This window comes from Flavobacterium sp. W22_SRS_FP1, from assembly GCF_052113685.1.
Lineage (GTDB): Bacteria > Bacteroidota > Bacteroidia > Flavobacteriales > Flavobacteriaceae > Flavobacterium.
In genome coordinates this window covers 115,344-230,686 of sequence record NZ_JBGQOE010000002.1, presented here as the reverse complement: position 1 = coordinate 230,686, position 115,343 = coordinate 115,344, and the positions used below count along the sequence as shown (strand labels likewise).

At 34.6% G+C, this 115,343-nt stretch carries 111 protein-coding genes, 1 tRNA gene and 2 pseudogenes (2 of these 114 cut by a window edge); 65 read left to right on the top strand and 49 right to left on the bottom strand.

Features of this window, described 5'->3' with window-relative positions; all coding sequences use genetic code 11:
- The 4 genes from ACEN2H_RS02400 to ACEN2H_RS02385 form a co-directional block, all read left to right on the top strand.
- Window positions 1-75 carry the end of a TonB-dependent receptor gene (locus ACEN2H_RS02400; protein WP_441730038.1) on the top strand. Its footprint begins 2,178 nt before the window's first position, so 75 of the gene's 2,253 nt are visible here — the last part of the coding sequence; the start codon falls outside the window, past its left edge; it ends in the stop codon at window positions 73-75.
- Between the two features lie 48 nt (window positions 76-123).
- Window positions 124-588 (top strand): thioredoxin family protein, encoded by a 465-nt coding sequence (locus ACEN2H_RS02395; protein ID WP_441730036.1) that lies wholly within the window; start codon window positions 124-126, stop codon window positions 586-588.
- Between the two features lie 34 nt (window positions 589-622).
- Window positions 623-1,768 carry a lycopene cyclase family protein gene (locus ACEN2H_RS02390; RefSeq protein WP_441730034.1) on the top strand — a complete coding sequence of 382 codons (1,146 nt, stop codon included), beginning with the start codon at window positions 623-625 and terminating at the stop codon, window positions 1,766-1,768.
- Between the two features lie 125 nt (window positions 1,769-1,893).
- Entirely contained in the window at window positions 1,894-2,304 is a 411-nt protein-coding gene (locus tag ACEN2H_RS02385; protein WP_441730032.1) for a BrxA/BrxB family bacilliredoxin, read from the top strand.
- A gap of 70 nt (window positions 2,305-2,374) precedes the next feature.
- Here ACEN2H_RS02385 and ACEN2H_RS02380 read toward each other — a convergent pair whose 3' ends face one another.
- A complete protein-coding gene (locus ACEN2H_RS02380) occupies window positions 2,375-2,986 on the bottom strand; it encodes a beta-class carbonic anhydrase (protein ID WP_441730030.1) in 612 nt (203 codons plus the stop codon).
- Between the two features lie 320 nt (window positions 2,987-3,306).
- Here ACEN2H_RS02380 and ACEN2H_RS02375 point away from each other — a divergent pair, with 320 nt between their 5' ends.
- Window positions 3,307-4,098 (top strand): DUF6503 family protein, encoded by a 792-nt coding sequence (locus ACEN2H_RS02375; RefSeq protein WP_441730028.1) that lies wholly within the window; start codon window positions 3,307-3,309, stop codon window positions 4,096-4,098.
- Between the two features lie 180 nt (window positions 4,099-4,278).
- On the opposite strand, the gene ACEN2H_RS02370 is transcribed toward ACEN2H_RS02375, so the two are convergent.
- A complete protein-coding gene (locus tag ACEN2H_RS02370; protein ID WP_441730026.1) occupies window positions 4,279-4,767 on the bottom strand; it encodes a hypothetical protein in 489 nt (162 codons plus the stop codon).
- Window positions 4,768-5,063: 296 nt separating this feature from the next.
- Between ACEN2H_RS02370 and trhO the strand changes: the two genes are divergently transcribed.
- The 6 genes from trhO to ACEN2H_RS02340 all read left to right on the top strand — a co-directional run bounded on the left by trhO (window position 5,064) and on the right by ACEN2H_RS02340 (window position 12,126).
- Entirely contained in the window at window positions 5,064-6,419 is a 1,356-nt protein-coding gene (trhO, locus tag ACEN2H_RS02365) for an oxygen-dependent tRNA uridine(34) hydroxylase TrhO (protein WP_441730024.1), read from the top strand.
- A 185-nt stretch (window positions 6,420-6,604) separates the two neighbouring features.
- Complete coding sequence (locus ACEN2H_RS02360) at window positions 6,605-7,861, top strand: PSP1 domain-containing protein (RefSeq protein ID WP_441730022.1); 1,257 nt, start codon at window positions 6,605-6,607, stop codon at window positions 7,859-7,861.
- Window positions 7,845-8,324: a gliding motility lipoprotein GldH gene (locus ACEN2H_RS02355; RefSeq protein WP_441730021.1), complete on the top strand. Its 480-nt coding sequence runs from the start codon at window positions 7,845-7,847 to the stop codon at window positions 8,322-8,324. The genes ACEN2H_RS02360 and ACEN2H_RS02355 overlap by 17 nt, the downstream gene beginning before the upstream one ends.
- A gap of 10 nt (window positions 8,325-8,334) precedes the next feature.
- On the top strand, window positions 8,335-10,641 hold the full coding sequence (locus ACEN2H_RS02350; protein WP_441730019.1) for a penicillin-binding protein 1A: 2,307 nt from the start codon (window positions 8,335-8,337) through the stop codon (window positions 10,639-10,641).
- Window positions 10,642-10,765: 124 nt separating this feature from the next.
- Window positions 10,766-11,467, top strand: a complete 702-nt coding sequence (locus tag ACEN2H_RS02345; RefSeq protein ID WP_441730017.1) for a CoA transferase subunit A — start codon at window positions 10,766-10,768, stop codon at window positions 11,465-11,467.
- A 2-nt stretch (window positions 11,468-11,469) separates the two neighbouring features.
- Entirely contained in the window at window positions 11,470-12,126 is a 657-nt protein-coding gene (locus tag ACEN2H_RS02340) for a CoA transferase subunit B (protein WP_441730015.1), read from the top strand.
- A gap of 128 nt (window positions 12,127-12,254) precedes the next feature.
- On the opposite strand, the gene ACEN2H_RS02335 is transcribed toward ACEN2H_RS02340, so the two are convergent.
- The 13 genes from ACEN2H_RS02335 to hemA form a co-directional block, all read right to left on the bottom strand.
- The gene (locus tag ACEN2H_RS02335; protein WP_441730013.1) at window positions 12,255-12,734 is read right to left on the bottom strand and encodes a hypothetical protein; all 480 of its coding nucleotides are present in this window, start codon (window positions 12,732-12,734) and stop codon (window positions 12,255-12,257) included.
- A gap of 94 nt (window positions 12,735-12,828) precedes the next feature.
- Window positions 12,829-13,122: a hypothetical protein gene (locus tag ACEN2H_RS02330; RefSeq protein WP_441730011.1), complete on the bottom strand. Its 294-nt coding sequence runs from the start codon at window positions 13,120-13,122 to the stop codon at window positions 12,829-12,831.
- A 1,054-nt stretch (window positions 13,123-14,176) separates the two neighbouring features.
- Window positions 14,177-15,868 carry an ABC transporter ATP-binding protein gene (locus tag ACEN2H_RS02325; protein ID WP_441730009.1) on the bottom strand — a complete coding sequence of 564 codons (1,692 nt, stop codon included), beginning with the start codon at window positions 15,866-15,868 and terminating at the stop codon, window positions 14,177-14,179.
- Between the two features lie 68 nt (window positions 15,869-15,936).
- On the bottom strand, window positions 15,937-16,650 hold the full coding sequence (locus ACEN2H_RS02320; protein ID WP_441730007.1) for a 3'-5' exonuclease: 714 nt from the start codon (window positions 16,648-16,650) through the stop codon (window positions 15,937-15,939).
- 12 nt (window positions 16,651-16,662) lie between these two features.
- Complete coding sequence (locus ACEN2H_RS02315) at window positions 16,663-17,133, bottom strand: methylated-DNA--[protein]-cysteine S-methyltransferase (RefSeq protein WP_441730005.1); 471 nt, start codon at window positions 17,131-17,133, stop codon at window positions 16,663-16,665.
- Window positions 17,134-17,342: 209 nt separating this feature from the next.
- Window positions 17,343-17,729 carry a c-type cytochrome gene (locus tag ACEN2H_RS02310; protein ID WP_441730002.1) on the bottom strand — a complete coding sequence of 129 codons (387 nt, stop codon included), beginning with the start codon at window positions 17,727-17,729 and terminating at the stop codon, window positions 17,343-17,345.
- Window positions 17,730-18,103: 374 nt separating this feature from the next.
- Complete coding sequence (hemB, locus tag ACEN2H_RS02305; RefSeq protein ID WP_441730000.1) at window positions 18,104-19,096, bottom strand: porphobilinogen synthase; 993 nt, start codon at window positions 19,094-19,096, stop codon at window positions 18,104-18,106.
- 37 nt (window positions 19,097-19,133) lie between these two features.
- Window positions 19,134-20,036: an oxygen-dependent coproporphyrinogen oxidase gene (gene hemF / locus ACEN2H_RS02300; protein ID WP_441729998.1), complete on the bottom strand. Its 903-nt coding sequence runs from the start codon at window positions 20,034-20,036 to the stop codon at window positions 19,134-19,136.
- Window positions 20,033-20,416: a hypothetical protein gene (locus ACEN2H_RS02295; protein WP_441729996.1), complete on the bottom strand. Its 384-nt coding sequence runs from the start codon at window positions 20,414-20,416 to the stop codon at window positions 20,033-20,035. Before ACEN2H_RS02295 ends, hemF begins: the two co-directional genes overlap by 4 nt.
- A gap of 6 nt (window positions 20,417-20,422) precedes the next feature.
- On the bottom strand, window positions 20,423-21,448 hold the full coding sequence (gene hemE / locus ACEN2H_RS02290; RefSeq protein ID WP_441729994.1) for a uroporphyrinogen decarboxylase: 1,026 nt from the start codon (window positions 21,446-21,448) through the stop codon (window positions 20,423-20,425).
- 21 nt (window positions 21,449-21,469) lie between these two features.
- The gene (locus ACEN2H_RS02285) at window positions 21,470-22,153 is read right to left on the bottom strand and encodes a uroporphyrinogen-III synthase (protein WP_441729992.1); all 684 of its coding nucleotides are present in this window, start codon (window positions 22,151-22,153) and stop codon (window positions 21,470-21,472) included.
- A complete protein-coding gene (gene hemC, locus ACEN2H_RS02280; protein WP_441729990.1) occupies window positions 22,153-23,076 on the bottom strand; it encodes a hydroxymethylbilane synthase in 924 nt (307 codons plus the stop codon). The genes ACEN2H_RS02285 and hemC overlap by 1 nt, the downstream gene beginning before the upstream one ends.
- Window positions 23,076-24,332: a glutamyl-tRNA reductase gene (gene hemA, locus ACEN2H_RS02275; protein ID WP_441729988.1), complete on the bottom strand. Its 1,257-nt coding sequence runs from the start codon at window positions 24,330-24,332 to the stop codon at window positions 23,076-23,078. Before hemA ends, hemC begins: the two co-directional genes overlap by 1 nt.
- Window positions 24,333-24,559: 227 nt before the next feature.
- On the opposite strand from hemA, the gene ACEN2H_RS02270 reads away from it, so the two are divergent.
- The 8 genes and pseudogenes from ACEN2H_RS02270 to ACEN2H_RS02235 all read left to right on the top strand — a co-directional run bounded on the left by ACEN2H_RS02270 (window position 24,560) and on the right by ACEN2H_RS02235 (window position 32,921).
- Window positions 24,560-25,432, top strand: a complete 873-nt coding sequence (locus ACEN2H_RS02270) for a helix-turn-helix domain-containing protein (protein ID WP_441729986.1) — start codon at window positions 24,560-24,562, stop codon at window positions 25,430-25,432.
- Window positions 25,433-25,591: 159 nt separating this feature from the next.
- A complete protein-coding gene (gene hemH, locus ACEN2H_RS02265) occupies window positions 25,592-26,623 on the top strand; it encodes a ferrochelatase (protein WP_441729984.1) in 1,032 nt (343 codons plus the stop codon).
- Window positions 26,624-27,980: pseudogene (locus ACEN2H_RS02260) on the top strand (MATE family efflux transporter). It abuts the gene before it with no gap.
- Between the two features lie 117 nt (window positions 27,981-28,097).
- Window positions 28,098-29,453 (top strand): annotated as a pseudogene (locus ACEN2H_RS02255) (MATE family efflux transporter).
- Entirely contained in the window at window positions 29,440-29,991 is a 552-nt protein-coding gene (locus ACEN2H_RS02250) for a CopD family protein (RefSeq protein WP_441729982.1), read from the top strand. The pseudogene ACEN2H_RS02255 and the gene ACEN2H_RS02250 overlap by 14 nt, the downstream one beginning before the upstream one ends.
- A 114-nt stretch (window positions 29,992-30,105) precedes the next feature.
- Window positions 30,106-31,521 carry a sensor histidine kinase gene (locus tag ACEN2H_RS02245; protein ID WP_441730117.1) on the top strand — a complete coding sequence of 472 codons (1,416 nt, stop codon included), beginning with the start codon at window positions 30,106-30,108 and terminating at the stop codon, window positions 31,519-31,521.
- 9 nt (window positions 31,522-31,530) lie between these two features.
- A complete protein-coding gene (locus tag ACEN2H_RS02240; protein WP_441729980.1) occupies window positions 31,531-32,313 on the top strand; it encodes an enoyl-CoA hydratase/isomerase family protein in 783 nt (260 codons plus the stop codon).
- Between the two features lie 203 nt (window positions 32,314-32,516).
- A complete protein-coding gene (locus ACEN2H_RS02235) occupies window positions 32,517-32,921 on the top strand; it encodes a hypothetical protein (RefSeq protein WP_441729978.1) in 405 nt (134 codons plus the stop codon).
- 197 nt (window positions 32,922-33,118) lie between these two features.
- Here the strand turns inward: ACEN2H_RS02235 and ACEN2H_RS02230 are convergent, their stop codons facing one another.
- The 3 genes from ACEN2H_RS02230 to ACEN2H_RS02220 all read right to left on the bottom strand — a co-directional run bounded on the left by ACEN2H_RS02230 (window position 33,119) and on the right by ACEN2H_RS02220 (window position 35,601).
- Window positions 33,119-33,772, bottom strand: a complete 654-nt coding sequence (locus ACEN2H_RS02230; RefSeq protein WP_441729976.1) for an HD domain-containing protein — start codon at window positions 33,770-33,772, stop codon at window positions 33,119-33,121.
- Between the two features lie 97 nt (window positions 33,773-33,869).
- Window positions 33,870-34,856 (bottom strand): acyl-ACP desaturase, encoded by a 987-nt coding sequence (locus tag ACEN2H_RS02225; protein ID WP_441729974.1) that lies wholly within the window; start codon window positions 34,854-34,856, stop codon window positions 33,870-33,872.
- A 10-nt stretch (window positions 34,857-34,866) separates the two neighbouring features.
- Window positions 34,867-35,601, bottom strand: coding sequence for a lysophospholipid acyltransferase family protein (locus ACEN2H_RS02220; RefSeq protein WP_441729972.1), 735 nt, complete (start codon window positions 35,599-35,601; stop codon window positions 34,867-34,869).
- 125 nt (window positions 35,602-35,726) lie between these two features.
- Here ACEN2H_RS02220 and rnpA point away from each other — a divergent pair, with 125 nt between their 5' ends.
- The 3 genes from rnpA (at window position 35,727) to ACEN2H_RS02205 (ending at window position 38,688) form a co-directional block, all read left to right on the top strand.
- The gene (gene rnpA, locus ACEN2H_RS02215) at window positions 35,727-36,140 is read left to right on the top strand and encodes a ribonuclease P protein component (RefSeq protein ID WP_441729971.1); all 414 of its coding nucleotides are present in this window, start codon (window positions 35,727-35,729) and stop codon (window positions 36,138-36,140) included.
- Between the two features lie 100 nt (window positions 36,141-36,240).
- Window positions 36,241-37,878 carry a S41 family peptidase gene (locus tag ACEN2H_RS02210; RefSeq protein WP_441729969.1) on the top strand — a complete coding sequence of 546 codons (1,638 nt, stop codon included), beginning with the start codon at window positions 36,241-36,243 and terminating at the stop codon, window positions 37,876-37,878.
- A gap of 3 nt (window positions 37,879-37,881) precedes the next feature.
- Complete coding sequence (locus ACEN2H_RS02205; protein WP_441729967.1) at window positions 37,882-38,688, top strand: OmpA family protein; 807 nt, start codon at window positions 37,882-37,884, stop codon at window positions 38,686-38,688.
- Window position 38,689: 1 nt separating this feature from the next.
- Here ACEN2H_RS02205 and ACEN2H_RS02200 read toward each other — a convergent pair whose 3' ends face one another.
- The 4 genes from ACEN2H_RS02200 to ACEN2H_RS02185 all read right to left on the bottom strand — a co-directional run bounded on the left by ACEN2H_RS02200 (window position 38,690) and on the right by ACEN2H_RS02185 (window position 43,628).
- On the bottom strand, window positions 38,690-39,136 hold the full coding sequence (locus tag ACEN2H_RS02200; RefSeq protein ID WP_441729965.1) for a GNAT family N-acetyltransferase: 447 nt from the start codon (window positions 39,134-39,136) through the stop codon (window positions 38,690-38,692).
- A gap of 45 nt (window positions 39,137-39,181) precedes the next feature.
- Window positions 39,182-40,159, bottom strand: coding sequence for a DUF4837 family protein (locus tag ACEN2H_RS02195; RefSeq protein ID WP_441729963.1), 978 nt, complete (start codon window positions 40,157-40,159; stop codon window positions 39,182-39,184).
- 104 nt (window positions 40,160-40,263) lie between these two features.
- Window positions 40,264-42,330 (bottom strand): LysM peptidoglycan-binding domain-containing protein, encoded by a 2,067-nt coding sequence (locus ACEN2H_RS02190; protein ID WP_441729961.1) that lies wholly within the window; start codon window positions 42,328-42,330, stop codon window positions 40,264-40,266.
- A gap of 110 nt (window positions 42,331-42,440) precedes the next feature.
- Window positions 42,441-43,628, bottom strand: a complete 1,188-nt coding sequence (locus ACEN2H_RS02185; protein WP_441729959.1) for a phosphoglycerate kinase — start codon at window positions 43,626-43,628, stop codon at window positions 42,441-42,443.
- Between the two features lie 285 nt (window positions 43,629-43,913).
- Between ACEN2H_RS02185 and ACEN2H_RS02180 the strand changes: the two genes are divergently transcribed.
- The 4 genes from ACEN2H_RS02180 to recA all read left to right on the top strand — a co-directional run bounded on the left by ACEN2H_RS02180 (window position 43,914) and on the right by recA (window position 47,193).
- Entirely contained in the window at window positions 43,914-45,062 is a 1,149-nt protein-coding gene (locus ACEN2H_RS02180; RefSeq protein WP_441729957.1) for a DNA polymerase III subunit, read from the top strand.
- 4 nt (window positions 45,063-45,066) lie between these two features.
- Window positions 45,067-45,450 carry a DoxX family protein gene (locus tag ACEN2H_RS02175; protein ID WP_441729956.1) on the top strand — a complete coding sequence of 128 codons (384 nt, stop codon included), beginning with the start codon at window positions 45,067-45,069 and terminating at the stop codon, window positions 45,448-45,450.
- A 34-nt stretch (window positions 45,451-45,484) separates the two neighbouring features.
- Window positions 45,485-45,994, top strand: coding sequence for an acyl-CoA thioesterase (locus ACEN2H_RS02170; protein WP_441729954.1), 510 nt, complete (start codon window positions 45,485-45,487; stop codon window positions 45,992-45,994).
- 191 nt (window positions 45,995-46,185) lie between these two features.
- A complete protein-coding gene (recA, locus tag ACEN2H_RS02165; RefSeq protein ID WP_441730115.1) occupies window positions 46,186-47,193 on the top strand; it encodes a recombinase RecA in 1,008 nt (335 codons plus the stop codon).
- Window positions 47,194-47,247: 54 nt separating this feature from the next.
- Here recA and ACEN2H_RS02160 read toward each other — a convergent pair whose 3' ends face one another.
- Complete coding sequence (locus tag ACEN2H_RS02160; RefSeq protein ID WP_441729952.1) at window positions 47,248-48,015, bottom strand: lysophospholipid acyltransferase family protein; 768 nt, start codon at window positions 48,013-48,015, stop codon at window positions 47,248-47,250.
- Between the two features lie 138 nt (window positions 48,016-48,153).
- Here ACEN2H_RS02160 and trpS point away from each other — a divergent pair, with 138 nt between their 5' ends.
- Window positions 48,154-49,128, top strand: a complete 975-nt coding sequence (gene trpS / locus ACEN2H_RS02155) for a tryptophan--tRNA ligase (protein WP_441729950.1) — start codon at window positions 48,154-48,156, stop codon at window positions 49,126-49,128.
- 105 nt (window positions 49,129-49,233) lie between these two features.
- On the opposite strand, the gene dprA is transcribed toward trpS, so the two are convergent.
- Window positions 49,234-50,334 carry a DNA-processing protein DprA gene (gene dprA, locus ACEN2H_RS02150; RefSeq protein WP_441729948.1) on the bottom strand — a complete coding sequence of 367 codons (1,101 nt, stop codon included), beginning with the start codon at window positions 50,332-50,334 and terminating at the stop codon, window positions 49,234-49,236.
- Between the two features lie 103 nt (window positions 50,335-50,437).
- Between dprA and ACEN2H_RS02145 the strand changes: the two genes are divergently transcribed.
- Complete coding sequence (locus ACEN2H_RS02145) at window positions 50,438-51,373, top strand: SPOR domain-containing protein (protein ID WP_441729946.1); 936 nt, start codon at window positions 50,438-50,440, stop codon at window positions 51,371-51,373.
- A 521-nt stretch (window positions 51,374-51,894) separates the two neighbouring features.
- On the opposite strand, the gene ACEN2H_RS02140 is transcribed toward ACEN2H_RS02145, so the two are convergent.
- From ACEN2H_RS02140 to ACEN2H_RS02130, 3 genes are all read right to left on the bottom strand, one after another.
- Window positions 51,895-52,203, bottom strand: coding sequence for an EthD family reductase (locus tag ACEN2H_RS02140; RefSeq protein ID WP_441729944.1), 309 nt, complete (start codon window positions 52,201-52,203; stop codon window positions 51,895-51,897).
- A gap of 194 nt (window positions 52,204-52,397) precedes the next feature.
- Window positions 52,398-52,946, bottom strand: a complete 549-nt coding sequence (locus ACEN2H_RS02135) for a carboxymuconolactone decarboxylase family protein (RefSeq protein WP_441729942.1) — start codon at window positions 52,944-52,946, stop codon at window positions 52,398-52,400.
- Window positions 52,947-53,016: 70 nt separating this feature from the next.
- On the bottom strand, window positions 53,017-53,580 hold the full coding sequence (locus ACEN2H_RS02130; protein ID WP_441729940.1) for a TetR/AcrR family transcriptional regulator: 564 nt from the start codon (window positions 53,578-53,580) through the stop codon (window positions 53,017-53,019).
- A 320-nt stretch (window positions 53,581-53,900) separates the two neighbouring features.
- Here ACEN2H_RS02130 and ACEN2H_RS02125 point away from each other — a divergent pair, with 320 nt between their 5' ends.
- Entirely contained in the window at window positions 53,901-54,533 is a 633-nt protein-coding gene (locus ACEN2H_RS02125) for an SDR family oxidoreductase (RefSeq protein WP_441729938.1), read from the top strand.
- 215 nt (window positions 54,534-54,748) lie between these two features.
- Here ACEN2H_RS02125 and ACEN2H_RS02120 read toward each other — a convergent pair whose 3' ends face one another.
- The 7 genes from ACEN2H_RS02120 to ACEN2H_RS02090 form a co-directional block, all read right to left on the bottom strand.
- Window positions 54,749-55,963 carry a multidrug effflux MFS transporter gene (locus ACEN2H_RS02120; protein ID WP_441729936.1) on the bottom strand — a complete coding sequence of 405 codons (1,215 nt, stop codon included), beginning with the start codon at window positions 55,961-55,963 and terminating at the stop codon, window positions 54,749-54,751.
- Window positions 55,964-56,206: 243 nt separating this feature from the next.
- Window positions 56,207-58,480 (bottom strand): helix-turn-helix domain-containing protein, encoded by a 2,274-nt coding sequence (locus tag ACEN2H_RS02115; RefSeq protein WP_441729934.1) that lies wholly within the window; start codon window positions 58,478-58,480, stop codon window positions 56,207-56,209.
- A gap of 222 nt (window positions 58,481-58,702) precedes the next feature.
- Window positions 58,703-59,290, bottom strand: coding sequence for an OmpH family outer membrane protein (locus ACEN2H_RS02110; protein ID WP_441729932.1), 588 nt, complete (start codon window positions 59,288-59,290; stop codon window positions 58,703-58,705).
- Window positions 59,291-59,535: 245 nt separating this feature from the next.
- On the bottom strand, window positions 59,536-60,384 hold the full coding sequence (locus ACEN2H_RS02105) for a class I SAM-dependent methyltransferase (RefSeq protein WP_441729930.1): 849 nt from the start codon (window positions 60,382-60,384) through the stop codon (window positions 59,536-59,538).
- 219 nt (window positions 60,385-60,603) lie between these two features.
- The gene (gene mnmG, locus ACEN2H_RS02100) at window positions 60,604-62,475 is read right to left on the bottom strand and encodes a tRNA uridine-5-carboxymethylaminomethyl(34) synthesis enzyme MnmG (protein ID WP_441729928.1); all 1,872 of its coding nucleotides are present in this window, start codon (window positions 62,473-62,475) and stop codon (window positions 60,604-60,606) included.
- Window positions 62,476-62,647: 172 nt separating this feature from the next.
- Window positions 62,648-63,067: an rRNA maturation RNase YbeY gene (gene ybeY / locus ACEN2H_RS02095; protein ID WP_441729926.1), complete on the bottom strand. Its 420-nt coding sequence runs from the start codon at window positions 63,065-63,067 to the stop codon at window positions 62,648-62,650.
- Window positions 63,054-66,119: a hypothetical protein gene (locus ACEN2H_RS02090; RefSeq protein WP_441729924.1), complete on the bottom strand. Its 3,066-nt coding sequence runs from the start codon at window positions 66,117-66,119 to the stop codon at window positions 63,054-63,056. Before ACEN2H_RS02090 ends, ybeY begins: the two co-directional genes overlap by 14 nt.
- Window positions 66,120-66,522: 403 nt before the next feature.
- On the opposite strand from ACEN2H_RS02090, the gene gltX reads away from it, so the two are divergent.
- Entirely contained in the window at window positions 66,523-68,028 is a 1,506-nt protein-coding gene (gene gltX, locus ACEN2H_RS02085; protein WP_441729922.1) for a glutamate--tRNA ligase, read from the top strand.
- Window positions 68,029-68,061: 33 nt separating this feature from the next.
- Here the strand turns inward: gltX and ACEN2H_RS02080 are convergent, their stop codons facing one another.
- Entirely contained in the window at window positions 68,062-68,703 is a 642-nt protein-coding gene (locus ACEN2H_RS02080) for an outer membrane beta-barrel protein (protein WP_441729921.1), read from the bottom strand.
- Window positions 68,704-68,778: 75 nt separating this feature from the next.
- Here ACEN2H_RS02080 and ACEN2H_RS02075 point away from each other — a divergent pair, with 75 nt between their 5' ends.
- Entirely contained in the window at window positions 68,779-69,756 is a 978-nt protein-coding gene (locus ACEN2H_RS02075) for an SPFH domain-containing protein (RefSeq protein ID WP_441729919.1), read from the top strand.
- 18 nt (window positions 69,757-69,774) lie between these two features.
- On the opposite strand, the gene ACEN2H_RS02070 is transcribed toward ACEN2H_RS02075, so the two are convergent.
- The 4 genes from ACEN2H_RS02070 to ACEN2H_RS02055 all read right to left on the bottom strand — a co-directional run bounded on the left by ACEN2H_RS02070 (window position 69,775) and on the right by ACEN2H_RS02055 (window position 73,150).
- Window positions 69,775-70,026 carry a DUF6327 family protein gene (locus ACEN2H_RS02070; protein ID WP_441729917.1) on the bottom strand — a complete coding sequence of 84 codons (252 nt, stop codon included), beginning with the start codon at window positions 70,024-70,026 and terminating at the stop codon, window positions 69,775-69,777.
- Window positions 70,027-70,029: 3 nt separating this feature from the next.
- Complete coding sequence (locus ACEN2H_RS02065; RefSeq protein WP_441729915.1) at window positions 70,030-70,380, bottom strand: competence protein; 351 nt, start codon at window positions 70,378-70,380, stop codon at window positions 70,030-70,032.
- Window positions 70,381-70,409: 29 nt separating this feature from the next.
- On the bottom strand, window positions 70,410-70,739 hold the full coding sequence (locus ACEN2H_RS02060) for a YtxH domain-containing protein (protein WP_441729913.1): 330 nt from the start codon (window positions 70,737-70,739) through the stop codon (window positions 70,410-70,412).
- A 308-nt stretch (window positions 70,740-71,047) separates the two neighbouring features.
- Complete coding sequence (locus ACEN2H_RS02055; RefSeq protein WP_441729911.1) at window positions 71,048-73,150, bottom strand: glutamine--tRNA ligase/YqeY domain fusion protein; 2,103 nt, start codon at window positions 73,148-73,150, stop codon at window positions 71,048-71,050.
- Between the two features lie 145 nt (window positions 73,151-73,295).
- Between ACEN2H_RS02055 and folB the strand changes: the two genes are divergently transcribed.
- The gene (gene folB, locus ACEN2H_RS02050; RefSeq protein WP_441729909.1) at window positions 73,296-73,655 is read left to right on the top strand and encodes a dihydroneopterin aldolase; all 360 of its coding nucleotides are present in this window, start codon (window positions 73,296-73,298) and stop codon (window positions 73,653-73,655) included.
- A 125-nt stretch (window positions 73,656-73,780) separates the two neighbouring features.
- Window positions 73,781-73,851 (top strand) — tRNA-Cys (locus ACEN2H_RS02045).
- A 534-nt stretch (window positions 73,852-74,385) separates the two neighbouring features.
- Here the strand turns inward: ACEN2H_RS02045 and ACEN2H_RS02040 are convergent.
- The 3 genes from ACEN2H_RS02040 to rnr are packed head-to-tail and all read right to left on the bottom strand — an operon-like array spanning window position 74,386 to window position 77,967.
- Window positions 74,386-75,069 (bottom strand): LysE family translocator, encoded by a 684-nt coding sequence (locus tag ACEN2H_RS02040; protein WP_441729907.1) that lies wholly within the window; start codon window positions 75,067-75,069, stop codon window positions 74,386-74,388.
- Window positions 75,070-75,102: 33 nt separating this feature from the next.
- A complete protein-coding gene (locus ACEN2H_RS02035; protein ID WP_441729905.1) occupies window positions 75,103-75,771 on the bottom strand; it encodes a head GIN domain-containing protein in 669 nt (222 codons plus the stop codon).
- Between the two features lie 6 nt (window positions 75,772-75,777).
- Window positions 75,778-77,967, bottom strand: coding sequence for a ribonuclease R (gene rnr, locus ACEN2H_RS02030; RefSeq protein WP_441729903.1), 2,190 nt, complete (start codon window positions 77,965-77,967; stop codon window positions 75,778-75,780).
- 117 nt (window positions 77,968-78,084) lie between these two features.
- Here rnr and ACEN2H_RS02025 point away from each other — a divergent pair, with 117 nt between their 5' ends.
- Together ACEN2H_RS02025 and rpiB are read left to right on the top strand one after the other, a co-directional pair.
- Window positions 78,085-78,324 (top strand): DUF2007 domain-containing protein, encoded by a 240-nt coding sequence (locus tag ACEN2H_RS02025; protein ID WP_441729901.1) that lies wholly within the window; start codon window positions 78,085-78,087, stop codon window positions 78,322-78,324.
- Between the two features lie 696 nt (window positions 78,325-79,020).
- On the top strand, window positions 79,021-79,449 hold the full coding sequence (rpiB, locus tag ACEN2H_RS02020; protein WP_441729899.1) for a ribose 5-phosphate isomerase B: 429 nt from the start codon (window positions 79,021-79,023) through the stop codon (window positions 79,447-79,449).
- Between the two features lie 70 nt (window positions 79,450-79,519).
- Here rpiB and ACEN2H_RS02015 read toward each other — a convergent pair whose 3' ends face one another.
- A complete protein-coding gene (locus tag ACEN2H_RS02015; protein ID WP_441729897.1) occupies window positions 79,520-79,789 on the bottom strand; it encodes a DUF1294 domain-containing protein in 270 nt (89 codons plus the stop codon).
- Between the two features lie 54 nt (window positions 79,790-79,843).
- Here ACEN2H_RS02015 and ACEN2H_RS02010 point away from each other — a divergent pair, with 54 nt between their 5' ends.
- Entirely contained in the window at window positions 79,844-81,967 is a 2,124-nt protein-coding gene (locus ACEN2H_RS02010; protein WP_441729895.1) for a Tex family protein, read from the top strand.
- A 36-nt stretch (window positions 81,968-82,003) separates the two neighbouring features.
- Here ACEN2H_RS02010 and tatA read toward each other — a convergent pair whose 3' ends face one another.
- Window positions 82,004-82,186, bottom strand: a complete 183-nt coding sequence (tatA, locus tag ACEN2H_RS02005) for a twin-arginine translocase TatA/TatE family subunit (protein ID WP_441729893.1) — start codon at window positions 82,184-82,186, stop codon at window positions 82,004-82,006.
- Between the two features lie 213 nt (window positions 82,187-82,399).
- On the opposite strand from tatA, the gene ACEN2H_RS02000 reads away from it, so the two are divergent.
- The 7 genes from ACEN2H_RS02000 (at window position 82,400) to ACEN2H_RS01970 (ending at window position 90,962) form a co-directional block, all read left to right on the top strand.
- The gene (locus tag ACEN2H_RS02000) at window positions 82,400-82,900 is read left to right on the top strand and encodes a peptidase (protein ID WP_441729892.1); all 501 of its coding nucleotides are present in this window, start codon (window positions 82,400-82,402) and stop codon (window positions 82,898-82,900) included.
- Window positions 82,901-82,970: 70 nt separating this feature from the next.
- A complete protein-coding gene (locus ACEN2H_RS01995; RefSeq protein ID WP_441729890.1) occupies window positions 82,971-84,458 on the top strand; it encodes a GH3 family domain-containing protein in 1,488 nt (495 codons plus the stop codon).
- A 35-nt stretch (window positions 84,459-84,493) separates the two neighbouring features.
- Window positions 84,494-86,173 (top strand): DUF6909 family protein, encoded by a 1,680-nt coding sequence (locus ACEN2H_RS01990; protein WP_441729889.1) that lies wholly within the window; start codon window positions 84,494-84,496, stop codon window positions 86,171-86,173.
- A 9-nt stretch (window positions 86,174-86,182) separates the two neighbouring features.
- A complete protein-coding gene (locus ACEN2H_RS01985) occupies window positions 86,183-87,172 on the top strand; it encodes a hypothetical protein (protein ID WP_441729887.1) in 990 nt (329 codons plus the stop codon).
- Between the two features lie 137 nt (window positions 87,173-87,309).
- Window positions 87,310-88,560: an MATE family efflux transporter gene (locus tag ACEN2H_RS01980; RefSeq protein WP_441729885.1), complete on the top strand. Its 1,251-nt coding sequence runs from the start codon at window positions 87,310-87,312 to the stop codon at window positions 88,558-88,560.
- A 76-nt stretch (window positions 88,561-88,636) separates the two neighbouring features.
- Window positions 88,637-89,707, top strand: coding sequence for a hypothetical protein (locus tag ACEN2H_RS01975; protein ID WP_441729883.1), 1,071 nt, complete (start codon window positions 88,637-88,639; stop codon window positions 89,705-89,707).
- A 130-nt stretch (window positions 89,708-89,837) separates the two neighbouring features.
- Window positions 89,838-90,962 carry an O-antigen ligase family protein gene (locus ACEN2H_RS01970; RefSeq protein WP_441729881.1) on the top strand — a complete coding sequence of 375 codons (1,125 nt, stop codon included), beginning with the start codon at window positions 89,838-89,840 and terminating at the stop codon, window positions 90,960-90,962.
- Between the two features lie 29 nt (window positions 90,963-90,991).
- Here ACEN2H_RS01970 and ACEN2H_RS01965 read toward each other — a convergent pair whose 3' ends face one another.
- Window positions 90,992-91,378, bottom strand: a complete 387-nt coding sequence (locus ACEN2H_RS01965) for a hypothetical protein (RefSeq protein WP_441729879.1) — start codon at window positions 91,376-91,378, stop codon at window positions 90,992-90,994.
- A gap of 217 nt (window positions 91,379-91,595) precedes the next feature.
- Here ACEN2H_RS01965 and ACEN2H_RS01960 point away from each other — a divergent pair, with 217 nt between their 5' ends.
- From ACEN2H_RS01960 to ACEN2H_RS01940, 5 genes are all read left to right on the top strand, one after another.
- On the top strand, window positions 91,596-92,714 hold the full coding sequence (locus ACEN2H_RS01960; protein WP_441729877.1) for a glycosyltransferase: 1,119 nt from the start codon (window positions 91,596-91,598) through the stop codon (window positions 92,712-92,714).
- Between the two features lie 13 nt (window positions 92,715-92,727).
- Window positions 92,728-93,468 (top strand): class I SAM-dependent methyltransferase, encoded by a 741-nt coding sequence (locus ACEN2H_RS01955; RefSeq protein ID WP_441729876.1) that lies wholly within the window; start codon window positions 92,728-92,730, stop codon window positions 93,466-93,468.
- 171 nt (window positions 93,469-93,639) lie between these two features.
- Window positions 93,640-94,623 (top strand): UDP-glucuronic acid decarboxylase family protein, encoded by a 984-nt coding sequence (locus ACEN2H_RS01950; protein ID WP_441729874.1) that lies wholly within the window; start codon window positions 93,640-93,642, stop codon window positions 94,621-94,623.
- A gap of 371 nt (window positions 94,624-94,994) precedes the next feature.
- Window positions 94,995-96,362 (top strand): exopolysaccharide biosynthesis polyprenyl glycosylphosphotransferase, encoded by a 1,368-nt coding sequence (locus tag ACEN2H_RS01945; RefSeq protein ID WP_441729872.1) that lies wholly within the window; start codon window positions 94,995-94,997, stop codon window positions 96,360-96,362.
- A 2-nt stretch (window positions 96,363-96,364) separates the two neighbouring features.
- The gene (locus ACEN2H_RS01940) at window positions 96,365-97,141 is read left to right on the top strand and encodes a glycosyltransferase family 2 protein (protein ID WP_441729870.1); all 777 of its coding nucleotides are present in this window, start codon (window positions 96,365-96,367) and stop codon (window positions 97,139-97,141) included.
- On the opposite strand, the gene ACEN2H_RS01935 is transcribed toward ACEN2H_RS01940, so the two are convergent.
- Window positions 97,131-98,441, bottom strand: a complete 1,311-nt coding sequence (locus ACEN2H_RS01935) for a phenylacetate--CoA ligase family protein (RefSeq protein WP_441729868.1) — start codon at window positions 98,439-98,441, stop codon at window positions 97,131-97,133. The genes ACEN2H_RS01940 and ACEN2H_RS01935 overlap by 11 nt on opposite strands.
- 131 nt (window positions 98,442-98,572) lie before the next feature.
- Here ACEN2H_RS01935 and purD point away from each other — a divergent pair, with 131 nt between their 5' ends.
- Window positions 98,573-99,847, top strand: a complete 1,275-nt coding sequence (gene purD, locus ACEN2H_RS01930) for a phosphoribosylamine--glycine ligase (protein WP_441729866.1) — start codon at window positions 98,573-98,575, stop codon at window positions 99,845-99,847.
- A 40-nt stretch (window positions 99,848-99,887) separates the two neighbouring features.
- On the opposite strand, the gene ACEN2H_RS01925 is transcribed toward purD, so the two are convergent.
- The gene (locus tag ACEN2H_RS01925) at window positions 99,888-100,121 is read right to left on the bottom strand and encodes a DUF6341 family protein (protein ID WP_441729864.1); all 234 of its coding nucleotides are present in this window, start codon (window positions 100,119-100,121) and stop codon (window positions 99,888-99,890) included.
- Between the two features lie 122 nt (window positions 100,122-100,243).
- On the opposite strand from ACEN2H_RS01925, the gene ACEN2H_RS01920 reads away from it, so the two are divergent.
- A complete protein-coding gene (locus ACEN2H_RS01920; RefSeq protein ID WP_441729862.1) occupies window positions 100,244-101,173 on the top strand; it encodes a DUF6427 family protein in 930 nt (309 codons plus the stop codon).
- Here the strand turns inward: ACEN2H_RS01920 and upp are convergent.
- Window positions 101,168-101,821 carry a uracil phosphoribosyltransferase gene (gene upp / locus ACEN2H_RS01915; RefSeq protein WP_441729860.1) on the bottom strand — a complete coding sequence of 218 codons (654 nt, stop codon included), beginning with the start codon at window positions 101,819-101,821 and terminating at the stop codon, window positions 101,168-101,170. The genes ACEN2H_RS01920 and upp overlap by 6 nt on opposite strands.
- Before the next feature lie 134 nt (window positions 101,822-101,955).
- On the opposite strand from upp, the gene ACEN2H_RS01910 reads away from it, so the two are divergent.
- On the top strand, window positions 101,956-102,561 hold the full coding sequence (locus ACEN2H_RS01910; RefSeq protein WP_441729858.1) for a DUF4254 domain-containing protein: 606 nt from the start codon (window positions 101,956-101,958) through the stop codon (window positions 102,559-102,561).
- 42 nt (window positions 102,562-102,603) lie between these two features.
- Window positions 102,604-103,614, top strand: coding sequence for a glycosyltransferase family 9 protein (locus ACEN2H_RS01905; protein WP_441729856.1), 1,011 nt, complete (start codon window positions 102,604-102,606; stop codon window positions 103,612-103,614).
- Between the two features lie 47 nt (window positions 103,615-103,661).
- Here the strand turns inward: ACEN2H_RS01905 and ACEN2H_RS01900 are convergent, their stop codons facing one another.
- The gene (locus tag ACEN2H_RS01900) at window positions 103,662-104,714 is read right to left on the bottom strand and encodes a 2Fe-2S iron-sulfur cluster-binding protein (RefSeq protein WP_441729854.1); all 1,053 of its coding nucleotides are present in this window, start codon (window positions 104,712-104,714) and stop codon (window positions 103,662-103,664) included.
- A gap of 152 nt (window positions 104,715-104,866) precedes the next feature.
- Here ACEN2H_RS01900 and ACEN2H_RS01895 point away from each other — a divergent pair, with 152 nt between their 5' ends.
- The 13 genes from ACEN2H_RS01895 to ACEN2H_RS01835 form a co-directional block, all read left to right on the top strand.
- Window positions 104,867-105,202 carry a PadR family transcriptional regulator gene (locus ACEN2H_RS01895; protein WP_441729852.1) on the top strand — a complete coding sequence of 112 codons (336 nt, stop codon included), beginning with the start codon at window positions 104,867-104,869 and terminating at the stop codon, window positions 105,200-105,202.
- Between the two features lie 10 nt (window positions 105,203-105,212).
- A complete protein-coding gene (locus ACEN2H_RS01890) occupies window positions 105,213-105,884 on the top strand; it encodes a hypothetical protein (protein ID WP_441729850.1) in 672 nt (223 codons plus the stop codon).
- Window positions 105,885-105,892: 8 nt separating this feature from the next.
- Window positions 105,893-106,567: a hypothetical protein gene (locus ACEN2H_RS01885; protein WP_441729848.1), complete on the top strand. Its 675-nt coding sequence runs from the start codon at window positions 105,893-105,895 to the stop codon at window positions 106,565-106,567.
- A gap of 68 nt (window positions 106,568-106,635) precedes the next feature.
- Window positions 106,636-107,271 (top strand): hypothetical protein, encoded by a 636-nt coding sequence (locus ACEN2H_RS01880; RefSeq protein WP_441729846.1) that lies wholly within the window; start codon window positions 106,636-106,638, stop codon window positions 107,269-107,271.
- Between the two features lie 47 nt (window positions 107,272-107,318).
- Complete coding sequence (locus ACEN2H_RS01875; protein ID WP_441729844.1) at window positions 107,319-108,788, top strand: DUF5687 family protein; 1,470 nt, start codon at window positions 107,319-107,321, stop codon at window positions 108,786-108,788.
- Between the two features lie 61 nt (window positions 108,789-108,849).
- The gene (locus ACEN2H_RS01870; RefSeq protein WP_441729842.1) at window positions 108,850-109,545 is read left to right on the top strand and encodes an ABC transporter ATP-binding protein; all 696 of its coding nucleotides are present in this window, start codon (window positions 108,850-108,852) and stop codon (window positions 109,543-109,545) included.
- A gap of 87 nt (window positions 109,546-109,632) precedes the next feature.
- Window positions 109,633-112,272, top strand: coding sequence for a type IX secretion system periplasmic lipoprotein PorW/SprE (gene porW / locus ACEN2H_RS01865; protein WP_441729840.1), 2,640 nt, complete (start codon window positions 109,633-109,635; stop codon window positions 112,270-112,272).
- 2 nt (window positions 112,273-112,274) lie between these two features.
- Window positions 112,275-112,685 carry a bactofilin family protein gene (locus tag ACEN2H_RS01860; RefSeq protein WP_441729838.1) on the top strand — a complete coding sequence of 137 codons (411 nt, stop codon included), beginning with the start codon at window positions 112,275-112,277 and terminating at the stop codon, window positions 112,683-112,685.
- Entirely contained in the window at window positions 112,651-112,881 is a 231-nt protein-coding gene (locus ACEN2H_RS01855) for an AtpZ/AtpI family protein (RefSeq protein ID WP_441729837.1), read from the top strand. The genes ACEN2H_RS01860 and ACEN2H_RS01855 overlap by 35 nt, the downstream gene beginning before the upstream one ends.
- A gap of 110 nt (window positions 112,882-112,991) precedes the next feature.
- On the top strand, window positions 112,992-113,384 hold the full coding sequence (locus tag ACEN2H_RS01850) for a hypothetical protein (protein WP_441729835.1): 393 nt from the start codon (window positions 112,992-112,994) through the stop codon (window positions 113,382-113,384).
- 119 nt (window positions 113,385-113,503) lie between these two features.
- Entirely contained in the window at window positions 113,504-114,661 is a 1,158-nt protein-coding gene (gene atpB, locus ACEN2H_RS01845) for a F0F1 ATP synthase subunit A (RefSeq protein WP_441730113.1), read from the top strand.
- Between the two features lie 83 nt (window positions 114,662-114,744).
- Window positions 114,745-114,936, top strand: coding sequence for an ATP synthase F0 subunit C (gene atpE / locus ACEN2H_RS01840; protein WP_074720412.1), 192 nt, complete (start codon window positions 114,745-114,747; stop codon window positions 114,934-114,936).
- Window positions 114,937-115,052: 116 nt separating this feature from the next.
- Window positions 115,053-115,343: the 5' portion of a F0F1 ATP synthase subunit B gene (locus ACEN2H_RS01835; protein ID WP_441729833.1), read on the top strand. 210 nt of this gene lie beyond the right edge of the window; the window shows 291 of its 501 coding nt (coding positions 1-291); the start codon lies at window positions 115,053-115,055; its stop codon lies beyond the right edge, outside the window.

Sequence of the window (115,343 nt, the reverse complement as noted above, 5' to 3'; positions counted from 1 at the left end):
TTTGATCCTAGCTACGTTTATGGGCCTAATCAAAGAATTCGCAGCTTTTTTGGTTTAAGATATACGTTGAAATAATTTTTTAAAAAATATATAAGTTACTTAAGTTTAATCAACATACTAAAAATGCAACAAACAGTACTTATCCTTTTGTTTCTGATTATGGCAACCTCGTCGAGTTCTGCCCAATTGAAAACGCACTCCTTTGAACAAGTAGAACAATTATCGAAAGAAAAACCAAAACCAATCGTAGTGTTTATTCATACTTCATGGTGCAAGTACTGTAAAATGATGGAGAACTCCACTTTTAAAAACCCTGCTGTCATTAAAGAACTGAACGATAATTTTTATTTCATTTCTTTCGATGCTGAAACAAAAAAAGATATCACTTTCAACAACCATACTTTCCGCTTCAAACCCACGGGAACAACTACAGGAATTCACGAGTTGGCAACCGCATTAGCTACAATTGACAACCAGATAGTTTATCCCACATTAACCGTTTTAGATCCTGATTATTCAATTTTACTTCAAAAACACACCTACCTAAATGCAAAGTCGGTCCTAAGCATTCTTGAAAAAAAGAAATAAATCCCTATTTTTGAGGAGAATTCCTTAAATTAACATGAAACACTACAATTATATTTTCACGGGTGCAGGTTTGTCTGCTTTGATGACGGTTTATAAAATGGCGTTATCTGGTAAGTTTAAGGACAAGACGATTCTGCTTCTTGATGAGAATATAAAACAAACAAATGACAGGACTTGGTGCTTCTGGAAAAAACAGGACTCAATTTGGGAAAAATCAATCTCAAAAAAATGGGATTCGGCGCTTTTTGCCAATGCTGATTTTCGTAGAGATTTAGATTTATTGCCTTACCAGTATAATATGGTTCAGGGATTGGATTTTTACAACCAGGTATTTGACCGCGTTCTGAATGAACCCAACATCCGTTTCATTAATCAAAAAGTGCTCGATATCAATGAAATTCTAACTCATGTCTATGTGGCAACAGAAACGGACAGTTATACCTGTGATAGTCTTTTTAACAGCATCTACAGAAAATCAGAAGTAGAATGTCAGACTAAATATCCTGTTTTACAACAGCATTTTATAGGTTGGTTTATAAAAAGTGAAGAAGCTGTTTTCAATCCGGAGCAGGCCACTTTCATGGATTTTTCGGTAGAACAAAAAGGCAATACCCGCTTTATGTACGTTTTGCCCACTTCAAAAACCGAAGCCTTAATAGAGTATACCCTATTCTCTCCCGAACTTCTAGATAAAAGCGAATACGAACAGGAAATTCAGAAATACATTCAGAAACTCGGCATAAGCAAATACGAGATCGTGGAAAAAGAACAAGGGAGCATCCCAATGAGCTGCTATCCTTTTTGGAAAAAAAATACAAAACGGGTTCTCAACATAGGCACTGCTGGTGGATGGACCAAAGCCAGTACGGGTTATACCTTCAAAAACTCAGACAAGAAATCAACACAATTAATTGCCTTTCTTCAGATTGAACACGATCTCAGCAAGTTCCATAAAAAGACCAAATTCTGGATTTATGACTTGTTGCTGTTAGACATATTAGACCGTCACAACGAACTTGGAGCAAGTCTCTTTTCGTCCATATTTAAAAAAGGGCCTCCATCATTGATCTTTAAGTTTCTCGACGAAGAAACTTCGTTGTGCGAAGACATTCAGGTCATTTTAAAATGCCCTAAAATGCCCTTTATCAAGGCGATAATTAGATCAACACGGTATTTATAATGCTAAATTCGATAAAAAAAAGGCATCTATTAAACAATAACAAAACTTTATAATTCATCTCGTGGAGTTCTTTGTAAACTTCGTAACTTTGCATATTAAAGAATTAATATTTAAAATATAAAGATATGTATCCAGAAGAAATGGTAAAACCCATGCAAGCTGAACTAACAGTAGCAGGTTTTCAAGATTTACATAGCGCAGAAGCAGTAGATAGCGCAATAAAAGAAGAAGGAACTACACTTGTAGTTGTAAATTCAGTTTGTGGTTGTGCAGCTAGAAATGCGCGTCCGGGAGCAAAAATGAGCTTGGATGGTGCAAAAAAACCAGACCATTTAATTACAGTTTTCGCCGGAGTTGATAAAGATGCTGTAGATGCTGCAAGAAAGCATATGTTCCCTTTCCCTCCATCATCGCCATGTATGGCTTTGTTTAAAAATGGAGAATTAGTTCACATGCTAGAACGTCACCACATTGAGGGTCGTCCAGCTGAAATAATTGCTGAAAACTTACAAGATGCTTTTAACGAGCACTGTTAATACATCTTAAATTAAAATAGCCCCGTAATCACGGGGCTATTTTTTTATTCCATTTTTTTGAAAATAATATCTAACTAGCTTTACCAATAACAGTAGCCTCTGGTATTTCAATTAGCTTTCCGCTTTTTACATCAAAAATATAGCCATAAACTGGAATATGTGATGGAACTAAAGCGTGGTTTTTTATTCTACGCACATCTTCAATAATACTTGCTGATTGATTGCTTATTGTAAGGAATGAAATGTTTTTAGCCTCATCAGACCCACCTTCCTCAGTAATATTTCTCCATCCATTTGAATCAACTGTTGCCGTAGAGAGACTTGTAGCTAACAAATCTCTAATTATCTCATCTGTAAAAGTCTCCATTCCACAGTCAGTATGATGAATGACAAACCATTCTGCAGTACCTAATAATTTATAGGAAATAACAAGAGAACGAATAGCGTCATCACTCGCTCTTCCTCCTGCATTCCTAATAACGTGCGCGTCACCTTCTGAAAGTCCGGCATATTTTGCTGGATCTAATCGAGCATCCATGCAAGTCAAAATCGCAAACTTCCTAGCTGGAGGCATAGCCAGATTAGCTTTTTCGCCAAAGCTTTCTGAATAACTTTGATTTGCAATTAGCACTTCTTTGTGAACAATACTGTTCTCTTTTTGTAATAAATTTTCTTTACTCATTTGAATTAAGTTTGTTGAATTCTTGTGTTTATAATAAAACTTTAATAAAAAAATCAGCTTCGATAAAAAGCGTTTTTTTTAGTACTCTATCTTCCCGATAGGCAAAGATACATTTTTGTGATTTGTTAAGAGAAATCTTGGCTGTTTATTTATGACTTTATTGGCAATAAAAATTCAGTAGCCAGCTTTTTATATACACTAAAAGCAAGCCTTTTAACATAAATTCAATTACTTCTTTACAGCTATCAACAACAGCTATTTAAGTTCAAAAAAAAATAATCTGGGACCTTTGTTCCTTATAAGTTTGCTACTTTTAAAAAATGAAAAGAACTATAATTATTCTTTGTATTTTGGTGGCTTTATTAATGTCATGCAATGAAAAAAAAGGCGGCACGAGAGTAGCGCTAAAAGACGACAAAATTGTAGCAGAAAAGCAATTCTCAAAAGCAGATTCTTTAGTCAGTAAAACTATCGAAGCACACGGAGGCGACTTCTACAATAAAGCCGATTATTCATTTGTCTTTAGAGGAAAAAAGTATCGTTTTAAGAATAACGGCAGTTCTTTTGAGTACTCATCTGAAGAACAAAAAAATGACTCCCTAATTAAAGACGTTCTGATAAACGATAGCTTTGAAAGATATATAAACAACCATTTGCAGCCTTTGAACAAAGAAGAGGTTGGCAAATATTCCGAAGCATTAAATTCTGTGATTTATTTTGCTACTCTTCCGTATAAACTACAAGACGCTTCAGTAAATAAAAAATTCATTGAAGAAACTATAATAAAAGAAAAGCAGTACGATGTTGTGGGAGTAACTTTTGGTCAAGACGGTGGAGGAAAAGATTTTGATGATGAATTTCACTATTGGATAAATAAACAAACGCATAAGATTGATTATATCGCCTATAACTACCGAACAAATAATGGCGGAGTTCGCTTTAGAACTGCTTTTAACACAAGGGTGATTGACGGCGTAACTTTTCAGAATTATATTAATTATGAAGCGCCCCTCGGAACCGCTTTGAAAGATTTACCGAAATTATACGAACAAGAAAAGTTAAAAGAAGTGTCGCAAATACTTACCGAGAATGCAATTAACAATAACAAATAGCTACTTCTAAGATAACTACAATTACAGACAAATACTTTTCTAGCCGCGATAGAAAAGACCCCAGCCAGCTCACAAATACACTTGTTTAGTTCGTGATTAAAGAACTAAATTCTTATCGTACGTATATATCAAGACAGTTAGCGTACAATTCCATTCTGTATACTGGGCTGAATATTGTAATTAAAATCGCTGTCCAATTTTAATACCAGCCCACGGAAGAAATCCATTGTCATCATTAACGTTATTAGACTCTTTAATGTACATTCTATATCCAGGTCCAACATCAATTCCAAAGTTAAACCCTTTGGTTCCATAATAACTTATGCCAACTGGTACATATAACTGCACTCTTTTACCATTTGCTAACCAACCATCTTTATAATCAGCGTAGGTCGTCGATAATCCCGTAGTAAACATCATAGTACTTTCTTTAATCTTAAATGGCAGTATTTTTACTCCTAGACCAGCACTGTTAGAGCCAATACCAAGCTCTAAACTCATATACTGGGATAACACTCTTTCATAAGTAATCCCAATTACTGGAGTAGTCCCTAGAAAATTAAAAGAAATCCCATTCTTTCTGATACCATCAAAATCATTTTTATTCTCTTGCGAAAACATGATAGTTGAACAGAAAAATACAGCTACTACAAAAACACTTTTTTTCATAATTCTCTTATTTTAATTAATTGAAATACCTTTAACGCTATAGTTCTTAAACTCTTACTCTAAGAAACGTATTTAAATTGATTTAAACAAGCTAAAAAAAACAGTCGATGCAATATAATTTAATGCATTATTCAAATAATCGACAAATTATAAAACCGCAACAGCTTTCTTTCTAACCATCTATAACAATCTCCCCTAGATTTGGCTATTCATTTTTTCATAATCAAACCATTGCCCCTTTAAACCTTTTCTCTACTTTTGCAAAAATAATTTTTCACACTTAAACCGTTTATAGCATGCAACTGTATAACACTTTAAGCGCAGAAGAAAGAGCCATCATGATTGATGATGCCGGAAAACAAAGACTTACTTTGTCTTTCTATGCTTATGCGCAAATTCCAGATCCAACACAATTCCGTAACGATTTATTTCTAGCATGGAACCCGCTTGAGGTTCTTGGTCGGATTTATGTCGCCAACGAAGGAATTAACGCTCAACTGTCCCTTCCTGCTGATAATTTCTACGCTTTCAAGGACAGCATTGAAACATATGCTTTTATGAAAGGAATCCGATTAAATATTGCCGTGGAGCAGGACGATCACTCCTTCCTGAAACTAACCGTAAAAGTCCGTGACAAAATTGTTGCTGACGGACTAGTCGATGAAACTTTTGATGTAACAAACATCGGGATTCACCTGAAAGCAAAACAATTCAACGAATTACTCGAAGACCCAAACACCATCGTGGTCGATATGCGCAACCACTACGAGAGCGAAATTGGTCATTTTACCAATGCGATCAAGCCAGATGTAGATACTTTTAGAGAATCATTGCCCATTATTGAAGACCAACTCGCAGCCCATAAATCTGACAAAAAATTATTGATGTATTGCACCGGAGGAATCCGTTGCGAAAAAGCAAGCGCTTATTTCAAACACAAAGGTTTTGAAAACGTGTACCAATTGGAAGGCGGAATCATCGAATACACGCGTCAGGTAAAAGAAAAAGGTTTACAGAGCAAATTCATCGGTAAAAACTTTGTGTTTGACCACCGCTTAGGCGAAAGAATTACTGACGATATCGTTTCGCAATGCCATCAATGCGGCGCGGCTTGCGATGTGCACACGAATTGTGTGAACGAAGGCTGCCATTTGCTTTTTATCCAATGTGAAAAATGCGCACAGCTTATGGAAGGATGTTGTTCAACAACATGCATCGACGTCATCCATTTACCGGAAGAGGAACAAAAAGCGATTCGCAGAGGCATAAAAAACGGCAATATGATTTTCAAAAAAGGGAAATCGGATGTGTTGACTTTCAAAAACAATAAAGAAAGTCATGGAACATTTGTAGCCGAAGGACCTAAAATGGTTGCTTTAAAAGAAGTGAAAGTAAAAAAACAGTATATCGGTAAGGGAACCCACTTTTTCCCAAAACCAAGTGTTGGCCAGTTTTTAATTGAAGACAACGAACTTAACATTGGAGATACCGTTCTAATAAAAGGGATTACCACAGGTGAGCAAAAAATAACAATTACAGAAATGTTAGTTAACGACAAAACTGCTGACAATGTTACAGCCGGAGACACTTGCACCTTTAAATTACCATTTAGAATTCGACTATCCGATAAATTATATAAAATTTTAGATTAAATTTTTATTATTTATCTAGTTTACCAAAACCTATTTCACACCGTTGAAATAGGTTTTTTTTATTAACTATTCGTAAATCATTCGCGTTTTCTATGGTTGTCGCATACGCTTAAAAAATACTATCTTTACAACTTAATCGTTTTAAGAACATAAGTTGTGTTTATCACAACACTATATATAAAATTATGGCATGTACAAGTTGTTCAACTTCTGATGGTGGATCACCAAAGGGTTGTAAAAATAATGGGACTTGCGGCACCGATAGCTGCAATAAATTAACTGTTTTCGATTGGCTTTCTAACATGAGTTTACCCACTGGTCAGGCTCCTTTTGACTGTGTCGAGGTTCGATTCAAGAACGGTAGAAAAGAGTTTTACCGCAATACTGAAAAATTGACTTTAAGTATGGGAGACATAGTCGCTACTGTTGCGTCTCCTGGACACGATATTGGAATTGTTACTTTGACCGGGGAATTGGTTAAAATCCAGATGAAGAAAAAAGGGGTTAGCCCTGATAGTAAAGAAGTTCCGAAAATCTATAGAAAAGCATCTCAAAAAGATATTGATATTTGGTCTGTAGCACGGGAGAAAGAAGAACCGATGAAAGTTCGTGCTCGCGAACTGGCGATTGCTCAAAAACTGGAAATGAAAATTTCGGATATCGAATTTCAAGGAGACGGCTCAAAAGCTACTTTTTATTATACCGCCAATGACAGAGTCGATTTCAGACTTTTAATTAAAGATTTTGCCAAAGAGTTCAATACTAGAGTGGAAATGAAACAAGTTGGTTTCCGTCAAGAAGCCGCTCGTTTAGGAGGAATCGGTTCTTGCGGGCGAGAGTTATGTTGCTCTACTTGGTTAACGGATTTTAGAAGTGTAAATACTTCAGCAGCACGTTACCAACAACTTTCATTGAATCCACAAAAACTAGCAGGACAATGCGGAAAATTAAAATGTTGCTTGAATTATGAGTTAGATACTTATATGGATGCATTGAAAGGGTTTCCTGATTTCGAAACAAAATTAGTTACCGAAAAAGGAGATGCCATTTGTCAAAAACAAGATATTTTTAAAGGTTTAATGTGGTTTGCTTATACTAATAATTTTGCCAATTGGCATATATTAAAAATTGAAAAAGTAAACGAAATCATTGCTGAAAATAAGCTGAAAAACAAAGTTTCTTCATTGGAGGATTATGCAATTGAAATCATTGTTGAACGAGAAAAAGATTTCAATAACGCTATGGGGCAGGAAAGCTTAACCCGTTTTGACCAACCTAAAAAAAGGAAAAAACCAAGCAAAAAACCAAGACCCGCTGGTGAAAATGTTATTGTTGCAAATAATAAAAAACCGGCAAATAACAACTCTTCAGCACCGACCGAAAAGAAACCAACGGTAGCAAGAAAACCCATAATTATTACAAAAAATGAGACTAAAAAATAGCTTTTTTATTCTTCTGACTGTGATTACCTTTTCTTCATGCGATAAAAAAAGAGTTTTTGACGAGTATAAAACCGTAGGAAGCGCTTGGCATAAAGATAGTATTATCACTTTCGATTTGCCAATTTTAGATTCTACAAAACGCTATAATTTATTTATAAATTTAAGAGACAATAACAATTACCAATACAACAATCTCTTTTTGATTGTATCCATTGAAAAACCAAATGGCTACACAAAGGTAGACACCCTGGAATACCAAATGGCTAGTCCAGACGGCACGATACTTGGTGAAGGATTTACAGACATTAAAGAAAGTAAATTGTTTTACAAAGAAAAAGTGAGGTTCAGAGGGAAATACAAAGTTAGCATCAAACAGGCTGTCAGGGAAACTGGTAAAGTTCCTGGAGTGGAACTATTAGAAGGTATCACTGATGTAGGTTTAAGAATAGAAAAAATAGAATAGGATATTATTTATGGCTACGAAACAAAACAATAAAAATGTTAATACGGTCGATAAAGACTTTAAGTATTATACTAAAACATTTTGGAGAATTTTCTTTTACGGAATAGGCGCGGTCGTACTATTTTTCCTGTTTGCGTCTTGGGGACTCTTGGGTCCGATGCCTTCATTTGAGGATTTGGAAAATCCAGACTCAAATTTAGCCACAGAAGTAATCTCTTCTGATGGAGTAGTGATAGGTAAATATTTTCAGAAAAATAGATCTCAATTAAAGTATTCAGATTTACCAAAAAACCTTGTTCAAGCATTGGTGGCTACTGAAGACGCTCGGTTTTATGAGCATTCAGGTATTGACGGAAGAGGTACTTTGAGAGCTATTGCAAGCTTAGGAACTAGTGGAGGGGCAAGTACCTTAACACAGCAATTAGCTAAACAATTATTTCATGGCGAGGGGTCAAAGTTTCTACCCTTTAGAATTGTACAAAAAGTAAAAGAATGGATTATTGCCATTCGACTAGAAAGACAATACACTAAAAATGAAATATTAACCATGTATTGTAATATATATGATTTTGGGAACTTTTCGGTAGGTGTGAGCTCAGCAGCTCAAACATATTTTTCGAAAGAACCAAAAGATCTAACAATAGATGAGTCTGCCATTTTAGTAGGAATGTTCAAAAACTCGACTTTATATAATCCCATAAGAAATCCCCAAGGAGTAAAAAATCGTAGGAATGTTGTGCTTTCTCAAATGAAGAAAGAGAATATGATTACTGAAGAACAAAAATTGAAGTTTCAAAGCTTACCCATCGAATTAAATTTCAAACTGGAAAGTCACCGAGAAGGAACAGCCACTTATTTTAGAGAATACCTAAGAGATTACATGAAGAAATGGGTTGAAGACAATAAAAAACCCGACGGTTCAGATTACGACATCTACAGAGACGGACTGAAAATATATACTACAATTGACTCTCGAATCCAATTGCATGCAGAAGAGGCTGTTTCAGCACATTTAGCAAACCTTCAAGAAGAGTTTTTCATACAAGCTAAAAACAATAAAAATGCTCCTTTTGTAAATATTTCCACTGCAGAAACAGACCGTATTTTAATGCGAGCAATGAAATCATCAAACAGATGGAACGTTTTAAAGTCCCTTGATAAAACTGAAGAAGAAATTATAAAATCATTCGACGTAAAAACAAAAATGACAGTATTTACTTGGAAAGGTGAGAAAGATACGATCATGACGCCTATAGATTCCATTCGCTACTACAAACATTTCTTGCAGTCAGGTTTGATGTCGATGGAGCCGCAAACAGGAAACATAAAAGCCTGGGTAGGTGGAATTAATTACAAATACTTTCAGTATGATCACGTAGGCCAAGGTGCCAGACAGGTTGGATCCACATTCAAACCTTTTGTCTATGCGACTGCCATAGAGCAACTGAACATGTCTCCTTGCGATTCAATTATAGATGCTCCGTTTACCATGCCTGCTGGACGCCACCATGCAACAGAAGATTGGAGCCCACGAAACTCCAACAACAAATACATAGGAATGGTTACCTTGAAAAAAGCGTTGGCTAATTCGATCAATACAATATCAGCCAAATTAATGGATAAGGTCGGCCCTGAGGCGGTGGTTAAATTAACGCATAAATTAGGAGTGAAGTCCGAAATCCCGGCGCAGGCGTCGATAGCATTAGGAGCCGTAGATATTACAGTTGAAGATATGGTTGCGGCATACGGTACTTTTGCCAATCAAGGCGTTTATATCAAGCCCCAATTTTTAACTAGAATCGAAGATAAAAGTGGTGTGATTATTTATGAACCAATTCCAGAATCGCACGATGTTTTAAATAAAGACATCGCATTTGCGATTATTAAATTACTAGAAGGAGTAACCGAGGGTGGCTCTGGAAACAGGTTAAGAACTGATGGTGGTGGTTATGGATACAATAGAATTACGGGATATCCCTATAAATTTACCAACCCAATTGCAGGTAAAACAGGTACTACTCAAAATCAATCTGATGGTTGGTTCATGGGAATGGTTCCAAACCTTGTAACGGGTGTCTGGGTAGGTAATGAAGACCGCTCAGCTAGGTTCAAGAGTATCACTTACGGTCAAGGAGCTACTGCCGCATTGCCAGTTTGGGCCTACTTCATGAAACTTTGTTATGCAGATCCACTACTTAAAGTGTCTAAAGACGAGTTTGAAAGACCCGCAAATCTCTCTATAAAAGTAGACTGTTATTCTGCTCCGGCTCCCAAAGACACTACTGCTGTTCAAAACAACGAAGAATTCCAGTTTTAAGAATACTTAGAAGCTATTTCCAGCTAGACGGTATAGCTGCCGTGGTTGCAACCCAACCATAAAGTATACTACTACTATCTGGACTAAATAAATACTATTAATTACATCATTAGAACAAAATTATATGATTAATAAAAAAGTAAATACCGTTCAAGAGGCTCTTCAGGGTATAGAAAACGGCATGACCATTATGTTAGGTGGTTTCGGACTATGTGGTATTCCAGAGAACTCAATTGCTGAGCTAGTAAAAAAAGGAACCAAAGATTTAACTTGCATTTCAAACAATGCCGGTGTCGATGATTTTGGACTTGGACTACTATTACACAAAAGACAAATTAAAAAAATGATTTCTTCCTACGTTGGGGAAAATGCGGAATTTGAACGCCAGATGCTTTCTGGCGAATTAGATGTCGAGTTGATTCCACAAGGGACATTAGCTGAGAGATGTCGTTCGGCACAAGCAGGAATTCCCGCTTTTTATACACCTGCTGGCTACGGAACCGAAGTAGCCGAAGGCAAAGAAGCTCGCGAATTCAGCGGAAAAATGCATGTAATGGAGCATGCATTCCATGCCGACTTTGCCATTGTGAAAGCCTGGAAGGGAGATACGGCCGGTAATTTAATATTTAAAGGAACAGCTCGAAATTTTAACCCCTGTATGGCTGGCGCAGCCAAAATAACTGTTGCCGAAGTAGAAGAATTAGTGGAAGCTGGGTCACTCGATCCCAATCAAGTTCATATTCCCGGAATCTTCGTGCAACGTATTTTTCAGGGAGAATTATATGAGAAAAGAATCGAACAACGCACAGTAAGACAAAGAGACTAATTATGGCATTAGACAAAATAGGAATCGCACAAAGAATTGCACAAGAACTCAAGGACGGTTATTTCGTAAATCTAGGTATCGGAATTCCAACACTTGTAGCTAATTATATTCCCGCAGGAATTGATGTAGAATTTCAAAGCGAAAATGGAGTTCTTGGCATGGGATCATTCCCTTTTGAAGGAGAAGAAGATGCCGATATTATTAACGCCGGAAAACAAACCATAACCACTTTACCGGGTGCAAGTTTCTTTGATTCCGCTTTGAGTTTTGGAATGATTCGCGGACAGCATGTGGATTTAACGATTCTAGGCGCAATGGAAGTAGCGGAAAACGGAGACATCGCCAACTGGAAGATACCTGGTAAAATGGTAAAAGGAATGGGTGGCGCAATGGACTTGGTTGCTTCTGCTGAAAACATAATTGTGGCCATGATGCACGTGAATAAAGCGGGTGAATCTAAAATTCTTAAGAAATGTAGTTTGCCTTTAACCGGAGTAGGTTGCGTAAAAAAAGTCGTAACCGAACTGGCCGTTTTAGAAGTAACGCCAGAAGGGTTTAAATTACTCGAACGAGCCCCCGGAGTTTCGGTTGAACACATTATCGCTTCCACCGCAGCGGAGTTAATTATAGAAGGAGAAATACCAGAGATGCAGATTTAACGTCTCTATTAGAAAAAATATTACAACTTAAGAGCAATCCTTCTGTCTCTGAGTAGATTACTAATTAATATCTAAAAAGGAGGTCCTCTTTTTTGTGGATGGCCTCCTAATAGAATTTAAGTTTAAACTTAATAAACATAAGCAATAGCGGTAAGATTATCTTTTTTATTAGAAGTTATAACAATAAATTGATATCCTTTTTTGGCTGCATTTTGTTTTAATTGTTTTTCACCTATTTGGGCTAAGGACCATCTTGTTTCACCTTTGGCAATTGAATGATGTCCTTTCAAATTTTCAGATTTTGTTAAACCAATTGTCTCTGATTCTTTTAATACAATCACTTTTTTGTAATCAAAATTATCTGCTAAGATTATCTTTTCAGAAACAGTTTTAGAATTATTATTGGCTTTTTCATTTAATTGCGCTACGGCATAACGGCTTATTTTATGTTGCTCCATACTATTTGGGAGTGCATAATAAACTATGTTATTATCCATTTTTATATAGTTAACTTCTACTTTTTCACCATTGTGTTTAATGATGTCGTGTGTTTGAGCAAATAGTGGTACAGCAAATAACACTGCTATTACGGCTATTATATTTTTCATTTGTATTTAAGTTTTTGTGACTACAGTAAAAATTGCAGTTGATTTTATAATTAATTTAATATTGCTTTCATAACAAAGCATAGGAGTAAAGTCATTATACTAGCTCTGGAGGAGGGGTAAGATTTTTAAAAGTAAATTCCCTAACATTAAAAGAATAAAATGAATTGATTTTTTGTGAATCAAATAAAGAAAAAGAATCCAAATCAAAAAGTTCAATTTGGTCTATGAATAGAGTTTTTACCTTAGCTTCAACTTCGTTTATTTCGCTAACTTCAAAATAACTGTATGTTTCATTTTCAAAGAAAACAGTTAACTTATAACTTATCCAAAGTAATGAAAAAGTGGATATCAAGAACATGAAAATTAGTTTAATTACGTCGTTTTTCATAAAATCAAATTTAATTATAAAGCCTTGTTTTAACAAGGATTATAAGAAAAAATTATGATTTATTACACTTTGTATTTGCTTTTTGCAAACAGCATTTTTTAAGAGGATGTCTATAAATTATTTATTAGTTTTTGAATGTACGCCCCCCTCTTTTAAGGGGTAAAAGCTTAGGTTTTGGACATCCTGTTTTAAATACTTTATTGTTTCTACAAATTCTCTAAGCAATCATTCTCCTTATCTTTTGTAGTAATGAAAGCAGGTAACTATTTGATCGTGATTTTACGTACGAATTAAATGCCTAGTCCAGGAAAAACGACTACCTCAGGCGAGACAGGAAAATTTATATTTATTTGTAAAAACAGACAATAACTACATTAAGATTTACCATAATTTGATCATATATTGAATGCGCAAAAGATTATGTGCAACTTCACACTCAAAAAGTAAAAAAATAATAACTCTAGAAAACTTAAAAGAGTTAACAATAAATTTAAAAGATAGATTCTTTCAATGCTTTGAAAAAAACAAATAACAAGCTTCCTAGAAAAAGGACTGAATTAGCTTTTTTGACAGTAACTCCAAAAGGATTTAAATTGCCCGAACGGGCACCTAGAGTTTCGGTTGAACATATTATCGCTTCTACAGTACCTAGGTTAATTATTGACAGGGATATTCGCCAGATGGTGATTTACTGAATTTAGAAAACATAGCCTTATAAAATAAATGCATCACTAATCTAGCTGCATTTATTTTGACCTAATCTGTCATAAATAAAAGGTGTTCATTTCAGGACAAGCTTTTCCCCAAATTATCCCTAAGAATGCCATCAAGTTCAATTCCAAAATCAAAAAAGTGAATTAATATGTTTGGAAGGCATTTCGGCTGATACCCTCATAAATATAACTAGAAGTCTTCTTATGACTCAAAATGAACTTATAACATTTGTATGCGTCCACTACATTTCTTTGAGTCTTTTATTCTGATTTCTCAACAATATTTTTTTTAAACTCCCACAGGGTAGTCAAACGACAAAACTCACTTTTAAAAGTATTCATTAACTTCCCCCCTTCGGTATTGCGTCTATCAATTTTTTAGTATACTCGTTTTGAGGATTGGCATACAATTCATCTGCATCAGCTATTTCCTCAATTTTTCCTTTATTCATAACCAAAACCTGGTCACTCATGTATTTTACAACGGCCAAATCATGCGAAATGAAGATATAGGTAAAACCAAAATTCTCTTTTAACTCATTTAACAGGTTTAAAACCTGCGCTTGAACAGATATGTCCAAGGCCGAAACTGACTCGTCACAAACGATTAATTTAGGCTGTAACGCAATGGTTCGTGCTATTCCTATTCTCTGTCTTTGTCCTCCTGAAAACTCATGCGGATAACGATTGAAAAAATCGCCTCCCAGCCCCACCCTTTCCAAAATTTCGATCGTTTTGGCCTTCCTTTCTTTATCATTTTTATGCAACCCATGAACCTGCATTGGCTCCATAATGGCTTTCCCAACAGGTATTCTTGGATTCAGTGAAGAGTACGGATCTTGAAAAATAATCTGTATTTCTTTTCTCAATTTTTTTATCTCTGCGCCACCTAATTTTGCGATGTCTTGTCCGCGATATAAAATCTGACCAGCTGTGGCTTTGTCCAATTGTAAGATAGCATTCCCAAGTGTCGACTTTCCGCAACCGCTCTCTCCCACTAAACCTAAGGTCTCGCCTTCGTACAATTTGAAACTAACATTATTTACAGCCTTAAAACCAGATTTTTTCCCAAAGAAACCAGCTGTAGAGAAGTACTCTTTTTCAACATTAATAACTTCTAAGATGGGTTGCTGATTATACAATTTTTCATGGAATTGAGCTCGGTTTTTTGGAGTCACAATTTCTGAATTTATGTTATCATTTAAAAAGTCTTGGATCGTTGGCAACCGTTTCAAGCGAACCTCTAATGAAGGTCTTGAAGCGATCAAAGCTTTAGTATAATTGTGTTTCGGATTTTTAAAAATTTGTTTGACTTCCCCTTGTTCTACAATTTCTCCTTGGTACATAACTAAAACACGATGCGCAATCTCCGAAACAAGAGACAAATCATGAGATATAAAAATGATACTCATTCCCGTTTCCTGCTGAATGTCTTTCAACAATTGAATAATTTCTTTTTGAACCGTAACATCAAGTGCCGTTGTAGGTTCATCAGCAATTAATAATTGTGGTTTACAGGCAATTGCCATGGCAATCATGACCCGTTGTTTTTGTCCGCCAGAAATTTCATGGGGATACTTTTCGAATAGTATTTGAGGATCCGGCAGTTTTACTTTTTCAAATAAAGAAAGTGTTTCTGCCTTTGTATCTGAGCTAGATAATTTAGTATGTTGCAGTAGAATTTCCTGAACCTGGAAACCACATTTCAGCGATGGGTTCAATGAACTCATAGGTTCCTGAAAAATCATCGCGATTTCATTTCCACGGAGGTTCTGTACTTCCTTTTCGTTTAAATTTGCTACATTCTTTCCTTGAAAAACAATAGTGCCGTTTGAAATCTTAGAAATGTGCGCAGGTAACAAGCCCATAATAGCCAACGAAGAAACCGACTTTCCTGAACCAGACTCACCAACGATTCCCAGAATTTCATTTTCATGTAAATCATAACTGATGTTTCTAATAACCGCGTTGTAACCTCCTTCTCTTTTGAAAGAAATTTCTAAATTATTTATCGAAAGTAAAGGCTTGCTCATAACGTCAAAAGTAACCATTTAACCTTACAGTTCTTGTAAATATTGAAACTTGACAACCTAAGTTTTATTTAAACATGAATAATTTCATCGTCTATCAATAAATCTTCTCTTCGAAGTCGAAGAAAAATTTGAGCAACAGCAATGGTGTCCTTTTCACAATAAGTAACAATTCGATCAATGTCCTTATCCACATAAAAAACATGCCCTACCTTACTACCGTCTATATCTCCTTTCGGCGAAGGAATTCCCAGCACCTTGCAAATTAATTTTAAAGAAGTAAAATGCTTGTAATCCCCGAACTTCCATAACTCCAAAGTATCCAAATGCGGAATTTCCCAGGGTTTTTTTCCGAATAGATTGAGTTTATTGGGAATGGCTATTTGATTTATGATCATTCTCCTAGCAATAAAAGGAATATCAAATTCTTTCGCGTTATGTCCACACAAAACATGTTGGGGCTGATTGAAGTGCGTATTTAATAGATTATTAAAATCTTTCAGAATTTTAGTCTCCTCGCCAAAAAAAGAGGTCACTCTGAAATTTCGGATATCGCCTTTGGTTACAAAATACCCCACAGAAATGCAGACAATTTTCCCAAACTCCGCCCAAATCCCAGCTCGGTCATAAAAGTCTTCAGGAGTATACTCGTCTTTTCGTTGATATTGAGTTTTATGTTCCCATAGCTCTTTCATATCCGCATCCAGTTCGTTGAAATCAGCAGCTTCAGGTACGGTTTCTATGTCTAAGAACAGTATGTTGTCAAGACGAATTTTTTCAATCATAGCATCAGGGTATTAGAATAAATTTTGTTGCTTCGTTGGATTTTCATTTTCTAGAAGCCATTTTTTGCGCCATAATCCTCCGGCATATCCAGTCAGTGAACCATCAGTTCCTATGACTCTGTGGCAAGGAATTGCAATCCACAACGGGTTTTTTCCATTGGCAGTAGCCACAGCTCGAATGGCTTTGCTATTTCCTAAAATCTTGGACTGTTCCATATATGTTCTGGTTTTTCCGTAGGGAATATCCAATAGTCCTTTCCATACTTTTTTTTGGAAATCAGTTCCCTTTGGATTAAATTTGAAGGTAAAATCGCTTCTTTTCCCCTCAAAATACTCGTTCAGTTGAGAAACAGCATCACTTAAAACTACTGGAATTACCACTGAAACTATTCCTTCATCAGAAACTGAAATTACTGAAACCCCGTCTTCATCTCCTATAACCTTAGCAATTCCCAAAGGCGTTTTAATGTACACTGCTTCCATTGAATAAAAATAATAAATTAAATCGCTTGCTTCACAAAGAAAACTAAAAGTCCAGAAATAAAATTATTTAGCAAACATTCCTAAACAAAAAACCATCTCAACTGAGATGGTTTTTGTTATTTAGCCCTGATAAAAGCAACATCCTTTATGTTTTCTTCAAACAAAAAGATAGAGCGGATAGCGAGATTAACTCCTAGAAAAAGTCCTGATTATTTCGAATTTGAATAGACATACGCTTCTATAGCTTCTAATTCCTCATCAGACATCGCTTTTGTAATGACAAAATTTGTTTTCATAACTTCATATTGGCTTGGATCAACTATAGGCTCCCCTTCGCCTTTAAGAAAACTAACCATATCCGCGTTTTTATCTTTGTAAATTTTAGCAATATCCTGAAGACTAGGTCCTATAACTTTCTGGTTTACTTGATGGCAGGCAACACAGTTACCTCTTCCGTTAAAAATTTCTTTTCCTAATTCCACTGGCGTTTGGGTAACTTCTTCGGTAGAATTTGGGTAGATAGATTCTTTTTTGGCTTCTTCATTTTTACAAGAAACAACAGTCAGAACAGCCAATAAAAACAACAAATTTTTCATATTACTTTATTTAATAATGTATAAGTATCTAAAAATTATCGACCAATATTTTTTATTAGTTGATTTTCATTCAAGTTCAAATATAACAAATTTTGTTTTCTGTGATGGCTAAGATAGTCTTGCATAATTCAGTATTTGTAATTTTGATCTTCGAATTAGAAAAGATATTTCTACGCTCCGTATTATTTGCCCTTCTACTAATGCTTTTAGAGTTTCTTTTTTAACGTATTCATTTCAGAAAACGAGTCGTACTCAAATAAATCATGTTGTAATATATTTAAAATAATTACTCTCAAAATCATATTTCAGCCACAAAGCTTACTTATGGTCTGGCATAACTAGCGTAACGACTATTGTTAAACATTTTTTTATGTTTATTTATTCAAAATTATTGCCGCTTCCTTAGCAAAGTAGGTTGAAATCAAACTTGCTCCCGCGCGCTTGATACACATTAATTGCTCCATCATAATTTTATCATGGTCTAACCAGCCCCTTTCGGCAGCGGCTTTGATCATTGCATATTCACCAGAAACATGGTAAACGGTTACTGGCACATTTACCGCATTCTTAACCTCGCGAACGATATCTAAATAGGCTATCCCTGGTTTTACCATAACCATATCGGCGCCTTCTTCGACGTCCCACAGGGCTTCTTTGATGGCTTCAATGCGATTTGCATAATCCATTTGGTAAGTCTTTTTATCCGCCGGAACATTTGCATTATCAACGGGAGCACTATCCAAAGCATCACGAAAAGGACCGTAAAATGCGGAAGCGTACTTAGCAGAATAACTCATGATCCCCACGTAGTGGAAACCGGCAGCGTCCAAACCTTCGCGCAAACGCAGTACACGTCCATCCATCATGTCTGATGGCGCTACAAAATCGGCACCGGCCTCTGCGTGAGAAACAGCCATTTTTACCAAGGCGGCATTTGTTGAATCGTTTTCTATATCACCGTTTGCAATAATTCCGTCATGACCATAAATGGAATACGGATCTAAAGCCACATCGGGCATCACAATCATTTCTGGACAAGCCGTTTTGATGGCACGAATGGCATTTTGCATCAAACCTTCTTTGTTCCAAGCTTCTTTTCCTGTATTGTCTTTTAAGTTTTCACTGACTTTTACATAAATATTTACTGCACGAATTCCTAAAGCGTATATTTCTTGTACTTCTTTTACCGTTAAATCAATCGAACGACGAAAGATTCCCGGCATGGAAGCAATTTCCACTTGAACGTTTTCACCTTCAGCAATAAACATGGGAAACATAAAGTCCGAAGGGCTTAAACTGGTTTCTCGGACCAAGCTTCTTATCGATTCATTAGTTCTTAATCTTCGACCTCTGTGTAATGGGAACATATTTCTTAATTTATAATTGACAATGAATAATTGATAATTAGATCCACTCTACTGAGTTTTCCAATACTTTTACTAGTTTTTCTTCTTCACTTCCTGCTTCAGGATGATGGTCATAGACCCATTGCACCTGCGGCGGCAAACTCATCAGGATGCTCTCGATCCTTCCGTTGGTTTTTAATCCAAATAAAGTGCCTTTGTCATGAACCAAATTGAACTCAACATAGCGACCGCGACGAATTTCTTGCCAAGTTTTTTGTTCTGGCGTAAAAGTTAAATTTTTTCTTTTTTCTACAATGGGAACATAAGCTTCGAGGAAACTATTACCTACTTCTGAAACAAAATTAAACCAATTTTGCATTTTCGTTTCTTCCGTTTCTTTGCAATAATCGAAGAATAATCCTCCAATTCCTCTAGCTTCGTTGCGATGCGCATTCCAAAAATAGGCATCACATTGCTTTTTATATTTTGGGTAAAACTCCGGATTGTGTTTGTCACAAGCTGTTTTACATGTTTGGTGAAAATGAATAGCATCTTCTTCAAACAAATAATAAGGTGTGAGATCCTGACCTCCGCCAAACCATTGTTGAATTACATTTCCGTTATCATCGTACATTTCAAAATAACGCCAGTTTGCATGAACCGTAGGTACCATTGGATTTTTAGGGTGCAAAACCAAACTCAGTCCGCAAGCGAAAAATTCAGCTTCACCTACATTGAACAGTTTTTGCATGCTGTCCGGTAATTTACCATGCACGGCAGATATATTCACTCCCCCTTTTTCGAACACTGCGCCATTTTCGATTACTCGGGTTCTTCCTCCGCCACCCTCTGGACGATCCCAAAGGTCTTCACGGAATTTAGCTTGACCATCAACCGCTTCTAGTCCGTTACAGATTTCGTCTTGAAGGTTTTGTATGTAAGTTAAAAACTGTTCTTTCATTGTGATTTTTCTTTTGCAGCAGCAATTTTACCAATTATTTCAAATGAAAACGTTTTACTATCTATTTGAATATGATTATAAATAGCAATTGCTTTTTCCAAAAAATCACATTGATTACTTTTAGAATAAGCGATTAAAAAATCAGCAAATTGCTCTTTTTGAGTCCAATCCATTTCGTATTTATCTAATAGTTGAATCAAATCTTTTTCTTCAATTTGATGAAGAATTACGGTTGTTAAATCGAAATCCGTCAGTTGACTATCAATTAAACTGGTGTCTTCAATATTCCAAAATTTGGGTACAAAAACCAAAGAAAGTAAAGTACTTAACATGTTGTCAATCTTTACTTTCTTTTCGTCTCTTAATCCTTTATTTAGCATCCGCTATTATTGCTTATATTCTTTAACAGCATCAACAAATGCTTTTGCGTGATCCACAGGGATATTTGGTAAAATTCCGTGGCCTAAATTTGCGATGTATTTGTCTTTACCGAATTCGTCAATCATTTCATGTACCATTTTCTTGATAACAGGAATTGGAGACAATAATCGTGACGGATCAAAATTTCCTTGCAATGTGATGTTTCCGCCTGAAAGGTACCTCGCGTTTCTTGGAGAACAAGTCCAGTCTACGCCTAAAGCAGAAGCTCTACTTTTTCCCATTTCGTTTAGCGCAAACCAACATCCTTTTCCGAAAACGATAACTGGCGCGCGATCTGCCAAGGCTTCAACGATTTGGTTGATATACTTCCAAGAGAATTCCTGGTAATCAACCGGAGATAACATTCCTCCCCAAGAATCAAAAATCTGCACGGCATCTACTCCTGATTTTACTTTTTCTTTCAAATATAAAATCGTGGTGTCTGTAATTTTCTGCAATAAAACATGCGCTGCTTCTGGATGTGAAAAACAAAATCCTTTGGCTTTATCAAAGCTTTTAGATCCTTGCCCTTCTACCGCATAGCACATAATTGTCCAAGGTGAACCTGCGAAACCAATTAATGGCACCTCATCGTTCAACATTTCCTTTGTCAATTTAATTGCGTCAAAAACGTAACCCAAAGTTTCATTTACATCTGGAACGATTACTTTCTCGACATCTTGAATCGTACGAATAGGATGTGGTAAATACGGACCAAAATTAGGTTTCATTTCTACTTCAATTCCCATTGCTTGTGGAATTACCAAGATATCCGAGAATAAAATCGCAGCATCAGGACCGATTGTACGAATGGGCATCATGGTTATTTCGGCTGCCAATTCTGGAGTCTGACAACGAGTAAAAAAATCATATTTATCGCGCAATGCAATAAACTCAGGCAAAAACCGTCCCGCCTGACGCATCATCCATACTGGTGGACGTTCAACTGTTTCTCCTTTTAATGCTCTTAAAAATAAGTCGTTTTTGATCATGTTTTAAATTTTAGCTGATTGCTACTCGCTTTCAGTTTTATAATATTCGATAACTTCCTCAATTACCTCTTCAATTGTTGGTGTTTGGGCAATTACAATGTTTTTAGTTTTATTTGTTTCTAAAGTTTTTGCTGTAGTAGTGCCTACGCAAAAACAAATTTCATTTTTGATTTTGTTGTTTGTCAAGTAGCTTTCAACAGCAGATGGACTAAAAAATAAAATTCCATCAAATTTTTCTTGTTCCGATATTTTGAAAGGCGCTAACTTAGTTTCGTAAACTTCTATTTCATTAAAAGTTATTCCTGAGGCTTTTAATGCTTCTGGCAAAGTTTCTTTACGCAAATTTCCACTTAAAAACGTATAGCTTTCTTTGTTGTATATTAAGGTGATTATTTCAGCTAATTCAGATGCATAATCCAAATAAACATCAACTGTAAAACCGTTCTGCTCAAGTAATTCTTTGGTTTTAATTCCTACGCAAAAGACACTTTTAGTTTTAAGAGCTTCCCAACCGTTTTGCTCTATCAAACTTAAAACAGCATTTTGACTACTAAAAATCAAGTTCTTGTTGATTTTATCTAATTCAAAAAGATTGTTTTTAATTTCGATAAAATCTTGTTCTAAAAGATCCATATCAGCATCCAGAAATACTTGTCTTTGTTCGGCTGACAATGTTTTCGTTGATAAAAGGTTTACTTGACTCATTATTTTTTCAAATTATTTTTAATTTCCGTCATCAATTTCTTTCCGCCTCTATTCAAAATTTCTTGAGCCGAATAAAACCCTAATTTCTTCCATTCTTCAATAGGAACAATTTTGTCGATTTCAAACTTTTCTTTTCCGTTTATTGAAAACAAAACTCCTTGAAAATGAATTGTATCTTCCTTTTCATTATAAATTGCTAAAGCTCCAATTGGCGCCGTACATCCCCCTTCTAAAGTTTTAAGAAACTGACGCTCTATATAAGTTACAATCTCTGTTTCGATATGATTCAACTGTGACAAAGCATCTAATGTGAAAATATCCTTTTGCATAGCCACTACGACCATAGCTCCTTGTGCTGGGGCGGGTACCATCCAATCTAAATCTATAAAGTTTTCTGGTTTCAAGTTAATCCTTTCTAAGCCCGCTTTCGCAAAAACGGCGCCATTCCAGCCGCTTTCCTCAAGTTTCCTCATACGCGAATTTACATTTCCACGTAAATCAACGACTGTATGTGTTGGATATCTATTGAGCCATTGCGCTTGACGACGTAAACTGCCTGAGGCAATAGTTCCTGATTCATCTAGAAAATCAAGCTTGCCTTTATGAACTAAAATATCCAGTGTAGTGGCCCTTTCCAGAACAGCGGCCTGTACAATACCTATGGGTAAAGCCGTAGGAACGTCTTTCATAGAATGCACCGCAATATCAACGTCTCCATTAATCATGGCAACGTCAAGTGTTTTAGTAAAAATCCCGGTGATCCCGAATTCGTAAAGAGGCTTGTCGAGAATAATGTCTCCTGTTGATTTAACTGCAATAATTTCGGTTTTGTATCCTAAATCATTTAGTTTTTTTTCTACCGTATGAGCTTGCCAAAGTGCGAGTTCGCTATCGCGAGTTCCTATTCGTATCGATTTATCCATTATTTGACTGCTGCACTAATTTTGAATACTTTTTCAATCCATTCGATACTCTCGTCCACCATGGTGTCGTCATCTTTTAAATGGTTGGCAAAATGCGTAGTTATTTTTTGTATGATTCTAGCGCTAATAATTTCGGCCTGCTCCAAGTTGAAATCCGATATTTTTCTACTTTGAAAATCCAACTCCGATGTTTTTATCGCATTCAGCTTCTCTTTTAAGGCGGTAATTGTTGGCGCAAACTTTCTGCCTTTGGTCCAAAGATTAAATTCCTCTTTGATTGCTTCAATTATAACTTCTGCTGCTGGAATGTGTGCTTTTCTGTTTTCTAAAGTTTCGTCTGTAAGTTGCGACAAATAATCCATGTGAATCAATGTAACGCCCTCTAATTCCTCGACATCTTTATTTACATTTTTCGGAATAGATAAATCCAAAATCAACAATGGTTTTTTGAGGTTCAAAATCGCTTTGTCAACTGTAGGGTTTTGAGCACCAGTGGCAACAACTACAACATCAGCTTTTTGTAATTCCAAATGGAGTTCAGAATAGTCTTTTACGATCAGGTTTAACTTTCCTGCTAATTTTTCAGCCTTATCTTTTGTTCTATTAATAAGGGTGATATGCTCATTTTTGGTGTGTTTAACCAAGTTTTCGCAGGTATTTCTTCCTATTTTCCCCGTTCCGAACAGTAGTATGTTTTTGTTTCCAATGTCTTCAACATTCTTTATGATATATTGTACAGAAGCAAAAGAAACCGAAGTGGCTCCCGAACTGATCTCTGTTTCTGTTTTTATTTTTTTGCTCGCTTGAATTACCGCGTTAACCAATCTTTCCATAAAAGTATTGGTAAGACCGAACTGTTTTGATTGTACAAAGCTCGATCTTATTTGAGAAATGATCTCAAAATCGCCCAGAATCTGACTATCTAAACCTGTTCCAACGCGGAACATGTGACTGATGGCTTCTTGATTTTTATAAACAAAACCTACTTTTTGGAACTCCTCAACGCTACCTTGACTGTTTTCACAAATCAATTTAATCAATTGAAAAGGGTGTTCCGCAAATCCGTAAATTTCTGTTCTATTACAAGTAGAAGTGACAATCAAGCTTTCAATTCCCTCGTTTTTGGCCTGTTCCAGTAAACGTAATTTAGCCGCAACATCAAGGCTAAATTTACCTCTCATTTCGGCATCCGCTTTTTTGTAGCTTAATCCAACCGAGTAAAAATAGTGATGCTTAGATAAGTTGTTATTTTCCATTTAAATACTTTTTCAAAAAGTGAGACAAAATTAGAACTATACTATTTATAAAAGTAACGCTATAAGTTCTTTTTGTGTCGATTCCTGTTTTTTTGTTTCTAATCGACTCTTTTACTACAAAAATGCTTATTTTTGTATCGCTTAGGCTAATTAATGTCTTTCTATTTAGAGCAATTCTAAATTAAAATTAATCATGACTATCATTTTTATAATACAAAAATATCGCTATGAGTTCTCAAGAAATAATTAAAATCGAAGATGATTTTACGTTGATTCGTTTTCAAAATGACAGTGCCGAAGTTTTTAACGCACAACGTGAAGTGAGCAGCGGACTGATCCAATTCCATTTTGGATTGAAAGGAAACGCAAGGTTTATCTTTAATGAAGGGAATTATAATTTAGAAATGAAAGAAGAAAAATCCCTGCTTTTATACAATCCTCAAAAAGAATTACCTTTGAATCTAGAGCTTGCCCCAAATTCCTGGGTGATTTCTGTGATAATTTCTATCAAAAAATTCCATGCTTTGTTTTCTTCGGAAGCGGATTATATCCCTTTTTTGATTGGTGATAACAAAGACAAGAAATATTATAACGAAGGAAATATTAGCCCATCAATGGCAATTGTCTTGAGTCAACTGTTTCATTATAACTTACACCCGTCCATTAAAAACCTTTACTATAAAGGAAAGGGATACGAATTGTTAAGCTTGTATTTTAATCGAACCGAAGATCCAAATGCAGAACAGTGCCCGTTTTTGATAGACGAAGATAATGTCCTGAAAATTAAAAGAGCCAAAGAAATAATTATTGCCAATATGTCTGAACCGCCAGGCTTACAGGAACTAGCCGACGAAATAGGTTTGAATTTGAAAAAACTAAAAATGGGTTTCAAGCAGATTTATGGTGATACCGTTTATGGCTTTCTGTTTGATTACAAGATGGATTTTGCCCGAAAATTACTTGACAGTGGCTCCTATAATGTAAATGAAGTAGGGTTGAAAATAGGGTACAGTACAGGCAGTCATTTCATTGCGGCATTCAAAAAGAAATTTGCTACCACTCCAAAGAAATATTTGATGTCAATCAACACAAATACCTAGTCAAGTATTGTTTTTACATATTAAACAATAAATAAAAAATAGTTAATCGTATTCTATAGAAAAACTACTTTAACTACTTTTACGGCAAGATTACTCATTCTTCAAGTTCAATCATTTTTAACAGAACAGCTGAAGCAATAATAACAAAAGAAATATTTTATGAAAGGTGTATTATTAGTCAATTTAGGTTCTCCCGAAAGTCCAACAGCGAAAGATGTAAAGCCATATTTGGATGAGTTTTTAATGGATAAATATGTAATTGATGTTCCATTTTTGTTGAGAGCATTATTAGTTCGAGGAATAATTTTGCAAACAAGACCTAAAAAATCCGCAGCAGCATATGCTAAAGTATGGACAGATGAAGGTTCCCCGCTGATCGTACTATCAAAAAGAATGCATGCCAAAGTTAAAGGATTAGTAGATGTTCCCGTTTCGTTAGCTATGCGTTATGGAAACCCATCTCTTTTGTCAGGGTTACAAGAATTACATGATCAAGGTGTTACTGAGGTGATGCTTTTCCCTTTGTACCCGCAACATGCTATGGCATCTACCACAACAATATTAGAATTAGCTGAAGATCACCGTAAAAAGTATTTTCCAGAAATGAAATTTACGATAGTTCCTGCCTTTTATAATAAACCAGACTACCTACAAAACCTTGCTGACTCTATAAAAGGACATCTAGAAGGTTATGACTATGATCATCTTTTGTTCTCTTACCACGGAGTTCCGGAGCGTCACATTCGCAAAACAGATATTACGAAGTCACATTGTAAAATTGATGGATCCTGCTGTAATACACCGTCTCCAGCACATGAGTTTTGCTACCGTCACCAGTGTTATGAAACGACAAAGCAGGTTGTCAAATTATTAGGTATCCCAGAAGAAAAATACAGTCAAACCTTTCAGTCTCGATTAGCTGGAGACAAGTGGCTTACCCCTTACACGGATGTCGAAGTGAACAAAATGCCTGAAAAAGGAATTAAGAAATTAGCGGTCGTAACTCCTGCTTTTGTATCTGATTGTTTAGAGACCTTAGAAGAGATTGCGATGGAAGCTAATCACGAATTTAAAGTTCATGGTGGTGAAGAATTCTTTGCAGTTCCATGTTTAAATGATGGTGATGCTTGGTGCAATACGGTAAGTAATTGGATTAGTGAATGGGTAGCTCTAGAAAAGACGAATGTATAAATGGCAGTTTCAGCCGAAGAACTAGGAACTGAAGATATAAAAAAACTTCTTTTAAAACAGGCAGTTCCAGCTTCTATTGGGATTTTATTCATGTCCGTCAATATACTAGTAGATACTATATTTGTTGGACAATGGATCGGTTCACTTGCCATTGCGGCTGTAACTGTAGTCTTACCAATAACATTCTTTATTTCATCATTAGGAATGGCTATAGGTATAGGTGGCGGATCTGTTCTTTCTAGGGCCCTTGGTGCAAAAAATTCAGAAAAAGCAAAAGTCACTTTTGCTAACCAAATTATGATGACCTTTATTTTGGCGTCAATTTTTGTGCTACTGGGAATATTTTTTAGTGCCGATATGTTACTACTTTTTGGCGCAAAAGGCCCCATAATAAAACCCGCAACTGAATTCTTCACCCCAATTATTGTTTCCGTTCCCTTCCTAGCACTTTGCATGATGGGAAACAATATTATAAGGGCAGAAGGCAAGGCTAAATTTGCGATGGTGGCTATGATTATTCCCGCTTTTGTCAATATTATACTCGATGTTATTTTTATAAAAGTGATGGGATGGGGGAATGTTTGGAGCAGCTTTAGCTACGTCCATTTCTTATTTTATGTGCTTCCTTTTTGTTCTATGGTTTTTTGTGTACAAAAGCGAATTAAAACTGAAAGCAAAACATTTTAAATTACACCTACCCATAATAAAAGAGATTACCGAACTGAGTTTTGTTACTTTTTCAAGACAAGGCGTAGTGAGTATTTTAGCAATCATCCTTAATCATACTTTATATTCCTACGGGGGAGAACACTCCATCGCCGTTTACGGGATAATTAGTAGAATGTTAATGTTTGCTCTCTTTCCTATTCTCGGAATCACGCAAGGATTTATTCCAATTGCCGGTTATAATCACGGAGCTAAAAATTACAAAAGGGTCAAGGAGAGTATTAAAATTTCCATTAAATACGCTGCACTTTTAGCGTCGCTAATTTTTGTTTTTATCCTCTATTATGCAACACCTATTGTATCGGTTTTTACTACCGATCCCAAAGTAATTGCAGAAACGCCGGATGCCTTGAGTTGGGTATTTGCGGCTTCTCCTATTATTGCCATCCAATTAATTGGAGCGGCGTATTTTCAAGCGGCAGGAAATGCTAAGAAAGCGTTGCTGCTGACGCTTAGTAAGCAGGGCTTTTTCTTAATTCCATTAGTTCTCCTACTACCTAATTTTTTCGGTATTTTTGGAGTATGGGTCGCCTTCCCTATTGCTGATGTACTGTCAACCCTACTAACGGGTTATTTCCTTAGAAAAGAGATGACCACAAAATTGATTATAACTGCAGATGAACTATTGTAAGAATCTCAACCTGCTATATTTTATCTTTGCAATTCCTTACTTAAATAGCTGTGATACCAGGTACAAAACCGTAAACAACTGGATTACTAAATGAGTAGCTCTCAAAAAAAAACATAAATGGCAATAACTGACGAAGAACTAGGAACCACAGACATAAAAAAGTTACTGATAAAACAGGCAGCGCCTGCCTCTATAGGGATTTTATTCATGTCACTAAACATCCTTATTGACACTATATTTGTAGGTCAGTGGATCGGTTCGCTCGCTATCGCAGTGGTAACAGTAGTTTTTCCAATAACATTCCTAATTTCATCATTGGGAATGGCTATAGGTGTTGGGGGTGGATCAGTTCTTTCCCGCGCTTTAGGTGCAAAAAACCGCAAAAAAGCAAAACTTACTTTTGCCAATCAAATTATGATGACCTTCCTTTTAGCATCCATTTTTGTAATTTTAGGATTTTTTTTTAGTAAAGAGTTGTTGCTTTTTTATGGAGCCAAAGGAGATATTATGGCACCGGCGACTATATTCCTATCACCTATTATAGTTTCAGTACCATTCCTTGCCCTTAGCATGATGGGAAATAACATAATTAGGGCCGAGGGGCAAGCCACATACGCAATGGTATCGATGATTATTCCAGCGCTTGTAAATATTGCATTGGATGTTGTATTTATAAAATTCATGAATTTAGGACTATATGGAGCAGCTCTTGCAACGGGCATTTCCTATTTTACGTGTTTTCTTTTTATTCTTTGGTACTTTGTATATAAAACTGAGTTAAAGATGCAAGTGAAGGATTTTAAATTCCATTTACCAATTATCAAAGAAATCACCTCACTTAGCTTTGTCTCTTTTTCTAGACAAGGTGTAGTAAGCATTTTAGCCATCATTCTCAATCATACTTTATACTCTTACGGCGGCGAAAATTCTATTATTGTTTACGGCATTATCAGTAAGACACTAATCTTTGCACTCTTCCCTGTTCTTGGAATAACGCAAGGATTCATTCCAATTGCCGGTTATAATTATGGGGCTGAAAATTACGGCAGGGTAAAAGAAAGCATCCAAATTTCAATTAAATATGCAGCGCTTTTAGCATCATTGGTTTTTATCGTTATACTCTATTACGCTGCCCCTATCATTGCCATTTTCACTACTAATGAAAAGATAATTGCAGAAGCACCAAGCGCGTTACGTTGGGTATTTGCCGCTTCTCCTGTAATAGCAGTCCAGTTAATTGGAGCTGCTTATTTTTAAGCAGCAGGAAAGGCTAAAAAGGCGTTATTGCTAACGCTAAGTAAACAAGGCTTCTTCTTAATTCCATTAGTACTCATACTACCGAATTTTTTCGGTATTTTTGGTGTGTGGGTTGCCTTCCCTATTGCTGATGTGGCATCAACAATTCTCACAGGCTATTTCCTGAGAAAAGAAATGAATACAAAATTGATTAATACTACCGATGGATTATTATAACTACCTCAAATCCCTACACCTCATCTTTGTAATTACATGGTTTGCAGGTTTGTTTTATATTGTACGCTTGTTTGTGTACCAAATTGAAGCTGCACAAAAGCCATCACCAGAAAAGGAAATTTTACAAGCGCAGTATAAAATCATGACCTACCGCCTTTGGTATATTATCACTTGGCCTTCTGCTATATTGGCAAGTATATTTGCATATTGGATGCTATTTTTTACTGACCTGGGTAAAGCTTGGCTACAAATGCCTTGGATGCATGTAAAACTTGGCTTTGTATTTGCTTTGTATTTATACCACGGGAAATGCCAACAAATTTTCAAACAATTGCAAAACGACCAAATTAAATACACTACCAATTTTATGCGATTATGGAACGAAGGAGCTACCATCATTCTTTTCGCGGTAGTCTTTTTAGTTATTCTTAAAAATGCCGTCAATTGGATTTACGGAGTTATTGGAATTTTTATATTCGCACTTACAATTATGTTAGGTTTTAAGTTTTATAAAAGGATACGAGAAAGAAGTAATTAGCATCTAGTAATTAGCTTTTACGCTTTGAAATAATCACTATTCACTAATCGCTAAAAAATGCTAAAAGGCTTTAAAATATCGATGTTATCTTTGCGGGTTAGGATATTTCTTTCGATGATCGTATTGATTATTGTAGCCTCCGTCCTACTCGCTTCTATTTCCATTATCCAGTTTAAAAATGAAGCTAAAGAATACCATCAAGAACGATTAGAACGCAAAGAAAATGCAGTTCGAGAACATATTAACTACGTGCTCTCAACAACCACCTATCCACTGACAACTGAAAATCTAGATTTAATTTTCAAGGATAAAATTCACGAGCTGGCGCACATACATAACATTGAAATTAATGTTTACGGCTTAGACGGAAAACTTTTAAAGTCCTCCAAAGAATCGTTTTCCGTTGATAAAGTTTTGCCTCCAATCCCCAAATATATTTTAAAACTGGTTCGTTCCTCAATTGAGAAAAGGTACGTAGACATCAGGACAATAAATGGTGTCAAGAACCGATCTTCTTTTACCGAAATAAAAGACGACAAGTTCAAGCCCTTAGGTGTTTTGAACTTACCATATCTAGAGGATGACGGTTTCTACGACAAGGAATTGAAAAGTTTTCTAATCCGATTAGGGCAGGTCTATTCCTTTATGCTGATTGTTGCTTTTGGACTAGCCTATTTTCTTGCCACTTATATAACAAAGTCATTAAAGACAATTTCTGATCGCTTAAACGAAACCAGTTTAAAGCAAAAAAATAAAAAAATCGTCTTAGAGGCGAGTAGCAAAGAAATCAACCTGTTAATCACCGCCTACAACCGCATGGTGGATGAACTTGAGGTTAGTGCAGTAAAACTGGCGCAAAGCGAGAGAGAAGAGGCTTGGAGAGAAATGGCAAAACAAGTCGCTCACGAAATTAAAAACCCATTGACCCCAATGCGGTTAACTGTACAAAGTTTTCAAAGAAAATTCGACCCTAATGATCCGGAAATAAAGCAAAAAATGGACGATTACTCAGAAACATTGATTCAACAAATAGACACCATGAATTCTGTTGCATCCGCTTTTTCAAATTTTGCCTCGATGCCCGCTCAACAAAATGAGACCTTAAACGTCGTGGAGGTAGTGGAACTGGCTTTGGATATTTTCAACGAGGAGTTTATTATTTTTGAAAGTAACTCATCAGAGATTATATCGAAAATAGACCGAACACAACTGATTCGAATAATCACCAATTTAGTCAAAAACGCCATTCAATCGATACCAGAACAGCAAGAGGACAAAAAGGTTTTCATAAACGTAAAAAAAGAAGTAAATAATGTCTTGATTAGCGTTACTGACAATGGAACGGGAATCAGCCCAGAAGACACTAACCGTATCTTCGAATTTAAATTTACAACCAAAAACAGCGGAATGGGTCTGGGTTTGGGTATTATTAAAAACATCATCGAAAATTATAAAGGAACAATTACCTTTGAAACAGAATACGGAAAAGGAACTCAATTTACAGTTTCGCTTCCCATAATTAACTCCTAAATTATTATAATGAGCTACAAAAACCTTTTAGTCGCAAAAGAAGAAAGCATTGCAACCATAACTATAAACCGCCCCACGAAACTGAATGCACTCAATAAAGAGATCATTCTTGAGTTACATCAGGCCTTTCAGGAATTAGAAAAAGATTATGAAACCCGAGTTATTATTTTAACTGGTAGCGGCGAAAAAGCTTTTGTAGCTGGTGCTGATATTGCTGAGTTTTCAGAATTTTCGGTTGAAGAAGCTGTTCAGTTAGCTGCCCATGGGCAAGACACCTTGTTTAACTTTGTAGAAAACCTAAAAACACCTGTAATTGCTGCTGTTAATGGTTTTGCCCTTGGCGGAGGACTAGAATTGGCAATGGCCTGTCATTTTCGAATAGCTTCTGACAATGCCAAAATGGGCTTGCCAGAAGTGTCTTTAGGTGTTATTCCTGGTTATGGTGGAACGCAACGTCTACCTCAACTAATTGGAAAAGGACGTGCTATGGAAATGATATTGACAGCCAGTATGTTGACAGCTGAGGATGCCTATAGAATGGGATTGGTGAACAATGTTATTCCACAAGCAGAACTCTTAGATTACTGTAACGGAATTGCAAAAAAAATCATTAAAAATTCTCCTTTGGCTTTAAGTGCCGCCATAAAGTCAATCAACGCTAATTATACAGATGGTGAAAACGGCTTTGAGACAGAAATAAAAGCCTTTGGAAAATGTTTTGGAACCAACGATTTTAAAGAAGGAACAACTGCCTTTTTAGAGAAAAGAAAAGCCGTTTTTACCGGGGAATAAAACTTTTTATATTCCACTTAAAATATTTCTAACTGCAGATTCTACGATTACAAAAACATAGAATCTGCAATTTTTCATTTAAACAAACCCAAACGGTTCATTCATCAAACAAATTTTTTCTTTATTATTCGGCTATTTTACTTTACAAAACCTAATTTTGCAAAATTATACTTGGAAATATTCAACCACTAAAAATTATGATTATGTCTTTTCAACCTGTATTCGTTCAATTTTGGGAAAAAGTAAAAGAAAGTATCGAAAATGGTACTTATGCTAAATTGACTTTGGCCAAAACTATTGGTGATACTGAATTGAAAAACATCTATGTACGTCCTGTATTACTTGAGAATGATGTTTTCAGTCTTTCTCTTAGTGCTAAGTATAAAACAGAAGAAATTGAGAGTTTCCATACAATCGATGAAGCCTTTTTAGTTTTGACACCTTATTTAAATAATCCATTTTTGACAGCCTTGTTGTTTACCACGGAAAACGACATCACTTTTAAACTTAACAAAAAGAGGGTAGGGAGCATCATAGAGCAAGCTCCCACTTTTAAAAGCGCATCAGATGTTATCCTAGAAATGAAGTCAAAAGGCATTTCGATTTAGGATTTTTGATTAACGATTGTTGATTTAAAAAACCAGCAATCCAACAAATATCTGAAATTTAAAATAGTGGTTAGAGACCAGAATTTAGTAATCAGTTCATGGCTTGGGTGTAAAAAGACTGAAATTGATCTTTTTTAATTAAAGTAGCAGTATTTGGACGTCAACAAACTGAATACCAAAAAATGAACACTGTTTACTTACTTTTCACCCTCCCATTCCGCATAAAACTGACTTAAGAAACCCTCCATATAACGGTGTCTTTCTTTCGCAATTTGTTTGCCAGATTCGGTATTCATCTTATCTTTTAGCAGTAATAACTTTTCGTAAAAATGATTCAGCGTGGGTGCCTCACTATTTTTGTACTCTTCCTTGGTCATCTTGGTGTTCGGGGCGATTTTAGGGTCATAGAGCGTTCTATTTTTGAACCCGCCATAGTTGAACGTTCTCGCAATTCCAATGGCTCCCAAGGCGTCTAAACGATCCGCGTCCTGAACTATATCCAGCTCTATTGAAGTAAAGGCTTTTTCGAAATTACCTCCCTTATAGGAAATGTTCTCAATGATTTTAACCACATGCTCGATTGTGACCACATCTACATTTTCTGACTCCAGAAATGTTCTAGCTACTTTAGGTCCTACGGATTCATCTCCGTCATTAAACTTACTGTCGGCTATATCGTGAAGTAAAGCACCTAATTTTACAACCGTTACATTGCAAACTTCATTCTGTGCAATTAACATTGCGTTTTTATAGACTCTTTCTATATGGAACCAGTCATGACCTCCTTCAGCATTCTCCAATTTATCTTTTACGAAAGCTATTGTATTACTAACTATGTCCGTTTTATTCATTTTTTATTGCTCTAAAAAAAATGTTGGTTTCCGAAGATTTAAAAACCTCAAAAACCAACACTTATTATTCTTTATTTATGATCCCAAGCCTTTGTAACTATATTCTAGCTGGCTCCACCCATTTGAATATATGAGACTCTTGCGGAATGGTCATTCTTTCTGAAATTCTAGCCATTCTTGCAGGTAATTTCATCAAATAATCTCTTGCTTTTTCAGCTTCGTCCGTCAAGCCGGTAATCTTATCAATTTCCCACTTGTCCATTAATTTCTGCATGATATCAATGTAGTCAGCCGCAGTGTATACACCAATTCGTTGTGCAGAATCGGAAAACTGCTCAAAAGCGCTACTTATCTTTTCTCCTGACTCTCTCAAAAAATGAGCTGGCATAACAATTTTTTGCTTCATCATATACTGAAAAGCAATCATCATTTCACTAGGATCGACCTGAAAGATTCTGGTCACGAACTCACTGTAGGCATGATGATGGCGCATTTCGTCACCAGCAATCATCTTGCACATTTTAGCTAATTTGTTGTCCCCGTATTTCTTAGCCATTTGAGCTACACGATTGTGAGAAACGTATGTTGCTAACTCCTGAAAACTAGTATAAACGAAGTTCTTATACGGGTCCCTTCCGGTACCAATATCGAATCCGTCATTAATAAGATGCTGCGTGGTGATTTCAATTTCACGCATGTTTACACGACCAGATAAATATAAGTATTTATTCAGTAAATCACCGTGACGATTTTCCTCCCCAGTCCACTGTCTAATCCATTTAGACCATCCGTTTCTTCCTACGTTATCTACTCCGTCCACATCCATTAACCAGGATTCATAGGTAGGAAGCGCTTCTTCGGTAATAGTGTCACCCACTAAAGTTACCCAAAAATCATAAGGTAAATCTTTTGCAATTTCGCGTAATTCCTTCACCTCTTCAAAAAAAGTATCACTCTCTGAATTAGGCAAAAAATCAGCTGGCTGCCAAATTTTTTCTACTGGTATTAAAAACTGATCAACATAGTTGTCAACGTCTTTTTCTAGAAACTGCATAACCTCTAATCGTATATTTTGTGTTGACATTTTATATAAATTAAAATTTTATTCCTTTTACTACTTCACTTTCTGTCTTTTCCATTAACTCCGCAAAATCAAGCTCTCTAACTGCTAATGGCTTATGAACTACAAAGGTAAGGCGATTTCCTAGACCAAGTGGAAAAAAACCATATTTAACCACTTTCCAAGAATTATTTATGCTTATTGGAACCACGTAAGCCGATGGAGCGTACTTACACAGTATTTTTAGTCCGCTTTGTGCAAAAACCCTTGGCTTGCCCGTTTTACTGCGAGTACCTTCTGGAAAAATAACTGCTGCACGTTTATTTTTTTCGATGTATTCCGCCAACTTTTTAATTTCTGGAATAGCTTGTTTAGAGTCCTTTCGGTCAATCAATGCCGAACCACCATGACGTAAATTAAAGGAGACGCTTGGAATTCCTTTTCCAAGTTCCATTTTACTCACAAATTTACAATGAAACTTACGCAAAAACCAAATCATTGCAATAATATCGTACATACTTTGATGATTGGAAACAAATATTATGGGAGCATCTTTTGGTATGTTTTCTATATTCTCAAATTTGTAGCTGGTTCCTAAAAGATTCGAGCATTTTACTAAAAAAAAATTGAGGTAATCAACACTTACTTTGTGGGCCTTATATCCAAAAAGATTAAAGCAAACCCACTGAATTGGATGAAAAATGACCAACGTAAGACCGAAACACAAATAATACAATACAGATATGGGGTACGAAACCAGTTTTTCCATGCTTAAAATATTAACTACAAAAGTAAGAAATATATTTTTTCCTGCTATTTAAATCCCAAACAATAATAGGTTTGCTGTTTAATTGTACATTTGCTAGCTAAAATATTTACGTTTTATCTTTACAAATGAACTTTACTTATCCAAAAAACGAAAAACTAAAAAGCAAAACCACAATCGGATTATTATTTACTGATGGGAAATCAGTGTCTAAATACCCGTTGCGATTGGTTTACCATTCCGGTGCGTTAAGTGACAGTCAAAAACTAAAAATGGGAGTTTCCGTTTCTAAGAAAAACTTTAAAAAAGCAGTAGATCGCAATTACTTTAAACGAATCCTTCGCGAAACCTATCGACTGAACAAACATATACTCGTTGATAACTTAGACAAACCACATGCATTTATGTTGTTTTATCAAACGAAAGAACGCTTGACTTATGACGAAATCAATACCAAGACAATCCAATTGTTCGAAAAATTCGTTTCACAAAACATAAAAAAAGACCAAACAGACATTTCCAAAATCTCGGCAATTGAATAGTTTCTCTCTCAATAAACTAAATTCAAATTAATTCTATACGGCTCTCATTATTGCTGATTTATTCCTAATTTAGTTGGCTTTAATCTAAGAATAAAATATTATGATGCCGTTTTTGAAAAAAAAATATATTTTCCCTATCGTTGCTTCATTATTTTTGTTTGTTGGTGCTAGTTTCAAAAATGACTTTTTTGAAATAGCCAAACAAATAGAAATTTTCACGACCCTCTTCAAGGAATTAAACACCAACTACGTAGACGAAACAAACCCAGGAGAATTAATGGACAAGGCTATTACCGGTATGTTGAGTAGTCTAGATCCTTACACTATTTACTTTAACGAGCAGGAAGTGCTAAACTTCAAAATAAATAATACGGGAGAGTACACTGGTATAGGCGCTTTGATTACTAGAAAAGAAGATAAACTAATAATAAGAGAGGTCTACAAAGATTTCCCTGCTGATAAAGCCGGCTTTAAAGCTGGAGATGAAATTATCCAAATTGGTGATGTTCTTTTGGCCGACTTTAAAAACGATGCTTCGAAATTGCTGAAAGGGGCTAAGAACACTAAAATAGAGATAAAATATATACGCCAAAATAAAAAAAATACCACAGAAATAGTACTAAATGAAGTTGCAATAAAATCAGTTCCTTTCTTTGCAAAAATAGATGCTAAAACCGGTTACATCGTTTTGTCCCGTTTCAACGTAAAAGCAGCACTTGAAACAAAACAAGCACTTGAAGAACTTAAAAGCCAGGGTGCCGAGAGGATTATTTTGGATTTACGAGGCAACCCAGGCGGCTTGCTCAATGAAGCCATAAACATTTGCAATCTCTTTGTGCCAAAAAATGAGGTTATCGTAACCACGAAATCGAAAATCGAAAAACACAATAACACCTACAAGACCAACTTTGAGCCAGTTGATACTGAAATCCCATTGATTATCATCATAAACGGCAAAAGCGCCTCGGCATCAGAAATAGTTTCAGGAGCCTTACAAGATTTAGATCGGGCGGTTATTGTGGGTAGCAGAAGCTTTGGAAAAGGATTAGTGCAGAAACCGGTCGATTTGACTTACAACACACAACTAAAGGTGACTATTTCCCGCTATTATACTCCTTCAGGTAGATGTATCCAAGCCTTAGATTACGCGCACAAAGAAAAAAATGGCATAGCTCTTAGAACTGAAGAAAAAAACTATAACACTTTTAAAACCCGCAAGGGCAGGATCGTTTATGATGGTGGCGGAATTTTGCCAGACCTACAACTCGACGAGACAAGAATGAGCCCTATTGCCGCTTCTTTATTGAAAAATGATGGCATATTCAATTACGCTACCGAATATTACTTTAAGAATCCAAATTTGGGAGATCAAATTCCAAACTTCTCTAATGATGATTATCAAAACTTCAAACAGTTTTTAAAAACCCAGAATGTCTCTTTCGATACCGAAACGGAATTAGCACTAAAAAATACTTTGGCGATGGCCAAAAAAGAGAAAATTGACACCGCCATTCTTACAGAATACGAACAGTTACTTTTAGCATTACAAAAAAGCGAGGAACTACTATTGGATAAAAATCAAGAAGAAATTAAAGGTTTAATTATTGATGAAATCATCAAACGTTACCAATATCAAGAAGGTCTATACCAATATTATTTAAAAAACAATTCAGAAATTCAGAAATCCCTCATCATTTTGAATAACAGCGCCCAATATAAAAAAATATTAAATAATTAATCGATGCTAAACTATTTTAAAATAATAGCTTTGGTTACATATGGATGCCTTACTGCCCAAGGGAAAAAAGTTGAGACAGTTTATTTTGATTTTGACAGATACGACTTGGAATATAAACAGAAGCAAACAATTATTGATTTTGTCATTCGCTCCGACACTTCTAAAATTGAATCCATTCAAATTTATGGATATTGCGACGACAGGGGTGATTATGATTACAATTATAAATTATCGCAAGACAGGGTCAACACTGTTCAAAACACACTAACTTCAAGTGGTTTTAATAAAAATAAGATAGTGATCATTGAAGGAAGGGGGCGCGTAGTACTGACAGATGAATCTTCCGACAATTTATCTGAAATACGCTCAAAAAACAGACGAGTAGATTTACTTATAGTTCGAAAAAATAGTTTTGGGAAAGGAATTTATACCTCCTTCCAGGATAATCTTATAATAGGCGACCGAATCTTTTTGAAAGAAATCTTTTTTCCGATGGGCAGCAGTGCACTTTCGTATTCTGCAAAAAAAGAGTTAGATAGAATCGTAATTGTTTTACAGAACCATAAAAATATAGAGTTTGAGATTAGAGGCCATGTCTGCTGTACCCCAAGTCCCTTTGAAGATGCCATTGATGATGATACAAATGAAAGAAAACTGTCTTTGAATCGTGCAAAAAGCGTTTTTTGGTACTTAAAGTCTAAACGTGTAAATAGTCTAAGAATGACTTATACAGGCTGCGGAAACAAGTTCCCCATGGAAAAAGGATCGGAATTTGACCGAAGAGTTGAGTTTCTGATTACTAAAATATAAATTAGGCGCGCACCATATCAATATGCGGAATATCATCCTCTAAATACATTTCGCTAATTTGAACAAAACCATGGCTTTCATAGAATTTTTTTAAGTATAATTGTGCTCCAATGGTGATTTTACTCTCGTTAAAATGAAGTTGAATTCCAGCAATTGCTTCCCGCATTAAATCGTGTCCCCATTTCCTGGTTCGGTAATTCGGATCAACAACTACTCTGCCTATTGAAGCGTTGTCGAAACTTATTCCTGCTTTAAAAAGCCGTGCATGGGCAACGATTTTACCTTCAAATTCACCGTAAAGATGTAATGCGATCTTGTCTTTACCGTCTAGGTCAAGATAAATGCAGTTTTGCTCCACCACAAAGATCTCACTTCTCAGCTTGAGCAAATCATATAATTCATTAACCGTTAATGCCTCAAAAGGCTTTATTGTCCATTGTATTGCCATGGATTATTGTTTTTTTACTGTAATTTTTAATTGAAATATCCTCTGTTATCTCCCCAATATGGAAACCGATTTTATAATGGCTTCCAACTCTAGCATCATATCCCTTTTCTCTTTCGATGGAGAATAACAAAACCCTTCTAAAACTAGTACTCTGTCATTATTTTTATCTACAATCGCATAATTGATGAAAGGCCCCGACATGAAATCATTCTTTAATTCCCAAGTTCCTTTCGTTTCGTAGACGAGCTTGCCATCCAGTTTAATCTTGAAAAAATAAGGAGCATAAGCCTCTTCAGTGATCATATCGGTATCGGGGTCTTTCCCATGAATATAGAGCCTCCCGATGGAATCTCGCATTTTTATAATGTTCGAAACTAAATTGTCTTTGTTTGTAATGGACTTAGGCGAAACCTCGTAAATTAACAGACTCGTGTTCCCACTTACTACTTCTTTTTTTAACCATATAAACTTATCTCCCTGAACCATGTATGCATAGGTAGAGGGAATATCTACAGAAATATTAAACTTATTTCCAACTGTTTTAGGGTCGAGTAACGACTTTCCATTTAGCCTTTGGATCTCATCAATTTCTGTTTGACGAATTGTTTTAATGATTTTGGAAGTCCTATTTTCTATGATGGTCAAAATGGCTGCAGCTGTTTTCCCCGTAATATGAAATACATTTTGGGGAGAGGCATACTGGTCATTCTTTATGAAAAATTTATTTTTATCTCCTTTTTTTACCACAATGATGTTTCGGTTATCAGTCATAAACCCTTCCATGATTTTAACTGGATATTGATTTATGGTAAAAAGTGGTTCCTCCTGCGGCAACCCGATAACTGGAGCAGCAAACTTATTTCGAATACTATCCCCAATTTCACCATTCCACAACTGATCATCTATTATAACTGATATACTATTCACTTTCCCCGTAGTTTTCCGCGGAAGATCATCGTCTTTCTTTTTACATGAAAAAATTAAGACAGTAATAAGGAGAAGTAAAAAATAAATTTTATTCATTATAATTCGATTGTGAAATGCTACGCATTCAATCTAAAAGGTTTTCCGCGGCGCTTCGAAACTTTTAAACCATATTAAACCCAAATTTATAGAAGATAATTCTATTATCCGTTAATTTTTAACTTCATTCCAGGTTTAATTTTTTCACTGCGAATATCGTTCCACTTTTTTAAGTCTGAAATGGATACTCCAGGATATTTTTTTGCAATGCTATACAGTGAATCGCCTTTTTTAACATAATAATCAACTCCCTTTTTTGGAGAAATAGTGATTGAACTTTCCTTTTTCTTGAAAGAATTCGCAGTTGCATTGTCAGTATGGATTGCCACTTCATTTTTAGCAACCGTTAAACTCCTTCCCAAAGCAATAGTATTAACCAATAAATCATTCCACTCTTTCAAATCCTTCAGAGATGTTCCAAATTTTTTTGCAATGCTACCCAGATTATCTCCTTCTTTAACCGTGTATTGAATGTTTCTCAAGTCGCGACCTAAAACAAGAACTTCTTGAGTGTCTAATTTATTTTCTATAAGCTGCAAACTTATACCTGCCTGAACTGTATTGCTTGAAAGCTTATTCCATTCTTTAATTTCAGCTACAGTAACATTGTTCTTCTTAGCAATCGAGTTCAAATTATCTCCTTTTCGAACCACGTATAAGGTCTTTAGATTTGTGAAAATCGTGTCTTTATTAATCTCGTTTTCCTCTTTTACCTCCGTAGCATTTTCCAATTGCGCTATAACTCCTATTTGATTTTTTAAGATACTCTCCTTGGAAGCAGGTTCCAACTTAGCCTCTTTCACTATAGTTTTAACGATACTTTCTGTCGTGATAATTTTTAAGCTTTTCCCATATGCAATAGTATTGCTTCGCAGTCTATTCCACTTTTTTAAATCGGAGACCTCCACATTATATTTGTTGGCAATCGCGCCCAAATTATCTCCTCGTTTAATTTTATAATATTTTGTCTTAGTACGGGTAATCCTTTGTCTATTTGAACTAATCATTTCCTTTGAAACTGTCGCACTATTTTGCTGAAAAGGCATTTCTCTCAGATCTAGTTCATGTTGTACATAGGCGTATATTTTGTCTTCATTAGATGCAAATACTCCGGTTTTTTCTTTCGGCAATCTCAAATAATGGTCTTCATCACTATAAAAAGGAATTACGTTTAACTTGTAGGAAGGGTTTAATATTTGAAGTTGAGAAACAGGAACGTCTAATAAGTCTGATATTTGCTTAAAGGACATTTTCTTTTTAATCATAATGGTGTCCGTGGCGAAATGTTGTACTAAAGCCCGGTCAGGTACTATTCCATGCTCATTATGATACTCATATAAATACATCGTCGCTAAGAATGCTGGGACATATCCTCTTGTTTCTCTTGGGAGATGTTTTCTTATATTCCAATAATTTTGTTTCCCACCAGAACGTCTGATCGCTTTAGAAACATTACCCGGTCCAGAATTATAAGAGGCCAAAACTAATTCCCAATCTCCAAAAATAGAATACATATTGGACATGTATTTTGCAGCAGCCGCGCTAGACTTTAGCGGATCACTTCGCTCATCAATATAAGAATCAATCTTTAAATTATATTGTTTCCCTGTTTGGTACATGAACTGCCAAAGTCCCGTTGCCCCCAATCTAGATACCGCTTTAGGATTTAGCGCCGACTCTACAACCGCCAAATATTTTATTTCTAACGGCACTTTTTCTTTGGCGAAAGCCTCTTCAAAAAGCGGGAAATAATATTCAGAAATGGCCATCAACCGTTCAAAGGATCTTTTTCTATATTTTAAATAGGATTTAATTACATTTTCAAGACTTTCATTGTATTCAATTCTGAAAGGTGATTTGGCATTCATTTCTGCTAATCTCGATTTCAATAATTCAGTAGACAGCTCATCATAATCTACTTTTTGATCTATATCAATATTTTCAATATCGGAAGTGATGTCATTGTACAAATCTAAATTTGTCAATTCATTCATCCATAAGCTATCCACGCAGAAAGCCATATTGTCCTTCTCAAAGGTATTTTTGATGGAATCTAAATAGGATAAGTTACGCTCTAAATTAACAATTCCTTCGCTTTCGACAAGGTTTTGCGAAAACAAAGGAATTGATACTAATAATAAAAGTGATATTATGGATTTTTTTATATTCATGCTGTTTTTTTGCCAACTATCTTAAATCTAAATGATTAAGCGAGTTTTTTTTTACAAACATAATGCGTTATTCCTAAGAAATTCCATAAATAATGTTAAAAATATGATTTTTAGTCTAAAATTGCCGCTATACCTGGCAATACTTTACCTTCAAGCATTTCAAGCATTGCACCACCTCCTGTAGATACGTAACTCATTTTATCTTCAAGTTCAAATTGCTTTACTGCCGCAACTGAATCCCCACCACCCACAAGAGAGAATGCTCCGTTTTCAGTAGACGCGGCTATATAGTTACCAAGAGCGATAGTTCCATTAGCAAAACTTTCCATTTCAAAAACACCTAAAGGACCGTTCCAAAGAATGGTTTTGGATTCCATTATTACTTTTTCAAAATTGGCTAGTGATTTAGGACCTGCATCAAGACCTTGCCATCCGTCAGGAATTTCATTTACATCAACAATTTTAGTATTTGCTGTATTTGAAAAATCATCTGCTGCAATAACATCTACTGGAATATGAATTTGAACTCCTTTTTCTTTAGCTAATCTCAAGATTTCTAAAGCCAATTCTTGTTTGTCATCTTCACAAATAGAATCACCAATTTTTCCTCCTAAAGCTTTCACGAAAGTAAAAGTCATTCCGCCACCAATGATCATGTAATCCACTTTATCAAGAATATTTTCGATAACCGTAATTTTCGAAGATACTTTTGATCCACCAAGAACAGCCGTTACGGGTTTTTCGCTGTTTTTTAATACTTTATTTAAACTTTCGATTTCTTTAGCCAATAACAATCCAAAACATTTATTGGTTGGAAAAAATTGCGCAATGATAGTAGTTGAAGCATGCGCTCTATGCGCAGTTCCAAAAGCGTCATTCACATAAATATCACCTAGTGAAGCCAATTCTTTTGCAAAAGATACATCTCCTGCTTCTTCTTCCTTATGAAAACGTAAGTTTTCTAACAATAAAACTTCTCCAGCTTTTAAGTTTGCAGCAGCATTTTCTGCTTCTTCACCAATACAATCTGAGGCAAAATGAACGGGTACTCGAAGCACTTCTGAAGTTGTTTTCAAAATATGTTTCAACGAATATTTCTCTTCAACTCCTTTTGGTCTTCCCAAGTGCGACATTAAAATTACGCTTCCACCTTGAGCAAGAATTGCATCTATAGTAGGTTTTGCCGCTTCAATACGAGTAGCATCCGTTACCTTAAAATTTTCGTCCAAGGGCACGTTAAAATCAACACGTATTATTGCTTTTTTATTTTTAAAATCAAAGTCGTTTAAAGTCTTCATTAGGTCTGTTTTTTAGTTTATTTTTTAGAAAGAATAACAAATATAGAATTTTAGATTATGAATAAATTGGGATAAATCAAAAACAACTACTTTTAATCAACGAAATCGTTGTAATTTGACAAATAATTTATTTTATCAGCATTAAAAGTTATTTATTTTTAAAAAAGTGCGTCTGTTCTCGTTTTGAAATCATAAAGAAACTTTATCGTCAATTTGAAGCTCAGCTTTTGGCAAACTTTGTTAATGAAAACTTTAGACTAACCCATTTTCTTCTATCTTTGCTTTATGGAATTTTCTGAAATTTTAGGGCAAGAACACATTAAAAATCATCTGACAAAAAGTGCAGAATTAGGTAGAATCCCACACGCGCAACTATTTGTTGGCCCGGAAGGAAGCGGCACGTTAGCGATGGCAATTGCTTATGCACAATACATTTTATGCAGCAATCATAACGGGGAAAACTCGGGTCCCAATGAAGCCTGCAATCTGAAGTTCCAGAAAACATCACATCCTGATTTACACTTTGCTTACCCTACGGTAACGACTCCGAAAGTAGATAAAAAGCCTAAAAGCATAGATTTTATTGTTGATTGGAGAAAGTTTGTTTCTCAAAATCCTTACGGAGGATTATTTGATTGGTATGCTGTTTTGGGCGTTCAGAACAAGCAAGGAGAGATAAGGGTGGATGATGCACAAGAAATTTTAAAATCATTGTCTTTAAAATCATACGAGGGAGGTTATAAAATAATGATTGTCTGGATGGCAGATAAGTTAAATATAGCCGCTTCCAATAAGTTATTAAAACTACTAGAAGAGCCCCCAGAAAAAACAGTCTTCATTTTAATTTCTGAAAACGAGGAAGATATTATTCAAACCATACGTTCGCGATGTCAGATTTTACATTTTAACGGACTAAGTGAATCTATCATAACAGAGGCTTTGATTTCTCGTAAACAAGTACAGCCAAGTTTAGCAGCAAAAATAGCACACCAAGCACAGGGTAATTACAATATCGCCTTACATCTCCTTCATGATGATAATGACGAATTTCCATTTGAGCAGTGGTTTGTAACCTGGGTTCGAGCCGCTTTTAAAGCGAAAGGAAATGCAGCTGCGATTCAAGATTTAATACTTTGGAGCGAAAAAATCGCAAGCCTTGGACGAGAAACACAAAAGAAATTTCTCGAATTTTGTATTGAAATGTTTCGTCAAGCTTTGTTAATTAATTATGAAACTAAAAGCTTGGTTTATTTTGAACCTAAAGTGGACAAATTCAAACTCGAAAATTTTGCACCATTCGTTAATGGCAATAATATCCATGATATCTTCAAGGAACTCTCGGACGCCATGTATCACGTGGAGCGCAACGGAAATGCAAAAATTATTTTAACCGATTTGTCCATTAAATTAACGCGTTTAATCCATAAAAAATAAAGATATGAATAACGTCGCATCAATTCTAATTTTAGTTTTTTTAGCCATTACATTTGTTCAGTCCGGTTATGACAAGCTGTTTTATTGGAAAGACAATTTAGAGTGGTTAAAGGCTCACTTTGCTAAAACGCAATTAAAAAACCTTGTGCCTTTGGCTCTATTGCACATTTTGGTTCTAGAATTAATTTCAGGCATTCTGTGCATTGTCGGCTGTATAGAGTTATTGATTAACAACGGTAGGTTATTCGGTTTTTACGGAGCCGTTTTTTCTTGTATTACCTTACTTATGTTACTTTTTGGACAACGACTAGCTAAAGATTATGATGGAGCCAGAACCATCGTTATTTATTTTATACCGGCAGTAATGGCAGTTTATTGGTTAAACTAAAAAATAAAAAAAAGTAATAACACTAACAAAAATAATGATACCAAAACACCCTTCTGAATCCTTAACTATCTTAACCGATTTGGTTTTGCCAAGTGAAACAAATCCTTTGAATAATCTTTTTGGGGGTGAATTGTTGGCCCGTATGGATCGCGCCGCAAGCATCGCTGCGAGAAGACATTCCAGAAGAATTGTGGTAACGGCATCCGTAAATCACGTGGCATTCAACAGAGCCATTCCTTTGGGAAGTGTAGTAACCGTGGAAGCTAAAGTCTCTAGGGCTTTTAAAACCTCAATGGAAATCTTTATAGACATTTGGGTAGAAGACAGAGAATCTGGCAATAAAACCAAGGCAAATGAGGCCATATATACATTTGTGGCTGTAGATGATACCGGAACACCGATAGAAATACCCCAAATAATCCCAGAAACTGAGCTAGAAAAACAACGTTTTGCTGCTGCATTAAGACGCAAACAACTCAGCCTAGTTTTAGCGGGAAAAATGAAACCTGAAGAAGCCACAGAATTGAGGGCTTTATTCATGTAATTAGGGCAAATCGCTTTTAGTTTTTTATTGCGGTTGAAAATTTCTGAAAAGAGAAAATTTGCATTAAAAAAAGAAGTATTTTTACAAAACATAGATTCATTACACAACTGCATTTTTAAGGATAATTATCCTTCCTAGTAGTTTTTTACGATTATAAAATAATACAAATGAAAGAAAAGGTAAAAGAGAAGATGAGTACAGAGAAAGAGGCAAAATTAAAAGCATTACAACTTACCCTTGACAAACTAGATAAAACCTACGGAAAAGGAACGGTAATGAAAATGGGGGATAAAGCCATTGTAGAAGTGGAAACCATTTCTTCGGGCTCTTTAGGAATCGATTTAGCCCTAGGGGTTGGTGGATATCCACGAGGAAGAGTTATAGAGATATATGGCCCGGAATCATCTGGAAAAACCACTTTGACACTTCATGCTATTGCCGAAGCTCAAAAAGCAGGTGGAATTGCAGCTTTTATTGATGCTGAGCATGCATTCGATAGAAATTATGCTGAAAAATTAGGAGTTGATATTGAAAACTTGATAATTTCCCAACCAGACAACGGAGAACAAGCATTAGAAATTGCAGAAAACTTGATTCGTTCAGGTGCAATTGATATTGTTGTTATTGACTCGGTTGCTGCATTGACACCAAAAAGTGAAATCGAAGGGGAAATGGGAGATTCTAAAATGGGACTTCATGCTCGTTTAATGTCACAAGCCTTAAGAAAGTTAACGGGAACGATTAGCAAAACAAATTGTACCGTATTCTTCATCAACCAATTGAGAGAGAAAATTGGGGTTATGTTTGGAAATCCAGAAACTACAACAGGAGGAAACGCACTGAAATTTTACGCTTCGGTACGTTTAGATATCCGTCGTTCTACTCAAATCAAAGATGGCGATAATGTACTTGGAAACAGAACAAAAGTAAAAGTGGTAAAAAATAAAGTAGCACCACCTTTTAAAATTGCTGAATTTGACATCATGTATGGTGAAGGAATTTCAAAAACAGGAGAAATATTAGATTTAGCTGTTGAGTTTGAAATCATCAAAAAAGCAGGGTCTTGGTTTAGTTATGGTGAAACCAAATTAGGACAAGGTCGTGATGCTGTGAAATCTTTAATCAAAGACAATCCAGAATTAGCAGATGAACTTGAAGTAAAAATTAAAGCTAGAATTAAGGAACTGGCTGATGCATAAAACTAAAAAAAGAGTTGGCCTTGGCCAACTCTTTTTTTATATAGTCGTTTCTATTTATAAGGAATATTTCCTTTTGTCATTCGTTTTTTCATAATCCATTAATTGAGAATAAACAACTGCCCTTGTCTCTTCTCTAATTGCCCTTCTATCCACCCCTGTTTTACCAAAAGTTTCAATCTGAGGATGAATTTTCGCCCTCATTATACCCGGACTACCACTGAAAAAAGTATAAGAAAACCTTTTTTTATTATCTGCAAAAGTAATAGGAAGAATTGGGATTTGATGTTCGATCGCTAATCGAAATGCACCATCTTTAAAAGTATCCAATACAATGGATTCATCATCTGGAACTCCTCCTTCTGGGAAAATGCAAACACTTAAACCTCTGTTTATTCTTTTCTGAGCTTCATTGAAAACTTCTAGTCGGCTTTTTGAACAGCCCCGATCTACTAAAATACACGTTCTTTTATAGAAAAAACCAAATAGTGGAATTTTCCCCAATTCCTTTTTGCCAACAAAAACAAACGGATTTTTAACCACCGCTAACATCAACATAATATCAACCATTGAGGTATGATTAGCAACAATCATATAGCTTTTATCCGATTCTACAACTTGTTTTCTTTCAATCTTATAGTAAAACCCCATCCCGATGAGAATGAACTTGGCCCAAATACGTGCCATTTTAAAGTAATACAGATAGCCTTTTTCAGTAACAATAGACGCTACTAAAAACGGTAACATAATTACTATGGGGATAGTAAATAAAACATAAAACCACATCCGCCATAAAGTCCATAAAATTATTTTTATCCCTTTCATGAGTTCAAAAATAGGGAATCCTATGATACTTTTATGAAAAACAGTTAAATTTGGGAAATAATTACTAGCATAAAAACAAAAATACTTACGAGCTTTGCGAAAAACTTTATAACCTTTGCGACTCAGAAAAAAACAATAATGGCAAAAATACTTACTGGTGTCCAAAGTACAGGAACACCGCACTTGGGGAATTTACTTGGGGCAATCATACCCGCGATCGCATTATCAAATGATCCAAAAAACGAATCTTTCCTTTTCATTGCCGACTTGCACTCCATAACTCAAATAAAAGACGGAAATACATTAAGAACTAATACCTACAGTACTGCTGCAGCTTGGCTTGCGTGTGGATTAGATGTTGATAAAGTGGTTTTTTACAGACAATCAGATGTGCCTCAAACTGCGGAATTATCTTGGTATTTGAGCTGCTTTTTTCCTTTTCAACGCTTAACCTTAGCACATTCATTCAAAGACAAAGCAGACAGACTTGACGATGTAAACGCAGGTTTGTTCTCCTACCCTATGTTGATGGCAGCGGATATTTTATTATACGATGCTGAATTAGTTCCAGTAGGAAAAGACCAATTGCAACATCTTGAAATCACCCGTGATGTGGCTTCTCGTTTCAATCACCAAATGGGAGAAACATTCGTTATTCCTGAAGCCAAAATCCAGGAAGATAGTATGCTCATCCCCGGCACAAACGGCGGAAAAATGAGCAAGTCAGCTAATAATATCATTAATATATTCCTTGACGATAAGGCATTGCGAAAGCAGGTGATGAGTATTGAAACCGACAGCACGCCTCTGGAAGACCCAAAAAATCCCGAGACCTGTAATGCGTTTGCCATTTATAAATTATTAGCTAATAAAGATCAATTAGCAACGATGACCGCCAATTACTTGGGCGAAAACTACGGTTACGGACATGCCAAACAAGCTTTGTTTGAACTGATATGCGATACTTTCAAAACCGAAAGAGAAAAATACAATTATTACATGAGCAACCTTCCTGAAGTGGATACCTTGCTTAAAATAGGTTCCGAAAAAGCAGCAATAGTTGCTAATGGAGTTTTAGGAAGAGTACGAGAAAAACTGGGCTTTGAAATATAGCAATCCATTTTTTAAACCATATTAGTCATATAAGTATCTTTTAAAGTTCCCATAGTATAACGAAATACTATTTCACAAAAGCTTATATGACTTACATGGTTAAAATTAAATCGCCTCAAACAATTTCCCGGGCAAGGGACGTACCACACCTTTCAATTCCATATTTAAGAGCATTCCCGAAATTTTATAAATTGGGAAATCACAGCTTAAGGCAATTATATCCATTAATTCCTTTCCGGTTTTCAGCAGATAATCATATACTTTTTGCTCATCGTCTTCCAGAATCACAAACAATTGTTTTTGCACCGGTTTCGTTTCTTTTTGTATATCCCAATTCAGGATGTAAACCAAATCGGCGGCGCTGGTAAGCACATTTGCTTTCTGAGTTTTTATCAGGTTGTTGCATCCTTGGGAGTATTTGTCCGTCACGCGACCTGGAACCGCAAAAACATCGCGATTGTAATCATTAGCCATATTAGCAGTAATCAGTGAACCACCTCGATCTGCCGATTCGATTACGATAGTCGCCTCAGACATTCCTGCTACAATTCTATTTCTACGCACGAAATTTTCCTTGTCGGGATTCGAGGAACTCCAAAACTCGGTCATGAATCCACCATTTTCTTCTACTTTAGCGACATATTTCTTATGCGTTTTGGGATAGATTTGGTTCAATCCATGCGCCACAACTCCAATAGTCTGTAGCTTGTGTTCCATAGCCAATTGATGTGCGACGATATCCACTCCATAAGCAAAACCGCTCACTATTATGGGATCCAGTGGAGCTAAATCCTCAATTAGCTTTCTACAAAACTCCATTCCGTAAGAAGTGATTTGCCGGGTTCCTACAATACTGATGATCCTTCTATTTTTCAAATCGATATTTCCTGAGGTGAACAGTAAAAGCGGCCCGTCGATGCAATGTTTCAATCGGTCAGGATAGTTTTCGTCCTGAAAAGAAACGACATTAATGTCATTTGATTTGACGAACTCCAACTCCTTATTCGCTTTTTCAAAAACGGATTTATTTTTTAAGCTTTTTAATAGCATAGAACCCACGCCGTCAATTGCAGCCAATTTTACAGTTTTAGTTGCAAAAACCGCTTCAGCGGAACCACAATGAGTCAGCAGTTTCTTTGCCATGATGTCACCCACTCCCTCTACTCTTTGTAAGGCCAATAAATAAAACAAATCTTGTTCTGTCATCCTAAATAATTGTTCCTGAAAAGTATAAAATTATTATGTCAATTGTTAATAAAATTTGTGAATAAAATTTTGATAACTTATTTGGTTGTATAACTTTGTATGCATGAACATTCAACCCTACATCGCTCAACTATTATATCGTTATCAATGTGTTACCGTTCCAGGTTTTGGTGCATTTTTGACTGAAATTCAATCGGCTCAATGGGTTGAAAGCGCAAATTCGTTTTTTCCTCCAAAAAAACTGATTTCTTTCAATGCCAATTTAAAAAATAATGATGGGCTGTTAGCCAATCATATTGCCCAATCTGAAAAAACATCTTATGATTATGCCGTAAGTGCAATTCAATACGAAGTTTTAACTTGGAAAAAAGCACTTGAGCTCGATGGCACGTTTTCTATCAAAAATATTGGTAATATTAGGCTGAATGCTGATGGTAATTTAGTTTTCACTCCAATTACTCAAACGAATTATTTGTCGAGTTCTTTTGGTTTAACTTCATTTGTTTCCCCAGTTGTTAAAAGAGAAATCTTCGAACAAAAAATAGAAGCACTTGCAGAAAGCAAAGTAATTTCTTTAGACGCCGAAGAAAGAAAAGGAAATTCTTATTTAAAATATGCGGCGATTTTTATATTGGGGCTTGGTTTAACTGGCAGTGTTAGTTATTCCGTTTACCAAAATCAAATTGCGACGGAAACAGTTCTTGTTGAAACAGCTGTTCAAAAACAAGTACAAAACAAAATTCAAGAAGCGACCTTCTTTATAAAAAGCCCTTTGCCGGCAGTGACCCTATCCGTAAAAGAAAGTAAAATGTCTTATCATGTGGTAGCAGGTGCCTTCAGGGAAGAGAAAAATGCACAACAAATATTTGAACGCCTCTCTAAATTAGGTTATAAAGCAAAGCGCATCGCTCCTAACAAATACGGATTGTTTCCGGTTTTGTATGGCAGCTACGCTACTTTAGCAGAAGCAAACAAAGTAAAAACAGAAGTTCAGGAAAAGGATAATCCAGCAGCTTGGCTTTTGATACAGTCTTTATAATAAATAGAATTTTTACGATTTAAATACCTCCAAAAAAGTGCAAAGCTATTTGGGGGTGTTTTTTTTGGAGCTCTTTCCAGCTATCCGCTGTATCTCTTGTGGCAAACCCCGCAACAAGAGGATGCCGCTTTTATCTGGGCTACTGGGATTCATTTTCAAAAAGAAAAAAATGTGTCAATTAACTAAACAGTGAGGCCCTACAAAATCTAAAACATAAATACAGATTGTTTAAGTAATACCTGTTTAATACTTTACTTAAAAAAGTGGCAACGATATAGGACTTGCCGCACCAGAATGACAAAACAGGCAAGTTTCAAAAGACCGTTATCACGAAACACTCCTCCCGCACTCTTTTTGTGCGTTTTAACGATTCAATTACCATGAAACAAACATTTAGTTGTTTAAATTGTAGATTGTGACAAAAACACCTAGTTTGGAATAAAAAAAGCGACTTAGGAAAACTTCCTAAATCGCTAATTTTAAAAATTACTGCCTTGGACGGCAAGTATGATTATCTAAAACTAAATAATCTCACTAATTTGAAGTTCTCCTTCAACATTAGTGTAATTAGGCACATCTTCAGCAAATTTTGCTGCGTGAGGTGCAAAAGAAGACTGAAAGGTCGCTACGGAATCAAAAGTCAAATGAGCAATGGCTACATAAGGTGCTAATTCGCCAGGCACTCTTCCGCCTAGGCCTAGGTTAAATTCCATGCCTTTTAAATCATCTCCTAAAGATTCAGCAACCATTGGAAGGTGCGAATTTTTATAATAATCAACATCAAATTTGGTCTCTGGACCGTTTGGATACATTACGCTTACTTTTATCATGGTGTTTTTTTGTTTTAAATATTAGTCACAAATCTTATTTTATAAAACTTACATTCTCGCTGGTACTATACCGCAGCCCGAGCTGAGTGGAGCTCTTCTTTGTGCAGCGTAGCGGAACAAAGAAAGCGGGAACGGAGGGCGGATAAGCTACCCAAATAAATAAAATGCTGTTTGTAAATTGATTTAGTTTTTAACTATTTTTTCCAAGCAAACTTTTGGAATGCTGCGTCTACCGGTGTGTTTGCGATATGGTTGGTGTAGTTGCTAATTACTTTTTGGGAAACGCCAAGAATGATATCTAAAACATGTCTTTCGCCGTATCCTGCAGTATAGAAAGCTTCTAATTCCTCTTGAGAAACAATACCACGGTTACGAACAATAATCAAGGTCATAACACGTAAAGATTCTAATTTTGGGTTAGCCAAGGGAGTTTCATTACGCAAGGCTTCAGTGATCGCTTCGTCAACTTTCATCATTGCAGCGATACCTGTATGCGCTGGCACACAGTAATGACAAGCATGTTCCACGTTGATTGATTGCCAAACTACTGTCAATTCTTCTTCATTGAAAGAAGAATCTACAAATAACTGGTGTAAGCTCTGGTAGGCTTGAAGTAATCCAGGAGCACCTGCTAAAACGCCATGAAGACCTGGTATCATTCCGTATGCTTTTTGGGAGTCTTCTAATAATGATTTACTTGCTTCTGGAGCTGATTCGATAGTATGAACTTTTAATGTTGTCATAGTTTTAATTTTAATTTATTAGTATTTAATTTATATCTAAGCTTTTGCTTAGTTTAAAGTTAAAAAAAAGTTACAGGCTTAAAAAAGCTATCTCAATATAATCTTGTAGTTGTTGGTCATCTAAAATTTTCGATGCAGATGATAAACCTAACATAGAAACCGCCAAATAATTGGCTTGTTTAATTACAGCTTCCTCGCTTTTATTGCTGTCTTGCTGTAAGCTGTTCTTAAATAAAGACTTCACTTCTCCAAAGAATTTTTCGACTTCTGTTATAATTTCTGGATCTGCATTCTCGCCGAGCTCACTAACGGTGTTAGTTACTAAACAACCTTTTTTACAATTATCAGAAGTAGAAAACTCTATAAAATCATAAAAAAACTGCTTGATACCAATGATTCCATTGTTTGATTTTTCAAGCCTATCAGTGATTATTTTAATTCTCTTCCTGTAGGTTCGTATACTTTCAAGAAAAACACCTTGTTTGTTTCCAAAACTAGCATAAATAGAGAATTGATTGATACCCATTTCTTTCTCCAACATACGTACGGAGGTATTTTCATACCCATTGCGCCAGAATAAAGACATTGCTTTTTCTATTACTTCTTGTTCGTTATATTGTTTACTTCTTGCCATTACTTTTTATTACAATACAAAACTAAGCAGATGCTTTGAAGTAAAAAAGTGTTTAACAAACTTTAACGCTAAGCAGCAAAAACAAGAGGCTCTATTTTTTTTAAATAGTTCTTGCAGTAATAAATTTATGGTTGCTTCCAACTACGATTGATGAAAGCGCTTTTACACTCGAATGATTTACGAAATAAAATGTGGACAACAAGAATCCCAATTATCACTTTAGTCAAAACCTATCTTAAAAGATGTTAAAAAGTAATAAACTGAAGTTAAACAGCTGTTCCGTTAGCCTTTAGTATAACTAGTTTTTGTATCTTGAATATATGGAAAATATATTAGTAGCAGGTGCTAATGGCGCCACAGGAAAAAAAATAGTAGACCTTTTAAATAAATCTCAAAATTATAACCCTATTGCTATGGTTAGAAAAGAGGATCAACAAGCCTATTTCAAAGATCAGAACATTCAAACTGTTTTGGGCGATTTAGAAAATGATGTTTCTTCTCTTTTCACCGATAAAATTGACCGTGTGCTATTTGCCGCAGGCTCAGGGGGCAAAAGTGTGATTGGTGTAGACCAAGAAGGCGCAAAAAAATTAATAGATGCATCAAAGAATGCCAATGTTAAAAAGTTTGTAATGTTGAGTTCTATGGGAGCTGACAAACCCGAAGAAGCTACCCAACTACAAGATTATTTGAAAGCAAAACATAATGCCGATGAATATTTAAAGAATAGCGGTCTAAAATATAGCATTGTAAGACCCGGAACTTTGACCAACGAGCCTCCGTTAGAAATGATCGAGCTAGAGAAAAAATTAAAACAGCACGGCGAAATCAGTAGAGCCGATGTAGCTCAAACCTTAGTGCAAAGCTTAGAAGACAAAACGGCTCCAAATGCCACTTTCGAAATCATAAAAGGAGAGCAATCGATTCTGAAAGCTCTTGAAAAAGTGAGTTAAGAAACCATATATTACGCAGTTTAAATTTAAACGAGATTACAATTATTGATTCAAACTAAAAAACCGAAAGAACTTTATACAGTAAAGTTCTTTCGGTTTTTTTATGTATGGAAGTAAGCAACTACGCATTATAGCAACTTATTTGAATTTACTATTCCGATGACTACTAGGTTTCTCTGAACTCTACCCTCTTATCTTCCTAATTAAATTTTGCGTTAAAGATTTGAAATTCTTCGTTTCTCGTCTATTTTTAAATAAATAAGCAAACTAACTCCCAAAGCGGCACATATTGAAAAACCAACGAATAGTGGCAAGGCTGTCTCTGCAATAAACCCGCCAATATATATACTAATAGGAACAGCCATAATTGTAGAAATAAAACCGGTTACCGCTGCCGCAATACCTGCAATGTGTCCTACTGGTTCCATAGCCAAGGCGCGTAAATTTCCGAAAAGAAAACCAATGCTAAAAAATTGCAATGCAAAAAATAGCAACAAAATACGAATATCGGGATTAAAAGTGTTATAAAATAAGCCAACATAGGTCGCCGAAACAACAAAGAAGGAAATTAGGGCGCCAGTGACTAATTTTTCCATTCCATATTTAATAACTAGTACTCCATTTAGAAAAACAGCAGCACCAATAGAGATAGCAAGTCCAGCGAAAATAAATGGAAATTCTTCTTTTAGATCATATTGATTCTGAAATATTTGCTGTGAACTACTCAGGTAGACCATGAAAGATCCCGTAATAAATCCTTGAATAACGGTAAACCCTATAGTTTTTTTAAATTTAATCAGTTCTTTAAACTCTCCTAGAAATCCCTTCCTAGTAAAAACTTTCTTGTTTTCAATTGATAAAGTCTCTGGTTGTCTCCTCCAAAACCACAACGTAACCAGCATACTAATGATAACTTGAATATAAAAAATCCCATGCCAGTTATAATAGTCGAGAACAAATTTACCCATAGCAGGAGCCACCACAGGAACCAATATAAAAACAACAGTAACAAATGACATGATACGCGCCATATAATCTCCGCTATACATATCACGAATAATAGCGATACTTATGGTTCTTGGAGCAGAAAGACCTGCCCCCTGCAAGATCCTTCCTATAACCATCATTTCTAAACTTGTGGCATTTACACAGATGAAACTAGCGCCAATAAACAAAGCAAAACCCATATAAACCACAGGTTTTCTACCTAAACTATCTGAAAGTGGACCGAAAACTAAAGGACCAAATCCAAGACCAAGAAAGATCATTGTGATGAGTAATTGGTTATCAACAATATTTGTAGTGCCAATTGATATACCAATAATTTGTAAAGCTGGTAATAGAGCATCAATTGCTAAAGCCACCACAGACATTAGTGAAGCCATAAGTGCGACAAACTCAAATTGAGAAGTGCTAATATTTTTTTGCATCTGGCAAAAATAAGATTTTGAATCGGTTTCTCCACTGTTTTGTTAGATTCCAAGAATCTTAAAAATAGTGCTTCAGACGAAATATGTTATTTAAGAAAGGACTCTGATTCTAATCACTCACATATATTTACAAGCCAACGTAAATAGTATTGAAACCATTTTATTTTACACATAAAAAGTATTGCAGCACAAAATGCAAAGTCTATTTTTTGAAAAAAGATAATTCTGATCCTGATTTTAAAATTAATTCAAACCTGCCTTAAACATTCTTAGTTCGTCCCAAGAATATTTCTCTCCAAATTTTTCTTTCATTGCTGTCAGTGATTCTTCTTTGTAATACTTGAATGCTTCCCCTAATTCCTTGATTTTGTCTTGCGACAAAATGTCCTGAACACTCACTTTTTTGGATTGAATCAACTTCACTAGATGGCTTTCGATAGTTTGCGGGGTCAGTTTTCTGATTGTTGCAATGTCCTGAATGGAACTCTTGCCCAGCCACAGTTCATAAGTTATGTCCACAGTCGATTTTTTGGGCATTTTTGAATCTGGCTTTTTCTTTGCTGTATAGCGCTCCAAATCTTTTTCGTCCTCAATCAGCGTGACATGCACTTTCTTGAATTGATTTTGGATCGCCTCCGTTTTTCTGGTTACATACTTTTTTATTTCGTCAGAAGTCAATTTCTCTTTAGAAATAGGTTCTCCTGCCACCACGGTTTCAATTAGCAATTTGGCTTTCATCAAGCGCAAAACAGCTTTGGTCTGTAACTCTTCTAACACAATCAGTTCGTCATAAAAAGCCTTAACTTTCTTGATGCGCTTCACTTCTTCAAGTTTCCACAAGATTTCGAAAACCAAATCGTCAAGAGGTTTGATGAAATAACTAAAAGCGGCTTCGATTCTTTCGGATACATGGATTAAATCAACTGTTTCGTTATTGAAAATTTTATTGAGCTGTTGTATGAATTTTTTGGAAGGGTCCATCAACGAATCGATCGAATTCAGCTGTTTTGCTGCCCAAACGGAATGTTTCGATTTCTCAGAGCTTTCGGATTTTTCTGAATAGCTGAATTTGTGGTTACGCCATTCTTGCGCCAATTCAGCCCATTCAAAACTGCTAATCAGATAATTATGGATAAAATTCTTGGTCTCAAAATGTAGCGAATTCTTCAACAATTCGTCTGAGGCCTTATTTAGCGAATAATCCATAACATCTTGGTCGTTAGAAATACCATTCATTCGTAGCGGAGAAAGCAAAACAAGACCCTCCAACGATCGCAAACGCGACAAAGCAACGTATGCTTGTCCTGGCATAAATACCTGCGAAACATCGATTGCCGCTTTGTCGAAAGTAAGACCTTGACTTTTATGAACTGTAATTGCCCAAGCCAACTTAATAGGATAATGGACAAAGGTTCCCAAAACCTCTTCTTCAATTTCCTTAGTCGCCTGATCTAGCTTATAGCGGATGTTTTGCCATTCGTACTTGTCAACTTCTATGGTCTTGTCCTCCTCTGGAAAATGAACAAGAATTTCTTGGCTAGACAAAGACTTAATTATTCCCATCTTTCCATTGAAATAATTCTTGTCAATTGAAGTATCATTTTTCACAAACATGACCTGTGCACCTATCTTAAGCTTTAAATTTTCTTCTATCGGAAAAATCTTTTCAGGGAAATCACCTACAATATCTGGCTTGTAGGTAATTAACTCTCCTTTTAAATCATGTAAAGCTTGGGAATTCATTGCATCTGCTTTAGCATTATGCGTTGTGAGGGTTATGTATCCTTTATTGGCCTTCAAGTCAAAATCGGGTTTGACATATTTGTTCAGTACCTGAATATCTTCCTTTGAGATTTGATTGTTCCGCAAATTATTCAAAACAGCAATAAAAGTAGAATCCGTTTGACGGAAAATTTTAGATAATTCAATATACAAGGGCGGATTTTGCTGCACCACATGCGAATGAAAAAAGAATTTACCCTTGTAATAAGCACGCAAGGTTCGCCACTCTTCGTCCCGTATAACAGGTGGCAACTGCAGTAAATCGCCTATAAACAAAACCTGAACTCCGCCAAAAGGCGTCGTTTTTTTGCGGACTGACTGCATCATGTAATCCATGGCGTCCAACAAATCGGCTCGAAGCATACTCACTTCATCAATAACGAGCAATTCCATATTACGAATTACTGATTTTTTGAGCCCTCCCATTTTAAAGTGTCTGCGCAAGGTATCCTTTGACTCGAATTTAACCGTCTCCGTAAACTGGGATTCGACATTAAATGCAGGTATAAAACCACCAAAAGGCAATTGAAACATCGAATGGATAGTTACACCACCAGCGTTTAACGCAGCAATTCCTGTGGGTGCGACCACGACGGTATTTTTATGGGTAGTCTCGATAATTTCCCGCAAAAGTGTGGTCTTTCCAGTACCCGCTTTTCCAGTTAGGAAGATAGACCGTTGGGTTTGATTGATAAATTGTAAGGTGTATTCTGCTGCTTCGGATATGGCTTGCATTAGGCGGATAAATTAAGTAGAAATAACATTTGGACTGCCTTCACTCTCCCACAAATATGGGCTCAATTACAGCATAGTAAAAGTAACTTTTTTATAGTCCAAAAAACAATATCAGCTTAAAATATAAAACCAATAATCCAAACTATAAAGAGACTCAAAAAAGCAATGCCTTTATTCTCAAACAAGAATAAAGGCATTTGTATAATTATAAAAAAGGAAAGATTATTTTTTCTCTTCCGTTTTAGCTTCTGTTTTTTCTTCCCCTTTATCTTCTGTTTTGGCAGCAGCTTTGTACTTTTCGTTTAGAGCTTTCACAATATCTTTTGTAATGTCATATTTTTCTTCTGCATATAAAACCGAGGCCGCATCTCCAGTACCATAGATATAAGCATATCCTTTTTCTTTACCGTACGCTTTGATGAACTTTTTTACGCCGCTTACTAAAGTGTCCATTTCAGTTCCGCTTTCTTGTTGCAGTTGTTGCGACAAAGCTTGTTGCGCATAGCTCAACTGCTGCTCTCTTTTCTGTAATTCTGCTCCTTTTTTCTGAGCCCATTCTTGACCGTTTGCTTGTGCTTGACTTTGAAAGTTTGCAGCATCTTGTTTGAAGCGATTGATCTCTGCTTCTAGTTGGCTTCCCTTTTCTTCAGACTGCGCTTTGTATTTTGCTTCAAGATCTTTAGCTTCTGTATACTCCTTCATTAATACCGAAGTATCTACGTAAGCGGTTTTTACTTCTTTAACTTCTCCGGTTTTGTTACATGCAACAACAGAAATAGAAATTGCGATAATTAATAATACTTTTTTCATTTTGGTTTATTTGTAATTTAAAGTGTTTAAGACAAAAATATAAAAAAATAGGTAGTATCCTCATAAAGTTTAAAAATTACCAATTTTTTATACTATTAGATTTTACTATTAAAAATGCCCAAAGCATAATTTTAGGTTATAAAAAATGGCTTTATTATCGTTTAAATAAGCTCGCTTCTCAAAAACGTATACACAACAGATGTTTGGTGCAAAAAACGTTTCTTAAAAGAGCTTTAAAATCGATTTTACTTGTTTTTCAGTACATAAATGTGCGATGAATATTCAAAATTGCGTTTTGCTTTCAAGTTTGACTGCAAGCCTATTAAAAATGCTCTTACAAAATTCATTTTTCCGAATTTGTATTTTTCCGAAAGCAAGCTAACATAAAAAGAGTCAAATTTCATTGGAAGCACTTTCTCCAATTCCATCTCCTCTTTTTCGAAAAGCATTTTTACTGCTTTTTTAGAAAAATGCCAAAAATGAATCGGCACATCATAAGCTGCCCAAAAAGCTCCATAATGTTTTGCATCAAAAGATTTAAAATTTGGAACAGCTACGATCAACGAACCATTTGGTTTTAGTAATCGCTTTAATTCTTTTATCTGACTGTCCAAATCGGGAACATGTTCCAAAACATGCCACATGGTAATCACGTCAAAAGAGCGGTCTTCTAATTCAGATGTATCTTCGACAAATGAAACTTCTTTTTTTAAGGCTATTGCTTTTGCTTTATCATTTGGCTCTAACCCTATTGTCTGCCAACCGTTTTGTTTTGCTACAGATAAAAAATCACCAGTTCCGGCGCCAATATCCAAAATCCTTCCTTTACCAGGCTGAAGTGAATTAATCAGATTCAATTTGTTTTTTAAGGCTATGCTTTTTACAAAGTGGTACGCCTTTTCGAACAAGGATCTTTTGCTGTCCGTATGCGAAATGTAATCTACACTTTCGTAATACTTACCCAAATTCTCTAAACTGGGTTGTGGATAGGTTATCAACAGATCCATTGTTTGGTCATGGTACAAATCAAATATTTCTTTAGAAACAGAATGATCTTTTACAGTAAGGAAATGTTTTTTATTTGAAATGTCCATCAATTAAATTATATGTGTGTTATATTTTTTCGCATCAAACCCCGAAAACATTCAAAACATTTTCAGGGCTTTATTTTATTTCTGTTCCAAAGTTGTTCTCCGGTGGCAAGGCTTTTGGAGATAGTTTCACGTGGAACAAATTGATATTAGACTTTATATTGGTAATTACAATGACTTCACTTTGCAAATTATAATGATCAAAATAAACTGAATACTGAACTATCTACCCATGAATATCAAAAGCACCGAAACGTCGCTTGGGGACACTCCGCTTATCCGCGAAGCTTGCGAAATAGTTACCGGTCTAATTTTGCTCAATTTCTGTTTGGCTTCAATCGACATCGATTTTATTTTATAGTAATCAAAATCCTCCGGAATTTTAACGTCTTCTAGTCGTGTTAACTTATCCGCATTATTTCGTTCCTTTTCAATATAACCAGAATACTTAACTTGGATTTCAGCTTGCTCTAAAATTTCCTGGTCTACCTCATTTTCTTCGACATACGTTTTCACCTTCTCGAACTTCATGACATCTTCCATAGCAATTTGCGGACGAGAAAACACCTTAAATAACTTATCACCTTGTGAGATCAGTGCGGTGTCTTTCGATTCCAATATTGGATTCGCCTCTGCAACTGAAACACTAGTTTCTCTAAAAAACGAAACCATTTTTTCAGATTCCTTAAGCTTATGCTCCATACGACGCAAACGCATCTCAGAAGCCAAACCGATTTCGTAACCCATAGGCGTTAACCTAAAATCAGCGTTGTCTTGACGCAATAACGTTCTATATTCTGCCCGAGAGGTAAACATCCTATAAGGTTCTTCAGTTCCTTTGGTAATTAAGTCGTCTATTAAAACCCCGATATAAGCCTCGTCTCTTTTTAAGATTAACGGCGCTTTTTCATGGACCTTTAAGTGCGCATTAATACCCGCCATCAATCCTTGGCAAGCCGCTTCTTCATATCCTGTGGTACCGTTTATCTGCCCAGCAAAATAGAGTCCTTCAACTAGTTTTGTTTCCAAAGTATGTTTCAACTGTGTAGGCGGGAAATAATCGTATTCGATTGCATAACCTGCACGAAAGAACTTCACATCTTTAAATCCAGCTATTGATTTCATAGCCTTATACTGTATGTCTGCAGGAAGCGATGTGGAAAAACCATTTACATATACCTCACAAGTTTTCCAACCTTCTGGTTCGATAAACAATTGATGTCTCTCTTTGTCTGCAAAACGATTTATTTTATCTTCAATAGATGGGCAATATCTTGGACCCACACTTTTAATCCGCCCATTAAACATTGGGGAGCGGTCAAAACCCTCTCTCAAAATATCGTGAACGTCCAAAGAAGTATAAGTCATATGGCAAGATCTCTGATGAACCAAGGGTGTCGTTAAATCAGAATAAGAAAACTTATCTGGCTTAGCATCTCCTTTTTCTTCGTTCATTTTCGAGAAATCCAAAGAACGCCCATCCACTCTTGGAGGAGTTCCAGTCTTCATCCTACCCGCTTCAAATCCCGCATTAATTAGATCATCGGTAATTCCGTAAGCAGCACTTTCTCCAGCTCTACCTCCGCCGAATTGTTTTTCACCTATGTGAATTTTTCCGTTAAGGAAAGTGCCATTGGTTAAAACAACTGATTTTGCCTTAATTTCGATTCCCAGAGAGGTGCGAATCCCCTTGACTTTTCCACCTTCAATAATTAACCCTTGAGCCATTTCTTGGTAAAAATCCAAATTAGGAGTTCCCTCCAACATCATACGCCACTCTTCGGCAAAACGCATACGATCGCTCTGAACCCTCGGCGACCACATTGCAGGCCCCTTAGATTTGTTCAGCATCTTAAATTGGATAGCAGTCCTATCTGATACAATTCCAGAATAGCCACCTAAGGCGTCTATCTCGCGAACAATTTGTCCTTTGGCAATACCTCCCATGGCTGGGTTGCATGACATTTGCGCGATATTTTGCAGGCTCATTGTAACCAATAAGGTTTTTGAACCCAAATTAGCGGCAGCGGCAGCGGCTTCAGAACCCGCGTGACCAGCACCAACAACAATTACATCATATTCTTCTTGAAACATTTTTCTCTATAATTTTGTTCCTGATTGTCAGGAATGAAATTCAGAAGTCGGAAAGAATTTCCGTTATCCAAATCTAAGTTTAATTTAAGTCTTTGTAAGACTTCGTTGGGATATTCTATTTGTATCAAAACGTTCCACGTGAAACATTCATTCCCAAAAACGAAATTGCTCCTTACTGTTCCACGTGGAACAAGGCCAATTTTTCGTCTTCCTTGGAACGCATTACGAGCTGGTTCTCCTCACCCTTATCTTTGTATCCACAATAATGCAAGACGCCATGAACCATGACTCGCATCAATTCGGTTTCAAAAGAGACCTTGAAATCACTTGCGTTATCCTGAACACGTTCTACAGAAATAAAAATATCGCCACTGATTTCATTTCCCATAGTGTAATCAAAACTGATTACGTCTGTCAAATTATCATGGCTCAAATATTCAAGATTGATTTTGTGTAGATATTCATCGTCACAGAAAATATAGTTTATCTCTCCTTCATTCTTTTTTTCAGACTCAATCACCTCAGCAATCCAAACAGATAATGCCTCCTCATTGTCCAAAGTAAACTCGCTTTCGTAATTAAAATTGATCATTTTTATTAAAATATTCTTTAACCTTAAGGTTATAATTTAAGCGCAAAGGTAATGATTGTCTGTTTAATATTTCAATGCTATTCAAATAATCTAACAAAGCATCTGGCAACACTTTAGATTGATTGTCAAACTCTTTCCTATTCGCTTCAGACTGCCTCTTACTTTCCTCACCCTGTTGTTGCAAAGCCGTCTCCAATTTCAATAATTCTTGTTTAATGTTGAGTACTTTTTGAAGCGTTTCGTTTTTAAAACCTTTGTTCAACAATTGTTTTTCAAGTTGTTTCATTTGTTCCAATGCATTAGCGCCATTGCCACCCACACCCTGTTTCTTCAACTCATTCTCTAGGGCTTCGCGAAGCTGATTTTGTTCCTTATAAATTTCCATTATAGCTTGAGCATCTCCTTCTCCATCCTCACCCCCTTGCAAATCCCCTTTACCGGTTTTACGACCCTCTCCGTTTTGGCCTTTCTCGCCATTACCAGGCTTGTCCCCTTTCTCGACTCCCTCTTTTATCTTATCTCCTAAACCTTGCTGTTTTTTTATAATATCAGGCAACTGCATTCCCTCACCGCTTCCGGGTTTCGGCTTTCCGGATCCCATACCCGATAGTGAACTCTGCATATTACTCAGCAATTCACTCAAAAAATCTCCTAGTTTATTGGCTGCTGCTACGATATACTGTTGGTAAGACACACCCTTGGGTATTTGTGCATCTGACAGACTTTCCAGTGACTTGTCAATATTGTAATGAACATTACCTATCTCTTTAGTGACGTCTTCAGCAATTGTTGGGTTGCGCAAAGAAAGTGCAAACAAACTATCGTCGACGTGTTTAAATTGCTGTTTTAAGTCCTGCTGCAATTTTATGTTTTTATTAAACGCCGGCGATCCCCTACTAATGTCTTTAAATTGCGACATGACATCCTCTTGGGTTAAGGAAAAAGCCAAAAGATTATCGAGCACTTGTCGCAGCATTTTAATGTCCTCTTCCATTTGCTCTTTCTCACTTCCCTCCATACTTTGCTTCATTTTCATCGACATGGATTTCATCTTCTTAGCGGCCGACTTTTGTTTCTGTTTAGCACTTGGTTTATTGTCTCGCTGAAGTTCGTCTGAAGCTTTCTTCAAGTCCTCACTGATGCTTTTTTCTTCGGCAACGTCTTTGGGGAGATCCATTGGCGATTTGAGTTCCTTGTTCTCTTTTTCGAGCGACCTTAACTCTTCTTTCAATTTCTCAAAATCAGCACCTATCTCCTTTTGCTTTTCGATAGAGTTTTCTTTTTCGTTATCCGATAACTTGTCTTGCTTCTGCGAAAGTTTGTCCAACTTATCTGCTAATTGCCCCGCTTTCTTCTCCACATAATACTTTTTGGTTAGCTCAACAAGTTGTGCCAAATTCTTGATTTGGTTTTTACTATTCTGCTTAAACCGCTCCAATTTGTTCAACAAATCTACATTCTTTATTTTGTCATTTAGTTCCTTTAATTCTTCCAAAAGTTTCTGATTCTTCTCTAAATCTTTATTTGCATTTTCTAAGCGCTTTTTAAGCTCTTCTTTGAATTCATCTTTTGGCACAGATTTAAATTCATCTAAATTTTTATTCATTTTCTCCGTAAACTCTTTCATCATTTCATCCTGCTTTTTTTGTTGTTGGATAAAATCTTTCACGTTCTGCTGCTCTTTAAATTCAAATTGATTTTTCTCCTTACCAGATTTTTGTAGTTTCTCAATATCGGCTATTTGCTTATCTTGTCTTTTCAAAGACTTTAGCAAGCTATTAATATTCTCATTTTGCTGCAGTAACATTTCGTCCTGCTTTTCTTCATTAGTTGCAATTCGATCAGAGAATACTGAAGACCTAGTGCTCTTGTTATTGTGAATTGCATCATTGTCAAAAACCTCAAAATAATACTCATAGGAAACTCCCGGTTCCACGGATAGCGTTCCAGGAAAGGCAAAAACAAACTGCTGAAAAGTAGAACGCTTCACGCCTATTGCTCCGCGTTTGGACAATTCCGGTTTGTTACTAGGGTAATAAACAACCTGTAACTTAGAAACCCCATAATCATCTGAAACCTGACCTAAAAGATAATTCTTATCAACTTTTATACTGTCTGGAGCATTATTTACCTGAATAGAAGGAAACTGATCCTTAATTACTGTCAATTGATAACTCAACTTTTCATAGTCCGCTACGCTATTATTTGATGTAACAATTTGATAATCTGTATTTTGAGATATATTCTTGGCTAAGGTAAATCCGTTTCCAGCTTTTTCAAAAACAGAAACTAATTTTTCCGACATCCACTCCACCTTTTGTGTCGCATAAGTGTCCATCTTCCAACTGACTAGGGTGCCTTCAGGAATAACTGCGTTCCCCGTCCCATTTACAGACTCTGGCTTTCTAGCTAAATAAGAAGGAAAATACAGCTCCATTTTGAAGTTAGAAATCGAAGGAACATCAACCACTTTTAATTCGTAATCTTTAGAGGAAACTGCATTCGCCTCTAAGTGAAAGGAAAGGTTATTACTAGGCTTTACCATTTTAAACTGAAATTCCCCTTGAGCTCTGTTTTCTAAAAAATAACTTTCATTATCAATAAATATCATCACGTTTTCAGGAACAACTTTACCGACCGTTTTGATTTTTAAAATGAAATCCTTGTTTTGCTCTGTTTCCAAATTGGGGTTGAGCACTATAAATTTGAAAGGCGCCGGCTCAAAGAAACTAATATTAAAATGGACTACTCTATTTAAACTCTGAGATATTATTTCATTATTCCCAGTTAAATAAAAAACGGAAAAAGACAAAATCGGAACCAAGGCTAATGGCAAATACTTTTTGTTGTATCTAAAATCAATGGCATTACTAAAAGGGATTGGCTTCAATGCATTTGCTTTTTGATCTATCGACGCCAGTAACAATTCCGATTTATTTTGATTACCACCAGCGTCTGCAAGCTGAAGAAAATTAGTCAACGTGTCATTGACATCTCCAAAGTGCTTTCCAATAATTATCGAGGCCTGATCATAATCTATACCTTTCTGCATCTTAACCAATTTAAACAGCGGAAACAGAACAAAACGAAACAGAAGAAAAACCTCCACTATCACAAATATCGAAAACAATAATGTACGTCCCATTGGCTTCAGCCAAAGAAAATATTCTATGAAAAGAGTGAATAAAAAATACAACAACCCCAAACCAATAAAGAATACAATTCCTCGTATCAATTCATTGACATAAAATTTTCTGATAAAAGCTTCTAACTTTAAATAAATAATATTTGCTGCTTGCACTATTTTATATGACTTTATTTAACCAATAAATGTAGCAATTTATATGTTTAAAGAAAAGTTAAAAGAAGCGCAATTTAACCAATGTGAAATAATCCCCTTTTCGAATAATCCGTTTAGCCTTGGATTTGTATCTTTGAACCAAAATTTATAAAAAATGTCGAAGCAAGTTCGAGTGCGTTTTGCACCAAGTCCTACCGGACCTTTACATATTGGCGGTGTCCGTACCGCATTATTTAATTATTTGTTTGCCAAAAAAAATGGTGGAACTTTCTTTCTTAGAATTGAAGATACCGACCAGAACCGTTATGTGCCCGGAGCTGAAGAATACATAATCGAAGCGCTGGAATGGTTGGGAATTGCCCCAGACGAAACTATTGGCAAAAACGAAAAATTTGCCCCTTATCGTCAAAGCGAACGAAAGCATTTGTATAAAGAATATGCTGATCAGTTAATCACTTCAGATTGGGCATATTATGCTTTTGATACTCCAGAAGCTTTAGATGCTTTTAGAAAATCTGAAGAAGAACAGGGAAAAACATTCATATATAACCATACAAACAGAGAGAAACTAGATACTTCTTTGGTTTTTTCTAAAGAAGAAACGGCTGCACGAATTGCCAATGGAGAACATTATGTAATCCGTTTCAAAACTCCTGTAGACGAAACCTTGCACTTACAAGATATCATACGTGGTGAGGTGAAATTTGACACTAATCTATTGGACGATAAAGTTTTGTTCAAGAGCGATGGCATGCCCACATATCACTTGGCTAATATTGTCGATGACCACCTAATGGAAACTTCACATGTTATTCGTGGGGAAGAATGGCTGCCTTCTATGCCGCTACACGTTTTACTATACAGAGCCTTTGGTTGGGAAGCACCAGAATTTGCTCACCTGCCATTGATTTTGAAACCAGTTGGCAACGGAAAATTATCAAAACGCGATGGGGATAAACTAGGCTTTCCAGTATTCCCACTAGAATGGAAAACTGAAGAAGGAATTTCATCTGGTTATAGAGAGAAAGGCTTCTTTCCTGAAGCAGTTGTTAATTTTTTGGCTTTATTAGGCTGGAACGATGGGACGGACAAAGAATTATATACTTTGGAACAATTAATAGAAGCTTTTGACCTTAACAGGGTGCATAAAGCCGGAGCAAAATTTGATCCGGAAAAAAACAAATGGTTCAATCACCAATATTTGATTAAACAAACAGACGTAAATTTGGCTAATAGCTTTGCTCCTATCGTTGCTTCAAAAGGAGTTACAGTACCTCATGATATCCTGATAAAAATTGTTTCTCTAATCAAAGAAAGAGCCGATTTTGTATCTGAATTTTGGGAATTGAGCGATTTCTTTTTTGTTGCTCCAACCGAATACGATGCTAAAGCGGCAAAAAACTGGAAAGCAGAAACACCTGCATTAATGCAGGAATTGACAGCTGTTGTAAAGGAAATAACTGATTTTACTTCTGTGAATATCGAAACGATTGTAAAAGACTGGATGACTAAAAACGAAATTGGAATGGGTAAAGTAATGCAACCGCTCCGTTTGAGCTTAGTCGGCGCACCTAAAGGGCCCCACCTATTTGATATCGTTGAAGTCATAGGAAAAGAGGAAACGATTCAACGAATAGAAAAAGCAATAGCAAGTTTATAAAAATACAAAGGCTCCTAAATTTAGGAGCCTTTTTTATAAGTATAGAATTATATTACCATTTAAAATCCCAGGATTTCCTTTAAAATCATAACCTAAATTTTTAGAATTCAGGTTTCCTAACATATTATTGATTCCATACTGATAAGATATATTAAAACGAAAATGTTTTACCCCAGCAGTTAATCCTGCGGCTGGATAGAAGTTGAATTTTGAGATGTCCTGGATATCCTTGACAACCAAAGTAGTTCCTGTAACTGTATTGCTTTCTTTATCATAATCAGATTTTAATTTACTCCCAACCTGAATAATTGGACCAAATTCAATACTCAACACATTTTCAACAAATACGTAGCTCAATTGTAATGAAATTTGCGCCGACGCCAATTTCATATTTACCTCCTCATTTGCTGAAAAGCCACTTTTTGTTGCTACAGTAAAATTATTTTCGCTAAACTGAATACCGTAAACCATGTCCCAATTATCGTAAAAATTGCCTCTTATTGACAATCCGGCATCCCATCCCAATTCCGGTTTAGTTTGAAAATTTTTTGTGTTTAAACTGAGCTGGTTTACACCTATGTTAATTCCTATTCTGTTTGAATCTCTATACCCGTATTGGGCAATAACTGTGCATGAGATAAGTAGTAAAACGAAAGTGCTGTATAGCTTTTTCATATTATGATATTAATAGAGCACAAACCTAAAGTTTTTTTGTAATTTAACAGTGAATTTAAACTAAAATATATAATTATGAACATTGCATTACTTATCATTCTTGTTTTTGGCTTCTTCATTTTACTATCCTCTTTTTTTACTGTTAAACAACAAACCTCTGTAATAATAGAGCGATTTGGTAAGTTTCACAGCGTAAGAGAATCTGGATTGCAATTAAAAATTCCTTTAATTGATCGAGTTGCGGGTCGCGTCAATTTGAAAATTCAGCAGCTAGATGTCATTATCGAAACCAAAACGAAAGACAACGTCTTTGTAAAACTTAAAGTGTCTGTCCAGTTTATGGTTATTAAAGATACAGTTTACGACGCCTTCTACAAGTTAGAATACGCTCACGATCAAATAACCTCTTACGTCTTTGATGTGGTTCGTGCTGAAGTTCCCAAGTTGAAACTCGATGACGTTTTTGAAAGAAAAGATGATATTGCCATTGCCGTAAAAAGCGAACTGAATGAAGCGATGACAACTTATGGTTATACAATCATCAATACTTTAGTAACCGATATTGATCCCGACATACAAGTTAAAAATGCTATGAACCGCATCAATGCTGCCGATAGAGAGAAAACGGTAGCTGAATTTGAAGCAGAGGCATCAAGAATTAGAATTGTGGCCAAAGCAAAAGCAGAAGCTGAAAGCAAGCGTTTACAAGGTCAAGGTATTGCAGATCAAAGAAGAGAGATTGCTAGAGGATTGGTGGAAAGTGTAGATGTATTAAACAGAGTTGGAATTAACTCCCAAGAAGCCTCTGCCCTTATTGTAGTAACGCAGCATTATGACACATTACAAGCCATAGGTGCCGACACTAATTCAAATTTGATTTTATTACCCAATTCGCCTCAAGCAGGAAGCGAAATGCTAAATAATATGGTCGCTTCTTTTAGTGCATCAAACCAAGTGGGAGAAATGATGAAAAAAACAAACAGAAAACAAGCTAAAAAGGAGGCTAAAGAAATTGAACCTCTAAATGACGATGAAACTGACGAAGAAATATAATAACAATAAAAAAGAGGCTTAGCGGCCTCTTTTTTTTAACATCCATTTTGTAACAAATGGAATTAGTAAACTTATAATTTTGCCGTAAGGTCCCGGAATATTGGGACTATAATTACCAATGATTCCTTTTACTATGTTTTTAGGAGCTAAACTGTCTTTGGTTTTTTGAACACCAAAAACAATCTTTTGATAGCTAATTTCTTTTTCAATTTTTAAGATTTCTAGCTCCCTATCAATCTGGGCATAAGATGAGTATATTTTTGTTCCCATAATTTAGTCGTTAAAAAATATTTCTGAGAATTTTTCTAAAATTGGTCCTTCAACGATTTTATCTTTTATCAAAAACAATACAATTGTGAAGAAAAAGTATATCCCACCAACAATTAAAAACCCATATGGATAACTGTTTAAATAACTTCCAATAGCAAACGCTAGCGCAAATGAACAAAACAAAAGAACCATTACTAAACACAACGAAATTAATGAGAATTTTACGATTGTAGTCGTCGACTTCATCGCCATCTTAAAACTCCGTAATTTATAGTATTCAAGATTATTCTCTATATAATCTTGAACTTGTTCTTGGATATATTCGCTATTTTCTTTTAACTCCTCAAAAGCCATATTTTAAATTTTTTAAAATTCTACTTCTTTTATTTTTGAAGAATGCTGTTTTGTTCTTTTAACTCTTTCAGCTTAGTTTCAAGAAAAGAAATAACATCATCTTTTTTAAGGCTCATATCAGAAAGAATATCTACATACGTTTCTTCTAAATCTAATTTGGCAGCGGACAGCTTTTTTTTCATATCAGATGTTAAGCCTTCATATTTGTGATCCAATTCTTTTTTAGCATCATTATATCCATCTTTTAATTTTTCTCTAGTTTTTTCTCCTTTGGCTGGAGCAAATAAAATTCCTATTCCTGCACCTATTGCTATTCCACCAACTAGGGCTATTAAAGTATTTCCTGCATTATTTGACATGATATTCAGTTTTAGTTATTAATAAATTAAAAATACAATTTTTATTAACATGGTATTGTTAATAAGCCGTTAAAGTAATGTCTGATGAACATCCTGCTTAAAACAAGGCTAATTGCGAGTACAAATGCCCAAGAACCATACCATTTAACTAAAAAAAAATAAAAGACTGTTAGAGTGGCTATATAAAAGTCATATTTAATAACTAAATTTTATTTAGAATTAAAAATCAATAGTATATTGTAATAATAAGAAAACGCCCGAAAAGGGCGTTTCTATTATTCTTAAAATCTATGGGGTAAAACAAGGAACTAAATATTTAAAGAACTTAATAAATCTAAAATATTTTCATTCTTTTCGTTGGTTTTTAATTCCGAAAGTTGGTTTTTAAAGTTCTCAAAATTAATACTGTCTTTTATTAAATTCTCGATGGCTAAAATCCGCACCGCAGCCAATTGACTTTTTAATGACATGGAATATAGTTTTATTAATATATCTGATTCAATGTCTTTAGTCTGAACTTTATCTGAATTTGCCAAAATCAAATTAGCAAATAGCAATGAATTATTATCATTTTTTACATTCTTAACCACTGTTTGATTTACCAAACTGTAATTGTCAATACTTTTTATGCTGGCAACTATATTTTTTAATAACAGATCAGAATTACTCGCATCTTTCTCCTTAACATATTTATTAATTTCCTTTTGGGTGTTCATCAATAAATTAGCCTCTTTTTTACCTTTCTCTTCCCAAGCATCTTTCAGTCCCACCGTTTTATTAAAAACTAATGTCCCTTCTTTACTGTCCTTATCTACATTGAAATAACCAAGGCGTTGAAATTGAAATTTATCTCCAGAATTAGCATTAAGCAAGCTCGGCTCTAAATATCCTTTTACAATTGTAAGAGAGTCTGCATTCTTAAATTCAAGGAAGTTCTTCTCTTTGTGGCTGTCTGGAGCTTCATCTGTGAACAAACGATCATAAAGACGAACTTCTGCCTCAATAGCATGTTGCACTGAAACCCAATGCAAAGTGCCCGCAACTTTTCTTTGAGAAGCTTCACTCCCACTGCCGCTTTGACTGTCTTCGTCATAAGTCACATGTATTTCTATAATGTTTCCGTCAATGTCTTTTACTACATCTTCTCCCTTGATGATATATCCATTTTTAAGTCGAACCTCGTTTCCTATACTTAATCTAAAAAACTTTGGTGGTGCTACCTCTAAGAAGTCTTCCCTTTCTATGTACAATTCAGCTGAAAAAGGAACTTGTCTAAACCCGGCAGTAGCATCTTCTTGATTATTCTCCGCCTCTAACCATTCTACTTTTCCCTCAGGATAATTGGTAATGACCACCTTAACTGGATCTAAAACCGCCATTACCCTAGGCGCAGTTTTATTCAAATCTTCGCGTAAGCAAAATTCCAAAAGTGAAACATCAATTACGTTTTCACGTTTAGCCACACCTATAATATCACAAAACTTTCGAATCGAGATAGGCGTATACCCACGTCGTCTCAAACCAGAAATGGTAGGCATCCTCGGATCGTCCCAACCATTAACAATGTTTTCCTGAACAAGTTGTAAAAGCTTACGCTTACTCATTACAGTATAATTCAGATTCAAGCGCGCAAATTCATATTGATGTGGTCTCACCTTCTGCTCGTCATAAATCTGGTCTAAGAACCAATTATACAACTCACGGTGCATCACAAACTCGAGTGTACATATAGAATGCGAAATTTGCTCCATGTAATCGCTCTCGCCGTGCGCATAATCATACATAGGATATATATTCCAATCGTTTCCTGTCCTGTGATGATGACGGTGCAAAATACGATACATCAAAGGATCACGCATCAACATATTAGTTGATTTCATATCAATTTTAGCACGTAGTACGTGACTCCCTTCCGGAAAATCACCATTTTTCATTCCTTCAAATAAAGCAATATTTTCATCAATAGAACGATTTCTATAAGGACCGTCTATACCAGCTTGCGTTGGACTTCCTTTTTGTGTGGCCACGTCTTCAGAAGATTGGCTGTCTACGTATGCTTTTCCATTTTTAATCATAGCCACTGCCCAATCATATAGCTGCTGAAAATAATCAGAAGAATACAACTCTTCTGACCAATTAAAACCTAACCAAAGTAAATCCTCTTTGATTGCATCCACATATTCCTGCTCCTCTTTCGCCGGATTAGTGTCATCAAAACGTAGGTTGACTGGCGCATTATACTTCAATCCTAAACCAAAATTCAAACAAATTGATTTAGCATGACCTATATGCAAATAACCGTTAGGCTCAGGTGGAAAACGAAACCGTAATTTATCTTTTGGAAAGCCATTGGCTAAATTTTCTTCTATTATTTGCTCTATGAAATGTAGTGATCTTTCTTCTGTAGACATGTTGTTTTATTAAAAAAGCAAAGTTATCAAAAATGTTCCGTAAACAATTAATCGGTAAGTTGTTTCTTCTGTATTGCTAATCAAAAAAGAAAATATTCGTACTTTTATACAATAAACGAACAATAAAACTAATAAATACAGTAAAATGGGCACTATAAAATTAAATAAAATCCGAACATATTCTTATCATGGTTGTCTGATCGAGGAAGGGAAAATTGGTTCCGATTACTCAGTAGATCTCGAAATAAAGACCGATTTAAGAAAATCCTGTATGTCTGATAACTTGGAGGACACTGTAGATTATGTGCTATTGAATTCAATTGTAGTAGAAGAAATGGCAATACGTTCCAATTTATTAGAACATGTAGCACAAAGGATAATCACCAGAGTATTCAGTGAAATTCCAGAAGTCTCCAGAATACTTTTGGCTGTTTCTAAACTAAACCCTCCCATTGGTGGTGATGTTGAAGCGGTTACCGTTGAACTAGAAGAATATAGAAGTTAAATCTTAAAAAAATAAGGTAGACGAAAATATTAAGTTCGACAGCATCGAATATTTTTTTAAAATTTTCTAAACTTAAACTTTTAAACTCTAAACTTTTTAAGTACTTTTGCCATCCATTCAGCAATGGCGTCGTGGCCGAGTGGCTAGGCTGGGCTCTGCAAAAGCTCCTACTCCGGTTCGAATCCGGACGATGCCTCTAAAACCTTCAAATTACTTTGAAGGTTTTTTTTATATCAAATTTTTGAGAAAAATTAAATAAAGTACATGTTCTAATCCAGACGATGACTCTAAAACCTTCAAATTACTTTGAAGGTTTTTTTTATGTAAAATTTTTGAGGAAAATTAAATAAAGCACATGTTCTAATCCAGACGATAACTCTAAAAATTTCAAATTACTTTGAAGGTTTTTTTGTTAAATTTTTGAGAAAAATTAAACAAAATACAAGTTTACATCCAAACGCAAACTTAAAACGTTTACACAAAACTATCTCTGTTTCTATGTCTAATCTTTAACTAAAGCCTAATAAAGAGTACATTAAAATCAGACCGTTGAACTTAAAACCTTTAAAGTACTCTTCCCTTATTTTATATGGATTGTATTTATAACATTTAGTACAAACGTAGATTTAAAATCTAGCATTTATACATTAAAATTATTTCTTTAAACTGAGTTATTAAACATAAAAAAACCACTCAAATTGAGCGGCTTTAATCTACTTTTAAAACAAAACTAATTTTGCTTTTCTATATTTTGAAAGGCCTTTTTTACCATTTCTTTTTCTTTAGGAAACCATCCTTGTGTTATTAAAACCACACCAAAAATCATTAATACTACACTGATACCTTTTTTAATTTTAAGTATATTTAAGGGAGTCATTTTTGATTTCAATTGTTTAGCAAGTAAGATTTTGAAACAATCGACAAGTAGATAACTGATGATTACGGCACTGAAAAAAGTCATCATTCTAGATGTCTCCATTTCTAATTTTGGACCGATTGAGATAATGATTGCTAACCAAAATCCCAAAACACCTATATTAATAATATTTAAGAAAAAACCTTTAATGAACAGACTGAAATAGTTTTTTCTAATAATTTCGCTATCTATTTGCTTTGTATCTATCTTCTTTTCTTTTCTTAAACTTATAAAAGAAATTAATCCATAAGCTAACATCAAGATTCCACCAAAAATAAAAAGCGCCGGTTTATCTTTTAAACTTTGAATTAATCTATAACTTCCCAAATACGCAATACCAATAAAAACAATATCTCCCAATACAACACCCATATCAAATACTATAGCTGCTCTAAACCCTTTGATAATACTTGTTTCAAGTAATATAAAAAAAACGGGGCCGACCATAAAACTCAAGAAGATTCCCCAAGGAATACCTAATAAAATGTCGTTTATCATTAAAAATTAAAATTTGTTTAGAATAAAACTTAATTATTCCTTCTCTATAATTTTTCCTCCAAAGAGAGTTTCTTTATTAATCTGTTGTGGTTTACCATAGATGTAAACAGAGCCTCCTGCTTTTACTTTTGCATCCACTAATGTACTTGCATTGATTTCCGCATTTCCGCCCGCATAGACGTTTATTGACGTCTGTGAAGTACTTAAATTCCTTGAGTTTAAAACTCCACCTGACATAATTGTTGCGTCTTGATTTATTACTTCGCCAGATAAACCTATGATTCCTCCAGTAACTGCTTTAATATTTACTTTTTCTGCATCTAATTTTATATTTATCTCGGCTCCTTCCCTAGCATTCAAATCCATGATAGTTTGTTTAAAGACAGACTCACTTGAAACATAAGATCCTTCACTGGCTGATATTCCATCAATATTTTTAAAATACAAATTAATAGAAATATCATCTCCTGATAACAATTTTGGAAAAGGCATTCTTAATTTTAGCTCCCCGTTGTTATTTACTAACTCCACTTCGTTTTCCCTATTTCCAGTTATAACTGCTTTGTTTTCTGAGGCTGGTATCAGCTTTACGCTTAGTTTGTCAAAAACTTCAATTTCATTAAAGTCTCCTAAATTCCTAGTGACTTGGGAAAATGTTACTTGAGCAGTTAAAACAAATACTATAATTAATACTTTTTTCATTATTTTTTATTTTGTAGGTTCTTCTATTCTTCTTATAAAATTAAAATCCAATTGTTTTTTTACTAAATCGGCATTTTTAACTTTAACGAATATTTCGTCACCTAATTGCAATAATTGATTAGAAGTTGCTCCTACCAATGCATATTGTTTCTCATCGAACGTATAGTAATCGTCTTTTATATCACGAATACGGACCATACCTTCGCATTTATTTTCAATAATTTCAACATAAATTCCCCATTCGGTAACACCTGAAATTACACCTAAAAAATCTTGATCCTTATGATCTTGCATGTATTTAACCTGCATGTACTTGATAGAATCTCTCTCAGCATTTGTAGCTAAACCTTCCATAGTAGAACAATGCAAACACTTAGCTTCATACAATTCTTCGTCAGCAGATTTTGCTCCGTCTAAATAAAACTGCAGTAAACGGTGTACCATAACGTCAGGATAACGACGTATTGGTGAAGTAAAATGAGAATAATAATCGAATGCTAATCCGTAATGACCAATATTATCAGTAGAATATTTAGCTTTACTCATGGTTCTAATAGCTAAAGTATCAATCAGATTTTGTTCTTTCTTACCATTCACATCTTCCATTAATTTGTTCAAAGCTTGTGAAATAGAACCTTGTTTAAAATCAATCTTATGTCCAAATTTAGCTATAACTGCCTGCATAGCAAAAAGTTTGTCTTCGTTTGGTTCGTCATGAATCCTATAAATAAATGTTTTCTTTTGTTTTCCAATGTACTCTGCTACTTTTTTATTTGCCAAAAGCATGAACTCTTCAATCAAATGATTAGCATCCTTAGAAACTTTAAAATAAACTCCTTCTGGTTCTCCCTCTTCACTTAAGTTGAATTTTACTTCTACTTTATCAAAGGAAATTGCACCGTCGTTCATTCTTTTTCTTCTGAAAATCTTAGCTAATTCATCCATTTTTAATGTAGCAGCAACAATTTCAGCTGAAACCTGATAACCAGAGCCTGTAATCGAAATTTCTTCTGGAATGGTATCATCTTTTGTTTCTATAATATATTGCGCTTCCTCGTAAGCAAAACGCTGATCAGAATAAATCACGGTACGACCAAACCATTCATTAATCACCTTGCATTTATCGTCTATCTCGAAAACGGCTGAAAAAGTATATTTTTCTTCTTGCGGACGCAGTGAACAAGCAAAATTAGATAAAACTTCGGGCAACATAGGTACTACCCTATCCACTAAATAAACGGATGTTGCTCTTTGATATGCTTCGTCATCCAATATCGTTCCTTGTTCTAGATAATAAGAAACGTCAGCAATATGAATTCCTATCTCATAATTACCATTCTCCAATTTTTTAAATGATAAAGCATCATCAAAATCCTTTGCATCCTTTGGATCAATTGTAAAAGTCAAGGTATCCCGCATATCACGACGATTCGCAATTTCAGTTTCCGTTATTGATGTATCTATTTTTTGTGCATAGGTTTCCACCTCTATAGGAAACTCTGACGGCAAACCGTATTCAGCTAAAATGGCGTGAATTTCAGTATCATGTTCTCCAGGTTTCCCTAAAACTTTTATTACTTTTCCAAAAGGACTATCGGCTCTCGTAGGCCAATCTTCTATATGTACTAATACCACATCACCTTGTTCTGCCTCTCCTATCTTATCTTTTGGAATAAAGATATCTGTGTACATTTTTGGATTAGCAGTTGACACAAAAGAGAAGTTCTTTTGAATATCAATCACCCCAACGAAATCTGTTTTATTTCGCTCCAAAACTTCAATAACCTCACCTTCAGGCCTTTTACCTTTTCTACGGTTATAAACATATACTTTTACGATGTCTTTATCCAGTGCATGGTTCAAATTATTAGTTGGAATAAAAACATCATCTTCCAATTCAGCGCAAACAAAATAAGCTGTTTTGCGACCTGTCATGTCAATCTTACCTTCATAATACTCTTTACTGGCCGCTTTTATCAAATAATTTCCTGGTTCGGATTCAATGATTTTATCTTGGGCTGCAAGTATTTTCAAATCTTTGATTATTTGATTTCTACTTTGAGTATCATCTAACTCTAACTTAGCTCCTATTTGTTTGTAATTGAATGCTTTATCAGCACTTTTCGATAATATTTTTATAATTTGTTCAGAGAAATCTTTCTCTTTTTTTACCGGCTTTCTTAGTCTTTTACTCATAAATCTGTTCTTAAAAGTTGAAAATTACAAAATAGTTAACAGTTATCGTAAAATAGGGCTGTTTTTTAGATAAATTATAACTTACATAATAGTTGTATCTTTATAAAAACAATGAAAATGGAAGCATTTATCACCATCGCTATTTTTGACTACATTCATGAAATTGAAATACTTAAACACCGATTAGATCAAGAAGGAATTCAGTATTATTTTGAGAATGAATTAATGTCCTCAATAGTACCTATGTACACAACAGCACTCGGAGGAATCAGACTAAAAATTCATCCTAACGATTTTGTTATTGTTAAGGCAATTTTACAAGAAATGAGATACGACAACAATTTAAAAATAATTTAATTTTTTTGAAAGTTGTCAACATATATATAATACAACAAAAAGAAAAATTAAAATTAAATTATTAATTAATGGGTATTATAGCTTGTTAATAGGTGCTATAAAATTATTATAAAAAGCATTGTGCTGGACTTTTAAAATATTATCAGGACTTATTAACATCTTTTTAAATACTTAAATATCTTATTTTTAAGAGTTTTTATATTTTAATTAACAATGGTTAATAAAGTAAAAAGTATTCTATTTGTAAATAAGTATTTATTCATTTTTTGTTAATAAACGACTTTTAAATACTGATAAGTATTATAAAAATTCAGCTAATTAAATTAGGATTTTTAATGTGGGTTTTGGATTAGTTATTTTTTTAATACAACCATAAAATACTTCTAATATTCTATCCGAACTTATTAACAATTTATGTTAACTTAAAGTTAACTGAATATCAAGCAATTGCATTTTGCTATTAACAATGCAATATTTTAACACTTTATGTTTAGACTATTTATTGATTTTCAATGTTTTATGCATTTATAGAAATTGTTTATAACTCGATAAATACATGTAAATCTGATAGTTATATTACTAGAAAATACAGCTGATTTTAAGGCCTAAATATTCTTTACAGTCAAACAAATCTATCATTTTTTTTATCCAAAATTCTTTTGGTAAATTTGCAATACACAACTTAATAAAAATAAAATGAAAATCTCAATTGGAAATGATCACGCTGGTCCTGAATACAAACAAGCCATTGTAGAAATGCTTATTGCTAAAGGTCATGAAGTTACTAATTATGGAACTGATTCTGCAACTAGTGTAGATTACCCTGATTTTGGACATCCAGTGGCTACTGATGTTTCTGAAGGTAAAGCAGATTTTGGAATTGTAATATGTGGAAGCGGTAATGGAATATCCATGACTGTAAATAAACATTCAAAAATTCGTGCTGCTTTATGTTGGATGAAAGAGATTGCGGCTTTGGCTCGTCAACACAATGATGCCAACATAATAAGTATTCCTGCGCGTTTCACGTCTATTCCGCAAGCGGTAGAGATGGTAGAAACTTTTTTAAATACAGAATTTGAAGGAGGAAGACATCAAAACAGAGTGGATAAAATTTCTTGCTAAGGAAATTACTTTCTTTAATTACTGTTTATTGTAAGTAAGTCAGATTTTTTAAATCTGGCTTTTTTGTGTTTTATGATTTTATAGAATAAACGGTAAAAAGAATCAATACTTGAAAGAATAATATTCCCATAAACTTTAGTACGTATGTTTTTTTTGAAGTTTTGTGTCTAAAAATTGTCATTGCAAGCGCTGCGCCTATAGTTCCTCCAAAAACAACAAAGCTTAAAAGGGTTTTTTCAGAAATTCTTTTTTTATTTTTTACCGCTAGTCTCTTGTCGTATGCAGTAATCAGAAAAGCAATACTATTAAGTATCATAAAAAAGTAGAATAAAATTGACATTTGCATAAAATTTAAGATCAAAGATATTATTTTAGCTATTCGAAAAACATTAAAATGACCAACATACAATACATACTAAAGTCAGTTGCGACAGCAGCTATTAATATTCAAAAAACGGTACAGCTTTTACAAGAAGATTGTACGATCCCGTTTATTTCCCGATACCGCAAAGACACGACAGGAAATCTTGATGAAGTGCAAATTGAAAGCATTTCAAAACTTCAAAAAGAATTCGAATTCATTGTCAAAAGAAAGGAAGCTATTTTAAAATCCATCAATGAACAAAATGCGCTTACTGCTGAATTAGATAAAAAAATCCAGGGAAGTTTTGATTTGCAGGAACTAGAAGATTTTTATTTACCTTATAAAAAGAAGAAGAAAACCAAAGCAGATATGGCACGTGAGAAGGGGTTAGAACCTTTGGCAAAAATCATTATGGCACAAAATAATGATGATGTTGATTTTATGGTTACTCAATATTTGAATGATGATGTATTAAACGAGGAAGCGGCACTGCAGGGTGCACGAGATATTATTTCCGAATGGATTAATGAAAATATTTATGTGCGCAAGCAATTGCGACGCTTATATGAACGTAAGGCAACTATTACTACCAAAGTTGTAAAAACTAAAAAAAACGAAGAAAGTGCCCAAAAATTTAGTCAATATTTTGATTGGTCAGAACCTCTGACAAAGGCGCCACCGCATCGATTATTGGCAATACTTCGTGCCGAAAACATAGGGTTTATTAAGTTTAAAGTCGAAGTTGATGTTAACGAGGCTTATGATATTATTGATGCAGTAGTTTTAAAAAGTCAAAATACAACTACGTCGCACATACAACTAGCTATCGAAGACAGTTACAAACGATTGCTTAATCCGGCAATTTCAAACGAAGCTTTGCAAGAAGCGAAAGCTAAGGCTGATGCCAATTCGATTCAGGTTTTCGCCAATAATCTTGGACAATTGTTGCTGTCGCCACCTTTGGGAGAAAAACGAATTTTAGCAATTGACCCAGGTTTTAAATCTGGTTGTAAAATTGTTTGTCTTGATGAAAAAGGGGACTTGCTGTATAACGAAACTATTCATCCGCACGCGCCCCAAAAAGAGGAAGCTATGGCGATGAAAAAAATTCGTTCGATGGTCAATTCGTATAAAATAGATGCCATTTCGATAGGTAACGGAACTGCTTCAAGGGAAACGGAGTTCTTTATTAAGAAAATTGCTTTTGACAAAGCGGTTCAGGTATTCATAGTTTCAGAGGCAGGAGCCTCCGTTTATTCCGCTTCCAAAATTGCAAGGGAGGAGTTTCCAAATTATGATGTTACTGTTCGTGGTTCAATTTCTATTGGGAGACGACTTTCGGATCCATTGGCTGAATTAGTAAAAATTGACCCAAAAGCCATCGGCGTGGGACAATATCAGCATGATGTGGATCAAACTAAACTAAAAGAGGAATTAGACAATACAGTGGTTCGTTGCGTAAACTCCGTTGGAATAAATATAAACACAGCGAGCAAGCATTTGTTGAGTTACGTTAGTGGAATAGGGGAGAAGTTAGCTGAAAATATTGTTAATTACCGTTCAGAAAATGGTCCTTTTGAAAACAGGAAACAGCTTAAAAAAGTACCTCGATTAGGAGAAAAAGCGTATCAGCAAGGGGTCGCTTTTATCCGAATTTCAAACGCAAAAAACCCATTGGATAATTCGGCAGTACATCCCGAGGCATACGCTATTGTGGAAAAAATGGCAAAAGATCTGAAACTGACCGTGAATGATTTGATTGCTAACAAAGAAAGAACGGCTTTAATAAAACCAGAGAACTACATTACCTCAGAAATAGGTTTGTTGGGATTGAAGGATATTATAAAGGAACTTGAAAAACCAGGCTTAGATCCTAGAAAATCAGCTAAAGTATTCGAATTTGATCCAAATGTTAAAACGATAAAAGACGTAAAATCAGGAATGATTTTGCCTGGTATTGTAAATAACATTACTAATTTCGGTTGTTTTGTTGATATAGGCGTGAAAGAAAGCGGACTGGTTCATATCTCCCAGCTTAAAGCAGGATTCGTGAGCGACGTAAATGAGGTAGTCAAATTACACCAGCACGTTCAGGTAAAAGTAACTGAGGTGGATGAAGACAGAAAACGAATTCAGTTGACGATGGTAATTTAAGTTCATAAAAAAAGTCCCGATATTTCGGGACTTTTTTTATTTTTTTTCGTTTACGCTTTCTTCTTTTTTATCAGTTGAAGGCTCTTCTTTAGCGGCATTTTTAAATTCTTTAATTCCGCTTCCTAATCCCTTCATTAATTCTGGAATTTTTTTACCACCAAAAAGTAATAAAACAACTGCTAATATAACTAGGATTTCTGTAACACCAAATCTTCCCATGATTGAATAATTTATGCCGAAGCAAATTTCTAATAAATCTTGCAACAAAGGTAAATAGAATTACTTAATATGAATTCAATTTAAGTCAATTATTTAATTTCAATAACGTTAAAAGTATATTAATTTAAATTTATTTTGAGGGCTAGGAGCTAAGTATGCAGTCAAAGTGCTTTATTGACATTAATTATTATATTTGTAAAATAAAGAAAATGTATGTCAAAAGAAAGATTGAAAAGGAAAAAACTCCGCAATAAATTATTTATAAAAAACCGTTTGATTATTTTGAACGAGGATACTTTTGAAGAAATTTTTTCATTAAAATTGAACCTAATGAATGTTTTTATAGTAGCTTCTGTTGGTGCTATTTTATTGATTTCAATCACTACTTTTATTATAGCCTTTACTCCTTTGCGGGAATTTATACCAGGCTATTCCTCTTCTAAATTAAAAAGAAATGCAACAGAATTAGCCTTAAAATCGGATTCCTTGACCCTAGCATTAAAGAAAAACGAAGCCTATATATTAGCAATTCAGAAAGTACTTAACGGCAAGCTGGAGTACGCAAAATTCAATAAAGATTCAATATTGGTATCTAGTGAAGAACCGATGCCTAAAGTAAAATTATCTGCCTCGGATGAAGAATTGGAACTAAGGGATCAAGTGGCAATGGAAGAAAAAAAATCCTTACTAAAGAGTCCAGAAAAAAAGAAATAATAGTTAAATGACAAAAAAACTGTTTCTTTCAGCTCTTGGTGTGAAAAATTTATAAAATCAGTAGTATAAAATGTCAGTAAAATCAATTGCAGCAAAAATATTTGCAAAAAAAATATATACGAAAACCCAAGCTTGGTCTACAAACCCCGTTGCGAGTCAGCAGGCTGTTTTTAAAAACCTTATAAAGGATGCAAAAAAGACGGAATTTGGTGTGGACCATAATTTTGGAGAAATAAAAACGTTTGAGGATTTTGCTAAAAATGTCCCGATTCGGGATTATGAAGATCTAAAAATCTATGTTGAAAAAGTAGTTAACGGTGAAGAGAACATTCTCTGGAAAGGGAAGCCGCTATATTTTGCCAAAACATCTGGAACAACTTCGGGAGCAAAATATATTCCTCTTACCAAAGATTCTATGCCTTATCATATTGAGGCTGCTAGAAATGCCATTCTTCATTATGTACATGAAACTGGAAATGCAGATTTTGTTGATGGTAAAATGATTTTTCTGCAGGGAAGTCCGATTCTAGAGGTAAAACACGGCATAAAATTTGGTCGATTATCCGGTATTGTAGCCCATTTTATTCCGAAATATTTGCAGAAAAACCGAATGCCGTCTTGGGAAACCAATTGTATTGAAGACTGGGAAACTAAGATAGATGCTATTGTTGAGGAAACTATCAATGAAAATATGACCGTGATTTCCGGGATACCTTCATGGGTCCAAATGTACTTTGAAAGGTTGCATCAAAAAGGAGGGAAGAGTGTAGGCGAAATTTTCAAAAACTTTAATTTATTTATTTACGGAGGTGTTAATTATGAGCCTTACAGAGCCAAATTCGAGAATTTGATAGGTAGAAAAGTAGATTCGATCGAATTGTTTCCGGCTTCAGAAGGTTTTTTTGCCTACCAGGATTCTCAAAAAGAAAAAGGAATGCTGCTGTTGTTGAATGCAGGAATTTTTTATGAATTTGTTAAGAGTGACGAGTTTTATTCTGATAAACCAAGGCGTTATACCATTGGAGAAGTCGAGTTGGGAGTTAATTATGTTTTGATAATATCAACTAACGCAGGACTTTGGGGATATAATATTGGAGATACGGTACAGTTTACGTCATTAAAACCGTATCGGATTATCGTTTCGGGTAGAATCAAGCACTACATTTCCGCTTTTGGCGAACACGTGATTGCCAAGGAAGTAGAAAGCGCTTTACAGGAAGCAATGGAGGGAACAACCGCGCGAGTGAATGAATTTACGGTTGCTCCACAAATAACACCTGACAGTGGTTTGCCTTATCACGAATGGTTTATTGAATTTGAAAATGAACCGGATGATATTGTCGCTTTCTCAGAAGCTATAGATGATGCTATGAGAAAGCAAAACATGTATTATGACGATTTAATTGTTGGAAACATCTTGCGAAAAGTAGTTGTCACAACAGTGATTAAAAACGGTTTTCAAGATTATATGAAATCCATAGGGAAACTTGGAGGACAAAATAAGATTCCTAGGCTTTCTGACAACAGAAATATTGTAGACTTATTAAACAAGGTATAAAAGGACTACATTTGAATATCGATACTAATAAAAAAATGAAAGAAACTAAAAATATATCACGATCAAGAGCACAAGAATCATCAGCTGCTATAGAGAAAATGTACATAACAATGCGTCATTTATTCAACAGGGGTTTTTATAAACCAATGGGAATATCTGGAGATACTTTGCGGGAAGCTTTATTGGCACTTCGCCCTGAAATATATGGAAATATTGCGGAGGAAAAAGTAGAATTAAACGGTCTTTTGTATGTTATTGAACGTCTTCCTTTAGGAATTGAAGAATGTAGATTTATTAACCTCACTTCGGCTGAGGGCTATTCTAAGTCCCATTTTCAAGCAATTATTCCACCAAAAAGAAAAAGAAATTGTTACAGAATAGATGAGGAACAAATGAATGTGGAAATCACTCGTGGCCGTTCGGACATTTATGATATTTTAACCCATCTGACTTTTATTTTTATCGAATCCCATAAAATTAGAAACCGAGTTTTATTAGATGATGCCGGTGAAGTTTCACGCGATTGGATCAAACTGCAGTACGCTGTCTCCCAAAACAAAAAGTTAACGCTTGTAGAAAAGGAGAAGGCAATCTCACATACTGCTAATATTCTAGGGAGATCCTTTGAAGAAGTAATAGACATATATGATGCATTTGGTTCAGTAGCGGCTCCAGATCGTTTTTTACATGTTATTTATTGGTTGGGGAAACTAGCTATTGAAGAAATTATAGACAATAATAAAAGAACCATAACCTTTAGTCCTATTCTAAGGGAACGACTTGGACATCATATTCATGGCGAAATTTGGGCTACCAACATCAAGGAGGTTTTAAAAGAAAATAAGCTTTTGGATCGCCCCATCCATGTTATAAGTGCCAATATGCACAGCGTGATGAATTCAATCTTTGCTACGACTGTGTTAAAAACTCAGTTTAAAGAGAAATCTGATTTCTTTATTTATGAAGAATTAAGCAAATCGGGCGCAAATGAAGTTCGAAACAAAGTAGAGGAAGTAGCATTAAAGCACGGTATGATTTCAATACCGGATACCTCTGGAACTAATATTGATGTACAGATTTTTGACACTGCAAAGATTAATTGGGCTCACTCCTCATTTTCCACAGCGAAATTAGGGGATAAAAAACCGGTATTGATCGTAATGGATTATGCCTTTGGAGAACAAGCTTATGAAACGATTGACGAGTTGTTAAAACCGTTCAAAAAAGACACGCTACTCAATGTAGAATCCATTTCTATCATGGGGAAAGCGGGTATTCTGGAGGGAGGAAAGGGTGATATAATGATTCCCAACGCACACATTAACGAAGGAACTGCAGATAATTATTTTTTCGAAAATGAATTAACAGCGGATATGTTTGAAGGTAATGATATTGCAGTTTTTGCAGGACCAATGGTTACTGTATTGGGAACTTCACTGCAAAACAGGGATTTATTAAATTTTTTCCATGAATCTACTTGGGGAGTGATAGGTCTGGAAATGGAAGGTTCTTATTATCAAAAAGCCATTCAATCTGCTTCAAAAATCAGAAAAAGTATACCAAAGAATGTAAAAGTGCGTTATGCCTATTACGCTTCAGATAACCCTTTGCAAACGGGAAGTACTTTAGCTTCAGGAGGTCTAGGAACAACGGGGGTAAAACCCACTTATTTGATTACCATTAAAATATTGGAACAAATTTTCAACGTAAATTAGAATTATAATATGAGTGCAAACTTACCCCAATACAATCCCGAAGATCAGGAGATCGATTTGATTTTGTTTTTTAAAAAAATTGGCGATTTTTTTCAATGGTTAAATACGCTATTATTTAGAATCATTCGTTTTTTCGTGAAAAACAAGATTGTAATGTCTGCATTGTTGATAATTGGATTTGGTTTGGGATTATATTTAGATAAAACACAAAAAACCTACGATCATCGAATTATAGCGACACCAAATTTTAAATCAACAGATTATTTATATTCTAAAATTAATTTATTAAACGCTAAAATTATAGAAGGAAACACTGCTTTTTTAACGGACAGTGTTGGTTTAAAAAATCCAGAAATACTAAAAGGGATAAAAATAAAACCCATAACAGACGTATATAAATTCATTGAAAATAAAAATGAAAACTTTGAGCTAATCAAATTAATGGCCGAAGCAGGAGATATTAATAAAATTCTTGAAGATAATATGACCAGCAAAAATTATACAAATCATGAAATTATTATCAAAACAGATAAATTAGCATCTGATGAATTAACCATTCAGCCTATTTTGAATTTCCTGAATGAGTCTGATTATTTTAAGAAAATTCAAATAGAAGAGTTTAAGAATGCCCAAATAAAGCTGAGTCAAAACGATACAATTATTTCGCAAATTGATGCTGTTTTAAATGGATTTTCGAGCTCTGTAAATAGGAATCAACAAAGTGATAAACTGGTTTATTATAATGAAAATACGCAGTTAAACGATGTTATAAAGACAAAAGAAGCTTTAATTTATCAACAAGGAGTTCTTAGGGTTGATTTGGTAGGAATGGATAAAATTATTAAAGAAAACAGTGCAACACTAAACATAGAGAATACAAGCTCAATTAATGGAAAATTAAAATTTGTTTTACCTGTTTTATTCTTGTGTTTATTTATATTCATACATTTATTCATGACTTATTATAAAAGCCAAATGAAAAAGGCTCAATTGATATAATTTCTTTTAAAATAGGGCAGAATCAAACAGAAATTTAATTAATTCAAAAAATACAATTTCCTGGAATTTTGAAAAAAATCAATATGGGTTTCAAAAAAATAAAAAAAAATCCAATTGTTTTGCAGAGTTTTACAACTATGTTTTTAAGAATTATAGGGGTAATCACTCTTTTTGGGTTTTCATTGTTCCTAACCCACAATTACGACCCAAAAATCATTGGTCAATTCGACTTTATAAGGATAGTTTTATTGGTTTTAAGCAGTATTTGCGTTCTGGGTACGGATCAGTCCATATTGTATTTTACTGGCATTTTAAAAAGCAGCAATGAAACAGAAAAATTAAAGGCGATTTATAAAAAAATTGTTGTGTTGATTTTCGCAATTTCTATGTTAGTTTTGATTGTGTTTTTCATCATTGGTAAAAATAGAATTAATTTTTTTTTTAATCAAAAAGGCACTTATTTACTGATGTCTAAGGCCATTATTGCCTTGTTTTTCTATTCCATAACTTTATTTAACACCGAAACAATTAGAGCATTAGACAAAATTTATACTGCTGAATTGTTTAGAAATACCTTTAAGTATGTTTCTGTTATTATAGGGGCTTTGGTTTTGTTTTATATACATGAGGAAAGCTATTTGGTGGATACTTTTTTGATTGGGTTTGTTGCGCTATCTATTATAACGACGATTATTGTTTTTAGACTGTTCGAAAAGCAAAAAAAGGAATTAGTACTAGAAAATGACATAGATCGTTTCACCTACTCTATTATCGCCTACAAATCATATCCTATGGCTATTAGTAATTTAGCTATTTTCTTGATGATGACCTTTGATGTAGTGTTTTTGAAAAAGTTTAAAGGAGATGAAACAGTCGCTTATTATTCAATTGTGATGAAGTTAGTTTCTATTTTGTTCATGATTAATAACTCCGTGTATATTTCTGTTTCATTAAAAATTGCACAGCTTTATACTGAAAATAATCACGCAGAATTAGTAAAAACATTGAAAGAAAGCGCACGAATAATTGTTATGCTGACATTGGTCGTGGTAATAACCGTTTGTTTGTTTTCTGAAGATATTTTATATTTCTTTGGAGAAAACTATATACAAGGAAAACAGGCGCTTTTGATATTAATGCTGGGTCAATTGTTAGCTTCTTTTTTTGGAGTTTCCGCAATCTATTTGAATATGACGGGAAGGCAAAGTGTTTTCCAGGTTGTCCTGATTTTTGCAGTATTGCTTAACTTACTTCTAAATATTATATTAATCCCAATGTACTCCCTCACAGGGGCAGCAATTGCTTTTGTTGCGAGTTTACTTTTTTGGAATATAGTAACAGCAATAATTATTTATAAGAAAGATAAAGTATTGGTTCTATTTCATTAAAAATCCATTGAAGACAGTACCGATATTTAACCGAATTATTCACAAACAAATTAAGGTTTCCTAGTACATGGCAAAAATGAAAACACTAGTTAAAAAAAATACAGCAGTATTCATAGGGTTGTTTTTCTGCAATTTATTGGTGGCCTTTTTGACGCCTTATATTTTACCGGAAAGGTATTTTAATGATACCGTAATAATTGTGTTTGACAGGGGGCAGGAAATAGGCTGGTTGGGCAGTTATCCGTTTGCTATTATGTTTTATAAACTTACGGGTTTACGGCATCTTTCTTTTTTTCTTATTGCGCTGATTCAATTTCCCATAGTAACCTACATATTATATAAAATCGGGGTACCGCATAACTTTCATAAGCTAAACGTAAAAAATATTTTGGTCTATGTTGGGCTACTGCTTTTGGGAATATACATGTCTATGCCTACTAAGGAATTCATTACGTTTTTAATGTTTTGCAGCATTCCTTTTATATTTAAATCCAATAAAAAGCCAGTATTTAAAATTGGTTTTTCACTTGTATTAGTCGCTTGTTTTTCGTTTTTCAGGGCCTATTATCTATTGATGCCAATATTTGCAATAGGGATGTATGTACTGTCGTTCATCAAATTTGAGAACAAAACACTGTCGATTATTTTTTACGGGATACTAATCTCCATATTTTTATCACTGAGTCACGGAGTTATAAGAGGCGAGTATATTTCGAAGCAAACAAGAGAAAATTATGTCGTTGAGAATATAAATAAAAACAATATAAATACGGCAATAGTGTCGCCCATATCACAAGATACCTGGTACGGAGAGGTATTTGGTATTGTTTATGGTTTTATGGCTGTAAATGTACCCGTAATTGAAGCAATCAAACATATTTTATCACCACAAGTATTGGTTTTTGTATTGTGGCAGTTATTGCTATTTTATATTTTGTTTGTCCGGTTTTCCAGATGTTTAAAAAACAGGAAACAATATCAATTTGAGTTATGGACCTTATTGATTTTATTTGCTTTTTTTATCGTTCAAGGTATATTTGAACCAGATTTAGGCACTTCTATCCGACATAAAATAGGGCTTTTTCCTTTAATATATTTTGCATTGTATTATGAAGATTTCAGAAAAGACACTCGACAAATTATTTAATTTATTTCTGTTTCTAATTGCTATTACATTAATTTTCAGAAAACTGTCTACTGTTTTTTTGATAGCTTTTGTAGTTTTCAATTTGCTGTTTTTAAAAAAAATCAAAATTTCAAAAAATCAACTACCAATTATGTTGTTAGTGGCAGCTCCATTCTTAATGGAAATGTTGTCTTTTTGGAATAATGATTCTTATGCTCTCGGTTTAAAATCATTAGAGAAAAGTGTTTCGCTACTCTTTTTTCCAATATTTATAATTGGGAATTATCAGCGTATTCAATTTATGAAAATTTTGAAAGCGTATTGCATTACTACAACAGCTATTATGGTCTTCTTTTTTGTGCGTTTTATAGTGTTGGATTCGGAGCATTTCTTTAAATACTTTAATGGGAATGACCTTTGGGAAATGGGCTATGTTTTTGCTGACAGTATGGGTATTCATGCACCAGCGCTCAATATGCACTTGGCTTTTGTTGCTTTTTCTAATCTTTATTTCTTGTTTGAAGCTTCCAAAATTAATTATAGTAAATGGTCTAAAACAAGAGATTTGTTGGTTTTCATTCTTTCCTTCTTTTTTGTTTTGTATGTGAATACCAGAATGGCTTTATTAGCCACCTTAATTGGCTTTTTGATAGTTGTTTATTTCCAAATTTCAAAAAGTTACAGTTCTAAAGTAATCTTTAAAAGAGCCATAATTGTCCTATTTTTGATTACTACGGTTTTATTTTTATTCATACAGAAGAATCCCTATATGAAAGAGAAGTATTCGACTCAAATTTTTTCGAATATGGATAAAGTAGGGAAACTAGACGAGATTGATCATCCTGAAATAGCGGTTTATAGCTCTTTTGTTACTAGGGTATCCATCTGGAAATCAGCCTGGGAACTTTCGCTAAAACATCTTCCTTTTGGTGTGGGAGCCTCAGACGGCAAGACAGAATTAGTTAAATATTTTAAAGAAACGGATCAGGTATTTCTTGCAGAATATGAGTTTCCAACGCACAATCAGTTTTTAGATTATTTATTGAAATTTGGAATTTTAGGGCCAATTGTAGCCTTGTTCTATATAGGGTTTATCGCTTATCTAGGAATTAAGACAAAAAATCCGGTGGTGATTTCGTTCTTTTTTTTGTTTTTTATGTCAAACCTCACAGATGATTTCTTGCTCCGTTTTGATGGAATTATTTTCAGCGGATTATGGATTTCTATATTTGCTAGTTATTGGCTGCAACAGAAAAGCGGGTCAGTTGTTTTTTGATATTTTTAGGGTCACACATAAAAAACCGCTTATTGAGCGGTTTTAATTTCATCTTTTTTGAATTCTAAATTCGGGAATATTTCACCAACTTCTGAAAATTGTTGTAGTGTTTCCATAGGCACATTTTTTACGACATAATCTTTCCCAGGAGGTAGTGTTTTTATATAATCATCTGTTGCCGCTATTGAATTAGTTCTCCAACGAGCGCCTTCTTTTATTAAATACCATTGACCATTAGTTCCTAAAACAATTTTGCCTTCGTAACGGTCAAAGTCTGTAACTTCAACTTTTACTTCATCAGACGCTACAGGCGCGACCTCTTGTATGGCATCTTGCTGAGGGGCTTCCCCTTTCTTGTTTTCGCAAGACAATGAAAATAAAGCGACAAGTGTCGCGATCAAAAACTTTTTTTTCATTTGAATTTATTTTAAATAGTAAAATTTTGGTAAATATCGTTCTTTTTTAACCAACGAAATTGAATATATTTTATAAATCGAAATTTTCCCTTTTTAAGATTGTAAATGGCATATTTAAATGTAATACTTTGTAATTATTAAATTTGTAATACATTTGAGTTTTTAATATCAATTGCGCAAAAAATAAAGAACGATTATTATTCTTTTACACTAAAAAATGGCAAAAATTAAAATAGCCCATCTATTGCATTCCTTGGGAGGAGTTGACGTGTATTTAAGACTGCTATTAAACAACATTGATACAGATTCATTTGAAAATATAGTCATTCATGGCACCAAAGATACAAATGTGCCTTTCTTAGATAAAAACAAGAAGAATGTAAAAGAGTATAAGATTTCTGTTTTTAGGGAAATATCAGTGATAAATGATCTAAAAGCTACTTATCAAACTTATCAAATTTTAAAAAAAGAACACCCCGATCTATTACATACTCATAGTGCCAAAGGAGGTATGATAGGACGGGTTTTGGGACCGTTGTTAGGTATAAAAGTGATTTACACACCTCATGCTTTTTCTTATTTGAGTGCGCAAAACAGCTTAAAAAAAGGAGTTTTTTTGAGTATTGAAAAACTGCTGGTAAAAAGAAGTATTTTGTTGTTAGCAACCTCCAATTCCGAGAAAAAACGTGCGATTGACGAAGTCGGGTTTGATCCCAAAAACACAATCGTTTTTAATAACTGTATTGAGCCAATATCTAAAATAGATACGTTAACCATTCCCAAAACCTGGCCTGATTATTATATCTGTACTGTGGGACGACCTTCATATCAAAAAAACATTGAGCATATGATCAGGGTGATTAGTGAGGTGAATAAGGAGCTTAGAATTCATTTAGTAATAATGGGTGTGGGGCCTGTTTCGGATCAATTGGAATCAGTACAAAGTCTGATCCAAGAACTAGATATGACCACAGAAGTTACTCTTTTGAGTTGGACAGAAAGAACAGATGTTTTTAATATTATAAAGCAATCTAAATTCTATATTTCTACGGCTCGATATGAAGGGATGCCATACTCTGTCATCGAAAGTTTGGCTTTATCAAAACCCTGTATCGTAACGAACTGCGACGGAAATCGGGATTTAATTATTGATGGCCATAATGGCTTTGTAATTAGTGAAGAGTTGATGCAATTCAAGGATAAAATATTAGTTTTGCTTGGAGATGATAAATTGTTGGAGAGTATGTCAAAGAATTCCCAACAAACTTTTTCGGACAACTTTTCAATTAAAAAGAATATTAACCAATTGGAAGCTATATATAGAAGTTATAATTAATTGTAATAAATTTATGTTCAAAGAAATAATCAAAAGAAGAATTAAGAAAGAAAAATTTAATCCCGGAATGCTTGGTTTTTTTATCAATTATAATTTTCTGATCAGAAGGTCGATCTATGCAGTTATTAAAAGTCACGCGACTAAATTAAATGGCTCATTATTAGATTTCGGTTGCGGTACAAAACCGTATAGGGATTTATTTGTCAATGCAAACGAATACATTGGTGTGGATTACAAAATTGAAGGAAGAGAACAAATCATTGATGAAATTGATCGGTTTTATGATGGAAAAGTGATTCCATTTGAAAATGAAAGATTCGACTCTATTTTATCCACTGAAGTCTTAGAACATGTTTTTAACATTGATGAATTATTGCAAGAGTTTAATAGAGTTCTAAAAGATAAGGGAAAAGCAATAATCACAACTCCATTTTCATGGGAAGAACACGAAATGCCCTATGATTTTGCCAGATATACAACTCCGGCCTTACAATTTTTATATCAAAAACATGGCTTTAGAATTATTGAAAATTTTAAAACAGGGAATTATATTGAAGTCATTTTTCAATTTCAGTTAAATTACTTAAAAAACATACTTCCCGGCAGCAAGAATGTAAGGCAGGTTTTTCTTATTCCTTTTATATTTTTCTTTAATTCTTTTGGACTACTATTCAGTTTAATATTACCAGTAAATAAAAACGCCTATTTTAATAATGTATTTGTGTTAGAAAAATCATCAGATAGGGGTGCGTAAATAAGGGATTTGATAAATCGATTTACAATACCAAAAATTTAATACTTATTACTTTCGGAATTCTAATGATAAAGTTATTTTTGGCAGAGGCAAATTTATCATAAAATCGGGGGATCCGTTTTTTATTGTATTCTGTACTTTTTGTACAGGCATATTTCTAAATGTTTTATTATGAAAAGAATACTGATTACGGGGGCTGCAGGGTTTTTAGGATCACATTTATGTGATCGTTTTGTCAAAGAGGGTTATTTTGTAATGGGAATGGATAATCTAATAACCGGAGATTTAAAAAACATAGAACATTTGTTCAAACTGGAGCATTTTGAATTTTATCATCATGACATTACAAAATTTGTCCACGTACCAGGTGAATTGGATTATATCTTACATTTTGCCTCGCCAGCGAGTCCTATTGACTATTTAAAAATCCCTATTCAAACTCTTAAGGTAGGTTCTTTGGGAACACATAATCTTTTGGGCTTGGCACGAGTAAAAAATGCCAGGATTTTGATCGCATCCACCTCCGAAGTGTACGGAGATCCACTAGTGCATCCACAAACAGAAGAGTATTTTGGGAACGTAAATACAATAGGACCAAGAGGAGTATATGATGAGGCGAAACGCTTCCAAGAATCAATGACTATGGCCTACCATACTTTCCATAAAGTAGAGACCAGAATCGTCCGGATTTTTAATACTTACGGACCAAGAATGAGACTGAATGATGGCCGTGTGATTCCTGCGTTTATAGGGCAGGCAATTCGCGGGGAAGATTTAACTATTTTTGGTGATGGAATGCAAACTCGGTCGTTTTGCTATGTTGACGATCAGGTAGAAGGAATTTTTAGATTATTGCATTCAGATTACGTATATCCTGTTAATATTGGAAACCCAGATGAAATTACGATTAAAGATTTTGCTGAAGAAGTTATAAGATTGACAGGAACTAATCAAAAAATTGTTTATCGTCCTTTGCCAGAAAATGATCCTTTGCAACGTCAGCCAGACATCACTAAAGCTCAAGAGATATTAGGCTGGGATGTAACAATAAATCGTGCCGAAGGAATGAAAATAACTTATGACTATTTTAAATCGTTATCAGCAGACGAACTTGCAAAAGAAGAACATAAAGATTTTTCTAAATACATGAATTAGTCAAATAACATATAATGACCTTAATCCATACGTACGTATAACGTACTAAATAATTGTTTATAAGTGGCTTGCTAAATTCACAAACATATATTTTGAGCCGTTGTATAGTTTTATTACACAGTAAAAAATAGTAGTATCAATAAAAATACAACATATTTACCGGGACAACTTAAAGAAAATACTTTTTTAGTGATAATATCATTATTTCATTAAAATTTAATTCAACAGAAGATAAACGGAATAGTATGTTAGACGGCGAATCTAGATCAGTTAAGAAAGTTGAAAGTTATATTAGAATAGTTCAAATTATTCTCAATGGTAAGTTTTTTGAGATAATAAACCTAAAATCATTTAGAGTATATTCAAAAATAATGAAAGGATCACGAATAGGAAGATATTCAAAATACATCAGACCAATCAGTGTTGCAATGGACTTCGTGATCATTTCGGTTATGGCATATTTATTTCTTGAGTACCTCGTTTCAGACGCGTTTAATTTCTTCATTTACATAGTAGCAGGCTGGATTATCGTTTCTTTTTTTAATCAGTTTTATAACGTATATCGTTTTACCACTGCAATCGAAATAATTTCAAAAATAATTAAACAAGGAGTTTTATTCCTTCTGGTCGTCATAGCTTTTTTTCCTTTTGCAAAAGAGGCCGTTTTTAGTGTCAATTCAATTGCGGTTTTCATCATGTCTAGCATAGTTTTGATTTCTATTTCGAAATTTATTTTATTTTATTGTTTAAAAAAGTACCGAATAATTACTGGGAGTAACCATAGAAAGGCAGTAATTATTGGATATTCTGCAGAAGCAATAGGTCTAAAAGAACTTTTTGAAACAAGGATCGATTATGGATACAAGTTTTCAGGATATTTTTCTGATAAATTTTCTAATCAAGATATTAAGGGGAAGTTGCAGGACCTTAAATCCTACGTTATAGAAAATAATATTGATGAAGTTTACTGTTCTTTGAATGAGGTAAGTAATTTGCAATTGAAAAATTTAATTGATTTTGCTGAAGAAAATAATAAAACGATAAAATTCATCCCAGATTCAAAAGAGATCTTTTCAAAAAATCTAAAAATAGATTATTACGATTTTTTCCCCGTACTCTCTCTAAGGAAAACGATATTAAATGATCCATTAATCAAAGTATTTAAACGGCTTTTTGACATTGTTTTTTCATTAGTTGTTATCATAGGGCTTCTGTCGTGGTTAGTTCCATTACTTTCTATTTTAATAAAACTCGAATCCAAAGGCCCCGTTTTCTTCAAGCAAGGGCGGCCCGGAATAGATGAAAACGAGTTTTTATGTTATAAATTTCGTTCTATGCAAATTAACGAATTGTCAGAGACGGAGGCCTCTAAAAATGATCCGAGAGTCACTAAAATAGGTAAATTTATGAGAAAGACCAGCTTGGATGAGATGCCTCAATTTATCAACGTTTTACTGGGCGATATGTCTATTGTGGGCCCGCGTCCTCATCTCTGGTGTCAAAATAAAGCGTACGTAAATAAGATTAAGAAATATACGGTTCGTTATTGTGTTAAACCAGGAATTACTGGATTGGCTCAAGTTAAAGGTTTTCGAGGCCAAATAGAAACTGAAAAGGATATGACCAATAGAATAAAAATGGATGTTTTTTATATCGAAAATTGGTCCTTGATTCTTGATTTAAAAATAATATATCAAACCGTCGTGAACATTTATAACGGAGATGAAAAAGCCTGTTAAAAATGGAAAGCCCACTTGTGTCCATAATAATTCCAACATTCAATTCCGGCAAATTCATTTTTGAAACGATTCGCTCTGTTCAAAATCAGACCTACGTCAACTGGGAAATTATTCTTGTAGACGATTGTTCTACAGACGAAACGGTTGCTATTATTTCAAGATGTACTCAAGAAGATAAGAGAATTCAAATGCTCGAATTAGCCGTGAATTCTGGAACAGGAGTGGCTAGGAACGCTGCTTTAGCTTCTGCCAAAGGGAAATACATTGCTTTTCTCGATGCCGATGATCTTTGGAAACCTAATAAATTAGAGGTGCAGATTAAGTTTATGCAAGCGAATAATCTGTCATTTACCTTTTCTTTTTATGATTGCATAGATGAAGAGGGAAAACCATTAAACAAAAGATTAGAAGCACCAATAAATCTGAGTTACCGTCAACTGTTTTACTGCAATTATATAGGAAACCTTACGGGAATATATGATGTAAATTACTTTGGTAAAATTCCTATTTCTGCTATTCGCAAACGCCAAGATTGGATGCTGTGGTTAACGGTTCTCAAAAAGATAAAAATTGCTCACCCTGTCCCTGAAAGCTTAGCGTATTACAGAGTAAGAGATAACTCCATATCGACTTCTAAATTGGATTTGATAAATTATAATTTTGCTGTTTATAGAAAGTTTCATGGTTTTAGTTTTCTTAGCGCTGTAGTTTGTATGGAACTATTTTTATTCACTCAGTTGCTAATAAAACCCAATTATATAAAGGCAATTAGACCATAGATTTAAATTGTTTCAACTTTCCTCTTTTGTTCCTTTTTAAACTCGGTTTTCTTATAAAAATAAACTTCAAGTTGGGTTCTAGATATAGAATAATAGCTTGCTCAATTTTTTCAATTTGCAGGAGATTTAATTCAGTTTCACTGACATATTGTACCTCAAAAGTATCTGTTTGTTTTTGTTCTATGACAAATTCTTTTACGTTGCCATCATCCTCGATGGCGCTTTTTGTGATGTAATAAAAGCTTAATCCAGGTGCTTTTTTTCCGCTAGGTAATACAGCAATATCATTAGTTCTTCCAATTAGTTTTTTTAGAATCGGTTTTTGCAAAGTACTTTTTTCATCCAAAATCCCAATATCGCCAATGTCATACCGAATAAAAGGATGTGCTTTATTAAAAAGTGAAGTAATTACAATCCGACCTTCTTGTCCATAGGGCAATACAGCGTCATTTTCGTCTAAAATCTCTACAAATAAGGTTTCCGAGTTCATTTGCCATTCTCCTTCTGGATTCCGAAAAGCTATTAAATCAAGTTCTGATGCACCGTATTCATTGATAATGGGAATGCCTAATTGTTTTTCTAAAAGGACTTTGTCATCTTCAAAAAGCATTTCGGAAGTAACCATACAAACTTTAAGGGAAGGACAAATGTCTTTTAGTACGATGTTTTTTCGCTCCAAATATTTAGCAAAAAGTACAATAGAGCTCGTGTACCCATTTATGTAGTCGAATTTTTTAAGTCTAAAGTGAGTAAGAAATCCTTCCAAAACAGCATCAGACAAGTCAAAAATGGCAAAGCGAAAGCGGTTGCTTAAAAAATCTTTAAATCGCTCTTTTTTATTACCTATGAAATCCATCGGGATTCCATAAAAACGTGCTTGGTAAGAGGTATTAAAATCAATACCGTACCAGCCAAATCTATAAATATTTGAAGCCCATGTCAAAGCATGGCAGTATTTGTCTTTGGCAAAAATAAAAGGATTACCGCTTGAGCCTGAAGTTTTATTTAGGTAGATGTTTTTAAGTGTGTAGCCGAAAGAAAGACGTTCCTGCAGTGGTTTTTGCAAGTTTTTTTTACTCAAAATCGGGAGTTTATCCCAATTATTAAAATCTTTTTCACCGACTAATTCACGATAAAACGGATTGTTTTCAAAATGAAAATTTACGATTGCTCTTTTTTTTTGCTCAATATGAGCCTCCTGATCCTTTGGAGATAATGCTATGATTTTCAGTAAATCGGCTTTAGCTCTTTTTATCGGGTAAGCGTTTAGTTGAAGTGATAAGTCAAAAATAGATAGCATTTTATGTGTTTATTTCCTCAAAAATAATATTAAACAACAACTAAATAAGACGAACCAACAAGTTTTTAAAAATTAATTATTATTTCCGTACAAAAGCAATTATTTTTGCACAACAACTAAAATAACAACACATGAATATTTTACTATTGGGTTCAGGAGGAAGAGAACACGCATTTGCATGGAAAATGATTCAAAGTCCACTTTGTGACACACTTTTTGTAGCACCAGGTAACGCAGGAACCGCTCCGATTGCAACGAACGTCAACATGAGTCCGACTGATTTTGATGCTATAAAAATATTTGTAATAGAGGAAAAAGTAGAAATGGTTGTTGTGGGCCCCGAAGACCCTTTGGTAAAAGGGATATATGATTTTTTTCTAAATGATGATAAATTAAGCCATATACCAGTTATAGGGCCATCAAAAATAGGGGCACAACTAGAAGGAAGTAAAGAGTTCGCAAAGGAATTTCTTGTGAAACACAATATTCCAACGGCAGGCTACGATAGTTTTACCGCTGAGACTGTAGAAAAAGGATGTGATTTCCTAGAAACTTTAAAACCTCCATATGTGTTGAAAGCAGATGGTCTAGCTGCCGGGAAAGGCGTTTTGATTATTCATGATTTGGCGGAAGCCAAAGAGGAGTTAAGAAACATGTTAGTAAACAAAAAATTTGGTGCTGCAAGTTCAAAAGTGGTTATTGAAGAATTCCTTGACGGAATAGAATTAAGTTGTTTTGTTCTTACGGATGGAAAAAATTACAAAATACTACCTACAGCCAAAGATTACAAACGCATAGGTGAAGGCGACACAGGACTCAATACGGGCGGAATGGGAGCCGTTTCCCCAGTTCCTTACGTAGATGCTGTTTTGATGGAAAAAATAGAAACACGCATCGTTAAACCTACAATTGACGGTTTCCAGAAAGATGGTATACCCTACAAAGGCTTTGTATTTATTGGGTTGATTAATGTAAATAACGAACCTATTGTTATTGAATACAATGTCAGAATGGGCGATCCAGAAACCGAAGTGGTAATTCCGAGACTAAAAACAGATTTAGTTGAGTTGTTTTTGGCTGTAGCCAATGAAAAGCTAGACGAAATCACACTTGAAATAGACCAAAGAAGTGCAACTACTGTTATGCTTGTGTCTGGCGGCTATCCTGAAGAGTTCGAAAAAGGAAAAGTTATTTCTGGATTAGAAAACATCAGCGATTCAATTGTTTTTCATGCAGGAACAAAGCTAAATGGCAATGAAGTTGTAACTAATGGAGGAAGAGTATTGGCCGTAACGTCTTATGGTGATGATTTCCAAGAGGCCATAAAAAAATCTTATCAAAACATAGAAAAGCTACATTTTGATAAGATGAATTTTAGAAAAGATATCGGTAACGATTTACTTTAAAAAGTAGCTTGCCTAATCCCAAAATTTGGGGTTAGGTAATTTATTTTTTAAAGAAAGAGTGCGCGGTAGTATCTTGGTTTTCTTCGCCATTGTCTTCAAATATTTTCAATTGTTTGATCCAATATACCATTGCAACAGTACCAATAATCATGAACATCCAATTGATTGTATTAGCTGCAAACCAAGATTGAAGTTCCAAAGAACGTAAAAAATCTAGGGGAGCAAATAAAATATTAACAAATAGGTATTGAATTCCTTCAAAAAATGCTTTCATATCGTATAAAATTATGTTGTTATTTTTTTAATTCTCAGCGCAAAGTATATTCTTTTTCAACTTAAGGGTTTCCTTTTTAAACAAGTATTATATTTACAGCTACAAAAGTATAAAATATCCTTATGATTACAAGTGTTTTTAGAAAATCTACACCATTAAATTTTTCTCTTGTTGTATTTTTAATTTTATTCTTTTTTTTCATTTATCAAATTCAGGATTTGAGTTGGACTGATTCTGCTTATCTGATTTTTGAAAAATTCGGGTTGCTGTCTGTTTTGTTAGCGTCAATTTTTGTTGAAAACTTTGTCTCCAAGAAGAATAGACTGAGTAAAGGCAGTAGTTACACAGTTTTATTCTACTTATTATTTCTGCTTTTTTTTCCTTCTATTTTAGATAATATCAATTTAATTTTTTCTAATTTCTTTATCCTTTTAGCGCTTCGAAGATTAATTTCGCTTCAGTCACTAACGGCATCCAAAGAAAAAATATTCGATGCTTCTTTATGGGTTTTTGTAGCTGCTTTGTTCCATTTTTGGAGCATTATTTTTATCGTATTGGTTTTTATTTCTATAATGTTTCACGTTGCACGAGATTATAGAAATTGGATATTGCCATTTATTGCTTTTTTTGCTGTTGGAATTATTTTCACGGTTTTTTCATTAGCATTCAATGTAGATGGGGTCGAATATATAAACAGAAGTGTAAAAACCAGTTTCGAGATCAGCTATTTCACTAATAATTACCAAAACGCCGCATTGTCAATTTACGCAACCGTAGCTTTATTTTTTGTCATCTCAATGTTTGGAACATTGTCAAGCAGACCTTTAGTGCTGCACTCCGCGTTCAAAAAAATAGTAGCCTCCTTTTTCATTGGAGTATTAATTTTCTTGGTATCTTCAAACAAAAGCAATGATTTGCTGATTTTTACAATAGCGCCTTTGGCAATGATGGCAACGGCCCACATCGAGCTACCGCAATTAAAGCTGAAGCAAGAAATGGTTTTAGTGGTTCTTATTGCTTGTAGTTTATTCTCTTTTTTCTCTCAATTATAATTTATTACCATAAGCGAGGTCTCCTGCATCACCAAGTCCCGGAACAATATAGCTATGTTCGTCTAGTTTCTCATCTATAGAAGCAATCCAAAGATGGCAATTATCGGGCAACTTACTTTCAAGATGTGCAATTCCTTCAGGTGCGGCAATAACCACGGCGATATGGATTTCCTTTGGATGTTCTTTTTCCATGAGTTTATTAAAAACAGCTATTATTGACTGCCCAGTGGCAAGCATAGGATCAACAAGCAGTAAGTATTTCCCATTAAAATTGGCAATGGCTTGGTATTCAACTTCTATAGTAAAGTAATCGTCATTATTGGGATGGTGTCGACGGGCTGAAATAAAACCGTTTTCTGCCTGATCAAAATAATTCAAAAACCCCATATGTAAGGGCAATCCTGCACGTAAAACGGAACAAATAACCAACTGATCCGAAATTGCTGTGGTTTTTTTTACACCCAATGGAGTTTTAATTTCGATATCCTCATAATGCAATTCCTTACTCAACTCATAAGACATTATTTCGCCGATACGTTCTATATTCCTTCGAAAACGCATACTGTCATTATGTATGTTTACATTCCTTATTTGGGCCAAAAAATGGTTTAGGACACTATTTGTTTTTGATAAATCATGAATTTGCATGGTTATTCTTTATTTAATTTTTTGATTACGGCAATCAATTTAGATCTTGTTTTAGCTATCAAAAATAGATTTGTTATTTGTTATTTTTTATAAAAGTATAAAAAGTATCTTTGTAAGTATAAAAATATAAAATTATGTTTTCAAAACTAGCGTATTCAATATTCGAAAGAAGTATTAAAGATTATCATGAATTTGATAATGTGGACCAACCTATAAATAACCCATTCTCGAAAGACAAATTTGAACATTTATTATATGTTAAAAATTGGATCGACACGGTCCAATGGCATTTTGAAGATATTATTCGCGATCCAAATATTGACCCAGTAGCAGCATTGACCCTGAAAAGAAGAATTGATGCTTCAAACCAGGAGCGCACAGATATGGTGGAATATATTGACGGTTATTTTTTGAAAAAATACAGTGACGTAAAAGTGAAAGAAAATGCTAAAATAAATTCTGAAAGTCCTGCATGGGCATTTGACAGATTATCGATTTTAGCTTTGAAAATTTACCATATGAATGAGGAAGCGACTCGTGAAGAAGCTTCTCAGGATCACCGAGATAAATGCCAAACAAAATTAAATATCTTGTTAGAACAAAGAACAGATTTATCGACTGCGATTGATGATTTGTTGACAGATATTGAAAACGGTGATAAATTCATGAAAGTGTACAAGCAAATGAAAATGTACAATGATGACGAACTGAACCCTGTTTTGTACCAAGGAAAAAAATAATTGGCATTTCCTTTGCCAAATAAAATTAAACATATAGCCGTCATGAGACTTTCCGCAATGGGAGATGTCGCCATGACGGTTCCTGTTTTACGAGCATTTGTAGATCAATATCCAGAAATTAAGATAACAGTCATTTCGCGTCCTTTTTTCAAACCTTTTTTTGAAGGAATTCCAAATATTTCTTTTTTTGCTTTTGATGAAAAAGTGCAGCACAAAGGATTTCTTGGATTGTTGCGCTTGTTCCAAGATTTACAACAATTAGATGTCGATGCCTTCGCCGATTTGCACAATGTGCTGCGTTCAAAAATTATCAGAACACTTTTTGCTTTAAGCGGAAAAAGAATAGCTTCGGTTGATAAAGGGCGGGAAGGAAAAAAAGCATTGACTCGTAGTGAAAATAAAATTTTTAAGCAACTGCCAACGATGTTTGAAAGACATGCAAAAGTTTTTGAAGAACTTGGATTTGCATTGAATTTGGTTAATCCTATTTTCCCAAGAAAAGCCGTTTTAGATAAGGAAATAAAGGTGATAATTGGAGATGAAGAGCAACAACTAATAGGAATTGCCCCTTTTGCCCAGTACGATTCTAAAGTCTATCCTCTAGACTTAATGCTGGCAGTAATCCAAGAATTGTCAAAAATTTCGAACAATAAAATTTTACTTTTTGGAGGAGGAGCAAAGGAAATAGAAATATTGGATTCCTTTTCGAATAATAAAAACAATGTTATTAATATGGCAGGTAAAGTCAAGTTGGAGCAAGAACTTGAACTGATTAGTAACCTCGATGTTATGCTTTCTATGGATTCAGGAAATGCACATATCGCTGCAATGCTGGGCGTAAAAGTCATTTCACTTTATGGTGTGACCCATCCTTTTGCAGGTTTTGCCCCTTTCAATCAACCGATCGAAAATGCATTGGTAGCAGACAGGAAGGAATATCCTTTATTGCCAACCTCTGTTTATGGTAACATAAAAGTAGCAGGTTATGAAGATGCCATGCGAACTATTTCTTCAGAATCTATCGTTGAGAAGATCAACAGCTCCTTAAAATAAAAAAACTCCCTTTTTCAAGGAAGTTTCATTTAAAATGCAACTATTTATTAAACGTCATCATAATCCACATAAACGCTTTCTGATGTAGGATGCGCTTGACAAGTAAGAACAAGTCCAGCAGCAATTTCTCCATCGGTCAGAATAGAGTTTTTTGTCATTTCAGCAGTTCCGGAAGTTACACGAGCCAGACAACTACTGCAGATTCCGCCTTGGCAGGAGTAGGGAGCATCGATTCCTTGCTTAAGTGCTGCCTCAAGAATTGTTTGTTTTTGAGACATTTCAAAAGTGGTTTCTTCATCGTCTACCATAATTGTAATTTTCGAATGACCTTCTAGCGATTCTTTTATTACAGTTTCATGTGAGGACGTAGTGAAAAGCTCAAATTTTATAGCTGATTCTTTTACGTTTTTTTCTTTTAATACTTCCGTAACAGTTTCAATCATTGCTTCAGGACCGCACAAATAGAATTTATCAAATGCCAGTTCTTTATGTTTGTTATTCAACACAAAATTTACAGTAGATTTCTCTATTCGACCAAACAAAGCATTTTCCACTTTGGCTTGACTGTAAACGTTGTGAACAAATAAACGGCTTACATATTTTAACTGCAAATCATGTAATTCTTGATGAAAAATCGTTTCCTCGGGCGTTTTATTCCCGTAAACAAGAACAAAAGAACTTTTAGGTTCGCTTATTAACATCGACTTAATGATCGACATAACAGGTGTTATTCCGCTTCCAGATACAAAAGCAGCATAGTTTTTTTGACGGTCTGACTTAGGTTCAAAAGTAAATTTACCTTCCGGTTTCCCTACTTCAAGTGCGTCACCCGCTTTTAGTTTGCCATTGGCAAATTGAGAAAAAGTCCCGTTTTTAACAGCTTTAACAGCAATTCGCAATTCACCGCTTTCTGGTGATGAACATATCGAGTAGGCGCGACGAATTTCTTCTCCGTCCAGCTTCAATCTTAAGTTAAGGTACTGACCTGGAATAAATGCATAGTTGGTTTTTAGTTCTTCGGGAACATTAAAAAGTATAGAAACGGCGGCGGCTGTTTCGCGTTTTACTTCTTTTATTATTAATTTTAAAAAGGATGACATGAGCTATTTTTTTTACAAAGATAGGAAACAGATTAGTTTTCTTTAAATCAAAATATTGAAATTTTACATACATAAGAACCCAATGTATAAGAAACTTATGTATATTTGGTTTTCAAAATGAGATTGTCACTTGTCTCGCAATGATTAAAAAAATGAAAAACTCACAATTGTATAAAGGAAGTTTAAATACCATCATCATGAAGTTGCTGGAGGAAAACGGCAAGATGTATGGCTATGAAATCACGCAAAAGGTAAAGGGTATTACTCAAGGCGAACTCAATATTACCGAGGGTGCTTTGTATCCTGCCTTACACAAACTCGAAGCCGAAGGCATTCTGGACGTAGAAATAGAAAGGGTAGACAACCGCATGCGAAAATACTATAAACTGACTGAAACGGGGGAAAAGGAAACGGTAAACCGACTTGCTGAAATGGAAAATTTTATCCGGAACATGCAGAGTTTAGTGAATCCGAAACTAGCCATTTAATTTTTATGCTATGAAACTAACCACCGAACAAATAGAATACGTTGAAAATTATATTATTTCGAAGGACATTAAATATTATGAGTTACAAATAGAACTGACGGATCATATGGTGACAAGTATGGAAGAGTTCTGGAAAAAAGACCCTGAATTAACTTTTCATCAGGTGAAATACTATGCCGAAGATAAATTTGGCAGAAACGGATTTAAAGCAATTGAAGAGGAGCGTACTCAAATTCTTAGAAAAGAGTTTAAAAGAGCACAATTAAAAATGGTTGCAGAGTATTTTAAATTCCCAAAAATTATTTTAAGTATTCTGTTAGCCTTTTTAGCTTTTAAGGCATCTTTTTATTTTGATGAACCAGTAAATTTTGTTGCAAAGTTATTCGGTTTATTAGTAATACTTAGTATCCCAGCGCTCTACTCTTTTTACACAAATAGAAAAATTAAAGGGAAACGTTTTTTACAATTAAATATGAGTCATAGTACTTTCTCAGGAATTTTCGTAATTATGTACTGGGTAATATATCTATTAGATTCTTTTAAGGAGTCGGTTCAATCGCATCCAATTTTAATATTACCCTTCTGTTGTTTATGGGTATTGGGAATATTATTTTTAATTACAGGAATTCATCTTCAAACGAAGACAATCGAGAACGTAAAAAACCAATACCAACTGATTTAATTTTTGCTATGAAATTAACCAACCAACAAATCACAACGATAGAAGAAACCTTAGTTTTAAACGGAGTTGTCTATGACGATATCAAGCTTGAATTATTAGATCATATTGCTACGGAAATTGAGTCGGAAATCAGTATCGAAGATAAAGCTTTTGAGGTTATTTTAAAAGAGGTGTTCGAAAGATGGAAACCGCAATTGAGACCAACATCTCATAATTTATTATTGGGTTATGGGTTTTTAGCTCCAAAGATTATTTCGGATAAATTTGCCGATGACAAGAAAAAGGAACTAATTGCTGCAGGAATTATTGCCAGTTTATTTACTATTTTAATTTTATTGATTAATAATGAGTTTAAAGAGCCATCAGTTTTATTAGCAATGGTATTTTTTTTGCAAGCATCAGCCGTAGTTGGCGCATTATTGATGACAAGTGGTAAATTATACATTTTAAAATCTAAAATAAAGACCACTCATCTATTCCGGTTTAACAAAAATTTTAATTTGCTTCTGCTTTACGGTTTGCTAATTGGCTTTGGTTGTTTCCCTATTCTGCCTTTTAATAAAAGCATAGAAATAAAAGTATTTTCCTTAATTACAACGTTGATTTATTTGTTCTTAATTTATGGGAGTCTAAAGCTTTTTTACAAACATTTCCAATTTGAAAACAAAATGAAAGTTATATGAAACTAACCACCCAACAAATAGACCAGCTGTTCACTTTTACTCGCCAGCATTATGTGGAATGGTACGATTTGCAATCAGAACTAGTCGATCATCTCGGAAATGCCATTGAAACGCAATGGCAAGAAAATCCTAAACTTAGTTTTGATCAAGCCCTAAATATCGAATTCAAGAAGTTTGGTGTCTTTGGGTTTATGGATGTGGTAGAAAAACGTCAAGCAGTTTTAGGTAAAAAGTATAACGGTTTGGTGCGGCAACATTTAAAAGATTTCTTTGGAGTCCCAAAGATTTTCTTGACTGTATTACTGACGCTGGGATTGTTTAGTGTTTTGAAGGTAAGTATTTATGGTAAATGGATTTTTATTGGCTTTTATATTACTTTATTAGGACTGGCATTTTATAAGTTAATCAAAGACGGTTTCCTCAAAAAAAAGAAAAAACAAACAGCAGAAAAAAAATGGTTGTTTGAACAAATAATTCGTCAATATGGGGGGTTTGCAGGAATCATTATTCTTCCGTTTAATATATTTGTTCAAATCTTTATTCACGCAGATGATTTTTTAGGAAATGACTATTACATACTTGGCTTAAGTTTTTTTCTGGTACTATTTAGCCTAATGCTTTTTATCATATTTAAAGTTATTCCAGCCAAGGCAGAAGAATATTTACTTGCGACTTACCCAGAATATAAATTAGAAAAGCTGTAACATTTTCTTACTTTTAAATACTTATTGTAAAACCAAATCATCAAACCATGTTCAAACGTTTTATTTACCTAGAATGGAAGGCTTTTACTAGATCAGCTTCTTTCGCAACTAATATAGCTCTGAAAATCGTTACGGGGTTTATCGCCATTTATTTTACCTTGGTTTTTTTAGCTTTAGGAATTGGAGCTTTTTATATTCTAAAGAAAATGAATCTAGATCCTCTAATAACAGTAAATAAATTCATGATTTACTATGTATTGACGGATTTAGTTATAAGGTTCATGTTGCAAAAAATCCCCTTGATGAACATTCGTCCCTTGTTGATTTTCCCCATAGAAAAATCCACGATTGTACATTTCTCTTTGGGAAAAACTATTTTGTCATTTTTTAATTTAGTGCATGGATTTTTTCTAATTCCATTTAGTGTTGTTTTAATCGTCGAAGGTTATGATCCAGTATCAGTAATACTTTGGTTTATTGCGCTGTTTTCATTGCTGTACATTAATAATTTTGTCAATATAATATTGAGTAATAAAGACAATTTATTCGCTATTTTCCTTGGAATTGTTGCTGTTTTAGCCGGTTTACAGTATTATGAATTGTTTAATATCACGGATTATACCGCACCATTATTTGATGCTGTTTTCAACACCTATTGGGCCTTTATCATTCCGGTCTTGGTTTTAGTCGCGTTATATTATGTTACGTTCCAGTATTTCAAGAATGATTTATACCTCGATGCTGGATTGACTAGCAAACTTGATATCGCCAAAACAGAAGAGTTGACTTGGTTGAACCAATTTGGAACCGTAGGAACGTTCTTGAAAAATGACATAAAATTAATCAAAAGGAACAAACGATCTAAGACTACTGTGGGCTTAAGCGTTATGTTTCTTTTTTATGGACTTCTTTTTTTTACAAACGGAATCGAAGCGTATAACAATCCTATAATGCACATTTTTGCTGGAATTTTTGTTTCTGGCGGGTTTCTGATCACCTTCGGGCAATTTGTACCGAGTTGGGATAGCTCTTATTACCAGTTAATGATGACCCAAAACGTTCCTTATAAAGGTTATTTGAGTTCTAAATGGTGGCTGATGGTAATTGCTACTATAGTTACCACAACAATCGCATCTTTCTATCTTTACTTTGGATTTCAGGTGTATTTAACCATTGTTGTAGGTGCAATTTATAATATAGGTGTCAATTCACATCTGGTTTTGTTGGGTGGTGCCTACACGAAAACACCAATTGACTTGAGTTCTGGTAAAGGTGCTTTTGGCGACAAAAAAGCATTTAATATTAAAACCATGCTGATTTCGATACCGCAGCTGGCGTTACCTGTTTTATTGTATTGGATAGGCTCAACTTTAGCAAATGCCAATTTGGGTTTACTGTTAGTGGCATCGGTAGGAGTATTAGGTTTTGCTTTAAAAGACAAAGCTTTCTCCTTGATCGAAAAGATCTATAAGTCCGAGAAATACGCAACAATTGCCGCTTATAAACAAAAAGGATAAGCTTCTGTTTTCAGCAAGCGACAAACTAAATCAACAATTAATCGAATAAATTTTTTCAAAAATGATACAAGTAAACAACCTTTCGAAAACATATAACGGTACAACCGTATTAAAAATAGATAATCTAGAAATAAAAAAAGGAGAAAGCTTAGGTTTAGTTGGGAATAATGGAGCAGGAAAAACTACGTTTTTTAGTCTGTTATTAGACCTTATTCAACCTTCAACAGGACACATTATTAACAATGACGTTCAGGTAAACACTAGTGAAGCTTGGAAGCCATTTACAGCTTCTTTTTTAGACGAAAGCTTTTTGATAGGCTATCTCACTCCTGAGGAATATTTTTATTTTATAGGGGATTTGCGCGGTCAGAATAAAGCCGACGTTGATGCTTTATTGTCTAAACATGAAGAGTTTTTTAATGGGGAAATCTTGAATAACAAAAAGTATCTACGTGATTTGTCCAAGGGAAACCAAAAGAAAGTGGGTATCATCGCCACATTAATAGGCAATCCAGAGGTGGTGATTCTAGACGAGCCTTTTGCTAATTTAGATCCCACAACCGTAAACCGATTAAAAAAAGTAATAAAGGAACTTTCAGAAAATCCCGATATAACGATACTGGTTTCCAGCCATGACTTGCAACATACGGTAGATGTTTGTAGCAGAATTGTTGCCTTAAACAAAGGAGAGCTAGTAAAGGATATCCAAACCTCTGAAGAGACACTGAAGGAGTTGGAAACGTTTTTCGCTGTTTAAAGTTTTATATTTCAAAAAGAAACGTATTTTTACCGGTCATTATACTAAAACACATTTTTAAAAGTTTAATGATAAAAACGTTTACCATTGAAAATCAACTCATTTAAATATTCAATTGCAGTAGGATTGTTGTTTTTTTTGGTAGCCTGTTCTACTAAGAAAAGCAGTTTCTTATCAAGGAATTCTCATGCTTTAAGTACCAAATATAATATTTTATATAATGGAGGTATAGGATTAGACAAAGGTGTTGAGAGTATTAAGTCCAGCGAAAACGACAATTTTTGGAAACGTTTGCCTATCGAAAGAATGCAAATAAGTGACGATTTGATCGCAGAAGAAAAGGCTAAAAACAAGGATTTTGAAGTGGCCGAAACTAAGGCTACAAAGGCCATACAAAAACATTCCATGAATATCGATGGCAGGGAAAGAAACTTCCAGATTGATGAAGCCTATTTGCTGCTCGGGAAAGCCCGTTATTTTGACCAAAGATTTATTCCATCATTAGACGCATTCAATTACATATTGTACAAATATCCCAATAGCAGCAAAATTTATGAAGCTAAAATTTGGCGAGAAAAAGCCAATATGCGCTTGGGAAACGATGCTGTGGTAGTTATTAATATGACTAAATTATTGAAGGATCAAAAACTTAAAGAGCAGGTTCTTGCTGACGCAAATGCACTTTTATCAGAAGCTTTTTTAAATCTTGAAGAAAAAGATAGTGCAGTTGCGAAATTAAAATTGGCCGTAAAGTTCACTAAAAAAAACGATCAAAGAGCCAGGTATCGGTTTATATTAGGTCAACTCTACGAAGAATTAGGCAAGAAAGACAGTGCGTTGTATAGTTACGAATCGGTGATAAAGATGAATAGAAAATCCGAAAGGAAATATGTTATTCAATCCCAAGCTAGAAAAGCACAATTATTTGATTATCAAAAAGGAGATACGACCGCTTTCTTGAAAAACTATAGCAAACTAATCGCCGACCGCGAAAACAGACCATTTCTCGACTTGTTGTTCCACCAGAAAGCTATTTTTTATGATAAAAAAGACAATCAGAAACAAGCTTCTAAATTTTATAACGCCTCACTAAAAAAAGCAACTACGGACCAATATTTGGTTGCTTCGAATTACAGGAATTTGGGGAATATGTATTTCAAGGAAGCAAAATACCCAATTGCTGCGAAATACTATGACAGTACTTTAGTAAAGCTTGACCTGAAAACTAGAGAATTCATTCAAATTCAGAAAATCAGGAAAGATTTGGATGAGGTTATTCTATACGAAGCATTAGCGTCAAGAAATGACAGTATCATAAATGTCGTTTCTCTGCCACAATCAGGGAGAATTACGTACTATGAAAACTATATAGAAAAACTAAAGAAGGAAGACGAAGAGAAAAGAATAGTAGAAGAGAAATTAAAAGCGAAACTTGATAATATTGAGAGAAATAGTAAAACGGCAGCTATAGACCCAGCTATTTCTAAGCAAAACCAAGGTATGCCGGCACTTAAATCACCACTATTGCCTCCCTCGATGTCAAACATAAGTCAAAGCGCAAGTGTTTTTTACTTTTATAATCCTACAACTGTAGCGTATGGTAAAATAGAATTCAAAAAAACATGGGGGCAAAGGAGTTTAAAAGGCAATTGGCGCCAGTCGTCAAGTAGCTCATCTGCAATTGCAAACGGGGTTTCAAAGGATACCATTAATTCTACTAATGCATCTCAGGATGAAACTTTGACGGAGTTAGACGCCATAGTAGAAGAGTACACCACGGATTTCTATTTAAACCAACTTCCAACGAGCCAAACAGCAATAGACAGCATTGCTAAGGAACGTAATTCCGCCTATTATCAACTTGGGGTGATTTATAAAGAAAAATTCAAAAAATACGAATTGGCTACGAACAAACTGGAACAATTATTAAAGAATAATCCAGAAGAGAAGTTAATTCTTCCGGCGATGTATAATTTATATAAAATTTATCAAATTACCAATAACGCCAAGGCAGAGGTAATGAAAAACCAGATTAATAGTAAATTCCCAGATTCACGTTATGCACAATTGATAAATAATGCAAGTATTGATGAAGCTTCATTGATTGGTACCCCTGACGGGATTTACAACAAATGGTACAAATTGTTCACAGAAGAAGAGTACATTGCCGTTTTAGAAAAGTTAGACGGCCTTATTAATCAATTTTCTGGTGACGAAATTGTTTCAAAATTTGAATTGTTAAAAGCGAATACCATTGGAAAACTTAAGGGGTTATCGGCCTATAAAGCGGCATTGCAATATGTAGCGGATAATTATTCGAATACTGAAGAAGGTAAAAATGCGCAGGAAATTCTAGCGAATCAAATTCCTTTCTTAGAACAAATTACTTTTAGTGATAAAGATACTGGAAAATGGAAAATTATTTATAAAGTAGCAACAAAAGAGGATAAAAGTACAGTAGCAATTGAAGATAAAATTAAGGAATTCATTTCAGAAATTGATTTTCAAAATTTAAGTTACTCGTTCGATCTTTATACGGGTGAAGAAAATTTCATCATAATCGACGGTTTAAACAGCGAAGCAAATGCTCGACATATAGTTTCTCTGTTGAAAGAAAGGAAGAAGTATCAAATGAGCGAAACTGCGATTGTGATCACCGATGAAAATTATAAAGTAATCCAAATCAACAAAAATCTAAATGCTTATTTAGCATTAAAAACCGAATAAACATGTTTAATAAAAAAGCGAAGCCCTACACTGAACTTTTAGGGAAAACCAATAGAATAGTTGAAGGAACCGTTATCAAGGGAGATATAATCTCTGAAGCTGACTTTAGGCTTGACGGGGAATTAATAGGCAGTTTTCAATCTACGGGAAAATTAGTCATAGGTCCCAGCGGAATTATTATGGGAGATATCATTTGCAATAATGCAGATATAGAAGGTAAAGTTAATGGGAATATTCAAGTTACTGAAATCCTTAACGTGAAATCAAAGGCAAGCATTCACGGTGAGGTGACGGTAGGAAAATTATCCGTAGAGCCAGGTGCTGATTTTAGCGCTTCTTGCATAATGAAAACCAACATAAAAAACCTGATTCTTTCCGATGGACAAGAAACCAAACAAACAAAAACAAGCTAGTAAATGGTTTGCCCTTATTAATATACCAATCCAAATGGGTGTTATTATCTTCTTGTTTTCCTATGCGGGAAACTGGCTTGATGAAAACCATCCAAATCCCAAGGTATATTACAATAAAATCCTTGTAATGATAGGAGTTGGCTTGGCTCTATATAATGTCATACGGCAAGTGAACGAAATCAACAAATCACAATAATTTGTTCTAGAAAAGAATTAAAGCAATCAACTCTTAACATTTTTAGTCCCCGATAGCTTAAATTTAAAAAGAACTTTAAGTCCTAGTCCTTCGTGGCCAAAACCTACCCAATGAATTTAAAAAATTACAAACCAATCTTAAATTTGGTGCTACTGGCAGGAATTGCTTATTTGATTCATAAATTGATTTTTCACTTGTTGAAATTTAATGACACAAGTTTCCTTTATTCAATGGAAACCCTGTATTTGTTGTTTTTAGGAATGTCTATTCTCATCTTTATAGTTGTACTAAAAGTGAAGCAACGAAGTTTCGACAATACAGGAATGTCTTTTCTTTTAGCGACAACTGCTAAAATGGGTTTTTGTTATTTAATTTTAAAGCCTATATTGCAACTCAATACGCATGATAATTCAATAGAGAAAACTAATTTTTTTATGATATTCGCTCTGTTTTTGACAATTGAAACTGTTTTAACAATAAGAATATTGAACAGAAAGCAATAAATCTCAAATGACAATGAAGAATTGGAAAAAATAAGGTTTTTTATTCTTTTGAATATTAATAAAAAATGTACATTTGCACCAAATTTCAGAAACGTAAAAAATTAAGATATTTAATAGTTATGGTGATTTCAAATAGGCCAATTAGATTTATAATAGCAACTTTTGTAGCGTGTCTTCCTTTAATGAGTTTTGCAAATCCAGAAGTGGATTCTGTAAAAGTTAATACTGAAATGGCTCAAGAGGTTACGGAACAAACACATGAAGGAGCTCATGCTGAACCTACAGATGTAAAATCTGAAATTAAAGCATTTATAGGTCATCACGTATTAGATTCTCATAGTTTTACTTTTTTCGCAGATGACGTGGAAGGAGAGCATTACGGTTTTTCTTTACCGGTAATCCTCTGGGATAACGGGATTCAGTTTTTCTCATCTGCTAGATTTGAGCATGGAGAAGCAGTTGCAGAATCAAATGGTAATTTCTATAAAATCAATCATCACGACGGTAAAATTTATAAATTGGATTCTGCGGATGGTAAAATAACAGAAGACGAAGAAACTGGTTTTCCTGCCAATGTTCGTCCAATTGATTTTTCTATTACAAAAACAGTGTTTTCTGTAATGATAGCTTCATTGTTGATGTTTTTGTTATTTACCGGATTGGCAAAATCATATGGTAAAAATGGAGGAATAGCATCAGGTGCTGGTAGAATGTTTGAGCCTTTAGTGTTGTTCATTCGTGATGAAATCGCTATCCCTAATATTGGTGAAAAACATTATAAGAAATACATGAGTTATTTATTGACTGTATTTTTCTTTGTATTGTTCTTAAATATATTTGGTTTGATGCCATTTGGGATAAACGTAACTGGAAATTTGACAATCACCTTCGCGTTAGCAATAATGACGTTTTTAATTACGAATCTTACGGCCAACAAAAATTACTGGAGTCATATTTTCTGGATGCCAGGTGTGCCAAAAGTAATGCGTATCGTACTAGCTCCGATAGAGCTTTTAGGAGCTGTTATTAAGCCATTTTCATTAATGATACGTTTGTATGCAAATATCTTTGCAGGACATATTGTTTTGATGAGTATCATTGGTTTAATGTTTATTTTCAAAAGCTGGATTGGAAGTACTCTATCTTTTGGATTATCGTTTGCGCTTTCTATACTTGAAATACTGGTAGCTTTTTTACAAGCGTATATTTTCACATTGTTATCTGCATTGTACTTCGGTTCAGCTGTAGAAGAACATCATCATGAAGAAGTTCATTAGCTAAATGCCATAAGGTCGAAAGTCTGAAAGTCAAACGCAAGAGGACTTAAAAAAAGAGTGTTTAATTTTTAATTGTATATATTATGGAAGGTTTAAATTACGTAGGAGCAGGTTTAATTGTTATCGGAGCAGGTTTAGGTATTGGTAGAATTGGTGGTTCAGCAATGGACGCTATTGCTCGTCAACCAGAAGCTTCAGGAAAAATCCAGACAGCTATGCTAATTGCTGCTGCATTAATTGAAGGTATTGGTTTTGCAGCGTTGTTCGCAGCTTAATTAAAACTTAAAAACAATAGTTGCAACGGTTGGTTGTAACTGTTGTTTTATTATTAAAACATTACAAATTGCCTCTGAGCAATAAAAAGATAATTGAAAATTTATAATTATATATAATGGATAAGTTAATAAATCAGTTTGAGTTCGGTTTGTTCATTTGGCAAATAGTAATATTTGTTGGATTAATATTATTATTGAAAAAATTTGCTTGGAAACCAATTCTTGATGCAGTTAATGATAGAGAAGAGGGAATTAAAAATGCATTGCTTTCTGCTGAAAATGCTAGAAAAGAAATGCAAAACCTTCAAGCGGACAATCAACGTATATTGCAAGAAGCTAGAATGGAACGTGATAACATGCTAAAAGATGCACGTGAAATTAAAGATAAAATGATTGCAGATTCAAAA

Coding starts and splice junctions, on each gene's coding strand:
- ACEN2H_RS02395 (WP_441730036.1), top strand. CDS start 124: ATGCAACAAACAGTACTTATCCTTTTGTTTCTGATTATGGCAACCTCG.
- ACEN2H_RS02390 (WP_441730034.1), top strand. CDS start 623: ATGAAACACTACAATTATATTTTCACGGGTGCAGGTTTGTCTGCTTTG.
- ACEN2H_RS02385 (WP_441730032.1), top strand. CDS start 1,894: ATGTATCCAGAAGAAATGGTAAAACCCATGCAAGCTGAACTAACAGTA.
- ACEN2H_RS02380 (WP_441730030.1), bottom strand. CDS start 2,986: ATGAGTAAAGAAAATTTATTACAAAAAGAGAACAGTATTGTTCACAAA.
- ACEN2H_RS02375 (WP_441730028.1), top strand. CDS start 3,307: ATGAAAAGAACTATAATTATTCTTTGTATTTTGGTGGCTTTATTAATG.
- ACEN2H_RS02370 (WP_441730026.1), bottom strand. CDS start 4,767: ATGAAAAAAAGTGTTTTTGTAGTAGCTGTATTTTTCTGTTCAACTATC.
- trhO (WP_441730024.1), top strand. CDS start 5,064: ATGCAACTGTATAACACTTTAAGCGCAGAAGAAAGAGCCATCATGATT.
- ACEN2H_RS02360 (WP_441730022.1), top strand. CDS start 6,605: ATGGCATGTACAAGTTGTTCAACTTCTGATGGTGGATCACCAAAGGGT.
- ACEN2H_RS02355 (WP_441730021.1), top strand. CDS start 7,845: ATGAGACTAAAAAATAGCTTTTTTATTCTTCTGACTGTGATTACCTTT.
- ACEN2H_RS02350 (WP_441730019.1), top strand. CDS start 8,335: ATGGCTACGAAACAAAACAATAAAAATGTTAATACGGTCGATAAAGAC.
- ACEN2H_RS02345 (WP_441730017.1), top strand. CDS start 10,766: ATGATTAATAAAAAAGTAAATACCGTTCAAGAGGCTCTTCAGGGTATA.
- ACEN2H_RS02340 (WP_441730015.1), top strand. CDS start 11,470: ATGGCATTAGACAAAATAGGAATCGCACAAAGAATTGCACAAGAACTC.
- ACEN2H_RS02335 (WP_441730013.1), bottom strand. CDS start 12,734: ATGAAAAATATAATAGCCGTAATAGCAGTGTTATTTGCTGTACCACTA.
- ACEN2H_RS02330 (WP_441730011.1), bottom strand. CDS start 13,122: ATGAAAAACGACGTAATTAAACTAATTTTCATGTTCTTGATATCCACT.
- ACEN2H_RS02325 (WP_441730009.1), bottom strand. CDS start 15,868: ATGAGCAAGCCTTTACTTTCGATAAATAATTTAGAAATTTCTTTCAAA.
- ACEN2H_RS02320 (WP_441730007.1), bottom strand. CDS start 16,650: ATGATTGAAAAAATTCGTCTTGACAACATACTGTTCTTAGACATAGAA.
- ACEN2H_RS02315 (WP_441730005.1), bottom strand. CDS start 17,133: ATGGAAGCAGTGTACATTAAAACGCCTTTGGGAATTGCTAAGGTTATA.
- ACEN2H_RS02310 (WP_441730002.1), bottom strand. CDS start 17,729: ATGAAAAATTTGTTGTTTTTATTGGCTGTTCTGACTGTTGTTTCTTGT.
- hemB (WP_441730000.1), bottom strand. CDS start 19,096: ATGTTCCCATTACACAGAGGTCGAAGATTAAGAACTAATGAATCGATA.
- hemF (WP_441729998.1), bottom strand. CDS start 20,036: ATGAAAGAACAGTTTTTAACTTACATACAAAACCTTCAAGACGAAATC.
- ACEN2H_RS02295 (WP_441729996.1), bottom strand. CDS start 20,416: ATGCTAAATAAAGGATTAAGAGACGAAAAGAAAGTAAAGATTGACAAC.
- hemE (WP_441729994.1), bottom strand. CDS start 21,448: ATGATCAAAAACGACTTATTTTTAAGAGCATTAAAAGGAGAAACAGTT.
- ACEN2H_RS02285 (WP_441729992.1), bottom strand. CDS start 22,153: ATGAGTCAAGTAAACCTTTTATCAACGAAAACATTGTCAGCCGAACAA.
- hemC (WP_441729990.1), bottom strand. CDS start 23,076: ATGGATAAATCGATACGAATAGGAACTCGCGATAGCGAACTCGCACTT.
- hemA (WP_441729988.1), bottom strand. CDS start 24,332: ATGGAAAATAACAACTTATCTAAGCATCACTATTTTTACTCGGTTGGA.
- ACEN2H_RS02270 (WP_441729986.1), top strand. CDS start 24,560: ATGAGTTCTCAAGAAATAATTAAAATCGAAGATGATTTTACGTTGATT.
- hemH (WP_441729984.1), top strand. CDS start 25,592: ATGAAAGGTGTATTATTAGTCAATTTAGGTTCTCCCGAAAGTCCAACA.
- ACEN2H_RS02250 (WP_441729982.1), top strand. CDS start 29,440: ATGGATTATTATAACTACCTCAAATCCCTACACCTCATCTTTGTAATT.
- ACEN2H_RS02245 (WP_441730117.1), top strand. CDS start 30,106: ATGATCGTATTGATTATTGTAGCCTCCGTCCTACTCGCTTCTATTTCC.
- ACEN2H_RS02240 (WP_441729980.1), top strand. CDS start 31,531: ATGAGCTACAAAAACCTTTTAGTCGCAAAAGAAGAAAGCATTGCAACC.
- ACEN2H_RS02235 (WP_441729978.1), top strand. CDS start 32,517: ATGTCTTTTCAACCTGTATTCGTTCAATTTTGGGAAAAAGTAAAAGAA.
- ACEN2H_RS02230 (WP_441729976.1), bottom strand. CDS start 33,772: ATGAATAAAACGGACATAGTTAGTAATACAATAGCTTTCGTAAAAGAT.
- ACEN2H_RS02225 (WP_441729974.1), bottom strand. CDS start 34,856: ATGTCAACACAAAATATACGATTAGAGGTTATGCAGTTTCTAGAAAAA.
- ACEN2H_RS02220 (WP_441729972.1), bottom strand. CDS start 35,601: ATGGAAAAACTGGTTTCGTACCCCATATCTGTATTGTATTATTTGTGT.
- rnpA (WP_441729971.1), top strand. CDS start 35,727: ATGAACTTTACTTATCCAAAAAACGAAAAACTAAAAAGCAAAACCACA.
- ACEN2H_RS02210 (WP_441729969.1), top strand. CDS start 36,241: ATGATGCCGTTTTTGAAAAAAAAATATATTTTCCCTATCGTTGCTTCA.
- ACEN2H_RS02205 (WP_441729967.1), top strand. CDS start 37,882: ATGCTAAACTATTTTAAAATAATAGCTTTGGTTACATATGGATGCCTT.
- ACEN2H_RS02200 (WP_441729965.1), bottom strand. CDS start 39,136: ATGGCAATACAATGGACAATAAAGCCTTTTGAGGCATTAACGGTTAAT.
- ACEN2H_RS02195 (WP_441729963.1), bottom strand. CDS start 40,159: ATGAATAAAATTTATTTTTTACTTCTCCTTATTACTGTCTTAATTTTT.
- ACEN2H_RS02190 (WP_441729961.1), bottom strand. CDS start 42,330: ATGAATATAAAAAAATCCATAATATCACTTTTATTATTAGTATCAATT.
- ACEN2H_RS02185 (WP_441729959.1), bottom strand. CDS start 43,628: ATGAAGACTTTAAACGACTTTGATTTTAAAAATAAAAAAGCAATAATA.
- ACEN2H_RS02180 (WP_441729957.1), top strand. CDS start 43,914: ATGGAATTTTCTGAAATTTTAGGGCAAGAACACATTAAAAATCATCTG.
- ACEN2H_RS02175 (WP_441729956.1), top strand. CDS start 45,067: ATGAATAACGTCGCATCAATTCTAATTTTAGTTTTTTTAGCCATTACA.
- ACEN2H_RS02170 (WP_441729954.1), top strand. CDS start 45,485: ATGATACCAAAACACCCTTCTGAATCCTTAACTATCTTAACCGATTTG.
- recA (WP_441730115.1), top strand. CDS start 46,186: ATGAGTACAGAGAAAGAGGCAAAATTAAAAGCATTACAACTTACCCTT.
- ACEN2H_RS02160 (WP_441729952.1), bottom strand. CDS start 48,015: ATGAAAGGGATAAAAATAATTTTATGGACTTTATGGCGGATGTGGTTT.
- trpS (WP_441729950.1), top strand. CDS start 48,154: ATGGCAAAAATACTTACTGGTGTCCAAAGTACAGGAACACCGCACTTG.
- dprA (WP_441729948.1), bottom strand. CDS start 50,334: ATGACAGAACAAGATTTGTTTTATTTATTGGCCTTACAAAGAGTAGAG.
- ACEN2H_RS02145 (WP_441729946.1), top strand. CDS start 50,438: ATGAACATTCAACCCTACATCGCTCAACTATTATATCGTTATCAATGT.
- ACEN2H_RS02140 (WP_441729944.1), bottom strand. CDS start 52,203: ATGATAAAAGTAAGCGTAATGTATCCAAACGGTCCAGAGACCAAATTT.
- ACEN2H_RS02135 (WP_441729942.1), bottom strand. CDS start 52,946: ATGACAACATTAAAAGTTCATACTATCGAATCAGCTCCAGAAGCAAGT.
- ACEN2H_RS02130 (WP_441729940.1), bottom strand. CDS start 53,580: ATGGCAAGAAGTAAACAATATAACGAACAAGAAGTAATAGAAAAAGCA.
- ACEN2H_RS02125 (WP_441729938.1), top strand. CDS start 53,901: ATGGAAAATATATTAGTAGCAGGTGCTAATGGCGCCACAGGAAAAAAA.
- ACEN2H_RS02120 (WP_441729936.1), bottom strand. CDS start 55,963: ATGCAAAAAAATATTAGCACTTCTCAATTTGAGTTTGTCGCACTTATG.
- ACEN2H_RS02115 (WP_441729934.1), bottom strand. CDS start 58,480: ATGCAAGCCATATCCGAAGCAGCAGAATACACCTTACAATTTATCAAT.
- ACEN2H_RS02110 (WP_441729932.1), bottom strand. CDS start 59,290: ATGAAAAAAGTATTATTAATTATCGCAATTTCTATTTCTGTTGTTGCA.
- ACEN2H_RS02105 (WP_441729930.1), bottom strand. CDS start 60,384: ATGGACATTTCAAATAAAAAACATTTCCTTACTGTAAAAGATCATTCT.
- mnmG (WP_441729928.1), bottom strand. CDS start 62,475: ATGTTTCAAGAAGAATATGATGTAATTGTTGTTGGTGCTGGTCACGCG.
- ybeY (WP_441729926.1), bottom strand. CDS start 63,067: ATGATCAATTTTAATTACGAAAGCGAGTTTACTTTGGACAATGAGGAG.
- ACEN2H_RS02090 (WP_441729924.1), bottom strand. CDS start 66,119: ATGCAGAAAGGTATAGATTATGATCAGGCCTCGATAATTATTGGAAAG.
- gltX (WP_441729922.1), top strand. CDS start 66,523: ATGTCGAAGCAAGTTCGAGTGCGTTTTGCACCAAGTCCTACCGGACCT.
- ACEN2H_RS02080 (WP_441729921.1), bottom strand. CDS start 68,703: ATGAAAAAGCTATACAGCACTTTCGTTTTACTACTTATCTCATGCACA.
- ACEN2H_RS02075 (WP_441729919.1), top strand. CDS start 68,779: ATGAACATTGCATTACTTATCATTCTTGTTTTTGGCTTCTTCATTTTA.
- ACEN2H_RS02070 (WP_441729917.1), bottom strand. CDS start 70,026: ATGGGAACAAAAATATACTCATCTTATGCCCAGATTGATAGGGAGCTA.
- ACEN2H_RS02065 (WP_441729915.1), bottom strand. CDS start 70,380: ATGGCTTTTGAGGAGTTAAAAGAAAATAGCGAATATATCCAAGAACAA.
- ACEN2H_RS02060 (WP_441729913.1), bottom strand. CDS start 70,739: ATGTCAAATAATGCAGGAAATACTTTAATAGCCCTAGTTGGTGGAATA.
- ACEN2H_RS02055 (WP_441729911.1), bottom strand. CDS start 73,150: ATGTCTACAGAAGAAAGATCACTACATTTCATAGAGCAAATAATAGAA.
- folB (WP_441729909.1), top strand. CDS start 73,296: ATGGGCACTATAAAATTAAATAAAATCCGAACATATTCTTATCATGGT.
- ACEN2H_RS02040 (WP_441729907.1), bottom strand. CDS start 75,069: ATGATAAACGACATTTTATTAGGTATTCCTTGGGGAATCTTCTTGAGT.
- ACEN2H_RS02035 (WP_441729905.1), bottom strand. CDS start 75,771: ATGAAAAAAGTATTAATTATAGTATTTGTTTTAACTGCTCAAGTAACA.
- rnr (WP_441729903.1), bottom strand. CDS start 77,967: ATGAGTAAAAGACTAAGAAAGCCGGTAAAAAAAGAGAAAGATTTCTCT.
- ACEN2H_RS02025 (WP_441729901.1), top strand. CDS start 78,085: ATGGAAGCATTTATCACCATCGCTATTTTTGACTACATTCATGAAATT.
- rpiB (WP_441729899.1), top strand. CDS start 79,021: ATGAAAATCTCAATTGGAAATGATCACGCTGGTCCTGAATACAAACAA.
- ACEN2H_RS02015 (WP_441729897.1), bottom strand. CDS start 79,789: ATGTCAATTTTATTCTACTTTTTTATGATACTTAATAGTATTGCTTTT.
- ACEN2H_RS02010 (WP_441729895.1), top strand. CDS start 79,844: ATGACCAACATACAATACATACTAAAGTCAGTTGCGACAGCAGCTATT.
- tatA (WP_441729893.1), bottom strand. CDS start 82,186: ATGGGAAGATTTGGTGTTACAGAAATCCTAGTTATATTAGCAGTTGTT.
- ACEN2H_RS02000 (WP_441729892.1), top strand. CDS start 82,400: ATGTCAAAAGAAAGATTGAAAAGGAAAAAACTCCGCAATAAATTATTT.
- ACEN2H_RS01995 (WP_441729890.1), top strand. CDS start 82,971: ATGTCAGTAAAATCAATTGCAGCAAAAATATTTGCAAAAAAAATATAT.
- ACEN2H_RS01990 (WP_441729889.1), top strand. CDS start 84,494: ATGAAAGAAACTAAAAATATATCACGATCAAGAGCACAAGAATCATCA.
- ACEN2H_RS01985 (WP_441729887.1), top strand. CDS start 86,183: ATGAGTGCAAACTTACCCCAATACAATCCCGAAGATCAGGAGATCGAT.
- ACEN2H_RS01980 (WP_441729885.1), top strand. CDS start 87,310: ATGTTTTTAAGAATTATAGGGGTAATCACTCTTTTTGGGTTTTCATTG.
- ACEN2H_RS01975 (WP_441729883.1), top strand. CDS start 88,637: ATGAAAACACTAGTTAAAAAAAATACAGCAGTATTCATAGGGTTGTTT.
- ACEN2H_RS01970 (WP_441729881.1), top strand. CDS start 89,838: ATGTTGTTAGTGGCAGCTCCATTCTTAATGGAAATGTTGTCTTTTTGG.
- ACEN2H_RS01965 (WP_441729879.1), bottom strand. CDS start 91,378: ATGAAAAAAAAGTTTTTGATCGCGACACTTGTCGCTTTATTTTCATTG.
- ACEN2H_RS01960 (WP_441729877.1), top strand. CDS start 91,596: ATGGCAAAAATTAAAATAGCCCATCTATTGCATTCCTTGGGAGGAGTT.
- ACEN2H_RS01955 (WP_441729876.1), top strand. CDS start 92,728: ATGTTCAAAGAAATAATCAAAAGAAGAATTAAGAAAGAAAAATTTAAT.
- ACEN2H_RS01950 (WP_441729874.1), top strand. CDS start 93,640: ATGAAAAGAATACTGATTACGGGGGCTGCAGGGTTTTTAGGATCACAT.
- ACEN2H_RS01945 (WP_441729872.1), top strand. CDS start 94,995: ATGAAAGGATCACGAATAGGAAGATATTCAAAATACATCAGACCAATC.
- ACEN2H_RS01940 (WP_441729870.1), top strand. CDS start 96,365: ATGGAAAGCCCACTTGTGTCCATAATAATTCCAACATTCAATTCCGGC.
- ACEN2H_RS01935 (WP_441729868.1), bottom strand. CDS start 98,441: ATGCTATCTATTTTTGACTTATCACTTCAACTAAACGCTTACCCGATA.
- purD (WP_441729866.1), top strand. CDS start 98,573: ATGAATATTTTACTATTGGGTTCAGGAGGAAGAGAACACGCATTTGCA.
- ACEN2H_RS01925 (WP_441729864.1), bottom strand. CDS start 100,121: ATGAAAGCATTTTTTGAAGGAATTCAATACCTATTTGTTAATATTTTA.
- ACEN2H_RS01920 (WP_441729862.1), top strand. CDS start 100,244: ATGATTACAAGTGTTTTTAGAAAATCTACACCATTAAATTTTTCTCTT.
- upp (WP_441729860.1), bottom strand. CDS start 101,821: ATGCAAATTCATGATTTATCAAAAACAAATAGTGTCCTAAACCATTTT.
- ACEN2H_RS01910 (WP_441729858.1), top strand. CDS start 101,956: ATGTTTTCAAAACTAGCGTATTCAATATTCGAAAGAAGTATTAAAGAT.
- ACEN2H_RS01905 (WP_441729856.1), top strand. CDS start 102,604: ATGAGACTTTCCGCAATGGGAGATGTCGCCATGACGGTTCCTGTTTTA.
- ACEN2H_RS01900 (WP_441729854.1), bottom strand. CDS start 104,714: ATGTCATCCTTTTTAAAATTAATAATAAAAGAAGTAAAACGCGAAACA.
- ACEN2H_RS01895 (WP_441729852.1), top strand. CDS start 104,867: ATGAAAAACTCACAATTGTATAAAGGAAGTTTAAATACCATCATCATG.
- ACEN2H_RS01890 (WP_441729850.1), top strand. CDS start 105,213: ATGAAACTAACCACCGAACAAATAGAATACGTTGAAAATTATATTATT.
- ACEN2H_RS01885 (WP_441729848.1), top strand. CDS start 105,893: ATGAAATTAACCAACCAACAAATCACAACGATAGAAGAAACCTTAGTT.
- ACEN2H_RS01875 (WP_441729844.1), top strand. CDS start 107,319: ATGTTCAAACGTTTTATTTACCTAGAATGGAAGGCTTTTACTAGATCA.
- ACEN2H_RS01870 (WP_441729842.1), top strand. CDS start 108,850: ATGATACAAGTAAACAACCTTTCGAAAACATATAACGGTACAACCGTA.
- ACEN2H_RS01860 (WP_441729838.1), top strand. CDS start 112,275: ATGTTTAATAAAAAAGCGAAGCCCTACACTGAACTTTTAGGGAAAACC.
- ACEN2H_RS01855 (WP_441729837.1), top strand. CDS start 112,651: ATGGACAAGAAACCAAACAAACAAAAACAAGCTAGTAAATGGTTTGCC.
- ACEN2H_RS01850 (WP_441729835.1), top strand. CDS start 112,992: ATGAATTTAAAAAATTACAAACCAATCTTAAATTTGGTGCTACTGGCA.
- atpB (WP_441730113.1), top strand. CDS start 113,504: ATGGTGATTTCAAATAGGCCAATTAGATTTATAATAGCAACTTTTGTA.
- atpE (WP_074720412.1), top strand. CDS start 114,745: ATGGAAGGTTTAAATTACGTAGGAGCAGGTTTAATTGTTATCGGAGCA.